Here is a 115343-nt window from a genome sequence, read left to right on the forward strand (position 1 = left end):
GGCCTCGGGCGGTGGCGTGTCAGCGGGCGTGGTTGAGGGCGATGTGCTTGGTGCGGGCATAGTCGTCCAGCGCGTAGGCGGACAGGTCACGCCCGTGGCCGCTGTTCTTGAACCCGGACCACGGCATCTCCGTCGGCAGGGCAAGGTGCGTGTTCACGTTGACGCTGCCGAACTCCAGAGCCTTCGACACCGTCATCGCCGCCGCGACGTTGCGGGTGAACACCGACGCCGCCAGCCCGTACTCGACGTCGTTAGCACGCGTGACAGCCTCGTCCTCGTCGGTGAATGTCTCGATGGTGACGACGGGGCCGAACACCTCGTGGCGGGTGATCGGGTCGTCGCCGTCGACGCGCAGCACTGTCGGCTCCACCCAGTAGCCGCGTGCGCTGTCGCCGCGTCCTCCGGTGAGCACCGTCGCACCACGGTCGACAGCACCGGTGATCGCGTCCATCACGCGGTCGTAATGCTCCTTGTAGATGATCGGCCCCAGGGCTTCCTCCGCATCCGTTTCTGGATCGGCGAGGACATACCGCCCCACCGCCTCCACGAGCTTCTGCGCGAACTTCTCCGCCACAGACTCGTGCGCGATGACGCGGCACGCCGCTCCGCACTCCTGGCCGGAGTTCCAGAAGCCCGCCTCGAACACGGTGTCCGCCGCGAGGTCCAGGTCCGCATCCGGCAGGAGGAGCACGGGTGCCTTGCCGCCCAGCTCCAGGTGTGTGCGGGTGAGGTTCTCTGCGGCGGACCGGGACACGTCGCGCCCCGCGCGGACGCTCCCGGTGAGCGCGACCATGTCGACACCCGTGTGTCCGCTCAGTGCCCGGCCCACTGTCTCACCCGTGCCGTTGACGACGTTGAGGACGCCGGGCGGCAGGATGTCCTTCGCGATCTCGACGAGCCGCAGCGTCGTGAGGGGAGTGACCTCGCTGGGCTTCAGGACGATCGTGTTGCCCACCATGAGGGCAGGCGCCAGCTTCCAGGCGACCATGAGCAGCGGGTAGTTCCACGGGGTCACCATGCCGATGACGCCCAGCGGCTCCCTGAGGATCATCGACGTGACGTCGTCGACGTACTCGCCCGCCGCGATCGTCGTGCCGGTCCGGCCGGTGCCCGCCATGAAGCGGAACGTATCGATCGCGCTGGCGATGTCGTCCTCGGTGACGGCAGCGGGCTTCCCGCAGTTGAGCGCCTCGAGGGTGCGCAAGCGGTACGTGTCCGCCTCGAGTGCGCCGGCCAGCTGGAAGAGCAGCGTCGAACGGTCCTGCGGGGTCCGCTTCGCCCAGGCGGACAGAGCGGTGCGCGCGGCGCGGACGGCGTCGTCGACCTCGGCGGCGGTGCCCAGGGGGACGGACGCGAGGACGGTGCCGCGAGCGGGATCGCGGACCTCGAACGCGTCCCCGCCGGACGCCGCGACGACGTGCTCGCCACCGATGAAGTGCGCAAGGGTCGGCGGGGCGAACGTGAACGGCTCCTGGGCGCGCCGGATGTCGACCTCGCCGGTCCGGGGCGCGGCGGTCGAAGGTGCGGAGGACGAGGGTGCGGACGTGGGGGTCATGTCATCTCCCGTGGTCGTCGGTGACTGCAGGTGGTGGGACTGGTTCCGGGCACAGCGGGATCCGGCCGGGCTGGGGGGGCGTCGGCCCGCAAGGCACTAGCGGGAGGCGGTGCGGTCCAGTTGGGCGAGTGCGGTCTCGAGCGCGGCGACCGACTCGTCGGACAGCGGTGTCATCGGCTTCCGCGGCGGCCCCACGGGTACCCCGCGCAACCCCAGCCCCGCCTTCACCGCGGGCACGAAATCGCTCGACAGCATCGTGTCGATCACCGGGTAGAGGCGCTTCCACTGTGCCAGGCCGCCCGCGAGGTCGCCGCTGGAGACCGCGTCGTATACGGCGACCAGCTCCGGCCCCACGACGTTCGCCGCACCCGCCATGACGCCGGCCGCGCCTTCGGACAGCGCGCTGTACGTGTACGCGTCCCAGCCGATGAACGTGCCGACACGGTCGCCGAGGCGGTGGACGAGCTGGAGCCCCAGCTCCCAGTTCGCGGACGAGTCCTTGATGTAGCGGATGTGGTCGAATTCGTCGGCGAGCGCCCCGATCGTGTCAGGGTCGAGATCCACTCCGGTCGCGCCGGGGATGTTGTAGAGCATGATCGGGAGCTCCACCGCGTCCGCGACGGTGCGGAGGTAGTCGACGGTCGCCGGGAGCCCCAGCGGTTCGTAGTAGGGGGTGACGAGCATGAGGACGTCCGCACCGGCGGCCTGCGCTGCGCGGCTGTGGCGGATCGCCTCCCGGGTGGTGGTCGCCCCGGTCTGCGCGATGACGGGGACGCGACCGGCCGTGTGCGAGGTGACCTCTTCGACCAGCTGCAGGCGCTCGTCGGGCAGCATCGAGGCGAACTCTGCGGTCGAGCCGCCGGCCACGACGCCGTGGACACCGGCGTCGACAGAGCGGTCGATGACACGGCGGAGGATGGCGACGTCGATGTTCTCGTCGGCGTCGAAGGGGGTGGCGAGGGCGGTGAGGACTCCGCGGAGATCAGTCGTCATGAGAGGGCCTTTCGGGTGTGGGCCGACGGTGCGGACCGACCGGCTGCGCTGCCGACGGTGCCGTGCCTTTCGAGGCGGGTTCCTTCGAGCGGAAGTGCCGTCGCTTCCACGGTAATGCGTGATATGTGATCACACAAGAGGTGGGTGCGGTACCTGCTGGCGGGGCGGCGCCCACGGGCGGGGCGGCGCCCACGGGCGGGGCGGCGCCCACGGGCGGGGCGGCGCCCACGGGCGGGGCGGCGCCCACGGGCGGGGCGGCGCCCACGGGCGGGGCGGCGCCCACGGGCGGGGCGGTGGCTTACGGATGTGAGGTCGAGCGGGCAGTCCCGGACGTCAGGAGAGCAGGGCCGCGCGGAGTCAGGAGGGGAGTGCCGTGCGGATCCGCTCCATGGCGGCTTCCACCGATCCGACCGTCAGTCGGGACGCGCGCGACTGATCGAAGGACGACGCTGCGTCGATCAGCTCTCGCTGGAAGCTCAGGAGCTTCTCCGGGTCGCCCTGGCCCAGCTCCCTGTCCGCGCCGACGATCTTGTACGACCGGCAGCGCTGCCACAGGACCTGGATCGTCTCGAGGAGGACCGGGTTGCCGGCGGCGGTGTAGAGCGCCGTCAGCAGTCGTTCGTCCGCGTCGAGGTAGGCGACGACGTCCTCATCCGTGACTGCGCGTGCGAGGCTCTTGAGCTCCGCGCGCATCGTGGCCACGCCGGCCTCGTCGATCCTCGCGGCTCCCAGTGTGGCCGCCTCCTGCTCGAGGAGGCGGCGCACGGCGTACACGTCGAGCAGCTCCGTCTGCGTGAAGCCCTTGACCGCGGCACCCCTGTTGGGGGTCGATTCCGCGAGGCCGAGCTCCTCGAGCTTGCGGATCGCTTCGCGGACGGGCATGACGCTGGTGCCCATCTCTGCCGCGATGTCGCGGATGCGGAGGCGGTGTCCAGCGGGGTAGCTGCCGCTCATGATCGCTTTGTGGAGAGCCTCGAAGACCTGGTCGCCCACGCGGGCCGGGGGATCGAGTCGGGGGAGTGCCATACCGGGATTATAGGAGGTCGTGATCGGATGTGATCACGGATGGCTCTCAGTCGGAGGCGAGCCAGGCGCGGATCGCGTCGCCGTCCGCGCCCAGTGCCGGCGGTTCCTTCCGATAGGTCGGAGGGGTCGCCGTCATGGAGAGCGAGTTGCGGATCGTCGCGACGGAATCCGGGTCGTCCGTGTGCCAGACCGGTTCCAGGCCCAGGTCGTGCGCGGTCTGCAGGCCTTCGCCCACGTTCTGCACGGGGGAGCAGGGCAGGCCGGCTTCGCGGAGCAGACGGAACCACTCGTCCTTGCCCTTGTGGGAGAGGGCCTCCTCGAGCAGTGGCCGCAGTTCGCCACGGTTGACGTTGCGTCGCTCGGGGGAGTCGAAGCGGGGGTCGTCCGCCCACTCGGGGTGGCCGAGGACCGCGGACAGTCGAGCGAACTGTCCATTGTTCGCGCCGACGATGATGAGGTCGCCGTCGCCGGTGGGGAGCGCGTTGTACGGGTAGATCGAGGCGTGCTCGGCTCCGCCGCGCGTGGGGACGTCGTTGTGGGTGGCGACGGACTGGTACTGGTTGAGCATCGTGAACACGGCGTTGCTCATGAGGTTGTTCTCGATGAGCTGGCCTTCGCCGGTGAGGTCACGGTGCCGGACCGCCGCGGTGATCCCCAGCGCCGTCATCATCCCGGTCGTGAGGTCGAAGAGGGAGATGCCGGAGCGCACCGGCGACCCGTCCGGCTCGCCATTCATGTCCATGAGCCCGGCCATGCCCTGGACGAGCACGTCATACCCGGGGAGCTCCGCGCCGTTCTTCGTGCCGAATCCGCTGATGTGGGCGTAGATGATCTGCTCGTTGAGGGCGCGGACCGCTTCGTACCCGAATCCCAGCCGCTCGATGGAGCCGGGCTTGAAGTTGTGCACGAACACGTCGGCACGGGCCGCGATCTGCTGGGCGGTTGCCCGGTCGTCCTCGTCCTTGAGGTCGAGCACGATCGAGTGCTTGTTGCGGTTCACCGCCTGGAAGTAGCTCGCCTGGTCCCGATAGACGGGCGGCATCCAGCCGCGTGTGTCATCTCCGTCGGGGCTCTCGACCTTGATGACCGTGGCCCCCAGGTCGGCCAGCAGCATCGTGCAGTACGGGCCCGCGAGGACGCGGGCGAAATCCGCGACCACGATCCCCTCCAGGGGTCCTGCGGTGGACGATGTGGTGGTACCGGGCAGTGCGGGCATCGGAGTCTCCTCATTCCTCTCGGCGATCGTTCTGCATCGAACAGTCACGGCGGATCGTCGAACAGCCGGACGGGCGCAGGGCGGACCCTGCTGCGGGAGCAGTGCCGGCTGTGGCACACGCCCACCGCGGGTGGTGATCCAGTGCCATCCAGGGGGTGGACCGCGCTTGACGGTCGGGACGGACCTTTCTAGCGTATAGGCATCCAGGCCGAACGTTTGATCAGACTGTGTGGTGAGACGCTCGACATCGTGTGCACGGTGCACGCGGTGGCATGTGCGAGTGTGTGTGCGGCGACGAAGCCGTGGGGCTCGCAGGTGTGACGCCCCTGAGTGAGGAGACCGACGACGATGTCCCCAGACCCGACCGCTGGGCAGAAGACGCCCACCCCGCAGGCGACTGACGCCCAGGCCCCTGACGCCAAGGCCCCCGACACGAAGGCGCCGGAGCCCTCCACGAAGGCATCGGCCTCGGCGACCGACGCGCAGACACCTGCGGCGCAGACGTCGGCTGCGTGGACGCCCGCCACGCAGGCCCCGACGGACGACCCGAGGGGCATCGCAGGATCAGGCGTGCGCGCGTGGATCGCCGCGCACCAGGGCGTGGAGGCCGACGCGATCGGATTCCAGGTCCTGTCGGTCGGCCGATCGAACCTCACGTTCACCCTCACCCTCGACGGTGAGCCGCGCTGGGTGCTCCGTCGTCCTCCCCTGGGGCACACGGGAGGCAGCGCGCACGACGTGCAGCGCGAGGGCAGAATTATGGCGGCACTGGGGCCGACGCCTGTGCCGGTCCCGAACATCCTCGAGATCGTCGACGACGCGGACGTGCTCGACGTCCCTTTCGTCTTCCAGGACCACTGCCCGGGCTTCACGATCCACGAGCCCGCTGACCTCGACCTCATCCCCGCAGGCGGATCTGTCCGTGCGTCGATGCTGGACATGGTGGGTGCTCTTGCCGAAGTCCACGCCGTCGACGTCGACGCGGTGGGCCTCGGTGACCTGCGCCGGCCGGGCGGCTTCGTCGAGCGCCAGCTGCGCCGTTGGCTGGGCCAGTACGAGGCGATCACGACGCGCGACCTCCCGGTGATCGGAGAGGTGCAGGCAGTGCTGTCGCGCGACATCCCGCCGGAGACCGTCACCGGGCTGGTCCACGGGGACGTGAAGCCGAACAACATGCTCTTCGACCGCGGGACCGGCGAGGTGCAGGCGATCGTCGACTGGGAGCTGTCGTCGATCGGCGACGTGGTGACCGACCTCGGCTATCTGCTCGCGATGATGTTCGTCGACGACTCGCTCACCGGCATCTGGACCCCGAGCGTCGCAGACGGCTCGCCCACCGCCGATCAACTCACCGAGCGGTATGCGTCTCTCACAGGTCAGGACACGTCGAGCGTGCCGTACTACGCCGCCTTCGCGGTGTGGAAGCTCGCGTGCATCCGGGAGGGTGTCTACACGCGGCTCAAGCAGGGGAAGATGGGCGACCTCGACGTCGATCCGGAGGAGGCGGGGGCGAGCGTCGAAGCACTCGCGGCACACGCGCTCGACATCCTCCGCACGGGACAGATCTGACGCCTCCATGCCGGGCGGTTCTGGCGGTTCCCCGGCGGACCCAGGGCTCCTCACGTGCTCATTCTCCCGGCCGCAGGTGGGGGTGGGGGTTCTCACGTACTCGGTGCGGCCTCGGCGGCGTAGCATGTAGTTGGAAACTGAACTACATGTCCTGCCGGGTGCGGGGCGGAGGAGGAACCACTACATGCGTATCGGAGTCATCGCAGGCAGCAGCCGTCCGGGAGCACTCAACCCGCTGGTCGTCGAGTGGGTGGTGTCGCAGCTCGAGGAGCGCGGGATCGACCACGAGGTCGTCCACTTCGGAGCATACGACCTCCCGATCCTGGACGAGGCGATCCCCGGCGGCGCCGGTAGGTACGAGAACGAGCACACCAAGGCGTGGGCCGCGGCGCTGCGCCCATTCGACGGCTACATCGTCGTGACTCCTGAGTACAACCACTCCGTGCCCGGCCCGCTGAAGAACGCGATCGACTTCGTCGGCCCGGAGTTCGCCCACAAGCCCGTCGCGTTCGTGAGCTACGGCGCGGACAAGGGCGTGCGGGCGGTCGAGGCGTGGCGCCTCGTGTTCGCGAACTTCCGTGCGGCGACCGTGCGGGGCGTCGCGGCGTTCTCCGTCTTCACCGATTTCAAGGACGGTGCGTTCGCGCCGGAGGAGGTCTCCGCGAAGACCTTCGGACCGATGATAGAGGACCTGGTCGCATGGTCGGAGGGCTTCGCGCTGGTGCGGGAGAGGGCCGCGGAGAAGGTCGCCTCCTGACCGACCGCAGCTGAAATGCCGCGCGCGCGAGCGCGTGCGTGAACGGAACGCCTACGTGAGCGAGAGGCGCCTACGTGAGTGAACACCTACGTCCGTGTACAGGACCGAAAAATCGCGTTTCGGGTCCTGTACGCGGACGTAGGCGATTCAAGGAGCTAGGGCTTCAGGCTCCTCGCGCGGAGGACGGCGGTGCTCTGGCTCAGCTGCGCACCGCCCCCACCGGCACCCGCACCGAAATGTCAGTCGGCGACCAGCACGGTGCGGCCGGAGATGGTCCGCTCGTCGATCGCCTTGAGCGCCGCGTTCACCTCGTCCGCTTCGAGCGGCTTCTCCGTGATGGGCAGCTGCGGCAGTTCGGTCGACTTCGCGAGGTCCACGAGATCGCGCAGCTCCGGCAGGCTGCCCACGAAGTTGCCTTCGATCTTCAGCTGCTGGAGGGCGATCAGCGTGGTGGGGAATGCGAGCTGACCGCCGAACAGGCCGACGCTCACCAGCTTGCCCCCGGTGCCCAGCGTTCCCAGTGCGATCGAGGAGGTCGCGGTGTTGTTGACGAAGTCGATGACCGTGGCGAGCTTCCCGCCGCCGGCCTCGACGATGTCCTTGACGGGGTCCTCGCCGGTGGTGAGCACGGTCGACGTCGCGCCGGCCGCCTTCGCGTTCTTGAGCGAGTCCTCGGACACGTCGGCGGCGACGATGTTCTTGTGGCCGCGTGCCTTGAGCAGAACGACGGCGCTGAGGCCCACGCCTCCGGTGCCGATGACGGCGATGGGGCGGTCGACCTCCGACGTGAGGGCCTTCGTGACGGCCGAATAGCCGGTGAGGCCGGAGCAGGCGAGGGTGGCCGCCCAGCTGGGGTCGAGGTCGCCCACAGGGATGAGGTAGCGCTCGTCCGGCAACCAGACCTCACGCGCGAATCCGCCGTCCTTCTGCAGGGAGATGTTCCGCCGCGCCCCCGTGCAGGAGTTCTCGCGGTCCTCCTGGCAGGCACCGCACGACCCGCAGCCGATCCACGGGAAGACGATGTACTTCTCCGCGCCCGGTGTGAGCCCGGCGTCCGGTCCGACGGCCGTCACTTCACCGACGATCTCGTGGCCGAGCACCAGAGGGAACGCCATCCCCAGGGTCTCGACGGGTGCCTTCCCTGCGTCTCCCATGTCGAAGTAGCCTTCGGCGCAGTGGAGGTCGGAGTGGCACACGCCTGAGTGCGTCACGCGGACGAGCACTTCCTTGCACGCGAGTTCCGGGGTGGGCCGATCCACCTCCTGCGCGGGTGCCCCTGGCGATGCGACTTCGAAAACCTTCATGGTTCCTCCTGCGGAATCGGGCTCCTCGCATCCTCGCGGGGAGCGTCACCCCAGACAACCACAGATCGTTCGTTCGTTCCAGAGGCCTGGGGCCCGAATCCGCTGGTCACGACCGCCGAGGCGCCCCTCACCACCGAGGTCGCGCTCACCACCGAGGTCGCGCCTGCGGCTGCTGCGCCGCCCGCCGCGCCACTCTTCGTCGCGGGGGCACCGCTCACCGCTGCTGCGGCGGTCTCCTCAGCGACCGGAGGTGCTTCCCGCGCACCGTTCCGAGTGCGACGAGTGCGAGGGTGATGAGGGCGGTGAAGCCGATGCTTTCCCAGCTCACGTCAGAGTGCTGGGGATGGAAGGCGAGTTCGGCGATGAGCGACGACAGGATCGACGCGCAGATCGCGGGGATCGTCCAGGACGCGGAGACGCGTGAGGAGATCGAGATGATGACGATCGCTCCGGCGGCCATGGCGAGCGGGGCGATCTGCCACACCGTGATGACGACGAGCCCGGCGACCAGCGCCGAGGGCGGCCCGATGTAGGAATCCTCCCGGAGTTCCTCCGTGTCGTGGGCGATCGCGGCGGGCAGCAGGGTCAGTGCGACGAGGCCCAGGACGATGTCCGATCCCACGAGGACGCTCACCAGTTCGGTGTCGGTGAGGTGCATGCTGGGGATCCACCCGGTGATGGAGGCGGAGTGGTAGGCCACCGAATTGAGGACTCCCAGCACGATCGCGGCGATGAGGAGCACCCGGGTGCGCTGTTTGGAGCTCCGCGGGGGGAGGATCTGCAGGGATTGCGTCATGCGGGGGACTCCCGGGATGGGGCGGGGGTGGCGGGTGAGCGGAACCGTGGGATTCTCACACCATGGTAGTGAGGTGGAGGCCCGCTGGCGGACGACTAGGGTTTTCCCTACTGAGTTCTGCTGTTGGCCCCGTGGCCGCGGCCGACCGCGCGTTGGAGAGTGGATGACATGAACGACGAGCAGACCACCCGACCGCTGCCTCCGCAGCCCGACGACAGAGAATCCCCTCCGGCTGCCACGGCCGCGTACCCGACCCCGGCCCCGACCTCGTCCGCCACGGTTGCCTACCCGACCCCTGCCGGACCGGTCGCGGGCGATGCTCCGGCCGAACCGCGCACCCACGGGCGCGACGGCACCGGCAACGTCCGCCTGTTCGAACCGCAGCGGATGCCGTGGTTCATGGGCATCGTCAACGTGCTGTTCTCCGCGGTGCTCACGGTGACGTGGATCTGGATACCGCTCGGTCTCTTCGTGTCCGGTGTGGGCGGTATCTTCGCACTGGGCGCAGGTATCTTCTTCCTCGTCGTCTGGTATTACCTGCAGCGCGGGGTCAACCACGTCGAGCGGATCCGGTCGGAAGCCGTCTACGGCGAGCAGATCCTGGTGCCCCAGTATCGGAGGACCCTGCGCGACGGATTCGTCGGCTGGCTCCACCAGCAGTGGCTCATCATCAGCTCGCAGGGATTCTGGCGATCGACAGCGCATCACATCGTGAAGACGTTCTACGGCGGGATCATCGGCATCCTGCTGCTGGCGGGCCTCACGTTCGCGACGCTCGCACTCGTATCGGCCGTCAACCCCGTCATCACCGACGCGTTCATATCAGCGGATGCCGGGATGGCACCCCGCGTGACTCTGGGTGTCAGTGGTGCGGCCGCCGCGCTGGTGGCGCTCGCGATCCTCGTCTTCTCACCGATCCTCGACCGGCTGCTGGACCGCGGCCTGCTGCCACCCACCCGGGCCGCGGCGCTGCGCGCCGAACGCGACACCCTCACCCGTGAGGTGGGCGTCCTCGAGACCGCCCGCACCGGCGCGGTGGACGCGGCGACGACGGAGCGGCTCCGCATCGAACGCGACCTGCACGACGGGGTCCAGCCGATGCTCGTCGCCCTCAGCATGAAGCTCGGGATGGCGCGCAGGAAGCTCGACACCGACCCGGAGGAGGGCAAGGACCTCGTCGCGGAGGCGCACCAGGACTCGAAGGACGCGATCACGGAGCTGCGCCAGTTGGCGCGCGGCATCCATCCCGCAGTCCTCGAGGACCGCGGACTGGACGCGGCGATCAGTGCGCTCGCCGCACGCACCCCCATCCCGGTCACCGTCGACGCGCAGGTGCCGGACGGTGTGAGCAAGGAGGCGGAGAGCGTCGCCTACTTCGTCGTCGCGGAATCGCTCACGAACATCGCGAAGCACGCTCAGGCACGCAGCGCACAGGTGGCGATCCGCACGATCGATCCGTCGCGGCTGCAGATCGTCGTCGTCGACGACGGTGTGGGCGGCGCGCGGATCGACCGCGGCGGCACGTCGACCGGGCTCGCGGGTCTCGAAGGACGCATAGCATCAGCCAAGGGAACCCTGTCGGTGACCAGCCCTGTGGGCGGACCGACCACTATCGTTGCGGAGGTGCCATGCGCATCGTGATCGCTGAAGACAACGTCCTGCTCCGTGAGGGGATCTCACGGCTGCTCGCAGATGCCGGACACGAGATCGTCGCTGCCGTCGCAGAGGCGCAGGGGCTGCTGAGCGCGGTCGCCGGCCTGCACCCGGACCTCGCGGTCGTGGATGTGCGGATGCCTCCCACGTTCACCGACGAGGGGATCCGCGCGGCGACGCTCATCCGGGAGCAGAACCCCGATGTCGGAGTGCTGGTGCTCAGCCAGTACGTCGAGGAGCGCTACGCGAGCGAACTCATCGCGGGTGGGGGAGGCAGCTTCGGCTACCTCCTCAAGGACCGGGTCGCCGACGTGGGGGATTTCCTCGACGCGGTCGAAGAGGTCGCCGGTGGCGGCACCGTCTTGGACCCCGAGGTCGTCTCCCAGATCCTGGTCCGCTCCCGCAAGCAGGACGGACTGGCCGGGCTGACCGAACGGGAGCGCGAAGTGCTCGAGCACATGGCCTCTGGCAAGTCGAACTCCGCCATCGCGGGAACCCTCTACCTTTCCGCAGGCGCGGTGGAGAAGCACATCAGTTCGATCTTCTCGAAGTTCGGCCTCTCTGCGGACACGACGGAGAACCGCCGCGTGCTCGCCGTGCTGCGCTTCTTGGACGCGTGATTCCCGTGCACGCCACCGCCCTCCCGCTCACTGTCACTCCACGGCCTGCCCGCAGCGTGCGGACGATCCGCACCCGCTGCGCCCATCGTGAGGAACGATCATGAACACCCCGAACACTCCGGATGATCCCAACACCCCGAACACCCCGAACCCCACTGGCCCGAATCCTGCTGGCTCGAATCCCATGCACCCGATACAGGCCGGCGACTACGCCGCTCATCCCGGTGAGCACCCCGTGCAGCCCGGCGCGTATCCCGCCCAGCCTGGGGTCCATGTGGCACAGCCTGGCGCATACCCCGGTCCGCCAGGTACCTATGCTGCACAGGCTGGCGCGTACTCCTCGCACTCCGGTGCACCCGCTGCGTCACCAGGTGGGTTCGGTGGACCTCCGATGGGTCCGCCCCCGGGGACATCGGGGTACCCGGGAGGCGGCTTCCAGTCGCAGCCCAGACCACCCCGGTCGGAACCGGGGGGACCGGCCCGCACCCTCGAGGTGAGCAGCACCTCGCGCGTCTTCATGCGGTCACTGGTCGCGGTGATCGGTGCACTCGCGCTGCTGGTCCCGGCTTCTGCACTCGCCTACACGGGAGTGGGCCTTGCGGGCCTCGTCCGTGAGGAGACGTCGTACGACCTGCCGACCGGGGTGTCCTCCCTGGCCGTCAGCGCCGACACAGCCACCGTCGAGGTGTCGGTCAGCGACGAGCTCGACTCGCCCCGCGTCCGCCACGTCTACCAGGGGCGCGACGTCGACGTGCAGCCACCCACGATCGGTGAAGCGGGCGGAGAGGCGACCATCGACATGCCGCGGAGCACCGAGTCCCGCCGCTGGTGGGCCCCGAACGCGGGCATGGAGAACACTCTGCACGTCGAACTGCCCGCGGACTATGCCCGTGAGCTGGACCTGGACGTCACCACCCGGTGGGGCTTCACCGAGGTGAACGGCCAGTTCGCCAACGTCAGCGCGGAGTCGGAGGCCGGGGCCATCAGGATCGATGTGACGGCCGGGGACGTCTCGGCGAAGACCCGGGCGGGCTTCGTCGATGCGAGCGGTGCGATGGACACGCTCACCCTGGACACGTCGACCGGGTATATCGAGACTTCGACCGTGGACGTGGCCCGGTCGCTGTCGGCGAAGACGAATGCGGGCGGCATCGACCTGGGACTGGGCGAGAACGCCGTGCCGCGGGACGGCCTCGAAGCGCATGCCCAGACGGGCTCCGTCGACATCGGCCTGCCACAGGAGAGCCGTGTGCGTGATCTCGCCGGCTACTCCGTCAACGCGACCGCCGGATCCGGCATGGTCGACGTCGACGTCGCGCAGGCGACGGGCGACGACGTCGTCCCCGTGACGGTCTCCGCCGCAAGCGGCAGCGTGCACATCTTCTATCTGGACGACTTCTGGGACTCGGGCGATTCCGACGACGGTGACGCCGACAGCAGCGATTCAGACATCAGCGATTCGGACACCGACACTACGGACAGTGGTGATGTGGACGCGGTGTGGGACGAAGCATGGGACGAGGTGCGTCAGGACGCATCCTGATCGTCCTGACGCGGCCGGAATCGGCTGTCTTGGGATGCCGGGGATCGGTCGCTACTCGGTGGCGCCGATCCCCGGCATCCTGTCGTTTCGAGACGGCCTGTTGCGAGGAGACCGCGTGTCGTGCGGAGACCCTCGGTCCTCCGGTGCCGTGAGCGTTCCCACCGCAGCGACCGGGGGCGCGCCGCGATGGACGACGGCGGCGCACACGGCAGCTGCGACTCCGCGGTCGATGTCCGCCTGAGGCATCGCGGCCCGATCGGCGCCGGCCGAGTCCCCGGTGCCCACTGCGGCTCGGGGGACGTGGACGAAGCCGGCGACGACCTCGGGCGCTGTGGGGTCTTCGGCTCGCAGGCGGCGGGCTTCGTCGAGGCTTGCGAACATGACCGCGTTGCACACGAACGTCCCGGCCGAGTACGACACCGCGGCAGGCACCCCCGCGTCCGAGGTGGCGGCGACCATCGCGGCGACCGGCAGCGAGGAGAAGCAGGCGGCAGGAGCGTCCTCGACCAGCGGCAGACCGGCGGGCTGGGCACCGGCCTCGTCGGGGATGCGGGCCTCGGCGAGGTTGATCGCGACCCGCTCCGGGGTGATGGCGGTGCGGCCCGCGCCCAGCCCCAGGCTCACGACGACGTCCGGGCGATGGGTGCGGACGAGGTGCCGGATGCGCGCGCAGGCACGCGCGTACTCGACGGGGAGGACCTCGGTGAGGACGCGGGCGTGGGCGGCTGCGGCCTCGGCGGCGGGCTCCAGAGCGTGTTCGGAGGGGTTCTTCGCATCCCCGCCGAACGGCCCGAAGGCGGTGAGCAGCAGGGTGGGACGGGGACCTTCGGACATGACGTCAAGCCTAGTAGGGTTGTGACGAGCGTCGCTTCCGGCGGGATGCCGGGGCGTCTCACCAGCGCGAAGACGCGTGCGCGCAATCGGTGCCGCCGCGTGATCAGAAGCCGCCATCGGCAGAAAAGGGGAACTCGATGACCGAGACCTACCGCAGCTACCGCCTCGCCGCCCGCCCACAGGGTGCTCCCACGGCGGACGACTTCGACATCGTCGCCAAGCCCATCCCCACACCCCGCGAGGGACAGGCCGTGCTGCGGACCCTGTACCTGTCGCTCGACCCCTACATGCGCGGGCGGATGGATGACGCGAAGTCCTACGCGAAGCCGGTGGAGATCGGCGGGCTCATGGTGGGCGCGACCGTGTCCGAGGTCGTCGCCACCGAATCCGACGCGGTCGCCGTGGGCGACGTCGTCTTGGGCTACGGCGGGTGGGCGGAGTACTCCGTCGAAGACGCGGCAGGACTGCGGGTGCTGGACCCCGAGGTGCCGGTCACGACTGCGCTGGGCGTCCTCGGCATGCCCGGCTTCACCGCATACGCGGGGCTGCTGGCGCTCGGCAAGCCGCAGGAGGGCGAGACCGTCGCCGTCGCCGCGGCGACGGGGCCCGTGGGTTCGGCCGTCGGGCAGATCGCGAAGATCAAGGGTGCGAAGGCGATCGGGATCGCAGGCGGTGAGAAGAAGGTCGCGCTGCTGAAGGAATTCGGCTTCGACGAGGCGCTGGACCACCGGGGCGACGACCTGCGCGGCGCGCTCAAGGCCGCGGCGCCGAACGGCATCGACGTGTACTTCGAGAACGTCGGCGGACCTGTGTGGGACGCGGTCCTGCCCAGGCTCAACCTCTACGGCCGGGTGCCCGTCTGCGGACTGGTGGCGAACTACAACGGTACGGCGGAGTTCGCACCGGCCGGTTCCATGGAGCGCGTCATGCGGTCGGTGCTCACGAAGTCGCTCACCATCCGCGGATTCATCCAGACGGAGTTCGTGGAGTCGATGCACGACGATTTCCTCCGCGACATGACGGAATGGGTGAAGTCCGGGCAGGTGAAGTACCAGGAGGAGATCATCGACGGCTTCGACAACGTGCTGGACGCGTTCAACGGGATGCTCGGCGGGAAGAACTTCGGCAAGACGGTCGTGAAGATCGCGGAGTGATGTCGCTGCGCGGGCCTGCCCCGTGACGCGTGGGGTGTGTGGTCGAGAGAATCGGCCGCACACCCCTTCTCATGGAGGCGGGGTCACGCTCAGAGAGGCGGGCCGGGAACGGGGTCACGCCTGTGCGCGGTCCTCCAGGACACGGGTGATCGTCGTCTCCAGCCAGCCGCGAGTGCGACCGACGACGGCGTCGGGTTCGGGGAGGCCCGGAGTCTTCGACAGCGCCGAGGTCGTGGTGCCCAGGAGCTCTGCGACTTCGCCGACCGTGAGGTAGCGGACCGGGTCGGCCGCTTGTCCAGTGTGCGGAGCGGAAGCATCCGAGGAGGACGCGTGCGGGGCGGACGGCTCGTCGGCCGGCACCGCTGTGGAGACGGCCCCCATCGGAGCCTCCGGCGCACTGCGGACGTCAGCGGTATCGGGACCGCCGGCGGTGCCGGAGTCGTGGCTGTTGCCGGTGTTGCCAGCGGAGTCGGTTCCGTCAGCGGCACCGCTTGCCACTGGCAGCGCGGTGGGGGAGACCGCCCGTCCCGCGTCGGGAGCGTTCTCCCAGGGGTCGCCGGGAGAAGTCGGCAGGGAGAGGAAACCGCTGCGCTGACCCGTGAGCAGTCCGAGCGCGCCCAGCGCAGCTCCCAGAACGGCGCCCAGTCCCAGCATCGCCAGTCTCTTCATCATCCTTCGCTCCCATGCGGTCATCGAGGTCGTCGTCACAGTCCGCTTCCCAGTATGGGGCACGGGGGTGTTCGCCGTCTGTGCGGTGGGACAGCCTCACTGCTTGCGCCGTACTTGTCTTTCCGCCAACCGCGCACCATCTGCCGACTACCACCTACTGCGCACGGCTTCCGTCCGGCTTGGGCGCCGCCTTGAGCGCGAGTGTCACGAACCCGGCGGCGATCATCGTGAGGCCCACGACCCACAGTCCCGCGTTCTGTGTGCCGGTGAGCTCCGCCAATCCGCCCGTGATGTACGGGGCGAAGAAGCCGGCGGAGTTGCCCAGCGAGTTCACCAGAGCGATGCCCGCGGCCGCCGCGGCACCTGCGAGGAACGTCTGGGGAAGCGGCCAGAAGCACGGCAGGGTCGCGCAGATCGCCATGCAGCAGATCGTCACCGCGATCATCGTCGTGAACGGCGAATCCATGTAGAGGGCGACGGGGATCGCCGCACCGCCGATGAACAGCGGCAGGGCGACGTGCCAGACGCGTTCCCCTGTCCGGTCCCCGTGGCGTGACCACAGGATCATCGCCACCGCGCCGAACGAGTAGGGGATGGCGGTGATGAGGCCGATCTGCACGATCGAGTACTCGGTGCCGAACCTCTCCGAGAAGCCCGCGATGATCGTCGGCAGGAAGAAGCTCAGGGCGTAGAGGCCGTACACAGCACCGAAGTACACGAAGCTGAGTGCCCATACGCGCGGCTGCAGGAGCGCTCGTCGCACCGGGTAGTGGTACGCGTTCACCGTCGCCATCTCCTCAGCCTCTATGCGGGCGGTCAGCCACGCGCGCTCCTCCGGCTTCAGCCATGCCGCGTCCCTGGGGCGGTCGGTGAGGAGGAAGAGACACATGATGCCCAGCGCGACCGCGGGCAGTCCCTCGATGAGGAACATGAACCGCCAGCCCGCGAAGTCGCCCAGGACGGTCTCGCCGCGATCGATGAGCCACGACGACAGCGGGGCTCCGACGACGTTCGACAGCGGGATCGCGAGCATGAACAGTGCGGTGGCACGTGCCCTGCGGCGGGCGGGGAACCAGTACGTGAGGTAGAGGACGATGCCGGGGAAGAACCCGGCCTCGGCCACCCCCAGGAGGAAGCGGAGTCCATACAGCCAGTACTCGTTCGTCACGAACGCCATCGCGGATGCCACGAGCCCCCAGCTGATGAGGATGCGCGCCAGCCAGATCCGGGCGCCGAACCGGTGGAGTGCCAGGTTCGACGGCACCTCGAGCAGGAGGTAGCCGAAGAAGAAGATGCCGGCCGCGAAACCGAACTGAGTCGCGGTGAGGCCCAGGTCCTCGTTCATCCCACCCGGACCGGCGATCGAGATGTTCGTCCGGTCCAGGTAGTTGATGAGGTACATCGCGATGATGAATGGGATGAGCCGCCACGTGACCTTCTTGAGGACGCGGTTCTCCATCGCCGTTTCGGCGGCCGGTGTCTGAGCGGGGAGCGATTCTGACATGTGCTGTCCGTTCGGGAACGACCCGGCCGCTTCCGCGCGGTCGGGCCGATGAGATGACCTGATGTGCCATGGGGCATGTCCGTCGGATCGTAGCCCGTGCCACATCCCCACAGTGGCACCGGCATCACACTGCGAGATGAGGAGGATCAGGCAGTGCCCGTGCCCGTGCGCGGCGGCTCGGCTGTCAGCGTGCGGGGAAGACCGTGGACGCGTCGGTTCCGAACTGGAGAGCCAGGATGAGCGCCAGGCGTGCCTTCCGCGCGTGGAGCGTCCCCGCGGGGACGAGGCCGCGGCCCAGCAGGTCGATCTCCGCGCCCGGGTAGCCGTAGGTCCGCTCGAGCATCGCTCCGGCGCCCGTCCGCGAGGCGAGCACGACGGGCATCTGTGCTGCGAGCGCCTCGACACGGCGCACGGTCGTCTCCGGGACGTGTCCGCCTCCCACTCCGGACAGCACGCAGCCGCTGTAGCCGGCTGCCGCGAGGCCGTCCAGCAGCGCGAGGTCGTCGTCGAGGCCCACCTCGACCAGCGCGACACGGGGGAGGGGCGCCGGGTCTGTCGGGTCGACGGGCACCTCCCACCCGGACACGGTCCGCGGTTCCGCGGGGACGTGGGGGAGGACCAGCCGGTCCTCGGACACCCAGCCCACGGGCCCCTGGCCAAGCCCTGCGGAGAACGCCGCGACCGAGGTGGTGTGCGCCTTCGTGACCGATGCCGGGTCGAAGACCTCGTCGGTGAAGACGAGGGATGCGGCAAGGCGGCGATCCGCAGCGAGCTCCCGCATCCGAGGATCCAGGGCGGTGAGCGCGGCCGCTCGGACGTTCGCGCCGCCGTCCGCGCCCGCCAGCGAGGGGTTGCGCATCGCCCCCGTGAGGGCCACGGGGATGCCCGAGTCGTTGAGGAGGGACAGGACGAACGCGGAGTCTTCGAGCGTGTCCGTCCCCTGCGTGAGGACAGCACCGTCCGCTCCTGCGTCTGCGGCCGCCCGGAGGGAGCGCACCACCTCGAACAGGTGGGTGAGCGTGATCGACCCTGACCCGACCTGTGCGAGCTGCTCGAACGTCACGACGGGGGCACCCCCTGGCAGGGAGAGCGTGTCGAGGTGCGCGGCCTGCACGATCTGCTCCGCACCGATCGTGGGAGCCACGCCGGAGGAGGAGTCCTGCTGCGGGACGGAGGCGATCGTACCGCCCAGGGCGATGACATGCAGACGAAGAGCGCTCATGTCCGTGAGTGTAGGCGTCAGCCGCCGAAGGTGACACGTGCTCGGTGGTGCACGGGTTCCGTGATCTCGTCGACGATCGACTTCGCGAGGTCGTCGAGGTCGGAATCGGTGGGAGGGCTCACATAGAACCAGTCGAGGTCCTCAGGGGTGTCGAGGAGGTCGTAGAGCACTGCGTCCATCTCCAGCCACTCCTGCGTCGATTCCGCGGATTGTCCGGGGGATCCCTCCGGGTGACCGCGGGACCCTTCCGGGTGCCCGGGTGCGACCCCGCCCACGACCCCCAGCCGTGTTCCCGACACACGCGCGTGGTCGGCGATGCAGCGCAGCACCGGCGCCGTGTTGCCCTCCATCCCCGCGCGCGGGGACAGGGCGCTCACGACGACGTCCGCGTCTCCCACCACCCGTCTGAGGACGGACGCGTCCTGGATGTCATCCGCGATGTACTCCGTATCGGGGACAGGCGCGAGTGGTTGGTTGCGCGACAGCGACGTGACCGCGTGGCCCCGCGCGCTCGCCTCCGCGACGATCCTGCTGCCGATGACACCGGTGCCTCCGATGACCATGATGCGAACCACTGGATGACTTCTCGCCTTTCTCCTGTGTGTCCGGACGACAGTTCCCGCTGACGTCCGGACACACCGTCCACCGTTCTCTGCTTCCCGAGTACTTACCGGTATTGGACGGTCCGCAGTCACCCTAGGTAACCTTCCCGACATTGGGAAGAAGGCACTTTCAGGTAACCAGTGGAGGGGTACCGGAAAGTACGAGCAGGCGAGGACAGACACGATGACCGCACACGATTCGCAGGACGTCTCACAGGTCGTTGCACGAGACGGACAGGTGGAGCACGGTTTCGACCACCCCGTCCTGCTCGACGGCGGCGAGGGCAGCCCGGAGGTGTGGTCGGAGGTCCTGGGGGACTGGAACCCCTACTTCAACGGCTGCCCCACCCGGGCGATGCTCGATCGGATCGGGGACAAGTGGACGGTCCTCATCCTCGGCGCGCTCATGGACGGGCCCCGGCGCTTCGGCTGGCTGCATCGGACGATCGAAGGGGTGTCGCGGAAGATGCTCACGCAGACACTCCGCGCTCTGGAGCGGGACGGCCTCGTGAACCGTCGGGTCTACCCGGAGGTGCCCGCGAGGGTCGAGTACTCGCTCACGGAGGCGGGACGGTCCCTCGCCGCAGTCGTCTCCTTCCTCACCCAGTGGGCATCGACGCACATGCCCGCGGTCATCGAATCCCGTGAGGAGTTCGACCGCTCCGCCCTTGCTCCCGACGGCTCCTGATACGAGGCTCCACAGCCTGACACTTGTCGGAGCGCACGTGCGGCCTCGCGTCTACGGCAGCGGGATCAGTCCGCTGTGGAGGAAGAGCAGCATCGTCACTCCGAATCCCACGAGGTAGTTGAGCCAGAGGAACGTCGTCCACCCGCGGTGGGCATCTGCCGCGGTCTCGTCGGTGACGTTGAGGAACCGGGCGACCGACACGAGATAGGGCACCGCCCCCAGCGCGGCCCACCGCAGGACGGGCCCGGACCCCAGGGCACTGACCCCGGCGGCCGCGTAGCCGACGAACGACACCCACACGGTGGCCCGCGCGCCGAGGACGGTCGCGATCGACGCGATCCCGGCCTCGCGATCGGGGCCCACGTCCTGCACTGCGCCGAACGCCTGGCTCGCCGTCCCCCAGAGGAAGAACGCGACCAGGCCGCACCAGCCCGCTGCGGACGGCCACGCGCCGAGCGCCGCGAGGCCCACCCACGCCGGTGACGAGAAGTGCGTCGACGAGGTGACGGAGTCGAGGAACGGGACCTCCTTGAACCGGAGTCCCTTCGCGCTGTAGGCGACGACGGCGAAGAGGGAGACGGCGAGCACCGGCACGACCGCGATACCACCGACGGCCACCAGCCACACGACGAATGGTGCGCAGGTGAGAGCGGCCGCGGCGAGGACGGGTCGATGCATCCGCCGGTCGAGCACGTCACCCTCGAGGCCGCCCTTGCGTGGGTTCCGCAGATCGGATTCGTAGTCGAAGACGTCGTTGATGCCGTACATCGCGAGGTTGTAGGGGATGAGGAAGAAGAGGCACCCCACCCAGAAGGTGGCGTCGACGCCACCGCCGGCCAGCAGCCACGCGGCCCCGAACGGATAGGCCGTGTTGATCCACGACAAGGGTCGGGAGGTCATGAGCAGGTGCCGCAGGGCGCGGCCGGTCGTCAGGCGGGGCGGGGTCTCCTCGCCGATCATGAGGTGCGGCTCCCGTCGGTGGTCCTTGATCCGTCGGTAGCACGATGTCCTTCTGTGCCGCGGTGCCCGTCGGTTTCGCTGGGCCCGTCGGTGGCGCGGCGTCCCAGGAGGGTCCACAGCGCCGGCAGCGCGAGCACCGCGAAGACGGTGTAGGAGAAGTCCTCGACCGGCATGACCCCCAGGCGCACGCCGGAGGTCTGCGCCTCGCCGTAGTCCACGAGCCCCACACCGATCATGATGTTGTCGAACACCGCGGTGAGCGTCAGCAGCACGCCGGCGGTCACGATCAGGGCAGTCCGGTGCAGACGGGGTCTGTGGGAGCGCAGCGCCACGACGAGCACCACGAGTGCGACGGCGAGGAACACCGCATTGAGGACCGTGTACGTCATACGCTCTGGTCCTCTCGGCGTGGTAGGCGTGCCGTGTCGCGCTGCGCCGTGTCGCCCCGCACCTCGTCCCCCTGAGCCGCACGCCGCAGCAGGATCCGGCGCGTGCCCGTGTACACGTTCATGGTGAGCCAGCAGAGGAAGGCGAGGAAGAGGAGCTCTTCGACGGGCAGCTCCGGGGCCAGCAGCAGGCCGGTCATGTAGGGCGTCTCACCGCGGAAGAACACTCCCAGTCCGATCCCGAACCCGTCCCACACGAGGAACGTCGCGACACCGGCGGTGTGGACGATCGCGGCGCGTCTCCAGTCGGCGAACCAGAACAGCCGGTGGCGCCAGTCGAGGACGAGCATCCCCGCCATGCTGAACAGCAGGCACGCGGCGTACGCGAACGGTTCCAGCGTGCTGGGCGGTCCGCCCACCAAGGCCGCCGTCACGTCGCCGGCCGCTGCGCTTCCCAGTGCGCTCACCGCCGGATGCCCCGGCCCGCCTCGAACGTCCGCAGGGCGTCGATCGCGTTCTCCGCGCTCATGACACACATCGGCAGTCCGACCCCGGGGGAGGTGTACGCGCCGGCGCGCAGGAGGTTGGACACGCGCGGGGAGACGACGGAGTCGCGGAACATCGCGCTCTGCTTGAGGGTGTGCGCGGGCCCCAGGGCGGTGCCGGACCATGCGCGGAGGTTGTGGGCGAAGTCGCCGGGCGCCCGCACGTGCCGCACGCGCACGCGCGCTCGCAGGTCGGGTGCGCCCACGCGCGCCCCCACCGCGTCGATGACCCGGTCCACGTACTGTTCGATCTCCTCCTGTCCCGCCCGCAGGGACGGGTTCGCGGGGAACGGGACGAGGATGAAGAGGCTCTCGCACCCGTCGGGCGCGACGGAGGGGTCCGTGACCGTCGGCGCGCACACGTACGTGCTCGCAGGCTCCGGCGGCTGGGCGTCCCGCCCGCCGAACACGGACGCGAAGTTCGTCTCCCAGTCATCGGTGAAGAACAGGGTGTGGTGGGACAGCCCGGGCACCTTCCCGTCGATGCCCAGCATGACGGTGAGCGCGCCCATGCCGGGGTCGCGCTTCTCCCATTCGCGCTTCGACACGCTCACGAGGCTGGGCGGCAGCAGGCGCGTCTCGACGTGGTGGAGGTCGCAGGCCGCCACGACCCAGTCCGGCCGTTCGGTCAGGCAGCCGTCGGGGGTCCGGTAGACGACCTCGGTGATGGTGCGGCTGGTGCCGGGGCCGGGTCGCAGGGACAGGACCTCGGCGTCGGTGACGATGCGGGCGCCGGCCCGCCGGGCCAGCCGGGCGAACGCGTCGATGAGGGTGCCCATCCCGCCCATCGGGTACTGCACCCCGTCGACCAGGTCCATGCGGCTCATGAGGTGGTAGAGCGCGGGGGTGCGGGCCGGGTCGGAGGCGAGGAACACGGACGGGTACAGGAGGATCTGCCGCAGGAGGGGGTGCCGGAACCGCTTGTGGACGTGATGGCGGAACGATCCGGTGAGCAGGCCCGGCAGCTGCGGCAGTGCGGCTCGGGTCTGCGGGTCGCGACCCGCTCCCGCGAGGACACCGGCGCCGAGGCGCCCCAGACTCCGCACTCTGCCCGGCACCCCCGCAACCCCTCGGTGCTCGCGACCGAAATCGGTCCGCAGGGCGTGTGCGCACGCGAGATCGTAGAGCAGGGAGGCGCTCGCCAGGTGCTCGTCGAGCGCGCGCGAGGAACCGGGCTCCAGCGCTTCGAAGAGGGCGCGGAGCATCTCGCTGTCCGGTCGGACGTCGACGGGGTCCGGGAAGTCGGGATCGGTGAAGCTTGGGCCGGGGGCGTCGGGACGGACCGTGTCGGAAGCGTCGGCCGGGCCGTCGGGCTGCGTGAGGTCCGCGGACGCGGGGGGATGCACGTGGTCGGGGAACAGGCGGTAGGAGGTGGGGAGGTCGACGAGGTCGAGCTGCTCCTCGGCCGAGGTGCCGAACCGTCGGAAGAACGCGTCGAACACCTCGGGCATGAGGTACCACGACGGCCCGGTGTCGAAGACGAACCCGTCGTCCTCGAGGGTCGCCGCGCGGCCGCCCACCTGGGGCAGGCGCTCGAGGACGACGACGTCGTGGCCGTCCTGCGCGGCGAGAGCGGCGGTGGCGAGACCGGAGATCCCGGCCCCGATGACGACGACCCGACTCACGCGGACCTCCTCGAGTAGCGGACGGGCATCCCGGGCCAGGACGTGCGGGGCCGACCCGCCGCCGCCCGCGCGGCGAGCGAGAGCTTCACCGGATCCGGAACCCGGATGCGATCCTGGGCGACGCGGTGGGCGGGGGTCTCCGCGATGCGGTGGGTGAGGTCGGCGAACACGCCGAACGCGGTCCACACGGCGGGGCGGACGGAGCGGGGGAGGGCGTCGACGGCGGGTGCGGCGTCCGCGAGTTCGGCGAACACCTCGGCGACCAGACGGTTCTTCTCCTCCTCCGTGAAGTCCGTGGCGGCCCGCCCGGGTGCGACGAGATAGCCGCGGCGCAGCCGCGCGGAGTCGTGCGCGATGTCGCGGAGGAAGTTCACCTTCTGGAATGCGGACCCCAGGGTGCGTGCCCCGGGCAGCAGGGAGTCCTCCGCGTCGGACGGCAGGGGAGCACCGTCGAAGAATGCGAGCACGCACATCTCGCCGACGACCTCGGCGGACCCGTGGACGTATCGACTGAGTGCGGCGGGTGTGAGCGGGGCGGACGCATCGGGTGTCGACGCGACTGTGTGCGCGGGGTCGAGGATGTCGGTCCGCATCGACGCGAAGAAGGGCTCCCACTGTCGGGGGCCGATACCGGTCTTGCGCGCGGTGACCCCGAACGCGTGGGCGACGAGATCGGTCGAGAACCCGTCTGCGGCGGACCGGGCGATCACCGCCTCGAACCGGTCCAGCTCCTGCCGCACGGCCTCCGGCGACCCCGTCGCCCATGCCCCGTCGACCAGCTCGTCCGCCACTCGCACCATCGCGTACACCGCTTCGATATGGGTGCGGATGCGACGCGGAAGCGCGGACGAGGCGAGGGCGAATGAGGTCGAGTAGCTCCTCAGCACGCGTCGCGCAGCGGACCTCGCTGTCTGCGTGTAGTGGTCCGCGGGGGAGCGGTGCGGAATGGCGAGCATGTGAGCCATTGTCCCCGATCCGGCTCCGCTCCCGCTCCCCCGTCGGTGCAGGCGTGTCCGTGCAGGTCAGCCGCGGCGGTGCCTCCGCAGGACGGCCGCTGTCTGCAGGGCGGCGGCGGTCGCTTCGTAGCCCTTGTCCTCGACGGACGGCTTCCCGTCGCCGCGGTCGGCGAGTCCCGCACGGTCGAGCGCCTGCGCGTCGTCGTCGCACGTGAGCAGGCCGAAGCCCACCGGCGTGCGCGCGTCGACGGACACCCGCGTGAGGCCGTCGGTCGCCGCCTGGCACACGTAGTCGAAGTGCGGTGTCCCACCGCGGATGACGACGCCCAGTGCCACGACCGCGTCGAATCGGTCGGCGAGCTCCGCTGCGACGACAGGCAGTTCGAAGCTGCCGGGGACGCGGACGACCTCGGGTTCGATCCCCGCGTCCGCCGCTGCTCGGAGGGCTCCGTCGATGAGTCCGTCCATGACCGTGTCGTGCCAGGAGGCTGCGACGATCACGGCGCGCAGGCTGCTGAGGGAGTCCTCGGGGTCCTGCGCGTCGTGCGGAGTGAGTGCGGGGGAGGGTGCTCCGTGGTGGGCCATCAGGATGCCTTTCGGTCGTGGGCGGAAGACGGGATGCCGGGTGTGCTGGATGTGCCGGGTGTTCCGGGCTGACCGGATGTGCTGGTTGTGCCGGGTGTCCTGGGCTGACCGGATGTGTTGGGTGTGCCGGGTGCTCCGGTTGCTCCGGGTGCATCAGGTGTTCCGGGTGCCTCAGGTGTTCCGGGAGCGTTCGCGGGGGTACTCACCGATGGGGTGGTGGGCCCCGTCGACGTGGGGGATGCGCCGACTCCCTCTCCCAGGAGGTGCGCCATGCGGGTGCGCTTCGTGTCGAGGTAGCGCGCGTTCTGGGGGCGGGCTGCGGTCTCGACGGGCACCCGCTCGACGATCTCCACGCCCAGGGCCGCCAGGGCACTGATCTTCGCCGGATTGTTGGTGAGCAGGCGGGCCCGCTCCACCCCCATGGCGGTGAGGATCGCTGCCGCCGCCCGGTAGTCGCGGGCGTCCTCGGGGTGTCCCAGGCGCAGGTTCGCGTCCACCGTGTCAGCACCCTGCTCCTGCAGCGAGTACGCGCGGATCTTCTCCCACAGCCCGATGCCCCGGCCCTCGTGGCCGCGCACGTAGACGATGACACCGCCGTGGCGGGCGACGAGCCCGAGTGAGGTGTCGAGCTGCTCCCCGCAGTCGCACCGGTGCGATCCGAACGTGTCACCGGTGAGGCACTCGGAATGGACGCGGACCAGAGGCGTGTCGGTCGAGGACGGCGCGACCGTCTCCAGCGTGAGGTGCTCGATGCCGGGCCGGCCCGCACGGTCGAGCTCCCGCCACGCCCGCGTGCGGAACGTCCCGTGCGGGGTGGGGAGGGAGACGGGGGCGGTGCCGACGACCTCGGGCGCGGTGGGGGTGTCCTCCACTGCAGGGGGAGTGTCGGCGCCGTCGCGGGCGTCGAGGAAGGCGATGAGATCCGCGATCGACACGAGCGGCAGGTCGTGGGTGTCCGCGAACGTCCGCAGGTCCTCCCCGCGCATCATCGGGCCCGTGTCGTGGACGAGCTCCGCGATGACGGCGACCTCGCCGCTGTCCGACAGGCGGCACAGCTCGACGCCGGCCTCCGTATGACCGGGACGTTCGCGCACACCCCCGTCGCGGGCGATGAGCGGCAGGACGTGGCCCGGCCGGGTGACGGTGGTGGGATCCGGGACGGCCGCGGACAGCGTGTGGACGGTCGCGGTGCGGTCAGCGGCACTGATGCCGGTGGTGACCCCTGTCGCCGCGTCGCAGGTGACGGTGTACGCGGTGCCCTTCGCATCCTCGTTCACCTCCGTCATGGGAGGCAGGTCGAAGGCGCGGGCGCGGGACGCGGGCATCGGCGCACACACGACGCCCGAGGAGTGCCGGATGATGAACCCCATCCACTCCGGAGTCATCGCCACGGCCGGCATGATGAGGTCACCCTCGTTCTCCCGGTCCTCGTCGTCGACCACGATGACGGGCCTCCGTGCGCGCAGCGCCGCGAGTGCGGCATCGATGGTGTCGAGGCGGATCATGAGAGGTCTCCTTCGTGAGGTGTGGCAGCCGCCGGGGCGGCAGTCGTGGCGGCGGTCGCGGCGTGGAACGCGGTGAGGCGTGCGGCGTACTTCGCGATGATGTCGACCTCGACGTTCACCGCATCGCCCACCTGCAGGACGCCCATCCGGGTCGCCGCGAGGGTGGCGGGGATGAGGCCCACCTCGACCCAGTGGTCGGTGGCAAGGGGGTCCGTGCCAGCCGGGTACGTGCCGGGGGCCGGGCTGACGGCCGACAGTGTGAGGGAGACGCCGTCGAGTGCGATCGACCCCTTCTCCGCAGTGAACGGCGCGAGGTCGGCGGGGACGGCGATGCGGATCCGCACCCAATCGCCCTCGTCGACACGTTCGACGACGTGGCCCGTCCCGTCGATGTGTCCCTGCACGATATGACCGTCGAACCGGTCACCCGCACGGGGGCACCGCTCCAGGTTGACGGGGTCTCCCGGCTGCAGCGCGCCCAGGGTGGTGCGGGTGAGCGTCTCGCCCATGACGTGGGCGACGAAGAGAGACTGCGTGGAAGGGGGCACAGAAGAAGTCGGCGAGGAAGGCGAGGCTGAGGACGTGGCTCCGGCACCGGCTTCCGGGGCCTGGGTGAGGCACACGCCGTTGACGGCGAGCGACCCACCGTCCGGTAGACCGTCCAGCACGGCGCCCGCGCGGAGTGTGAGAACGGCCGATCCCGCCTCTGTAGGTGTGAGCGAGACGACCTCGCCCATTTCCTCGATGATTCCGGTGAACATGACTCAGCTGTCCTTCGTGTGTGCGGTGGGGTGAGAGTGACGGGTATCCGGGATGAAGCGGAGGAGGGTATCCGGGTTGCGGGCGTCCTGTGAGGCTGGAGGGGATGTGGCTGTGCCAGCAGAATGCGCGTCTGCATCGGAGGAGGGCGCAGAGTGTATGTCTGCATCGGAGGAGGGCGCAGAGGGCACGCATGCCTCGGTGAGGAGTGCGTCCCCGGTGGTGTCGTCGGGAAGCCACCGGACGGCCTCGGACAGGGTCGTCACACCGAGGTCCGCGAGCCCCGGCAGGCCGTCGCCCAGGAGCACGGGAGCGATATGGACCTCGAGCTCGTCGACCAGGTCCGAGCGGATCAGCGCCCCGGCCACGTGCGCGCCGCCTTCGACGAGGACGTGCTGGATGCCCTGGGCGTGCAGAGTCTCGAGCGCTTCGTGCGGGTCGCGCGTGCGCAGGTGCACCGTGCGCGGATCGCGTGCGAGGTGCGACCCCGGGGCGAGGTCCCTCATCCCCCACGCCACCGGCACCGGCTGCGTGAACGGGAGCGGGGAGGCGGGAGCAGAACCTGCGCCGGCCTCGGAATCTGCGCCGGCCTCGGGACCCGCGCCGGCCTGGGATCCCGTGCCGGCGGCGGAACGTTCGCCGGCATCGGGGCTCTGGACGGCCTCGGGCGTGGGGCGGGCGGTGAGCCGCGGATCGTCCGCGTGCGCCGTCCCGGTGCCGACGAGCACCGCGTCGACCCGGGCCCGCAGCGCGTGCACCCGGGCCCGCGACGCCGGTGAGGTGATCCACTGCGAGGTTCCGTCCGCCGCGGCGATCCGCCCGTCGAGGCTCTGAGCGATCTTGAGGGTGACGTAGGGGCGGCGCTCGCCCACGGCCCGCAGCCAGCGTGCGTTGACTGCTCGCGCCTCCGCCTCGCGGACGCCGGTGGTCACCGTCGTCCCGGCGGCGCGCAGACGCGCTGCACCACCGGCCGCGGCGGGATTGGGGTCGGCGACCGCGATGACGACGTGGGGCACCCCCGCGTCGACGAGGAGGTCCGCGCACGGTCCTGTGCGGCCATGGTGGCTGCAGGGTTCGAGAGTCACGAAGACGGTGGCACGCGTGAGATCGATGCCCGCCGCGCGTGCGGCACTCATCGCATCCGCTTCCGCGTGGGGTGTCCCGGCGCCTCGGTGGTGGCCGGTGACCAGAGTGCCGTCAGCGTCGAGGACGGCGGCGCCCACAAGCGGGTTGGCCCCGCGGATCCCGCGACGGGCGGCAACGAGGGCAACGTCCATCGCGGCCAGCATCGATGAGTGGGTGATCGTCTGCGACAGCGCCGACCGATCCATCCATCCCTCCCCGGATCCGAGCCCGGGGTGTGGGAGGGAGCTCCGCAGCACGTGCCGCGAAGCCTGCGCGAGGGTTCGTCGATTCCGTCAGGGTGCGCGTCAGCGGACCGTGACGCGTGGACCTCCCGCGCTCACGATGTTCCTCCCATCCAGACTTTACTGTCGGTCTCGGAGTTTCACCGAGTCAACCGGCCGCCTGTGAGTGCGGACGCGGCTCGCGGACTGTCACCGCCGGTACGGAATCTCACCGTCCCCGGAACATTGTGAGACAGATGGTATCAGGTCTCGTGTTTCGCGAACCATTCGAGGGAGGTCTTCATGACGAACGCGTGTGCGTCGATCCCCACCCACTGTGTCGCCCCGGCGACTTCGACGGGCTTGTAGTCGGCGGCGACGTAGTCGCCCGTGAGACCGAAGGCGAGCCGGGAGAAGAAGCGGTCCTCGGACCCCCAGAAGAACAGCGTGGGGACCTCGCAGACGTATTCGTCGTCCCGGTCGACGATCGCGAGCGCGGCGTGCAGGCGCATCGACGCCTCGAGGGTGTCCCCCTCGAGGTAGCGCGCGACGTCCTCGTCGACGAGCGCCGGCGGGGTCCTGCCGTCGTAGAAGCCCCGGAGCACGGCCGCATCGTTCCCCAGCAGCTTGGACCGCGCCGCGGCAGGGTCGCGCAGCACACGGCGGAACGGCGCGAGGAGCCGTCCCTGCTGACTGCTCATCGCCGCGGCGGTGTAGGTGGCCTGCGGGTGCGGCGTCGCGAGCGACACGAACGACGCGAAGCGGTCGGGGCGGTCGCCCGTCGCATGCCACCCCACCCACGCACCCCAGCTGTGGGCGAGGAGGTGGAACCTCCCGTAGCCGTGCGCGTCCGCGATGGCGAGCAGATCGTCGCCGAGGTTGTGGCCGGTGTATCCGTGGACGTCCTCCGTCCGTGCCGCGGGGGACACCCCGCGCATGTCATAGGAGAGGACCGGATGCCCCTGGCGGGAGAGCGTCACTGCGGCCTGGCGCCACGTGCCGGCGAAACCGGGCCAGCCGTGGAGGATCACGACGGGGAGCTTCGTGCAGTCCGCCAAGGACTCCGCGCCGGGGGGCAGCAGTTCGTAGCCTTCGAACTCGAGGCCGCGTGCGGAGATGGTCACGGCGCGACCGCCCAGTGCCTCAGCCAGTCCCGTGTAGGTGTGTTCGTGTCCTGAGGGTGTCATGGAAGCGCGGACACCTGCCGTTCGGCTCGCGTCACAGGAGCGTTCGCACGAGCAGCGGTCGACATCGGGGCCGAGCGCGGTGTGGGGTACGGGTCCACGGGCTGCTGTCACGCACGGTGCGGTTCCTCGCTCTCAGTGCTCTGTCTCGCTGGTGTGTCGCTGACGGTCGGTCAGTCACGGTCTGCTGCACGGTCCCGGCACGTCATCGTCCCCGGAGGTGTCGGGGCAGTCCAGGTCGGCCGGTCCGCTCCCGTAGGGGCGGAGGATGCTGCCTGCCCTGCCGCAGATCCTGAGAGTGTCGACCGCACGTGTGGTGGCCTGCACCGAGGGACCGTGTCGTACAGCGGGCCCGTCGCGGCCCAGCTCATCATATATCCCCACTGAGACTCAAAATCCCTTCTTCGTAAAACTTCCTCCCACGCCGCGGATGGGGTGGTGCAGTACGGAACGGATGGGGCGGTCTGGCCGCTGCGGTGCGGACTGGGTGGGTGGTCGGACCGGCGCCGTGGCAGACCCGAGCCGTCGCCGGCTGTGTCCGTCCCCTCACCTAGAGTGCCCGTACGGTGGAAATCTTCACTGGCGGATTCGATGACCGGAGGTGCCTCGATGCACGACGACCGACCGACCACGGGTCTCCTGGACGACGCCACGAGGCTGTTGGGCGACCTCACGGGGAACCCGGACGCGCGCCTGCGCGACGGCCAGGCGGAGGCGATCGAAGCGCTCGTCGCCCACCGCAGGCGTGCGCTGGTGGTCCAGCGGACGGGCTGGGGGAAGTCCGCCGTGTACTTCATCGCGGCGAAGCTCATGCGCAGTGCGGGGCGCGGACCGTCCCTCATCATCTCGCCCCTGCTTGCCCTCATGCGGGACCAGGTCGCCGCCGCGGCGCGGGCCGGTGTCGTCGCGAGAACCCTGAACTCCGCGAATATGACGGAATGGGACGAAGTCCGTGAAGACCTGGCCGCCGGTCGGGTCGATGTCCTGCTCGTCTCACCGGAGCGTCTCACGAACCCGGCCTTCCGCGACTCCGTCATGCCGGACCTCATCGGATCCGTGGGCATGATCGTCGTCGACGAAGCGCACTGCATCTCCGACTGGGGCCACGACTTCCGCCCGGACTACCGGCGGATCGGTGCGATGATCCGGGAACTGCCGCCGGGCACCCCGGTCCTCGCGACGACCGCGACCGCGAACTCGCGGGTCGTCGCGGACGTCGCGGAGCAGCTGGGCGACGACACACTCGTCATCCGGGGTGCCCTCGCCCGCGCATCGCTGCGTCTGGGGGTGACCGCGGTCCGGCCGCCCGGCGTGCGACTCGCGTGGCTCGCTGAACACCTTGGCACGTTCCTGGGATCCGGCATCATCTACACGCTCACGGTGGCAGCCGCTCAGGACGCCACCCGTGCGCTGCGTGAGGCCGGGTGGGACGTCGCGACCTACACCGGGGGCACCGACCCGGAGGAACGGGAACGGCTCGAGGCCGCGTTGAAGGACAACGAGGTGAAGGCGCTCGTGGCGACTTCCGCGCTGGGGATGGGCTTCGACAAGCCGGACCTGGGCTTCGTCATCCACCTGGGCGCCCCGTCCTCGCCCGTCGCGTACTACCAGCAGGTGGGACGTGCCGGCCGTGCGACGAGTTCCGCGGACGTGCTGCTCATGCCCGGAAACGAGGACCCGGACATCTGGGAGTACTTCGCGACGGCCTCCATGCCCGCAGAGGAGGACGCCCAGGCCGTTCTCACCGCGCTGGCGGCCGAGGGGACCCTGTCGGTGCCCGCACTGGAGACCCGGGTGGGGGTCCGGAGGGGGCGCCTCGAACTGCTCCTCAAGACCCTGAGCGTCGACGGGGCAGTCGAACGCGTGCGCGGCGGCTACGCGTCGACGGGCGCGGGGTGGAGCTATGACGGTGAGCGGTACCGCACGGTGACGGAAGTGCGCCGTGCGGAAGCCCAGTCGATGCTGGATTACGAAGCAACGACCGGATGCCGGATGCGCTACCTCGTCGACGCGTTGGACGACCCGGACCCGCAGGACTGCGGACGCTGCGACAACTGCGACGCTCAGTGGTGGGACGACGCCGTGAGCGACGAAGCGCGGCACAGGGCGCGCGAGGTGCTGTCCGCCGTCGGCATCCCGATCGAGCCGCGGGGCCAGTGGCCGTCCGGCATGGCGAACCTGGGAGTGGCCCTGTCCGGCCGCATCCCGGTCGAGGAGCGTGCCGATGAAGGGCGCGCAGTGGCGCGGTTGACCGACCTGGGTGCGGGACAGAGGCTGCGGGAGTTCCTCGCCCCCACCGCAGCGGACTCGCCGGTGCCCGACGACATCGGGGCGCTGTGCGTCCAGACCCTTCAGCAGTGGAAGTGGGAGCGTCGTCCCGACGCGGTCATCGCGGTGCCCAGCACGCGTCGCCCGCAGACTGTGCGCTCACTCGCGGCGAACCTCGCCGCGTCGGGCAAGCTGGTGGACCTGGGCGACCTGCAGCTCGTCCACGACCACGGCGGACCGGACGTCAACAGCGCGTTCCGGCTCAAGGACGTCCACAACGCCTACGCGCTCTCCCCGGAACAGGCGGATCAGGTGCGCGGACGGGCGGTCCTCCTCGTCGACGACATGGTCGTGTCGCGCTGGACGCTCACGGTGTGTGCGCGCGAACTGCGGCTCGCAGGCGCGGACGTCGTGCTGCCCTTCGCTCTCGCTGTGCGCGGCTGAGCACGGGTCAGCGGCGTGAACGGCGCCGTCACCGCACCCGCATGTACATGATTCGGTGTACGACCGCCATGACGATCGCCGCGCAGAGCATGGCCGCCACCGTGGTCGTGAGCGCGTCGAAGGCGAACTCCTGCAGGGACAGCTGTGCACCCACGTTCATCGAGCGGTAGAGCACCAGCACGACGGCGACCAGACCGGCGACGACCGGGATCGCGAACATCCACGTCGCCATGTCCGCCAGATACTGCGGAACGGTGTGCTCGTTGCGCCGGGAGATGCGTGCGTACAGCCAGTAGAGGACACCGGCGACCCCCAGGATCCCCATGCCGTACTGGAGCAGGATCGTGACGGGGAACCCCGCGACTGTCGCCTGGAGGAACCCGACGCGCTCCGACACCCACGTGGGCTGGTGGGTGAACTGGTCCCAGACGATGTGGGTGAAGGAACCGATCACCAGGGCCGGGATCGCAAGGATCCACGTGAGCACACCCGTGGGCGCCGCATGGGTCCTGCCGCGCAGCGTCTTCGACAGGGAATCCCGGTACGCAGGCCGCAGCAGCCACCACCACAGTGCGAGGACGAGCAGGCCGATGACGATGTTCGCGGTGAAGAGCCCCAGCGGCGAGTGGAGGTACCGATACTGTGCGGCCATCGACGGGAGGCCCGGGTCGCCGAGCGCCCGACCCAGACGGTCCAGCCCCGGGATCGCACGGGCGAAGAGCGGCAGGTCCGGCACCACGGTGCCGACGACGAGAGCGCCGAGCGGCAGGCCGGTCCGCGCGAGGGGGGCGACCGCGAGCGGATGCGCGAACGTGATGGGCATGCGGGTCGTGTCTCCTTGGTCCTGCGACGGGCGGGTCGTGCTGTCGTTGTGCGAGGGAGTCGCTGAGCGAGCGGCGGGCGCCTGAGCGTCCACGCCATCGATCGCCATCGTGGGAGCCGAACGTCGTCCTGCTACTACCGTAGGGTACGTCGCCGGTCGATTCGGGTGCACGTCGCGCGTGACGTGCACCATCAGATTCGGGCGCGCGTCATAGGCGACGTTCGCCGTCAGGGAGAAACGGGGTAGGGGCCATGTACATCTTCGGGTTCGAGACCTACGGAGGGCCCGATGTTCAGGGGTTCCACCGCGTCCCCGTGCCGACCGTCGGTCCGGAGACCATCCGCATCCGGGTCGTTGCCGCCGGGGTGAATCCTGCCGATGTGAAGGTGCGATCGGGCGCCCGCCAGCAGGGCTTCCCCGTCGTCTTCCCCATGGCGATGGGGCGAGAGGCGTGCGGGGAGGTCCTCGCGCTGGGCGCTGACGCACCCGCGGGGATCGCAGTGGGCGACCGGGTCTTCGGGGCCTGCGCAGCGGGGACCGGCGCGTTCGGGGAGCAGGCGCTCCTTTCCGCGGCGAGCGTGGTGCGTCTGCCGGACGGACTCGACCCCCTGCGTGCGGCCAGCATCCCGGTCGCAGCCGGCACCGCCTACGACGCAGTGGAGGAACTGGACTGCGGGAAGGACGACACCGTCCTGGTGCTGGGAGCTGGCGGCGGGGTCGGCGTGCACGCGATCCAACTCGCCCGGCAGACCGGTGCGCGAGTGATCGGCGTGGCGAGCGCGGAGAAGCGAGTGCTCGTCGAACGGCTCGGTGCGGTGCACGTCGCGTCCGGGAACGGGTGGGAGGAGCGTGTGGGTGGGCAGGTCGACGCGCTGCTCGACTGTGTGGGCGGCGACGTGCTCGCCCAGGGGCTCACCCTGCTGAGGGGCACCCGGGTGCGCAGCATCGCGGACCCGGAGGGGGCCTCGGCGGCGGGTGGGGTGCGTGTGACGCGGCGGCGGACCACCGAGGTGTTCGGACGGATCGCGACGATGGCCGCAGGTGGGGACCTCGAGATCGTGCTCGACGACCCGGTGCCCTTCGAGGAGGCGGGCCGGGCCGTCGCGCGGGTGGAGCAGGGGCATGCTCGGGGGAAGACCGTCGTCACGTTCACGTGACTGCGTGCGGCGTGGGTGCCGTCAGGCGACGGAGGGCCAGGCGTTCGGCTCGCAGCCGTTGAGCCCCTTCGTCTGCTGCTGCATGAGCGGTGCGGGTTCGCCGGAGCCCGGGCAGCTCTCGTGGCCGTGCCCCAGAGCGTGCCCCACCTCGTGATTGATGAGGTATTGGCGATACTGGGGGAGTGAGTCGAACTCGTCGGTCGCGGAAACCCACCGCTTCGCGTTGAGGATGACGTCGCGCCCGCTGCGGCAGGACAGCTCGCCGTTCGTGATGAGTGGGGCGCACATGCGGTCGGTCGTGTCCGGCGACGCGATGCTGATGACCGCATCCGCCCCCTCCGTGTCGGGAACGAGCGCGAAGGCGACCCCGTCCAGCTCCTCCCACCCGCGGTCGTCCCGCAGCGTCTCCAGGATGAAGCCGGTCGCCTGGTCGACGTCGATCGGAAGATTCGACTCGACGCGGACTGCGACCGCGAAAGTGCGTCCCTCGCCGGAGGCCTCCGACCCGTCCTCCGCGACATCCCATTCCCCGCTGCCCGCCTTCGGGACGTCGGTCGGCAGGGGAGTGGGCGCCGCCTGCGTGGGGGCGGGGAAAGGCGATGGGTCGTCAGCGGCGTCGCGGATGCCGGCCGAGTCCTCGGTGCCGTCCGACCCTGCTGCCTCTGCGGATGCTTCCCGTTCGGCGGGAGGGCGTTCCTGCCCGACGTCGCAGCCGGTGAGCACGACGAGTACGGCGAGGGCCAGCGCGGGAACCCGCGTGCGGAGCGCTGTGAGCCCGGTTGGAAGAGAAGGAGAATGCACCCTCCAAGGGTCTCATTCTCGAACGGCTGATGTGCCGACACTGTGCCGGAAGGACCGTCCTGCGACGGGAAGCATCCTCCAAGCGGGGCGCGTCGTCCCGGCCGGGGCGGCGCACGATCCCGCTCCGCGCCGTTCAGCTCCAGCGGCCCGGAGTCCGAGTCCCGCCACCCCTCGAGTTCAGTTCCAGCGGCCCGACGCCGTGGCGAACTCCTTCAGCTGCGCGGCGGTCCGTGCGAAAGTCTCCGGGGGCAGGCTGTGCGTGGGCCCCGTGACGGTGAGCGCGGCCTCGACCGAACCGTCGGGGAGGTGGAGTGGGATCGCGACCGCCGTCGTGTGCTTCTCCCACTCCTCGTTCGAGGCGGCCCACCCCTGGTCGCACACCCGTTCCAGTTCCTCCTTGAGACCGGTCGGGGTGATGATCGTCCGCTCCGTATGCGCGGAGAGGGTGCGCCTGCGGATGCGGGTCGCCGCCTCGTCGTCGTGCGCCAGCAGCATCTTGCCGGAACTCGTCGCGTGCCCGGGGGTGCGCAGCCCCACGTAGTGCCGGGCCGCGAGGATGCCATCACCCACCGCTTGGGACACGTTCACGGCATGCACGTCGTCGAGCACCGCCACGTTCGCGGTGAGCCCCAGCCCCTCTGCGACCCGATCGCACAGCAGCTGGGCGATCTGCGAGAAGTCCAGTCTGCTCGTCACAGCGCTCGCCAGCCGCACGAGGCCGAAGCCCAGGGCGTACGTTCCCCCCGCCTGCCTCTGCTCGACGAGACCGTGTGCTGCGAGCGACGAGAGGATCCGTGACGCCGTCGACTTGTGGACATCGAGTCGCTCCGCCATCTCGCCGACGCTCGCAACCCCTGAAGAGGCGAGTGCCTCGAGCGCTTCGACCGCGCGGTCGACCGACTGAATGCTCATGATCCCCCTCTTGACGTGGTGCCCGTCACACGGTTGAATGGTTGCACAATACGCGTTCGTTGCGTACTGCGCAACAGCGGTCGGGTCGACGAGGTCCCGGCGGCTGCGCACACCCCACACCGTTCCAAGGAGGCGCCATGACCGGCTCCGCTTCCACCGCAGCTCCGACGACAGCCACTCCCGCAGCCTCCGACACGGGCGCCCCAGACACCCCTCACCCGACGGTTCCTGACACGGCGGCCCCCCGCACGGCGACTCCCCGCACAACGGCCCCCAGCGGGCCGATCACACTGACCGACCGGGTCTCCGCCCGTAGACCGGGCCCCGTCGACCGCGACGCCCGTATCGTCGTGATCGGCGCAGGTGTCGTCGGCGCGGCGCTTGCCGACGAACTCGTGCAGCGCGGATGCACGGACGTCACCGTCATCGACCAGGGCCCGCTGCCCGTCCCCGGCGGGTCGTCCTCGCACGCTCCCGGGTTCGTCTTCCAGATCAACGGCTCCCGCATCATGTGCCAGTTGGCACAGCGGACACTCGACAAGCTCGAGGGCCTGGAGGTCGACGGCCGCAGGATCCTCGACCGCGTGGGCGGGCTCGAGCTCGCGACGACGGAAGGTCAGCTGGCGGAGCTGCGTCGCCGCTACGGCTACGCCCGCGCCTGGGGCGTCCCCGCGGAGCTCATCGAGCCCAGCCGGGTCGCGGAGATGTGGCCGGGGATCGACACCTCGGAGATCATCGGCGCGCTGCACACCCCCACCGACGGCATCGTCTTCTCGAAGCGCGCGGTCGAGTACCAGCTCGCCCGTGCGGAGGAGGGCGGTGCGAAGGCACTCGGCCTCACCCGGGTCGTCGACGTGGTCTCCGAGAACGGCCGCGTCACCGGCGTCGTCGTCGGGGATGCGGCAGGCGGTGCCGGTGGCGCGACAGGCGGTGACGGGGGTGCGGCAGGCGGTGCCGGTGGCGCGGCAGGGCAGGGCACCTCGGCGGTGGCAGCCGCTGACGGACACGGCACCTCGGCGGCGGAGCAGACTGTGGGCGGTGACTCCGACGACTCGTCGCGCCGCACGCTCCCCGCGGACGTCGTCATCGCGACCGGTGGGATCTGGGGGCACCTGCTCGGCAGACTGGGTGGGCTGCGCCTGCCCATGCACCCGATGGAGCACGGATACGCGTGGACCGCGCCCGTGCCGGACCTGCCCGGAACAGCCCCCGACGGCACGCCGCTGGGAGACGACCAGGCCGGCAGACCCATGCTCCGCCACCAGGGGTCCGGCATGTACATCCGGGAGTTCGGCAACCGGATCGGGATCGGCGCGTACGAGCACCGCCCCCTGCCCCTGGCACCCGAGGACCTCACCGACACCGCGCACATGCTGTCGACCGGGCAGGAACCCGCGAAGCGCGGCTTCACCCACGAGGACTTCGAATTCTGCCGCTCGGAGGCGGCCCGCCTGCTGCCCGCGATCGCGGACCTGCCGCTGGAGGACGAGTTCAACGGCGTCTTCTCCTTCACCCCCGACGGCGGGCCGATGCTGGGCCCCTCACCCCAGCTCGACGGGTTCTGGGCGGCGCAGGCCATCTGGGTGACGGCCTCGGCGGGATGTGCCCAGGTGCTCGCCGACTGGATGATGACCGGCGACCCCGGTGTGGCCACACAGGAACTCGACTTCGCCCGCTTCGACCCGGTCCTGCTGAGCGGCCGGTGGATCCGCGAACGAGCGGCGGAAGCCTACGACGAGGTCTACGACGTGAGCTTCCCCCACCAGGGCACCGTCGTGACCCGCGGGCTCAAGACCAGCCCCTTCCACACCCGGATCCAGGACGCGGGCGGATACTTCGACGAGGCGAACGGCTGGGAGCGGGCGCTGTGGCACGCGCAGAACGCCAAGCTATTCAACGACCCGGAGTTCCGCTCACGTCCCGTCAAAGCATTCGGTGCGGCCGCGACCGCAGCCACGGCACTGCCGGACCCCGCGATCGACGGGTCGGTGGCGGCTGGTGCGGGAACGGAGGCGGGGGCGGGTGCTGAGTCGGGCTCTGCCGGCGACGCGGCTGGTGCTGCGGGCACGACGGCCGGTGCGGCTGGTGCGGGCGAGGGCGCTGCCGGGGGCACGGACGCCTCGGTGCCGGTGGCCGTCCCCCGGAGGGACGCGTGGGACCAGGTGAACTGGTCGCCGATCGCGGCGGCGGAGGCGTGGGCGACCCGCAACCGCGTCGCCGCCTACGACATGACGTCACTGACCCGTTACCGGGTGCGCGGGGCGGGGGCGACCGCATGGCTGGAGCGGCTCAACTCGAACAAGGTGGGCAAGCTGCCCGGAGCCGTCACGTACTCTCTCATGCTCGACGAGACGGGCGGGATCCTCTCCGACATCACGGTGACCAGTCTGGGCGGCGAGGAGTACATGATCGGTGCGAACGGGCCGCTCGACCTCGACCGCCTCACACGGCTCCTGCCGGAATCCGGCACGGTGGTGCTCGACGACATCACGACGTCGACGTGCTGCGTCGGGCTGTGGGGGCCTCGGGCGCGGGATGTGCTGGCCCCGATCACCGAAGGAGACATCAGCCACGAGGGCCTGCGCTACTTCCGCGCCGCCCGCATCCGCGTGGCGGGCGTCCCGGTGCTCGCACTGCGGGTCAGCTACGTGGGTGAGCTGGGCTGGGAGCTCTACACGGAGGCCGCCCACGGCCTGCACCTGTGGGACTCCATCATGGAGGCCGGCGCGCCGTACGGGATCGTCCCGGGTGGTCGCGCCGCGTTCTCGAGCCTGCGGCTGGAGAAGGGCTACCGCGCGTGGGGTTCCGACGTCACCCGCGAGGACACACCGGAGGACGCGGGGCTCGGGTTCGCCGTGCGCATGCAGAAGGACGGCGGGTTCGTAGGTCGCGAGGCGCTCGAACGGGAACCGTCGCGGGGCCGGCGTCTGGTCGCGTTCGGTATGCGGATGGATTCCGGCCGCCCCGAGGCGGGCTCTCCCGTGTTCGCCGGAGGCGGCGCGGGCGCAGGTGGAGGGGGCAGCGCGTTCGTCTCGACGGAGGCCTCGGCTGCGGAGTCGTCGACGGGTCGCGCCACGGACGCCGAGGCGGTGGGCTGGGTGACCAGCGCCGACTTCGGCTACGTCACCGGCCAGGTGATCGGACTCGCGTGGGTCACCGCTGAGCACGCGGAGCCGGGAACCCACCTGGGCATCATGCGCTTCGGCCGTGTCCTCGACGCCGAGGTGCTCGCAGAACCCGTCTATGACCCCGGGATGACCCGCATCCGGCGGTGAGCGGATGGTGAGCCGGTGGGCGGGCGGTGGCCCGGCGGCGAAGCGCCGTCGACTGGTTCGAGACACCGCGCCAGAGTGCGGTGTCTCGAACCAGTGAACGGTGCTTCGTCTTTCGAGGGGTGCAGAGCGCTGCATTGTGGAGCGGCGGACCGGCAGTTCGACGGTCCGTTTGCTGAGCGCCTGCCCGCCGATCTGCACACTCGGCGGACCGCCGGTTCATCTGTCCGTCTTCGGAGCGGTCTGTCCACTATCCCGCCCGACCGCCGATCTGACGGTCAGCGACCGCTGAGTGGCCCCACGGCCGGGGCTACGCGTCGATGACGAGGTCCGTCGTCGCGGTCGAGCAGCAGGGCAGGAACTTGCCGGCGTCGATCTCCCGCTGCCTGATGCCGCCCTGGTGGTTCATGTCGACCTCGCCGGACAGCTTCACGGACTTGCAGGAGCCGCACATGCCCTCCTGGCAGTTCGCGCCGATCCGGATCCCGGCCCGATGCGCGACGGTGAGGATCTCCTCGTCGGGGCCGATCCGGACGTTGAGCCGGCTGCGCACGAACGACATGGTGAGCGGCCCGTCGCCCACGGTGTCGAAATCCGCGGCTGCTCCCGAGGCGTCAGCCGGTTCTCCAGATCCGGCCGCGCCCGAGGTGGTCACTGCCTTCGAACCGACGATCGCTCCCGAGGTGCCGGCCGCGCCCGAGGTGGCCACCTCACCCGAGGCACCGGCCTCACTCGAGGTGCCGGCCTCACTCGAGGTGGCCACCGCCTCGGCGGGGGTGTCGTCTTGCTGGTCCGGTTCCGGGGAGGGGGCCTCGGCGCCCACCCCGGTGGTCGCATCGGCGAGCCCGTCCGGGCCGTCTTCCGCCCCCGCGAGGTCTTCCGGGACCTCACCCGCTTCGGCGGCCGCTTCCGGCGTGGGGACGAACACGTCGAGGGCGGCGGTCTGGGCCTCGTGGTAGTCCTGAACCGCCTCCGCGTACTCCTCGGCCAGCTCGCCGGCGAGTGCGACCTCCTCCTTGTACTCGAGCCGCACCTGGCGGTCGCCGGAGAAGTACTCCACGTGGATCGCCGTGTCGTCGACGCCCACTTCGCCCAGGAGGGCGGTGGCGACGTCCAGGTAGCCCTCGGGCCCGCAGGCGTACACGTGGCGACCGTTCGCGTCCGGGGCCACGTCTTCGATCATCGACGCGGTGAGCCGGCCCACCATGCCTTCCCAGGTGCCCACGACGCTGCGGTCGCCCAGCGAGTAGTAGACGGCGATCCGCGAATCGATCGATGCCAGGTACTCGAGTTCGCGGGAGAAGGCGAACGTGCCCGGCCTGGCACCGTGGTACAGCATGACGATGTCCGCGTACCCCGGCAGCGAATGGATGGTCCGGATCATCGACATGAGCGGCGTGATCCCGGAACCGGCCGCAAGGAGGAGGTAGCGGGGTCTGCGCTCCGCGTCGGGCAGGTGGAACGCGCCCACCGGTCCCAGCATCTCCAGCACGGTTCCCGGGCGCACGCTGTCGTGCACCCACCCGGACACCCGTCCGCCCTCCTCCCGTTTCACCGTGATGTCGAACGTCCACGGCTGCGTGGGCGCCGACGAGATCGAATAGCTGCGGTCGACAGGGTCCGCGTCCGGGCCGTCGACCGGGAATGCGATGTTGAGGTACTGGCCCGGACGGAACGCCAGGGGTGCACCGTCGACCCGGCGGAACACGAACGTCTGCATCCCGCCAGATTCCGGTACCGTCCCCACACACTCCGCGAGGAACTCCTGAGGGTGCCACGGGTTGAGGGCGCGGGCGGCGCCGGCGGGCTCCGCGGTCGCCTGGAGGAAGCGGTTCCACGGCATCCGGAGGTCCCGGATGCGCTGGGTGACGGCCTCCTTGAGCGGGACCTCGCCAGCGGTGGTGGCGGTGGTCGTGGTGGTGGCGGTGGTGGCCTCGTCGGTCGGGGCTGTCATGCGTAGTGCTCCTGCATCCGCTGCACGTACCAGTTGATGAAGGCCTCGACCTGGTACTCGCTCTTCATGTAGGGGCCCGGTTCATAGGCGGGGCTGGACGTCCCGCGCTGACACAGCTCGACGAAGTTCTTGTCCTGCAGGTTCGTCTGCTTCCACGTGTGGGTGAGGGTGTCGAGGTCGTAGTCGACTCCTTCGACCGCGTCGTCCGCAACGAGCCACGTCGTCCTCACCACGGTGCGGTCCGCGGAGATCGGGAAGGCGGAGAACGTGATGACGTGGTCCGACAGGAAGTGGAACCAGGAGTTGGGCTGCAGGTGCATCGAGCAGCGTCCCAGCCGGAAGTCCGGAAGGTCGCCCAGGAGCTTCTTCGACAGTCGGCGGCCGGATTCGGAGAAGGACTCCCCGTCGCCGTCCAGTGGTTCGCGGGAGATGCGGATGCCGGCGATGCGGGTGTCGAGCTCCTCGACGACCTCGTACGGGATGCCGTAGCGCTCGCACCGCTGCTGGAGGTTGAGCTCCGCGGACAGGTTGCGCTGCCACACGTCCTCGAGGTGCGCAGGGATGATCCCCTCCGTCAGCCCCCACGTGGGGAACAGCGAGCACGCGAGTTCGGGGTGACCGTCGCAGTGGTAGCACTCGCGGTTGTTCTCCATGACGAGCTTCCAATTGGCCTCCTCGACGAGCTCCTGCTGGAACGCCACCTTCGTGCGGCCGAGGTCGTGGGGCGCGAGGTACGGCTCGAAGATCGCGGACACGTCGTCGAAATCCTCGGGCGGATCGTCGGCGAGGCACACGAAGATGAGTCCGGCGACCTCCCGGGAGTGTGCGCGCTTGAGGTTGTAGCAGCCCTTCGCGAACTCGGTCTCTCCGGGAGCGGAGGCGTGGATCAACTCACCGTCGGGGGCGTACGTCCACGAGTGGTACTGGCAGACGAGGTTGCCGGTGGTGCCCGATGCCTCGACGAGCACGCGCGCGCCGCGGTGACGGCAGACGTTGTGGAGCACGTTGATCCCTCCGTCGTCGTTCCGCAGCACGATGAGGGAGTAGGGGCCGTAGTCGACGGTGATGTAGTCGCCGGGCTCCTTCACCTCGGCGACACTCGCGGCGAAGACCCAGTGGCGGCCGAACACCCCTTCCATGTCCGCGGTGAAGATCGCGGGGTCGTTGTAGAAGGGGGTGGCCAGTGACATGCCGACGGGACGCTCCGCGAGGAGCCTCCGGTGTTCGTCGACCCGGTCCTGAGGGAGCGAATCGGTGAGACGGCGAACGGAACGAGGACTGAGATTGACTGCAGGTGCCACGTGTCTGCTCCAACGGTGGGACTGGCGGGGAGGGTGGAACGAGTGGGACTGGCGGGGAGGGTGGAACGAGTGGGACTGGCGGAACTGGTGAGTGGGGTGGAACTGATGGGGAGGGTGGGGTTCTCCGGCTGGGACTGGAGGGGCTCTCCGGCGCACACCGATGTGCGCTGCGTCACCGGCAACCCTATGAACGCGGCGGACGCAGGAAAAGCGCAAGTATTCGCGGATGAACGTGCGGGTAAGGTGCACGGTCGCCGTCGTCTCCCGCGGGAACGCGAGGAAGGGCATCCGGGTGGTGTCCTACGGATGCTCGGCAGCCGTGGGTGCGGCGCTGAAGTGCGCTCACCGAACTCTTGACGGCCGTGAGCGGGGACCGCAGACTGCTGGGGCACATGGATATCCGACAGATATATCAACGGATCGGGGACTCAACGATGAGTAACAGGGCAGTGAGCTATGCGGGGCCCGGGAGCGTCGAGGTGGTCGACACCCCGTACCCGGAGTTCGAACTCAAGGACGGGCCGGGGGTCAACCCCGCGAACGTGGGTCGACAGGTGCACCACGGCGTCATCCTCAAGACGATCGCCACCAACATCTGCGGGTCGGACCAGCACATGGTGCGCGGTCGGACGACGGCGCCGGTGGGGCTGGTGCTGGGGCACGAGATCACCGGTGAGGTCGTCGAGGTCGGTCGCGACGTCGAATTCGTGAAGGTGGGGGATGTCGTCTCCGTCCCCTTCAACATCGCGTGCGGCCGCTGCCGCAACTGCAAGGAGGGGCAGACCGGCATCTGCCTCAACGTGAATCCCGACCGGCCCGGGTCCGCGTACGGCTATGTCGACATGGGCGGCTGGGTGGGCGGCCAGGCCGAATACGTGCTGGTCCCGTACGCCGACTGGAACGTCCTGAAGTTCCCCGACCGCGACCAGGCGATGGAGAAGATCCTGGACCTCACGATGCTGTCGGACATCTTCCCGACCGGTTTCCACGGTGCGGTGGGCGCGGGGGTGACCGTCGGGTCGACCGTGTACGTCGCGGGAGCCGGCCCGGTCGGGCTGGCGGCTGCGACCTCGGCGCATCTGCTGGGTGCGGCCGTTGTCATCGTCGGTGACCTCAACGAGGACCGGTTGGCGCAGGCGCGCAGCTTCGGCTGCGAGACCGTCGACGTGTCGAAGGGGGATCCGGCCGACCAGATCGAGCAGATCCTGGGCGTGCCGGAGGTGGACTGTGGCATCGACGCCGTCGGCTTCGAGGCGCGCGGGCACGGGAAGGACGCCGCGACCGAGGCCCCGGCCACCGTCCTGAATTCCCTCATGGAGATCACCCGGGCCGGAGGAAGCCTGGGGATCCCCGGCCTGTACGTCACCGGTGATCCCGGGGCCGCGGACGAGGCGGCGAAGCAGGGATCCCTGTCCATGCGGTTCGGCTTGGGGTTCGCAAAATCGCACACCTTCGTCACAGGGCAGTGCCCTGTCATGAAGTACCACCGGGGGCTCATGCAGGCGATCCTCGCGGACAAGGTGAGCATCGGGAAGAACGTGAAGGCGACCCCGATCTCGCTGGAGGACGCCCCGCAGGGGTACGCGGCGTTCGACGAGGGCGCGGCGCAGAAGTTCGTCCTCGACCCGCACGGGGTCATCCCGCGCTGACACGCCGGGTTGGGTGTGCCGCTTTGGTGCGCGCTGGGGCGTGCACCGGGTGTCTGCTCGATGCACGATATTGCGGCCGAGGTCGGGGCCAGAAGTGGTCCCGACCTCGGCTTTTCGCTGCCGCAAGGTGGCGTCCGCGTCGCGGTAGCAATCCCGTACACAGGTTACGTACGCACGGCCCGCCAGGGTCTCCGCCTGTGACCTCAAGTGCGAATGGCCTGACCAGGGCATTTGTGATGCTTGTTCAGTGTCAAGCCTGCATGTGAGGACACCCAGCCGCGAGCATGGAAAGCGAAATAACTCTGGTGCGGAGGCCGCCTATCGAATAAACTGTTCGAATACAGAATGGATCACGGCGGGGTGGTTCAGAGCAGGAGCAGGGGAGGTGCGGCCATGTCGGTGGGGCACGAACCCGATGAGAGCGTCGAGGATCCGACGTTCAAGGTGCCGTTCTCCTCTGCGGACAGAGAGCTGCTGACGAATCGGGCGCCGCAGGTCCTCGAACTTCTCGACCTCATGGCTGAGCTGCGTGAGGACACCGGATCGTGCGGTTCTCTGGGGTCTGCGGAGACGCTCGCAGTGCTGCGGGCTCTGGAACTCGCAGGACGGCTCCTCGAATCCGTGAGCACGGACATGCTGTCGGCCTACCGGCGCATGGGAGACAGCGCTGCTCACGGATATCGGACGACGGAGGCCCTGTTGGTGGGAGAGTTCCGCATCACTCCGCGAGAAGCACGTCGTCGCGCGAACCTCAGTGATCAGCTGTCCGGGCGGATCTCGGAATCGGGTGAAGTGCTCCAGCCTGTTCGCCCTGCGATTGCGGATAACTTCGCTGATGGCCGGATCAGCGCAGATGAGGCCCGTGCGCTGTGCGATGCGGTCGACTCGCTCCCGCCCACAGCTGCGCAGATGTACGCGGACAGGGTGGAGAAGACACTGGTCGAACTCGCGCCCACCGTGCAGCTCAGGGATTTCCCCAAGCTCTGCAACCGCATCATCCAGCACATCGATCCTGACGGTGCTCTGCCGTCGCTCGAACCGGAGCCGCTCAAGTACAACGTCACCCTGGCTCAGCAGCGCAACGGTGACTGGAGGCTGAGAGGGCTGCTGAGCTGCCCGACGGGGACGACGCTGCACGCGCTCCTCTACGGGCGCATGAAGGACGCGGACGTGCCTGTGACGGTACGGCCGCACCGAGCGTGCAACGCCGACGCTGAACAAGCCGATATCGTTGGCGACGCCGGAAAGACGGCGGCAGCCGCCGGCACCGAGGCAGAGGCTGGGGCTGGCACTGAGGCAGAAGCTGGGGCCGGAACCGGAGCACAAGCTGGGGCCGGTGTCGGGGCAACCGTCAGCACTGAGGCAGAGACTGGGGCGGGTACCGGGGCAACCGTCAGCACCGAGGCAGAGGCTGGAACGGGTGCCGGGGCAGAGGCTGGGGCCGATACCGGGGCAGAGGCTGGAGTCCGTGGGGCGGAGACGCCTGGATCAGAGCCGGGAACAGGGAGTGGGAGCAACGGCGGAGCAGTCCGGGAGAACCAGGAAGGTGCCGGACGACGTGAGACCTCCTGGGAGTCGGCCCCCTTCGTTCCTCCGGCGGATGAGGATGCGTACTCGGCCTCTTCCGCTGTCGGAGACCATGAGATGCCGAAGGTCCCGCTCGAAGCGCTGTGGGAGAGTACCCGGGTCAGAGTCCATGCTGACGCGCGCGTCGAGATCAACGGAGTCACCTGGACGCTCGACGAAGACGAACCGCAGTTCGTCCTCAGTGAGACTGGATGGCCGGCTCTCCTCCCGGAGAGGATCTTCCACGAAGTGCAGAAACTGTTGACGGTGGCACGGCAGGCCGAACAGGGCGAAGCGGAATCAGTGCTGTGGGAGAAAGTCCTCGGCCGACGGCCGGCCGGACCGGACGCGGATGACGTAGGGACCACTGTGCTCAGCGAGGGCGTGACAGCCGGCGATGGCACCGCATTCAGCGGGAGGACTGTGCCCACTGGGAGCACTGCGCCTGATGGGGGCACTGGGCACATCGGGGGCTCTGTAAACACGGGGAGCTCCATGTCCAGTGGCGTTCCCACACCCAGCGGTGTCTTCTCGGACGGCAGTCGCTCCGAAGCTTTCGTGGACTTCGAGGAGACCGCGGCTACCAATCCGGGGGTTGCTCGCCACGACCGCTTCGCGTTCCTCCTGCGATGCGTCGCGCGTGAGCGGGTCCTCCACGGCGCGGACCACGCGCTGGTGATCACCGCACGTCCCGACGACCTCACGAAGCCCAGCAGCATCCTCACCACCCACACCGGGTCACCGGTCAGCCTCGCCGCAACCGAACAGTGGTCGAACGCCGCGCAGACGTTCCTCCACCTGCTCGACGACGGGGGTCGCACCGTTCAGGTCCGCTCACAGGGCCGCTTCGCGACGCGCAGTCAGATGGCAGTGCTGGCTGCCCGCGACCAGGGGTGCACCTTCCCCGACTGCGATGCCCCCGCCGAATGGTGCGAGGCCCACCACATCATCGCGTGGGCGCGAGGAGGCGAAACCTCGATCGACAACCTGACGCTGCTGTGCCCCTTCCACCACAGGTGGTTCGAGAAGTCCGGGTGGGACGGGCGCTTCCTCAACGGGCTCCCCGCGTGGGTGCCTCCCCGGCACATCGACCGGAAGCAGCGACCGCTGTACCACTCGCGCTTCCGGGTGGCGCTGCTGGACCTTCCCCCGGAACTGCCCCTCACCGCAGGGTGATGGCCCGGGCCCGCCACCGTCAAGCTGTGGTGACGATCCATCCGAGGCGACGCCCCCACCTCTACCGAGACGGCTTCCTCACCGCAGGATGACGGTCCTGTCGCCGTTGAGGAAGACGCGGGAGTCGCAGTGCCATTTCACAGCATCGGCGAGTGCCTTGTTCTCCGAATCACGGCCCGCGGCGACGAGGTCCTCCGGGCCGTGAGTGTGGTCGACCTCGATGACCTGCTGAGTGATGATCGGTCCCTCGTCCAGCTCGTCGTTGACGTAGTGCGCGGTCGCCCCCACGGTCTTCACACCGCGGGCATACGCCTGGTGGTACGGCTTCGCACCCTTGAACGACGGGAGGAACGAATGGTGGATGTTGATCGCCCTCCCGGTGAGCTCCCGTGACAATTCGTCCGAAAGGATCTGCATGTAGCGGGCGAGGACCACCAGATCGACCTCGAACCGGTCCACCAGATCCAGCAGACGGGCCTCCGCCTCTGCCTTCGTGTCCTTCGTGACCGGCACGTGGTGGAAGGGGATGCCGTGCCACTCGACCGTCTGGCGGTGATCAGGATGGTTCGACACGACCGCGACGATCTCCGCGTTGAGCTCCCCCATCCGCGCGCGGTACAGCAGGTCGTTGAGGCAGTGCCCGAACTTCGACACCATGACCAGCACCCGCTGCTTCTGAGCGGTGGGCCGCAGCGACCAGTCGGCGCGGAACTCCTCAGCCAGCACTGCGAAGTCGGCGCGGACCTTCTCCGGGTCTGCACCCTCACTCAGGGAGAAGCGGATCCGCGAGAAGAAATGGTCCGTCAGCGGGTCGTCGAACTGCTTGAGCTCGATGATGTCACCGCCGTGCTCCACGAGCACACCGGTCAAGCCGTGGACGATCCCGCGGCGCTGCGGGCAAGTGAACGTGACGACGAAGTCGAGGGCTGTAGGGGCGGGCATGGGGGCCTCCTGGGTCGTTCGAAGAGGGATCACTGCTGTGTCGGGGCTGTGTCGGGGAAGAAAACATGACCCGTCTGCCGACTATTGGGGGTCGCTCTCCCGACTACCGGGGGTCACGGAACTCGAGCATCGCGTCGAGCAGCCACCGCACCGTGTACTCGGCGAATGACGAGCGGGGCAGCAGTCGGAACGTGTCCTCGTGTGCACGATGGACGATCATCTGCACTGGGCCCACGAGTGTCGACACCGCGGCCCCCACCGGGAACGCCCGAGGATGCAGGTCGACATGGCAGCCCTTCTCCAGAACCGCCCGGGCGGGCTCCCCACTCAGCTCCAGCACCGTCCGGTTGCCGGATAGATCGAGCACCTGCCCGGGGGCGCGGCCGGCCCCCGGCCGATCGTCGTCCAGAGCAGCCGCTGCAGCATCCGCCACACCGGGTTCGTGGGTGCGCGACACGTCGACCAGGAGGAACTCGTCGGGCGACAGCCAGACGCAGTGGGCGCCGTCCGGGTCACCGGTGGTCCGACCGGCACTGTCCGGCAGGGCCACCCCAAGCACCTGCGTGATCCGGTCGGCGGCGGCACCGCCCTGATGGGCGCGGATCCCCAACTGCAGAGCGAACGGGATCTCCCGGAGGGAGACCCCATCCGGCCCCTCGCTGCTGGCCGCCGCCATGTCCGCGGCGAGAGACTGTGCGGGCGACCGCAGCAGGGAGGTGGGATTCGGCCTCGGCCCCGGGAACGAGGCCCCCGACGCGGGTGCGGCGGCACCCGACCTCGGCGACGTGGTCACCGTTCCGTGCACGCCCGCCCCCTGCGAGCCTGCTTGGTGCGCGCCGACCCCCTGCGAGCCAACCCCCTCTGATTCGAGTGTGTGCGTGGTGTCAGCCATCGCGGCGGCTCCCTTCCGGGTCGATGAAGACGGATGAGACGATCTCGACGTCGACGAGTTCGCCGTTCACGGGGGACTGGACGATCTCGCCCATCCGGTTGAAGCCGTTCTCCACGAGCGCCAGGCCGAACGGGCGACCCAGCTCCGCGGACAGGTACGACGACGTGACATGGCCGATCATCGGCACGGGACCGACCTCCGGCGTCACGGGGGTGCCCGCACTGATGAGCTGCGCACCCTCATCGAGCCGGGTGGCACCGTCGACCGGCAGGACACCCACGAAGTGCTTCCTGTCCGGCCGGGCGGTGTCCTCCCGCTGGAACGACCGCTTGCCGATGAAGTCCTTGAACTTCGACACGGCCCAGCTCATGCCCGCGTCGTGCGGGGTGACGGTGCCGTCCGTGTCCTGCCCGATGATGAGCAGGCCCTTCTCCGCGCGCAGCACGTGCATCGTCTCCGTGCCGTACGGGGTGATGTCGAACTCGGCCCCCGCCTCCGCGATGAGTTCCCATGCGGCCAGGCCGTAGAAGTTGCCCACGTTGACCTCGAACGCGAGCTCGCCGGAGAACGACACCCGGCAGATCCGCGCGGGAATGCCGTTCGCAAGCGTCGTCTCCCGGATCTCCATGAACGGGAACGCGTCGTTGGACACGTCCAGTTCCGGTGCGATCTTCGCGATGACGTCCCGGGACCGGGGACCCGCGACGGCGATCGTGTTCCACTGCTCTGTGACGGAGGTGAAGAACACGTCCATGTCCGGCCATTCCGTCTGGTGCCATTCCTCCATCCAGTCGAGCACACCGGCGGCGCCGCCTGTGGTCGTCGTCATGAGGTAGCGGTCGTCGGCGAGCCTGATCGTCACGCCGTCGTCGAACAGCATCCCGTCGGGGGTGCACATGAGACCGTAGCGGCCCTTGCCCACCGCGAGCTTCGCGAACCCGTTCGTGTAGACCCGGTTGAGGAACTCGGGGGCGTCCGCGCCCCGGATCTCGATCTTCCCCAGCGTCGAGGCGTCCATGAACCCCACGGACGTGCGGACGGCGGCACATTCGCGCAGCACTGCGGCGTCCATGTCCTCGTCGCCCTGTGGGAAGTACCAGGGGCGCTTCCACTGACCGACGTCCTCGAACAGGGCACCGTGCGCCACGTGCCAGGGCTGGATGTTCGTGACGCGGGCGGGTTCGTACAGATCGCCACGCCGCCGTCCGGCCAGCGCCGCGAACGCGACGGGTGTGTACGGCGGGCGGTTGGTCGAGGTCCCGACGGACGCCGGATCCGCGCCGTCCAGCAGGGAGGCGATGACTCCCATCGCGTTGACGCTGCTGGTCTTGCCCTGGTCGTTCGCCGTCGAGATCGACGTGTACCGCTTGATGTGCTCGACCGACCGCATCCCCGCACCGACCGCGCGCAGCACGTCCGCGACCGTCTGGTCGCGCTGGAGGTCGACGACATGGCTGTCCCACGCCTCGGGCGCGAGCCACACGTCGCCCGCGGCGGCCTCGGCGCTTCCAGCGTCTTGCCCGACACCGTCGTGCTCACCGGCATCGGCAGAGCTGCCACCGGTGCTGCCCGGGGCGGCGACGAGCCACAGCGGGCGCACCGGCCCCACCTCTTCCGCCGAGGCCGCAGGCACCACGAGCGGACCCGTCGCCCCCGTGGCCGCGGCCGCGTCGTGCCCGGCGTGGGCACCTTCGGTGAGGGCCTCGGCGAGCGTCATCGCACCGTTGGCGGCGCCCGCCACGGCCTGCCCGGCGACCGGGGCCTCGGGCACGAAGGCCGCGAGCGCGTCGTCCCAGCGGGTGCGGCCCATTCGCTGCGTGTGGAGGTGGAGGACGGGGGAGTGGCCCCCGGAGACGGCGAGCACGTCGGCCTCGACCGATTCGACGGCACCGGTGATGCGGCCGGAGTCGTCGACGGGGGCGAAGGACACGCGGGTGATGCGGCCGGTGCCCGTCGCAGGTGCGACTTCCGGCGGAGCCGCCGCGCCCGAGGCGGTCCCACCCTGGACGGTTGCGCCGCCGGCCCCCGCGCCCGAGCCTCCCGCGCCCGAGGTGCCCACGACTGCCGCGCCGAACACACCTCGGGTGCCGGTCGCCTCGAGCACGGCACGGGCGCGTGCCGTGGGCTCCGTGCGGGAGTCGACGACGACGGGAACGCCGATGCCCGCGCTGTGGAGGTCCTCGACGAGTGCGTACGCGCTGTCGTTCGTCGTCATCACGGCGATGCTGTTCCCGACTGCGGCGGCATACCGGTTGAGGTAGGTGCGGACGGCGCCGGCGAGCATGACACCGGGCCGGTCGTTGTCCGCGAACACGAGGGGGCGCTCGTGTGCGCCGGTCGCGAGGACGACCCGCTTGGCGCGGATGTGCCACACGCGTTCGCGGGGGACGCCGGCGCGGACAGGGGTGTCGACGTCCGCCGCGCGGCGCTCGACCGCGACGACGTAGTTCGAGTCGTAGGAGCCGATCGCCGTGGTCCGCCGCATGTACGTGAACTCCGGCTGCGCCTCCAGCCGGTCGAGCATGGCGTGCACCCAGTCGACGGCGTCCGTCCCGTCGATGGTGTCGTCCCTCCCTGCCAGTTCTCGGCAGGACAGCAGGGAGCCGCCGGGCCGGGACTGCTCGTCGACCAGGAGAGTGCGGGCGCCGGTCTTCGCGGCCTCGCGCGAGGCGGCGATCCCGGCAGGTCCCGCACCGACGACGAGCACGTCCGTGTGGACGTACTTCCGGTCGTAGTAGGCATCGTCCCCGATCGGGTCGAGCACACCCATGCCCTGCAACCAGTGGGCGTGGAGCCCGTCGATGGCCTCGACCGTGGTGGCCGGCAGCATCGATTCGGAGGGCGCCCCCGGTGTGCGGGCCTCGACGGTGAGGAGGGCGTTCGGCTCCTCCACACCGGCAGCGAGGATCCCACGGGGCCGGGACTTGTAGAGGGAGGGCCCGCACGCGAGGTCGCCGGACGCGATGGCCGCGCTTGCGACGGTGTCGCCGGCGAAGGCGGGGACGGTGGTGCCGTCGACGGTGACGGAGAGGTGCGTGTGCCGATCGATTCCGTGTCCGGGCGAGCGGTCGGGCCCCAGGCGGTACGACGTCATGCGGAATCACTCCCGGATTCAGTGGAAGAGGCGGACGGGGAGGAAGGTGTGGGGCCGGTAGGGGAGGCGCCGGGTGAGGCGGGGCCGGAAGGGGAGGCCCCAGGTGAGGCAGGGCCGGAAGGGGAAGCCCCGGGTGAGGCGGGGCCGGCAGGCGCCACCGCGGGCGAGCCGCTCACCAGGTGGGCATACTCGTGCGGGGGCTGGGCGCCCATCGGGTAGACCGCCAGGAACTCGTAGCTCGCGGTGTCGCGGATCGCGTTGAACCACTTGCGGCAGCCCACCCCGTGCTGCCAGCGCTCCGCGAACGGTCCGCGCGGGTTGTCGCGGTAGAAGAGGAACTCCGCCCACTGCGCGTCGGTGAGAGCGTACGGGTCCTCCGGGTAGGCGACGTGCGCCTGGCCCCCGTAGTGGAACTCGACCTCGTCACGGGGCCCGCAGTGCGGGCAGTCGATGAGGAGCATGACCGATCAGGCCTTTCGTGTGGGGGAGGTGCGGTGCGACAGCGTGACCACGAGGGGCGTCGGGCGGTCAGTGCGCGACACCGGCTGCACCGTGCTCGTCGATGAGGTGACCGGTCTCGAACCGGTCGAGGAGGAACGGCTCGTTGAGGGGATGCGGCGAACCGGTCGCGATCGTGTGCGCGAAGGTGAAACCGGCCCCGGGAGTCCCCTTGAACCCACCCGTGCCCCAGCCGCAGTTCACGTACAGCTCATCGATGGGTGTGGGGGAGACGACGGGCGAGGCGTCATCGGTGGTGTCGACGACGCCTCCCCACGTGCGCAGCAGGTGGGCGCGGGAGAAGATCGGGAACAGCTCCACCGCTGCGGCCATCTGATCCTCGATGACGTGGAAGCCTCCGCGCTGGCCGTACCCGTTGTAGGCGTCGGCGCCGGCGCCCATCACCAGTTCGCCCTTGTGCGCCTGCGACACGTACACGTGGACGTGGTTCGACATGACCACCGTCGGATGCACGGGCTCGAACAGCTCCGACACCAGCGCCTGCAGCGGGCGCGACCGGATGGGGAGCCGGAAACCGGCGAGGTCCGCGAGGACACTCGAATGCCCCGCAGCGGCGAGGCCGACCTTGCCGGCGGCGATCCGGCCGCGGTTCGTCTCGACCCCCACCACCCGGTTGCCGTCCTTGACGAAGCCGGTGACCTCGCAGTTCTGGATGATGTCGACGCCCATCGCGTCGCAGGCCCGCGCGAACGCCCACGCGACGTGATCGTGCTTCGCGATGCCCGCGCGAGCCTGGTACGTGGCCCCCAGGACCGGGTAGCGGATGTCGTCGGAGATGTTGAGGATGGGGCACACCTCCTTCGCCTCGTCGGGCGAGAGGAACTCCGCGTCCACACCGTTGAGCTGGTTCGCGTGTGCACGGCGACGGGACTCGCGGACGTCCTGGAGGGTGTGCGCGAGGTTGAGGACGCCGCGCTGCGAGAAGAGGAAGTCGTAGTCGAGCTCTTCGGGCAGCTGCTCCCACAGGCGGATCGAGTGCTCGTAGATCGCGGCCGACTCGTCCCACAGGTAGTTCGACCGGATGATCGTCGTGTTGCGCGCCATGTTGCCGCCGGCGAGCCAGCCGCGCTCCAGGATCGCGATGTTCGTCATCCCGTGGTTCCGGGCCAGGTAGTAGGCCGCGGCGAGTCCGTGACCGCCACCGCCGACGATGACAGCGTCGTACGAGGGCTTCGGGTCGGGGTTCCGCCAGAGGAATTCGGGATGCTCGGGAAGCGATTCGGCCACGTGTGCGCTCCTTCGCGCCGATCGGGGCGTGCGCCCCTCTTGATGGGCAACTGATATATCAGTTGTGGGTCTATAGTAGGTCGAGTGATCCGAGCAACGCAAGAGGGGACGTGCTGACATGTCGGAAGCGACATCCGCGGCGCGGACGACGATGGAGGAGCCGGTCGCAGCGGGTGCGACCGGGGCGGACTCGACGGTGCCCGAGGCGACGACTGCGGGTGCGACAGTCGCGCAGGCGGCGACCGCCGTTCGCGCCCCCGCTGACGAGACCCTCGCCGATCGCGCCTACCGGATCCTGCGTGACCGGCTCGTCCTCCTCGAGATCGCTCCGGGCGAACCCCTGTCGGAGACGATCCTGTCGGAGGAGACCGGGGTGGGGCGCACCCCGCTGCGGGAGGCCCTCAAGAGGCTCGAAGCGGACCACCTGGTCGTCACGTACCCGCGGCGCGGGACGTTCGCCACAGCCGTGGACCTCACCGACCTCGCGGAGATCTCCGATATCCGAGGCGCCCTCGTCCCGCTCGCCGCCCGTCGTGCCGCGGCGGTGCGCGGGGGCGACGCCGCTGAGGACCTCCGCGCCGTGCTCGTGCAGGTGCGTGCGATCACGGGGGAGGAGTCCCGGCGCGACCTCATGGAACTGGACCTCGACGTCCACAGGATCATCGACCGTGCGGCGTCGAGCCCCTATCTCGAGGAGACACTCGTGCGGCTGGACGGACTCGTCACCCGCCTCTGGTGCCTGCTCATCGACCGGCTGCCGGTCATGCGCGATCACATCCGGGAGCACATCCCCCTCATGGAGGCGATCCTGTCCGGCGACGAGGGCGTCGCGGAAGAGCTCGCCCACGAACACGTCCGCCACTTCGACACGGCGGTCCGCGCGGTCCTCTGACCGGCTGGTCGGCCGTGCGGTGGGTCGGATTCCCTGACCTGCTGGGAGGTGGGGTCAGCTGGGGGTGCGGGTGGCCTCGGCGGTGGTGCGGAGCGCCTCGAGCGCTTCGGAGAAGACGCTGTGGGTGCTCGCGCCGCGACGGAGGACGGCGAGGACGCGGCGGCTGGGAGCGGACGGGCCGTGCAGCGGGATCCGCACGGCGCGGGTGTTCCCGCTCAACCGCATGAGGCGTGGGATGAACGCGACCCCCAGCCCGTCGCCCACGAGCGACTCCTGCGATCCCCAGTCCGACACCTGGTGCGCGACCCGCGGGGTGACACCTGCAGCGGCGAACGCGGTGACGAACAGCGCCCGGTACGGGGTGCCGGGACGGTCGGTGATCCACGGGTCCCCGCCCAGCTCCTCCAGCCCCACCGAGCTGCGTGAGGCCAGCGGGTGATCCGCCGGGACGAGGACGTCCAGCGGGTCGTCGAGCAAGGGGATCTGCTCGACCCGGCGCTCGTTGAGCTCCTGCGTCATCTGCATCGCGACGATGACGGCGATGTCGAGCCGATCCGCGGTGAGGAGGTCCACGCACCGCGCCGGGTCGGCCTCGACGATGTGGACGTCGAGGCCGGGGTGGACCGCTTTGAGGTGGGCGGCGACGGGGGACAGCAGCGAGCTGGTCGCGGTGGAGAACCCTCCCAGGCGAACGAGCGCGGGCGTGAGGTGCTGGTCCGCGTCCCGGACCGCCGCGTGCGTCTCCTCCCAGAGGGTCACGAGGTCGTCCGTGCGTTCGACGAGCGCCGCACCGGCGGCCGTGAGCCGGAGGCCCCGACCGTCCCGCACGATGAGGCGCACACCCAGGGCGCGCTGGTACTCGCGCAGCTGGGCGGAGACCGCGGAAGGGGAGTAGCCGAGGGCCTCGGCGGTGGCGGAGATGGTCTCCCGCGCGGCGAACGTGCGCAGGACGGTGAGGCGGTGATCGAGCAGGACGGTCTCCTTCGACGGAGGAACCGGGGCGCACGAGCAGCGGTGGTCGTGCGGCCGCGCGCGGTGCGCGGTGTTTGTAATCAACCACACCAGGGTTGTCGGAATCAAGGGGGCGGCCCGCGGTCGGGATGATCGTCCCATGGTGGTCGGGCCGGGCCGGGCCGGACCTGGAGACCCTCGCGCTGCCGCGGCGTGCCCGCGACCGGATGGCCCGGGTGTGCGCCAGCCCGCGGGACTTGGAATCGCTCGCGCTATCCGTCCACCTGTCACCCGCCCACTTCAGCCGTCAGTTCAAGCGCGCCTACGGGGAGTCCCCGTACTCGTACCTCATGACCTGCCGGATCGAGCGGGCCGCGGTGCTGCTGCGCATCATCGCGAAGGGCGCGCACTTCGGCGCGGACCTCGCGACCCCGGACCTCGCGACCCCGGACCTCGACGCCACGTTCGCGGCGATCGTCGCTGCCGGGGGAGAGGTGGTGCAGGGGCTCATCGAGCAGGACTGCGGTCTGCGTGACGCGGCTGTCCGCGACCCGGCGGGGAACCTCATCCGCATCCAGGAAGGCGAAGCGGGGCACGACGCAGGGATAGCGCAGGATGCGCTCCGCCGGGCAGCAGGGGCAGCAGGCTGACCGATCGCCGCACCGCGCGCGGGTGTCAGCCGACGGCGTGGCGGATTCCGAGCACCGCCGCGGTCGCCAGGAGCAGGCCGCCCGTCAAGCATGCAGACGCGGGCAGCGCCGACGGCGGTGAGATCCCGGTGCGGGCTGCTCGCGGGCCGGGATGTGCCGGTCGGACCGTCAGGGATGCGTGAGGCTGCGGGGGTGCCGGGCTCGGTGCCCCCGCCGGGGTCGGAGTCCCCGCCGGGGTCGGAGTGTCGCGTGCGCGCGGGATCCGGTCCAGGCTCTCATCCAGGCCCTCAGTCGCAGAGGTGACCGGTCTGGCCGAGGGAGGCGACCGCCCGGTTGTGGAAGTAGTCGTCTTCTCGGAGGTGCGTGATGCTGCCCGCGGTGAGGGGGGGAGCTCAGGTAGTCCAGCGTATCGACGGGCATGCCGATCCACTGGGCGATGACGAATGTCGCAGTGCCGCCGTGGGTGACGACGACCTTCTGGCGTGCGGGGGCCTCCATGATGACCGACATGGCCGCATAGACGCGGCGCACCCATCCCCGAGGCATCTCCCGCCCGTGAGCAGCCTCACGACGAATCCTCTCCGCAGGGGAATAACTCTCCACTGACAAGAGTTGAGTCTACTGAACGCAAGTTTGGTGAGGTTCGGTTTGACATGGACCCGGACCCCTCGCAAGACTTGCGGCAGAACCTGAGCCGACCCGGCTCAAAGAGTCTTCATCAATAGGAGAGTGAAACCATGGCACGAGCAGTCGGCATCGACCTCGGAACCACCAACTCGGTCGTCGCAGTCCTCGAGGGCGGCGAGCCCAAGGTCATCGCGAACGCGGAGGGTGCACGCACCACGCCGTCGGTCGTCGCGGTCAACAAGAACGGCGACTCGCTGATCGGCGACATCGCCAAGCGCCAGGCCGTCACGAACGTGAAGAACACCGTCGCGTCGGTCAAGCGCCACATGGGCACGGACTGGACGACGGAGCTGGGCGGCAAGACGATGACCGCACCGGAAGTCTCCGCGCGCATCCTCCAGAAGCTCAAGCACGACGCGGAGGACTACCTCAACGAGGAAGTCACCGACGCCGTCATCACCGTCCCCGCGTACTACAACGACGCGGAGCGCCAGGCGACGAAGGACGCCGGTGAGATTGCCGGCCTCAACGTCCTGCGCATCATCAACGAGCCCACCGCCGCAGCGCTGGCCTACGGCCTGGAGCGCGGCAAGGAGGACGAGCTCATCCTCGTGTTCGACCTGGGCGGCGGCACGTTCGACGTGTCCCTCCTGGAGGTCGGCAAGGACGAGGACGACTTCTCCACGATCCAGGTCCGCTCGACGTCCGGCGACAACAAGCTGGGCGGCGACGACTGGGACCAGCGGATCGTCGACCACCTCATCAAGACCGTCAAGGACAAGGACGGCGTCGACCTCTCCAACGACACCACCGCCCTGCAGCGCCTCAAGGAAGCCGCTGAGCAGGCGAAGAAGGAGCTGTCGTCGGCGTCCAGCACGAACATCTCCCTGCAGTACCTGTCGATGAGCCAGGACGGGCCGATCCACCTGGACGAGACGCTCACCCGTGCGAAGTTCGAGGACCTCACCTCGGACCTCCTCGACCGCACCAAGAAGCCGTTCGAGCAGGTCATCAAGGACGCGGGAGTCTCCGTCTCGGAGATCGACCACGTGGTCCTCGTGGGCGGCTCGACCCGTATGCCCGCGGTGAGCGAGGTCGTCGAGAAGCTCGCGAGCCGTGAGCCGAACAAGGGCGTCAACCCGGACGAGGTCGTGTCGGTCGGTGCGGCCGTGCAGGCCGGTGTGCTGAAGGGCGAGCGCAAGGACGTCCTCCTCATCGACGTCACCCCGCTGTCGCTGGGTCTGGAGACCAAGGGCGGCGTCATGACGAAGCTCATCGAGCGCAACACGCCGATCCCGACGAAGCGCAGCGAGACGTTCACGACGGCGGAGGACAACCAGCCGTCCGTGTCGATCCAGGTCTTCCAGGGTGAGCGCGAGTTCACGCGCGACAACAAGGCGCTGGGCACGTTCGAGCTGACCGGCATCGCGCCGGCTCCGCGCGGCGTCCCCCAGATCGAGGTCTCCTTCGATATCGATGCGAACGGCATCGTGCACGTGTCCGCGAAGGACAAGGGCACGAACAAGGAGCAGTCGATGACCATCACGGGTGGTTCCGCGATGGAGAAGGACGACATCGAGCGCATGGTCCGCGAGGCCGAGGAGCATGCGGAGGAGGACAAGAAGCGCCGCGAGGCGCAGGACGTCCGCAACAACGCGGAGACGCTCGCGTACCAGACGGAGAAGCTGGTCTCGGAGAACGAGGACAAGCTGCCGGAGGACGTGAAGACGGAGATCACCTCCGACGTCGACGCGCTGAAGGAAGCGCTGAAGGGCGAGGACGAGGACGCGGTGAAGACCGCGTACGACCGCCTGGTCGAGAACCAGCAGAAGATCGGCGAGGCGATCTACTCGCAGCAGACCGATGAGGCTGCGGCCGGTGCGGACGATGCCGAGGCCTCGGCGGACGCCGCTGAGGACGAGGTCATCGACGCGGAGGTCGTGGACGAGGACGAGGAGAACAAGTGACGGCGAACGAGGATCCCCAGGACGGGCGCACCGAACCGGGCTTCTCGTTCACCGACAAGCGCCGGGTCGACCCGGAGACGGGCGAGCTGAGGCCCGATGCGCAGGCGGATGCGAGCTCGGACACCGCCGCCGAGGCCCCGGCCGGCTCGGGTGAGCAGGCCGGGGGACCGGCCCACACCTCGGGAGCGGGGGCCGCGGGCGGCGCAGTCCCGGCGGACGGCACGGCCCAGCCCGGTGACGCGGGACCGTCGGACGCCGCGGCGCAGGCCGCGGGAGCCGACGCGGCGGACCTGGGGGTCGAGATCCCCGACGACGCGTCCTCGCTGGACGGTGCCGACGCGGCCGCGGACGAACCCCTCTCCGCGGACGCGCAGCTCGCAGCGGAACGGCTGGCGGACCTCCAGCGCATCAACGCGGAGTACGCGGCCTACCGCATGCGGGCGACACGGGAGCAGGACCGGGCGAAGGAGAACGGCGTCGTGTCGTTGGCCGAAGCCCTCATCCCCGTGCTCGACGAAGCGCGTCTCGCCAAGGAGAACGGCGATGTCACCGGACCCTTCGAGGTCCACGTGACCAAGCTGTTCGACGTGCTCGCGAAGGCAGGCGTCGTCCAGTACGGCGAAGTGGGCGAGGAGTTCGACCCCGCCTACCACGAAGCCCTCATGCAGCAGCCGAACGACGAGGTCGACGGCCCGACCGTCTTCATGGTCATGCAGCCCGGGTACCGCTACGGTGAGCGCATCATCCGTGCGGCCCGCGTGGGCGTCCAGCAGCCGGCCGACTGATTCGGCCCTCCGCCCGGGCCCGTGGCACAGGGAACTGTGGCCCACGGGTCCGGGCGGTCCATTCGGACGGTGACCGTCCCGACTCCGCGACTGCGGGGTCGGGTGCGGTGGCCGCCCAGCAGAGGAAGGGAGGTGCCAGGTGAATACCGGACCCCAGAACGACTGGTTCGAGAAGGATTTCTACAAGACCCTCGGCGTCTCCGCGGACGCCACGGACGCTGAGATCAAGAAGGCGTATCGGAAGCTCGCGCGGAAGTACCACCCGGACCAGAATCCGGGTGATGCGAAGGCCGAAGCGAAGTTCAAGGAGGTCGGGCAGGCCCACCAGGTGCTGGCCGACAAGGAGACGCGGGAGCAGTACGACCAGGTCCGCCAGATGGGCCGTGGTGCTCGCTTCACCGCGGGGTCCGGCGGACGAGGCGGTGGTGGCGGAGGATTCGAGGACATCTTCTCCGGCCTCTTCAACACGGGCGGTGGTCCTGCCGGCGGCAGCGGCGCCCGCTATCGGACCGGCGGCGCGGACGTGCCGCCGGACCTCGCCGACCTGCTGGGCGGGTTCGGCGGAGGCTCGCCCTACGGCGGGTCACCGTACGGGGGCGGGTTCTCGACCGGGCCGACGAAGGGCGGGGACTACAAGGCATCCACGTCGCTGTCCTTCACCGAAGCGGTCAAGGGTGCGTCGGTCAAGCTCACGATGCCCGGCGGCAAGCCGCTCACCGTCCGCACGCCCGTGGGTGTGAAGGACGGGCAGAAGGTGCGGCTCAAGGGGAAGGGCAAGCCCAGCCCGAACGGCGGGGAGGCCGGTGACCTCATCCTCACGGTGAACGTGAAGCCGCACCCTGTCTTCACCCGCGACGCCGACAACCTGCGGATGGAGCTGCCGGTGAGCTTCGCCGAGGCCGCACTGGGGGCGGAGGTCTCCGTCCCCACGCTGGACGGCCAGCCCGTGCGTGTGAAGATCCCCGCGGGCACCCCGTCCGGCCGTGTGCTGCGGGTGAGAGGCAAGGGTGTGGCGGGGAAGAAGGCGACGGGCGACCTGCTCGTCACCGTGGAGATCTCCGTGCCGAAGGATCTGCCGCAGGACGCCCGGGACGCGGTGGCCGCGTACCAGGACGCGACGGCGGGCATCGATCCGCGCGACGGGCTCGTGGACAGGGCCAGGAAGGCGTGATGGATGATGCGCATCCCAGCCAGTGCAGCGGTCTACGTCATCTCCGTCGCGGCGGAGCTCGCGGGCATGCACCCGCAGACGCTTCGTCAGTACGACCGGTTGGGGCTCGTCACCCCTGAGCGGACAGCGGGACGGGGGCGACGGTACTCGGCCGAGGACATCGCCCGCCTCCAGCTCATCCAGCAGCTGAGCCAGGACGAGGGGATCAACCTCGCGGGCATCCGCAAGATCCTCGATCTCCAGGACCAGTTGGCGCGGACGCGGGCGCGGGCTCGCGACCTCGAGCAGCAGGTCGAGCGGATGGAGGAGGCCGCGGGAACCGGTTCGCGCGTGTTCGCTGCCGGGACCAGCGGCGACGTGTTCTCGATCCTTCGCGGTGAGCGTCCGCGCCGCCGCGCGCCCGGGTCCGCTCTGGTCGTCTACCGGCCGGAGGGTCGGGGGAGGAAGAGCCCCGGCGCCCGCTGGGCGTAGGGGCGAGAGCCTCAGAGCCAGGCGGGCGGGGCCGGCAGGTCCTGGGCGGTGCCGCCGCGGATCCCCTTACGGCGATCGTCGGCGGTGGAGCGGGGCCAGCCGCGCCCCATGAGATAGGAGAGGACCTCTGCGGCTTCACCTGCCACGATGACGGGTTCAGTGCTGTCCCCGTCGTCTTTCGCCGCGCCGGTGCGGATGGTCCGGTGCTCGTCCCGGTCGAGGAACTCCAGCTCGTAGTGGGTCGTGACGCCCTTCTTCTCCCAGATGGGGGCGATGTCGTCGAACAGGCGGTCGACGATCGAAGCGGGGAAGTCGAGTGCGGTCGCACCGATCCCCAGGTCGAGCGCGTGGATGAACACTTCGCGGGTCCGCAGCCACGGGATCTCTGCGGCGACGATGTCGTCACCACGGCCCGAGACGACCCGGTTGGACCAGTCGGATTCGCTCATCGCGGCGAACGCTTCGTCGAGCTCCTCGACGACTTCGTGTGCGATCGCGATCGCGTCCTCGCCACCCGTGTGGGCGACTGATTCCTCGATCTCCCTGTCCCGCGCCTCCCGCGACGGGTACATGGGGTTCTCCACGCCGGTGCGGGCCCATTCGAGGAGCCGCATGAAGCCCTCCGCGTTGTGGACGACGTGCATCGCGACGTGGATCCGGCTCCACCCGGGCAGCAGGGACGGGTCGACCATCCCCTTGGGTGAGATCTGGTCGAGGGTCTTGAGGTAGAACCGCTCGCCCAGCGTGCGCAGGTCGAGAGCTGTCGTGAGGGACTCCGCATCGAAGGTCATGCACCCAGCCTATGCAATCCCGCGGACACCGGCCCACACTGTCCGAAGATCAGACGAAACAGGTCCGGCCCCGGGGAGGACCGGGGCACGGGAGGACCGGTCCGGGGAGGGCCGATCCGGGGAGGGTACGCGGCCGAGGAGGACCGGGGCCGGGGAAGGTACGCGGCCGAGGGGCGAACGGGGAGGTCGGAGCGACCCGCGGCCGGGGAAAGACCGAGGCCCCCACACAATGAACGTGTAGGGGCCCCGGCTGCCGACGTCACTGCCGGCGGGTGCGCGCTGCTGTGCCCGGGGGTCAGGCCTTCGCTGCGCGGCGGCGGGTGAGCAGGACGGTTGCTGCACCCACGGTCAGGAGGGCGGCGCCAGCGGCGAGTCCACCCAGTTCGGCGCCCGTGCGGGGCAGGTCGGAACCGCCGTCGCCGTTGTCGCCCTTGTCATCCTCGTTCTTCTTGTCGTCATCGCCACCGGCGTTGCCGTCCTCGCCCGGCGTGTTGGTGACGAGGAACGAATCCGAGAGGTCTTCGCCCGCTTCGTTCGTCACGGTGACGTCGTAGGAGCCCAGGTAGGCGGACGGGTCGGAGGCGTCCGTGCCGTGCACGGTCCACGATGCCACGCCGTCCTCATCCGCGTCGACGTTCTCCGTGAGCGGCGAGACGTTGCTGCCCTCCGGGCTCACCGCGAACTCGACGGTCTCGTCGGCCTCCAGGCCGTCGACAGTGAGCAGAACGCCCTTGTCCTGGTCGACGAAGTCCGCCGGGGTGATCTCCTTCGGATCGACGGACAGCGCGTACTCGACAGCTGCCTCGTCCTCGTCCCCGTCGCTCGGTGTGGGGTCGGGGGTCTCCGTCGGGTCGGGGGTCGCGGTCGGCTCCGGGTCCTCGGTCGGCGTCGGCTCCGTGTCGTCGCCCTCATCGGCCGCATAGGCCTCGACGATCGAGAAGGCTGCGTCGACGACCGTCTCCTCACCACCGGCCGGGGTGTAGGTGACCTGGACCGGCACGTCGACGCCTGCTGCCATCGTGCTCGTGGAGTAGATGGTCCAGGAGGCCGTGCCGGAGCCATCGATGGTGTCTTCCATGCCCGAGGTGCCCTCGGAGGCAACCGTGCCGGGCTCCGCGTTGGAGATGAGGACCGTCACGCCGACGTTCGAGTCAGCGAGGTCTTCCGGCGTGACCTCCGGCGACACCAGGATGTTGGGGTCCGAGGTCGGGACCGGTGCGGGCTGGCCGCTCGTGCTCGACGACTGGAGCGACGAGGCGGTCGACGACGTGAAGTCTCCGACGGTGGTCGCGGCGAGAGCCGGAACGGCGACGAAGCCGGAGAGTGCGACGGCGACAGCAGGTGCGAGGAGGAACTTCTTCACAGGGGGGCCTTTCGGGTGTTCCGCTTCCGGGCGAGATCGTCCGGGAATGCTTGGTGACAAGTCCTGACGATAAGGCGGTCCTTCGAGGATCGAAACTTGTGTTCACTTCTGTTCACAATGGTTTCCACGATGCCGATAGCGGTTCTCACCAGCAACGACGCCGAGAAACCACCTACTTGCCGGTAGGCCAGCCGAATGCCTCCCCGGCCGTGAGGTCCCTCAGATCGTGAGGTAGGGGCCGCCCGCTGTGCTCAGTCCGAACGCCTCGCGGCGGATCCGCCTCTTGATGTCCGGGGTGGGCCTCATGACGTACAGCGAGGCGGGCTCGACCGCCAGCTCGAGGAAGTCCGTCGTGCCGTAGGCGTCGCCGTCGACTTGGACCTCGACCCCTTCGGACGCCCGGATGGTGAAGGTCTCGCCCTGCAGGGTCGCGGTGTGGAGACCGCGGCGCACCCGCTTGCCGATGATCGATGTCAGCACCCCCACCCATTCGGCGAGGTTGCGGGGGCTCACGATGAGCAGGTCGAGGAGTCCGTCGTCGATCTCCGCGTCGGGGAACAGCCAGACGCCCCCCTGCAGGCGCCCGCAGTTGCCGGCGACGATGGAGCGGATCTTCGCCTGCCGCTCCTCACCGTCGTCGGTCGTGACCGTGACGTCGACCCGGTGGCCCAGGAGCTTGCGCGATCCTGCCTCCGCATACGCGAGCCAGCCCACACGGTCCTTGAGGTCCTCGTTCACGGTGCCCATGACCTCGGCGTCGAAGCCGATCCCTGCCATGACGAGGAATGTCCTCGCGGGCCCATCCGGATCCACGCGGAGGGAGCCCGTGTCGATGAGTGCCGACTGGCCGGACAGCGCGGTCCGCAGTGCCCATTCGGGCCGGTCGAGGACGACGTCGAGGTTCCGCGCCAGCAGGTTCCCCGTCCCCAGCGGCAGGATCCCCAGTGCGACGGAGGTGCCGACGAGCGCGCCGCCCACCGCGCGGACAGTGCCGTCCCCGCCTGCAGCGATGACGACGGTCGCTCCCTGGTCGACGGCCTCCCGCGCCTGGCCCTCCCCGGGGTCGGCAACGGTGGTCTCCAGGACGAGCGGGTCCTCCCAGCCCTTCTCCCTGCTGAGCCTCAGCAGCAGGCGCCGCGCGTCGTCGGCGCCCGCCTTCGTCGGGTTCACGACGAGTGCGGCTCGATCTCTGCGGGGCGGTTCCCCGTCCTCACCGGACGAGGTCCGCTGTCCGGGGCCGGACCCCGCCCCGTCCGGCCCTGTGCTGTCCGGCCCCGCTCCCGAGGCGGTCGTCCCGCCCGCGCCCCCGTCGCCGGATCTGTGGGCTCGCAGGACGAGTGCGCGGCCGATGAGCAGGCCCGAGATGAGGATGATGGCGGCCAGCACCACCAGGAGTGCCACGTGGATCTCGAGCGTCATGCCTGTACGGTACAGCGGCACTTTCCGGGAAGGCCTCGGGGCGGAGTGCTTCGCGGCGAGTCCTCAGCTGGGCCGGGTTGCCGGTCCCGGGCCGTGACGTGGCTGGGCGCGCGCCGCGACTGTGCCGTCGGATAGGCTTGCGGTCATGATCGACCTTCAGCGACTGCGCGACGAACCGGACGTCTTCAAGGCCTCGCAACGTGCCCGTGGGGCGGACGAGTCCCTGGTCGACGACGTCCTGGCCGCGGATTCCGCGCGCCGTGCCGCACTCACCGCCTTCGAAGCGGCCCGCGCGGAGCAGAAGGGGTTCGGCAAGCGGGTCGCGAAGGCCTCAGGGGACGAGAAGACCGCACTCGTCGCCCAGGGTCAGGAGCTCGCGGCGAAGGTCAAGGCGCTCCAGGCAGATGCGGATGACGCGGACTTCGACTTCGACGCCCTGCTGCGACGCCTGCCCAACCTCATCCTCGATGGTGTGCCCGCAGGCGGCGAAGAGGACTCGGTCGAGCTGCGCAGGGAAGGGACTCCCCGGGACTTCGCGTCGGAGGGCTTCACGCCCAAGGACCACGTGGAGATCGGGGAAGCGCTCAAGGCGATCGACACCCAGCGGGGTGCGAAGGTCTCCGGCGCGCGCTTCTACTACCTCACGGGCTTCGGCGCCCGCCTCGAACTCGCTCTGCTGAATATGGCTCTCGACACCGTCGAAGCCCACGGGTTCGTCCCCACCATCACCCCGACGCTCGTGAAGCCGGAAGTCATGGCGGGGACCGGCTTCCTCGGGGAGCACGCGGACGAGGTCTACCGGCTCGAAGCGGACGACCTCTACCTCGTCGGCACGTCCGAGGTGCCGCTGGCCGGCTACCACATGGACGAGATCATCGATCTGTCCGACGGGCCGCTGCGGTACGCGGGGTGGTCGCCCTGCTACCGGCGCGAAGCGGGCAGCTACGGCAAGGACACCCGCGGGATCCTCCGAGTCCACCAGTTCCAGAAGGTCGAGATGTTCTCCTACGTCCGCGTCGAGGACGCGGAAGCGGAGCACGCACGCATGCTGGCGGTGGAGGAGGAGATGCTCGCTAAGTGCGAACTCGCCTACCGCATCGTCGACATCGCCGCAGGCGACCTGGGCGACTCCGCCGCACGGAAGTTCGACACGGAGGCGTGGGTGCCCACACAGGACACGTACCGGGAACTCACGTCGACCTCGAACTGCACGACGTTCCAGGCCCGCCGCCTCAAGGTGCGCGAACGGACGGACGCGGGCACGCGCCCCGTCGCAACCCTCAACGGCACGGTCGCCAACACGCGGTGGCTCGTCGCGCTGATGGAGAACCACCAGCAGGCCGACGGATCCGTCCACATCCCCGAAGCGCTCCGCCCGTACCTGGGCGGGATGACCGCCTACGGCCCGAACGGGCCGATCCACTCATAAGACACGCGCGCCACGACACGGTGGCAGCGCGCCCCCGATGACAGGAGAAGATCACCGGTGAGCACGACCGTCACCCATCCGCAGCTCTTGGCGCTCGACGTCGACGGCACGATCGTCGACTACGACAACCGGCTGACCGACGTGGTGCGCCAGACACTCGGCGCGGCGGTGGAGGCCGGACACCATCTGGTCGTCGCCACCGGTCGATCCGTCGGGGGTGCGCTGGAGACGGCGAACCGCCTGGGGCTCACCGAAGGCTATGTCGTCGCGTCGAACGGCGCGGTCGTCGTGCGGCTCGACCCTGACAGCCCCAAGGGCTGGGAGGTGCATCAGGTCGAGACCTTCGACCCGGCACCGGCACTGGACCGCATGGCCGACGTCATGCCGACCGCGCTCTACATGGTGGAGGACGAGAACCTCGATCGCTACGCGTCCGCCGAATTCCCCACGGGCGAAATCGCGGACATGGAGGGCTTCACGATCGTCCCGTTCGATGAGCTCAAGCAGCACCGCGCCACGCGCATCGTCCTGCGAGAGCCCAATGGCACGTCCGAAGAGTTCCGAGACGCCGTGGAGCGTGTGGGTCTTCACGGGGTGGCGTACTCCGTCGGGTGGAGCAACTGGCTGGACATCGCACCCGAAGGGGTGTCGAAGGCGCACGGTCTGGAGATCGTGAGCGAACTGCTGGGCGTCGCGCGGGAGAACACCATCGGCGCAGGTGACGGCAGCAACGACCTCGAGATGATGGAGTGGGTCGAATACGGCATCGTCATGGGGCAGGCGGGCGACGAACTGAAGTCCCACGCGAGTGTCGTGACCGGCACGGTCGAGGAGGACGGGCTCGCGACCGCTCTCGTGGAGAAGCTGGGACTCGAATCCCCTCTCCTGCAGTCCTGAGCACCCCCGGCCTCAGCCCCGAGAACCAGCGCCCGGTTCAGGCCTCTCGGGCCGGGGGCGGAGGTCGGGAGGAAGTGCGGCCTCGGCCTCGGCGATGAGACGGTCGGCCTGGACCACGTACGTGCGAGCCGATTCCGCGTACCGGGCCGCCACGGGCTGTGGAGTGCCGGTCGGCACGACCAGTCCGGCCCGCAGCATCGCAGCGGACTGGGCGGCTTGCGCGACGAGCGCCGATGCCCGGGACAGGTGCTCGGGCACATCTCCCAGGCGGATGCGGCCCTCGGCGGGGAACACGAGGTCGTCGAGCGGAACCTCGTGCTGCGCCGTCTCCGACAGCCACGCGACGCGCTCATCCAGGTCGTTGAGCGTGAGCGTGAGCTGTGCGAGCAGGTCGATCTGCGGTGCAGAGTCCGTGTCCCCGAAATCCCGGTGCAGCGTGCTCGTCGTCTCGTAGAACCGGTCGACCGCGCGCGAGAACCGGTCGCGGTGCTGACGCCACAGCCCCGTGCCGAACCGCCGCTCCTCGTCACTGCGGCGGTCGCGTCGGAAGACGGACAGCAGTCCCATGCTCCTCCTGCTCACCTGTGGGTGCCGGCTCGGTCGCGGATCCCGGTTCAGCTGGGCCCTGGTTCAGGTGGGGCCCTGGTTCAGCCGGGCCCGGCTCAGTCGTCCGCGGCGACCGACAGGAGGATCTTGCCGATGTTGTCGCCCGCCTCCATGCGCGCGTGGGCCTCCCCGGTGTCCTCCAGCGGGAAGACTGAATCGACGATCGCCTTGATGTCACCCGTCATCGCCAGTCGCCAGAACTCCGCGACGTCCTCGACGATCTGCGCCTTCTGATCCGCCGGACGCGCACGCAGCGTCGTCGCCATGACGGTGAGGCGGCGGGGGAGCATGAGCCCCAGGTTCGCCTCCGCCTTCACACCGCCCTGCAGTCCGATGATCGTGAGACGGCCGTCGAGCGCGAGCGCCTTGAGGTTCCGATCCAGGTACTTGGCGCCCACGACGTCGAGGATGACGTCCGCGCCATCGCCCGGTTCACCGTCGACACCGGTGATCTCCCGGATCCGCTCGACGAAGTCCTCCTCCTTGTAGTTGATGACCGCGTCTGCACCCAGGTCGCGGCAGAAATCGCCCTTGCGGTCGCTGCCGACCGTCACCGCGACCTTCGCGCCGTGGGCCTTCGCCATCTGGATCGCGGCCGTTCCGATGCCGGACCCTCCGCCGTGGACCAGCAGCCATTCTCCGGGCTTGAGACCCGCGGCCGTGAAGACGTTCGAGTGGACGGTGCACAGCACTTCGGGAAGGGCTGCGGCCTCGGCGAGGGGGAAACCGTCCGGAACAGCGAACAGCTGACCGGCCGGGACCTCGACCTGCTCCGCGTAGCCGCCTTCCGTGAGCAGGGCGGCGACTCTGTCACCGACCGCCCAGCCGGACACGTCCTCGCCCACAGCGGCGATCGTGCCGGAGACCTCGAGGCCCGGGACCTCGTGCGCGGTGTTCGCGCCGGCGGGCGGGTTGTAGTGGCCCTGGCGCTGGAGCAGGTCCGCACGGTTGAGGCCCGCAGTGTGGACGGCGACGACGACGCTGCCGGGCCGTGCAGTGGGTGCGGGGATATCGGAGACCGCGAGGACGTCGGGACCGCCGTGTTCGGTGAGAGTGATTGCACGCATGCCACCACTCTACGACCCGGTCACCGCCACGGTCCGCCCGCACGGGCAGTCCGGTCACACGAACATGCGGCTCACACGGGCAGCCCGGTCACACGAACATGCGGAAGAGCGGCGAGTCCTGACTGACCCGCTCGATCTGGAGCGGCGACTCGTCCATCCGCTCGAGCAGGCCACTCAGATCCGACGGGCTGCCCAGGGTGATGCCGACGAACGCGGGGCCCGTCTCTCGGTCGGACCGCTTCACATACTCGAACATCGCGATGTCGTCGTCGGGGCCCAGCACGTCGTTGAGGAAGCGGCGCAGAGCGCCGGGCTCCTGCGGGAAGTCCACGATGAAGTAGTGCTTGATCCCCTCGTGGACGAGCGACCGCTCGAGGACCTCCGGATAGCGGCTGATGTCGTTGTTGCCGCCGCTGATGATGCACACCACCGTCGAATCGGGGGCGACCGTGACCGGCGCCCCGGACCCGGACGGGCCCACGGCGGCGGACGCCAGCGCGCCCGCGGGCTCCGCGATGATGCCTTCGACCTGATAGAGGTCGAGCATCTCCGTCGCCGTCCGGCCCTCCGGCACCGTGAAGAGCGGGACGTCGTGCTGGGACAGCAGTTCGTAGGTGAAGTCGCCGGCCCGGCGCACCGCCGCGCCGTCCGCGAAGGAATCGATGTTGCTGAGAGTGACCGGGCGGCCCGCGGCCATCGCCGCCATCATCGAGGCAGCACCCTCGGGTTCGACCCCCACCACCGTGGTGCTGGGCATGTGCACGGAGGCGTAGGCGACGACGCCGGCGAGCAGCCCGCCGCCGCCCACGGGCACGACGATGACGTCCGGGTCCTGGGGGAGCTGAGTGTGGATCTCCTGCGCGATCGTGCCCTGCCCCGCGATCGTGAGCGGGTCGTCGAACGCGGAGACGACGAGTGCGTTGGTCACCTGTGCGTGTCGCTTCGCGAGGTCCGATGCGTCGTCGTACGTCGACCCCTCGATGATCACTTCGACGTGCCGACCACCGAAGTGGCGGATGCGCTCGACCTTCTGCCGCGGCGTCGTCTTCGGGACGAAGATCGTGCCCGCCACCCCGAGCGCGGCGCACGCACGGGCGAACCCCTGCGCGTGGTTCCCGGCGGAGGCGCAGACGACCCCGCGCTGCCGTTCCGCCGACGACAGCTGGAGGAGGAAGTTGAACGCCCCGCGGATCTTGTAGGAGCGCACGGGCTGCAGGTCTTCGCGCTTGAGGTAGATCCGCGCGCCGGTCGCCGCGGACAGGCGGTCGGAGATGTGCAGCGAGGTGGTGATGACCTCGTCTGCGATCCGCATGGACGCCGCTTCGACATCGTCGGCGGTGGGCAGGGCGCGGCGGGACTTCTCTTGGATCAACACGCTCCAATTGTGCGTCATCCGGGAGGATCTGTGTGCGAACGTCCAGATAGCCGTCCGCTCCCGGCCTGTCCGTCCCACACTGCGGTCCTGTGGTTGGCTAGAGTTTGTGAACGCGTGCGCCGGTGCACGGACACAGCCGGTCGAGAAGCGGAGGGACCACGCATGGCCATCAGCAGCGATCTTGAGCATCTGCTCGTCCGCTGGCTCCCGCGCCAGCGGTGGATGCCCGCACTGGGGTCCCGCGTGGGCGCAGAACCCGATGTGACTCCCCAGTCCGTCGTCCGGATCACCGAGGTCTCCGACGGGGACACAGGGACTGTGCAGTGCCTGCTCGTCGTCCTCACCGTCCGAGGACCGCTGCGGCACACCCGCCTGTGCGTGCCGCTGACGGTGCGCACAGTGGAGGACTTCTCCCTCCGCCCCCACCTGGTCGGCACGGTCGACGACCTGCTGCTGGGGAAGAGCTACGTGTACGACGGTGCAGCGGACCCCGTGTTCGTGCTGGCCCTTGCGGATGCGATCGCGGATGCGCGGTCCGGATCGGGGGAGGAGTTCCAGTCATCGCTCGCCGGTGACGAACTGCCGCTCGCGGACACGCAGAGCTCTCCGCTGCCGCGGGAGGGGCGGTCGCCGGCGGATCAGCGGAGCCACGACGACTACGGGGTGTCCCTGCTGAAGCGGGCCCGTGAGCACAGGTTCCGACGGACCGAGGGGCTGGGCAGTGAGTCCCGGGTGGAGATCGACGGGCCCGACGGCACGTATGCGCTCACGATCCTGCGGGAGATCGGATCGGACAACCCTCCCGCCGTGCGGTACCCCCTGGCACTCACCGCAGTGGAATCCCCGACGGTGCATCCCGTCATCGGGTGGTCGCACACGCGGTGGTACGACGATGCGGACCTCACGACGATCACGGCGCCGTTCGCCCTGCTCGCCCATGCGCTGCCGGGCTCCCGCCGCGCGTGGAGGTCCGCCGCGGAGAAGGTGCTGGTCGTCGATTCCGGTTCCGTCGGCTCCTTCAACCGGCAGGCGTCCGTCCTGGGTTCCGTCGTGGGGAGGCTCCACGTCGACCTGGCAGCGGAGTTCGGCCGTGTGCGCGGCGAAGGCGATCCGACGCGGCGGCTCGTGAGGAAGTGGCGGGAGCGTGTCGAGTGGGCGCTGAACCGGGCGCCTGGTGCGCTGTCCTCCCTCGAGGGTCGTCTGCGGGCTCACGCGGATGGACTCGATGACCTGGAGAGCATCGGTGAGCTGCAGCGGATCCACGGGGAATTGACCCTCGACCACATCACGGTCGGCACGGCGGAGGGCCCTCGTGTCATCGGTTTCGGGGTGGGTCGTGACGAACCGCGCCCCGTGGAGATCGATCTCGTCGCGATGGTGCGGAGCATCGACTACGCGGCGGGCTACGCGTGGCTGCAGCGGTCGGAGGCGCTCGCCGACGCGGAGCCCCGCTTCCGTACACTCGCGACGCACGGACTGGAAGAGGATCTGCGCGACGACTACCTCGACGCGCCGGAGCATCTCTGGTACCGGCAGACGGCGAACTCGCTCCTGTCCGGCTACTCCCATGCCCGGGGTGAGACCACGGCGCTCGTCGACCCGGTGCTGCGTGCCGCACTCATCGACCGACTCCTCGTCGAAGTGGTGTCGGAGCTGCGCAACCGGCCCGCGTGGCTCATCGTCCCGCTGGCAGCGCTGGTAGAGACGCTGGGCGTCGAAGACACAGGCGTCGGAGACACCGGCGTGAGCGACATGAAGATCAGTGCTGATGCCTCGAGTGCCGGGGATGCGGGTACAGCCGCATCGGCGGCGGCCGACCGGGCGTCCGATGCTGCACCGGCGGATGACGAGTCACTGCGCGTGGACGGCACGGACGACGAGGGCGACGAGGACGGGATCGCGGCAGGCGCCGACGTTCTCCCTGACCGAGCAGGGCTCGACGACGACCGGTCGCGTCTCACCGCTCAGGTCGACGGGGACGGGGACGGGGAGAACGCGGACCCGTCGGCTGAGTCTGACCCGGCTGAGTCTGACCCGGCTGAGGTGCCCGAGGTCGGCGTGGCCGATGCTTCGGAGAGTGAGGCGACCGAGCTGGCGGGGCCCGCCGACCCGGTGGGAGAGCCGGGGACAGCGCGTCTGGCCGAAGATTCTGACGAGTCGGATCGCCGTGACGATCCCGTTCCAGCGGCGTCGGCCCCCGCATTCCCGCGGATCCCTGCGAAGCCTGCCTGGTCGCCCTCCGCTGCGCGAGGGCCCGCAGCCGAGCGCGGACTCGGTGCCGCCGGTGCTGACGACGACGGTGCCGGCGACGGCGGAGCTGACGACAGCGCTGACGACGTGGACGACGGCAGCGTCAGTGACGGCATCGACGACGAAGCCATCGACGAAGACGGAGCGGGGGACGACGAGTCGGACGCAGCAGCTCCGCCGCGGAGCGCCCGCACCAGTCGCGGATCCGCTGACTGACTCTGAGCGCTCCCATCGGAGCGAGTGTGAGGCTACTCGCACGAAGGTTCCTACCTGGTAAAGACTGCTCCGAATCTAGTAGCATGCCGTCCGGACGCGCTCGCCGCTGCTCGGCGCAGCGACGTCCGCATACGGTTGCGTGAGAGGGAGCGGGCATGAGTGCTGAACAGGGTGCGAGCGGGTTCGCGGAGCGGGGCTCGACGAAGAGGCGGGACGTCCTTGCGGGCGTCGCATGGGCGCTGCCGGTGGCGGCGGTGACCTCGACCGCGCCCGCCCTCGCAGCCTCGCAGCAGGAGCCGCCGCCGGTCGAGGTCGTCCGCGCCGCCCGCCCGTGACCGTTCCGCTGGGGGCGCACTCCGGGGCGCTCGGGCGGATTTCACTGGCCGGTCGACCGGCGGTACGATGAGAGCGGATATACGGAATCGGTACGGGAGGTCCGGGCGGTACGCGCCGTGCGGGTGGGACCCGTGGCGCGGGTGCTGCTCGTCGTACGAGTGGTCGAGGCGGTCGCGGGTAGATCCGCGAAAGGTTCTTCCGAAACGGATATATACTGCAAAGTAACCCATTGTCGAGTGCGACGCCGCAACTCGGCTCACGGGCTCTCCCCTGCACTCGCACCGATGATTGTCCCGCCTTCGACGAAGGCGGTTTCGAGCACGCCCACGTTCTGAAAGGCTCAGATGGCGCAGAAGACAGGATGGCGGACGCGGCTGCCCTGGTGCATCGCCGCGGGCGACGTCCTCATCATCGCCCTGACGATCTTCACGGCTCATTCCGTGCGCTTCGGCATGAGTGAGTCGCGCCTGGCGAACATCACGCACGTGCCGTATTGGCTGATCGGCGTCATGATCGGCGTCCTCTGGTTCGTCTCCCTGGGCGTGTGGCGGGCGTGGGAGATCCGTGTCATCGGATCGGGCGCGCTCGAGTACCGGCGCGTCGGCAACTCGACGCTCGCCATGTTCGGTGCCATCGCGGTCGTCTCCTACGTCTTCGAGATCGAGCTGGCCCGCGGATATGTCGCGGTGGCGATTCCGGTCGGCCTCGTCCTCCTGGTCGCCTGGCGGTGGATCGCACGCCAGGTGATCGTCCGTCTGCGCCAGCGCGGGCATCTCACCCGTCGGCTGGCGATCATCGGCGGCCCCGGAGAGGTCCTCCAGCTGTCGCGCAGCTTCGCGCGGGCCCCCGCCTCGGGGTTCGACGCGTACGGTGCGATCCTGCCCGGCCGCAGCCTGCAGTCACCCGACGGTGACGAGCTGCCGCTGCGGGTCCTGAGCGTGGACCGATCGGTCGCCGCGATCCTCGACGTGCTGCTGCAGAACGAGATCGAAGTCGTCGCAGTGACCGGAGGGGGCCTGAGCCCCCGCCTGATGCGCGCACTCAGCTGGGAGCTGGCAGACCATTCGATCTCCCTCATCCTCGCACCCGCACTCACGGACGTGGCGGGTCCGCGGATCCATTCGCATCCGGTCGCGGACCTCCCTCTCATCCACGTGTCGACGCCCCGGCTGGACGGCTTCAGCGCGGTGCTCAAGCGTGCGTTCGACATCCTCGGTTCGGCGGCGGGGATCGTCGTGATCTCGCCGATCCTCCTGCTCACCGTGATCGCCATCAAGCTGGACGACGGCGGCCCCGTGTTCTTCGCGCAGCGCCGCGTCGGCAAGGACAACATCCCCTTCATCATGTTCAAGTTCCGCTCGATGGTCGTCGATGCCGAAGCGAAGCTGGCCGAACTCCGGGCGTCCGAGGCGGGCAACGAAGTGCTCTTCAAGATGAAGGACGACCCGCGCATCACCCGCGTCGGGGCTTTCATCCGCAAGTACTCGATCGACGAACTCCCGCAGCTCTTCAACGTGTTCCTGGGGTCGATGTCGATGGTGGGGCCGCGGCCCCCGCTGGAGTCAGAGGTCGAGCAGTACGGTTCGGACGTCATGCGTCGACTCGCCGTCATGCCGGGCATCACGGGCCTCTGGCAGGTCGGAGGGCGATCCGATCTCGATTGGGAGGAGAGCGTGCGCCTCGACCTCTACTACGTCGAGAACTGGTCCATCATCCAGGACCTCATCATCCTCTTCCGCACCGTGCGGGTCGTCCTGGCGCGAGACGGTGCTTACTGACCAGTCAGTCATCCGTTACTGTACTGTGACAGACGGCACTGTACGAAAGGGGTCGGATGACTGCGCAGACTGATCTGCTCCCGCTCAGCACCGCTCAGGCGCAGGCGTGGAGAGACCGGGTGCTTCCAGCCCCCGAACAGATCGCGGAGGGCACGTGGGCGGTCCCCGTACCGATCCCCGACAACCCGCTGCGGTACACCTACAGCTACCTCCTCGCCGCGGACGACGGTGTCGCCGTCGTCGATCCCGGGTGGGACGGAGCCCCTCGCCTGGACGCACTCCTCGAGGGCCTGCGGGGGGCGGGCTATTCGCCCGCAGACATCGTCGGCATCGTGGTGACCCACTACCACCGCGATCACCTGGGCCTTGTGCCGGCGCTGCTGAGCCTCCAGCCCGACGCCTGGCTCTCGTTGCACCCCCACGACATCGCGTCCGTCGAGGCCTTCCGGACGCGGGCTTCCCACTCCACGCAGGGCTCGCTCCTGGCACTCTCGGAGAACCTCGGGGTACCCGAAGAGCGCGTGCGTGAGCTCGCGAGCGTCTTCGCAGGCACTGCCGAATCGGCCAGCAGGACCGTCTTCGCGTTCGACTGGCCTGACGCGCTGCTCGAAGTCGACGACGGAATGCTGCTGCCGGTCGAGGGCAGGACGGTCCGTGTCCTGTGGACCCCCGGCCACACGTTCGGACACATCGCGCTCCACGACGAGGAGACGCACACCTTCTTCTCCGGGGACCACGTCCTGCCGGGGATCTCGCCGAACATCGGGCTCGACATCACGTCGATCAGCCACAGCCTCGGCGACTACCTGGGCTCGCTCGATCGGATGCGGGGGCTGCCGGAAGAGGTCGCGGTCGCCCCTGCCCACGGGTTCCGCTTCAGCGGGCTGCAGGTCCGCGCGGAGCAGCTGTCCGCCCACCACGACCAGCGATTGGAGGAGCTGCGGACCCGCGCAGCGGAGACGGACGACCAGTCGGTCTACTCCATGTGCCGCGGCATGCAGTGGGCGCGCGGCTTCGAAGGACTGTCGGGGTTCCAGCTCTATGCAGCTCTCATGGAGACCGCCGCGCACATGCATCACCTCGGGATGAGGGTGCCTGCGCTCGACGATACGGACAGGACGTCGTGACCGCAGACATCGACAGCAGTGCGCTCGTGCGACCCGAGCGCATCCGGCCCGTGCAGCTGCGCCTCCCGTCGGGAACGGTGGAGGAGCGCGGTCGACTGCGGGGGGAGCGGCTCCGACCGCTCATCCACGACGCGATCCGCGGGTACTCCGGCCTGTTCGACGAGTTGGGGATCGCCGAGCGACGGCAGGTCGGCGCTGCGGCGGCGAGTCTCGAAGCGCTGAGGTGCTGGGACCCCCTGCAGCACGCGGAAGTCGTGTCCGTCGCCCTCGCCGCAGGTGTCACACCGATCGAACTGATGCTCGTGATCGCCCGCACGGAGATCCTCGCGGCAGCCGGACAGGGGCAGGGGGAGTGCTCCGCGCTAGTCGCCCTCACCCCGGAAGGGTCTGCGGTGGGCGCGCAGACGTGGGACTGGCACCTCGAACTGTCGCACCTGTGGCACGTGAACGACGTCGCGTCCGGGGAGGGCACCGTGGGCCACGTCGGGTTCGCCGAAGCCGGGATGCTCGCGAAGATCGGTGTGAATGCGGCGGGTGTCGGCGTCATGCTCAACATCCTCGCCAACGACGGCGACCGGTGTGGGGGAGTCCCCGTGCACGCGGTGCTCACCGCGGTCCTCAACCGGGCGATGAGCCTCGACGAAGCGCGGAACATCATCGCCACCGCCCCCACGTCCGCGTCCTCGACGATCACCGTCGTCGCACCCCAGGGAGCGTTCGTCGTGGAGATCGGGCCGCGCGGCAAAGCCGAACAGCCGGTCGCCGGGATCGCTGCGCACACGAACCACTTCGTCGCCGACGCCCTGCAGGAGGGTGCGCGTGAACTGTCTGCGGAGACGAAGTCCCACGAGCGCCTCAGTCTGCTGGACCGCCGTATCGACGGCATGCAGGGGGCTGATTCCGCGGCGGAGCTCACGGCGCTCCTGCGCACGACGGACCGCGACGCTCCGGTCAGCCTCATCGCCGACTTCGAGAAGCCGCGCTGGAAGCGGCCCGCGACCCTCGTGAGCGTCCGGATGGACGCCGCCGCGCGCAGCGTCGGCGTGGCCGCAGGCAGCCCGTCGATGATCGGTGCCGGGAGCTGGATCAGCCTCCACGCCTGATACACCTGGCTCAGCTGGATCAGCCTAGCCTCCACACCTGGCTCAGCCGGCTTAGCCGGCTCGGCTGGCTCGGCTGAGACGGCGCAGGACCATCCGCGCGACGAGGACGCCCACCGCGATGCCGAGCGCGTCCGCCAGGAGGTCGGCCAGATCCCCGGAGCGGGACTCGATGAAGCGCCACTGGATGAGTTCGCTCAGCGCTGCGTGGGCCAGCATGACGCTCACGACGATCCACCGGGGCAGCCGCGCCAGAAGCGCACACGTCGTCACGACCGCGAAGGACGCGGCGTGGAAGACCTTGTCCGTGTGCGGGGGCGTCGGGAAGAGCGATTCGCCGGACGACGGCGAATACAGGGCCACCATCTGCACGACCAGCGCGAGGACGGTGAGGACGATCCACCGGCGTCGCACCGCAGCGGGAGCGCGGCCCTCAGCCACCGCCGTCTCGCTCATCGTTCGGAGGGGGCGTCCGACTCCGCGTCCGCCGTCTGCAGGAGGACGGAGACGAAGACGTCCCCGGTGCGCCGCTGCAGAGCTGTCATGAGCAGCCCGAGGACGGACACATCGGTCGTCTCCGCGGCCTCGGCGTCGGACGCGACCGCCGCCTCAGCCTCGGTTCCGGCTCCGGCCGCGACCCCAGCTCCGGCCTCGGCGTCGGTGTCCGCTGCCGGGTCTGAGACTGCCGAGCCGGCGGCAGGAGTCGGGATCCGCACGAAGGGCATCCCGTGGTCGGGACCGTCCGGGTCGTGCTGCCAGGAGCCGCCGAGTGTGCGGATGAACGTCTCGCCCACGTACCGCATGATGTCCTCGGCCAGACGCTGGTTCGCCGGGGCGGAGGCGAGAGCCGGGGACGGCAGGCGGGAGACGGCGTACGCCTCGACCCACGGCAGGGACGCGGGAGTGAGATCCTTCACGAAAGTGCGGTCGTCGTCGCCCACGGCGACCGTCTCCGGCAGGCCGTGGGCCACGAAGGAGCCCAACCGGTCGTCCATGGACTCGAGGAACGCGGTGAAGGCCTCGGAATGGTCGGCGGGAGTGGAAGACATCCCCACAGACTAGTCGGATGAGGGCGGAAGACCAGTCAGGCAGGGGGCGCGCAGCGGCTCGTCAGGCGGAGGCCGACGGCGCTGGTCCCGGGCAGGGCTGGTCGGGGAACTCCACGAACGCGATGAGGACGGTGAGGAGGAGCGTCCGGTCGACCGTGACGACCTCGGCGTCGGGGCGGGCGACGACCGCTTCCGTCGCGGCGGTGTCGTAGCAGGAGTGGCAGATGTCGATGAGGGTCGTGAGGGGGATGGTCGAGCGGGCCCCGTAGTGCGTGAGGATGTCCGAGACCTCGGCGTGGAGGCGGGCTTTGTGCGATCGCATGACGTCGTCGAGCCGCGCCCGCAGCTGCGGATGCCGCAGCGAGTGGAGTTCGATGTCCCGCATCGCGATGATGCGGGCGGGAGCGCTGGAGAACGGGAAGCGGAACTCCTCGAGTGTGCGGCGCAGCACCTCGCGGGGAGACAGGGGGTCGTCCGGCGACTGTTCCGGTGACTGTTCCGGTGACTGCGCGCCGGCACCCTGCGCACTCGCTTCCTGCGCGCCGGCACCCTGCGCGCCGGCACCCTGTGCACTCGCTTCCTGCGCACCGGCTACCTGGGCTCCCTCCTCCTGTTCGCCGGCACCCTCAGCACCGTCCCCCGCCCCCGAGGCCCCCCGCGGCCCGTCGTGCAGGTCGCCGTCGCCGTGAAGCCGTTCGATGAGTCCGGAGGCGCCTTCGACGGCGAGGGCGAACTCCTCGTCGATGATCGCGAGGACCAGTTCGTCCTTCGTCGCGTAGTTCGAGTAGAACGCGCCCCGGGTGAAGCCGCCCTCCTCGCAGATCTCCTCGATCGACGCGCCGGCGACGCCACGGCGGGCGAACACGACGAGCGCCGCCTCCTGGAGGGCGGTGCGGGTGCGCTGACGGCGCGCGCTGATAGTCACAGATCCCCTCTGCGGTCGGTCGTCGTGGAGTGTGTGCCCGCGCGCCCGGAAGCGGCGTGAGCTAGGTGTCCGCTGAGTTTGCGTCGGCGGTGAACACCCGACAGAATACATGACTGTATCGGATACATCCTTGTATCGGTCGCCGCTCACGTCCCGTGCGAAAGGGAGCCTGTGTCTTCGTTCCTCTACGACCTCGGTCGGTCCTGCTTCCACCGCCGCAAGACCGTCGTCGCCGTGTGGCTCGCGCTGCTCGCCATCATCCTCGGGTCCGTCGCACTGTTCTCCGAGTCCTTCGAGGACGACTTCGAGCTGCCCGGGGCGGAATCGCAGGAGGCGCTCGACTCCCTCGCGCTCACCTTCCCGGAGGTGTCCGGCGCCAGCGCGCAGGTGGTCGTGGCAGCAGCGGACGGCGGCAGGATCGACGAGGCCCCCTACCGTGAGGCGATCGAGGACGCGGTGGACGGTTTCGGCGATCTGCCGCACGTGGAGATGGCGACGTCGCCGTTCGACGAAGCGGTCGAGGGCACCGTCAACGACGACCGCTCGGCCGTCCTCATCTCCCTGCAGTACGACGACGCGGTCGCGAACCTGCCCGATTCGACGCTCACGGACCTCGAGGACGCGGTCGACGACCTCGTCGCGGACCTGCCGGACGGGTCGCAGGGCTCACCGGGCGGAGAGCTCTTCACCGTCACCAACATCAGCCTCTCCATCGTCGAAGTGATCGGCGTGATCGTCGCCTTCGTCGTCCTCCTGCTCACGCTCGGATCGCTGCGGGCTGCAGGCATGCCGCTCGTGTCGGCGCTGCTGGCCGTCGCGATCGGCCTGCTGCTGGTCGTCCTGTCGACGGCGTTCTTCACCGTGAACTCGACGACCCCGATGCTCGCGCTCATGCTGGGTCTGGCCGTCGGCATCGACTACGCGCTCTTCATCGTGTCCCGTCACCGCATGTTCCTCGAGGAGGGACTCCCCGCCGACGAGGCCGCCGCGCGGGCCAACGCGACCTCCGGATCCGCGGTCGTCTTCGCCGGAGTGACCGTCATGGTCGCCCTCACCGGCCTGTCCGTCGCGGGCATCCCCTTCCTCGCCGTCATGGGCATCGCCGCCGCGATCACGGTCGCCGTGGCCGTGGCCGTGTCGCTCACCCTCCTGCCCGCCCTGCTGGGCTTCGCGGGTGACCGGCTGCGTCCCAAGCCCCGCAAGGAGGGGAGGCCCCGCAGGACGGGGAGGAAGACCGCTGCCGAGGCCCCGACCGGGTCCCGGCCCGCCGCACCGGTCGAGGCTGCCGGGGCGCAGGCTCCCGCTGCCGAGGCCCCGACGGCCTCCGCTCCGGCCGGTGACTCCGCCCGGCCGACCCCCGCCCAGCGCTTCTACGCCGGGTGGGTGGGCGCGGCCATCAAGTGGCCCGCACTCACGATCATCGTCATCATCGTGGGCCTGGGGCTCTTCCTCATCCCCGCGTCTAAGCTCGAACTCGCCCTGCCGAACGGCGGCGGCGCGGAGGAGGGGACGGCGCAGAAGGTGTCCTACGACCTCATCGAGGACGAGTTCGGCGCAGGCTTCAACGGACCCCTCGTCATCACGGCGGACATCATCTCCTCCGACGACCCCCTGGGCGACATCGAGGCGATGGGCGACGACATCGAAGAGGTCGAGGGCGTCGAGAAGGTCATCATGGCTACCCCCAACCGCAACGCGGACACCGGCATCGTCCAGGTGATCCCGACGACCGCGCCCGACTCCCCGGAGACGGAGGCGACCGTCGAACGCATCCGCGCGCTCGAATCGCAGTTCCTCGACGACTACGGGTTCCAGATCGCGGTGACGGGTTCGACGGCGATCGCGATCGACATCAGCTCACAGCTGGGAGGGGCGCTGCTGCCGTTCGGCGTGTTCGTCGTGGGCTTCTCGCTCCTGCTGCTCATGGTCGTGTTCCGGTCGCTGGTCGTGCCGATCAAGGCGACGCTGGGCTTCCTGCTGTCCGTCATCACCGCATTCGGCGCCGTCGTCCTCGTGTTCCACGAAGGGATCTTCGCCGGGCCGCTGGGCATCGCGGAGACGGGGCCGGTCATCAGCTTCCTGCCGATCATCCTCATGGGCATCCTCTTCGGCCTCGCGATGGACTACGAGGTGTTCCTGGTGTCCGGGATGCGGGAGGCGTACGTGCACGGGGCGGATGCGAGGACGGCGATCGTCAAGGGCTTCGTCGCCTCCGCCAAGGTCGTCGCCGCCGCGGCGATCATCATGATCGCGGTGTTCGGTGCGTTCGTGCCGACGGGCGACCCCATCATCAAGTCGATCGCGCTGGGCCTGGCGGTCGGTGTCTTCACCGATGCGTTCCTCGTCCGGATGACCCTGGTGCCCGCGGTGCTGGCGCTCCTGGGGGACCGGGCGTGGGCCCTGCCGCGCTGGCTGGACCGGCTCCTGCCGAAGGTCGACGTGGAGGGCGAGGGCCTCGTCCACCAGGTCGAGCTGCGGGACTGGCCGCACCCGGGTGCGGACTACGCGGCCTACGGCGAAAGCCTCGCCATCGAGCACGCGGACGGTGAAGCCGTCTACGCGGACATCGACGTGTCCGTGTCGCCCGGTGACGTGCTCGCCGTGTCCGGCCACGGGTCCTCCGCGCTCCTGCTCACCCTGTCCGGGCGGATCGTCCCGGACCACGGCATCCTCAAGGTCGCCGGCATGGTCGTGCCGGAGGAGAACCGGAAGATCCGCCGCGAGGTCCCCTTCCTCACCCTCGACTCACCGGACGCGGGGCTCATGGTCGACGCGGCGACGATGCGCAGGATGGCGAAGAACCCGCCCGCCCTCCTCGTGCTCGACCACGCCGACCGCCCGCACGACCGGGACACCGCCGACGCGACGGCCACGCTCGTGACCGCCGCGATCGAGGCCGGATCCGCCGTCGTCCTGGGGCTCGTCGACCAGCGGGCGGACTGGATGATCCCCGCCCAGGTGCTCTACACACAGCTCGATCTCGAGGCCGGCCGCCTCGCCGCCCACTCCACCGGAGGTACCCCCTGATGACGATGTTCGAACGTGCGGACTCGGACAAGAGAGTCACCTGGCTCACCCTCGTGGGCCTCGTGCTCGTCCCCGTCCTCATCGCCGCGGGATTCGTCTTCGCCACGTGGAAGGCCGGTGACCGGCTCGATCACGTCACCGCCGCCATCGTGAACACGGACGAAGGCGCGGAGATCGACGGGCAGCAGGTGCCGCTGGGACGCCAGCTGGCGGCAGGCCTCGTCGATGCGGACGAGGACGAGAACATCGACTGGGTGCTGTCCGACGAGGACGACGCGGAGGAGGGACTGTCGGACGGCCGATACGCCGCCACCGTCACGATCCCCGAAGGCTTCTCCAAAGCAGTCGTCTCTGCGACGGACGACGACCCGATGGCCGCGGAGCAGGCGACGCTCGACGTCGTGAGCTCGCGGATCTCCCCCCTGGCGGACACGGTCATCGTCCAGGCGATCACGTCCGCTGCCACCTCCATGTTCAACGAGGAGTGGTCGAAGCAGTACCTCGACGGGGTCTTCGTGGGCTTCAACGAGATGGGCGACCAGATGCGCGAGATGGGGGATGCCGCTGACCAGCTCGCGACCGGCGCCGACGAACTCGACTCCGGTGTGGGCGAACTGTCCGACGGGGCCGGTGAGCTGTCGGAGAACTCCGGCCAGATCGCCGACGGCGCCGGCGCACTGGGCGACGGCGTGGACGGCATCGCGGACGGCGCGTCCGGGCTGTCCGACGGTGCCTCCGCACTGGCGGACGGCGTGGATGAGCTGGACGACGGTGCCCAGGGCCTCGCCGACGGGGCAGGGGACCTGTCACGGGGCCTCGGCGACCTGTCGGACGGAGTCACGGACCTGCCCGACCAGACGCAGCAGCTGGCGGACGGCGCCTCCGACCTGGACGACGGCGCGAGCCAGCTGTCCGACGGCGTCGACGAGTACACGACCGGCGTCGACGAGATCATCGACGGTTTCGCAGGCGACGACGACGGCGGCGTCCAGGACCTCGCCGACGGGATGGACGAGCTCGACGACGGCGCGGACCAGTTGGCCGACGGCGCGCAGGGCGTGTCCGACGGCCTCGGCGACTACCAGAGCGGCCTCGAAGATGGAGCTGAGGGAGCGGGCCAGCTCGCGCAGTCACCGCAGCCGCTCACGGTGAGCACGCTCGTCGACGCGGGCGTCATCGGCGCGGACGAAGGCGCGCAGCTCGAGGGGCAGATCGCGCAGATGTGCGACGCCGGGGACGACCCGGCCGCGTGCGAGGACGTGTTCCTCCGCGGGTTCGCCTCGGGGCTCGCGGGAGGACTGGGCGGAGCGGCCTCGGGCCTCGACGCGCAGGACCCTGAGACCGGCATGTCGCTCAAGGACGGTGCCGGTGGCGTCGCCGACGGTGCCGCCGACCTGTCGGACGGGATCGGGCAGGCTGCCGACGGCGTCCAGGAGCTCGCCGACGGCATGGGTGAACTGTCCGACAGCGCACCGCAGCTCCTCGCGGCATCCGAACAGCTGCGCGACGGGGCGTCCGGCCTGTCCGACGGGACCGGCGAGTACGCGGACGGTGTCCAGCAGCTGGCCGATGGCGTGGGACCGCTCGTCGACGGCATCGAGCAGTCCAGCGACGGGGCCGGCCAGCTCGCCGACGGAGCCGGAGCGTTCGCCGACGGCGTGGGCCAGTTGGGAGACGGCGCCGGACAGCTGTCCGACGGCGCGGACCAACTGGCGGACGGAGCCGGCGAACTGGGCACCGGCATGCACGAGTACACGGTCGGGCTGGGACAGTACACCGACGGCGTCGTGCAGTTGGCCGACGGCACGGAGCAGCTGCGGGACGGCACGGAGCAGCTGGCGGACGGAACGGGCGAGTTCGCGGACGGCATCGCCGAAGGCGCAGACGAGGTCCCCAGCTACGACCAGGAGGAGCGGGACAACCTCACCGAGGTCGTGTCCCAGGCGATCGGCGGGGACCGGGCGGGGGTCTCCGGGCTCACGCAGGGGTCGACCGTCGCGCTGCTCGTCATCATGGCGATGTGGATCGGCGCGCTGGTGACCTACACGATCGTGCGGGCGGTGCCGGCACGGGCGCTCACCTCACGCGATCCGTCGTGGAAGGTGCTGTTCACGGGCCTCACACCCGGGCTGGTCGTGGGCGTCGTCCAGTCCGTCGTCCTCGCGGTGCTCGTCCACGCGGTCCTCGGTCTGCCGATCTTCGACTTCCCACCGCTGCTCCTCCTGCTACTCTTCGCGGCGCTCACGTTCGCTGCCGTGACGTTCGCGCTCACGGCGTGGCTGGGTGGAGTGGGCAGGCTCATCGGGGTCGGTCTGGTCGTCGTTGCGATCGCAGGGCGCCTCGTGAGCGCCGTGCCCGCATGGTTCGACGCGCTCGCACCGATCCTGCCCCTCACACCGGCCATGAACGGCGTTGCGGCGCTCGCAGCGGGAGCACCCGGTGTCGGTGCGGCCGTGGGCGGTCTGCTGGGCTGGCTCGTGGTGGGACTGGTCGGTGCGTACGCCGCCGTCGTCCGCAGTCGGATGGCCGGCAGCAGCGGACTCGCCCGTCTCTCCCGCAGCGGCGCCTGAGCGCTCAGCCGAGGCCGAGGGCGGCGCGCGCGACGGCATCCGCGTCGCGCAGGGTCTGCGCGTCGGAGTCCGGGTTCGCGGCGATCGCGAGGCCCATCTGGACGGACGACAGCTGGATCGACATGCAGTAGCGGGCAGGGTGGATGCGGTCGTGTGCGTCGACCGTCCGGTACGGGGACTCCGTGACGGCGAGCCCCGTCGACTGCACGCGGGTGCCGTCCTCCAGTTCGTGGACGGCGGCGCGCAGCTGACCGCGCTCCATCATGCCGCGGACGAGCGTGTCATCGGCCTGGAGGACACGGTTCGCAGGCGAACTCGCGTCGATGAGGGCGCGGGCGCGGAGGGTGCCGGGAACGGCGGGACTGGCCGCCACGAAGGCCGCCGTCTCCGCCGACCGCGACGGGGTGATGCGGACCTGCGGTCCCGCGAAGTCGACGAGGCCCGCGTCCGCGAGGGCGATGAGCTCCGCGTAGCGCTGCGGCGGGGGCCCGTCGCACATGCCGGACACGAAGTCCTCGAACCATCCGCGCACGTCGTGCACGAAGCTGGCGGGAGACATCCGGTCGTCGGCGACGAGCTCCTTGAGCAGCGTGCGGGCCCGCCACAGGACCGGGAACAGCGCTTTGAGCGGAGACCTGTCCGGACCCGCGAGCGACTCCGCCAGGTCCGCGCGGAGGAAGTCCATGAGCGCTTCCCGGAGGGCGTCCCGGTGCGGGAAGGGATCGTCGCCCAGCGGCCGCAGCAGGCGGCGCATGTCGAAGATGAGGTGCGGCTCCGCCTCGATGACGGACCGCGTGAGCACCCGCTCCTCACGGATGTGCCAGCGTTCCGATTCGCGCGAGGCGTCAGCACGGACGACCCGGTCGACCGCGGTCCGCAGAGCGCCCAGCAGCTTCGCAGGATCCTCCGCGAAGGCGTCTGGACGGGTGCGCGCCAGCACCGAGTACCAGGCGAACCGCAGGTCCGCGAGGATGATCGGCCACAGCTGCTCGTCGAACCGCAGCCCATCGCCCCGGACGGGCAGCCGGTCGACGGTGGAGTGCGTGAAGAACTGCAGCTGCGCCGACGGCTTCGTGGGCAGGGGATGTTCCGACGTGATCGGCTTCGAGCGGTACGGCACTCCCCGGCGTGACCCGGGGACGAGGACCGGCTCGTCACCGCTGGGAGAGTACGTGAGGGGAGAGCCGTCGCCGTCAGCGGGGAGGAACGTCCCGCCCCGGCCGTGGGTCAGCAGCGACTGGAGGTCGAAGAAGTTGAGGCCGAACCCGCGGATGAGGACCGGTTCACCGGCCGGCAGGCGGTCGACGGGGGTCTCCGCCGGCAGGCCGGGAGGCAGATAGGTGAGTCCGGCGTCCCGGGCGAAGCGCTGCCACTCCGCTCGTTCATCGCTCACTGCTGCGGGTATGTGGCCCACGCAGAGGACGACCGCGTCCACCTCGAGGGTGCGTCCGTCGGACAGCGAGAGCGTCTGGGGCGGCAGGGTCGTGCGTCCGGGCGGGGGAGTGGTCGCCGGACCCGGAGTCGACGGGGCGTCGTGGACCGCAGTCACCTCGACCGGCTCATGGACGATCCGCACGTGTGCGGGGGCGCCGGAGGTGATGCGGTCCCAGCTCCAGGAGAGGTAGCGGCCGTAGGTGCGACGTGGGGCGAAGACACCTCCGGGACGATCGGGCTCGGCGGCCTGCGCGGAAGCCTGTGGAACTCCCTGCTCAGCAGGCTGCTGAGCAGACTGCTGAGCAGCCGCCCACGAGGCCATGGAGGGACCCGTCCCCGTGTGCGCCATCCGGCACGACGAGTCGGGGAAGACCGTCTGCTCCTCGACGACCGTGTTCATGAGGAGGTGCGGCGACTGCGCCGTCTGCCACACGCGTCCCGCACCCGGGGGGAACGGATCCAGGACGTGGATGCGGACGCTGCGGGGCGCCTCGGCGGCGGTGCCTGCGTGCGCGGTGTGGGCGACCAGCCGTTCGAGCACGGTGAGGCCGCGAGGACCGGCTCCGACGATGCCGATCCGCAGAGGACCTGCCACGGATCAGGCCTCCTCGTCGCCGGGCCAGCCCGGCCACCCGGTCCCGGGGGTGTAGCCCTTCGGGTAGCACTTGCCCTCGGAGTCCTCGATGCCGGCGGCGGGGGCGCCGGTGGGTTCGGGCTCCTCCGTCTCCTCGGGCTCTTCCGTCTCCTCGACGGCCTCGTCCTCCGCCTGGCTGGGTTCGGCCGGGTCGATCTGCTCCTGGACCCATTCGTGGAGCAGATCGTAGTCGGGGTTCGTGGTCGACGTGACGTCGTTCGTGATCTGGGCGGACTTGATCTCCCCGCGCTGCATCGCGACGGCGAGCTCCACGAAAGCGCTCACCTCGCTCTGGGGCACGTCGGTGAGGATGTTGCGTCCCGCGGAGCCCGCGAGCTTCGGATAGGCGATCGCGAGCTCCTGCGGGTTCACCTGGTCGAGCGTGAGCTTGAGCATGCGCTGCTGCCGGCACATGCGGTCGTAGTTGTCAGCGCCGTCGCGCGACCGGACGTACCAGAGCGCCTGCGATCCGGCGAGCTTCTGCTCACCCGGGTCGATCCACCCGTGGATGGGGTTCTTCATCCCCGTGTTGAGGTTCGTGCCGCCACCGATCGGGATGGGGCGCTCCACGTCGATCTTCACCCCGCCGATCGCGTCCACGACGTCCTCGAAACCCTGCATGTCGACGCTCGCATAGTAGTCGAGGCCCAGTCCCAGCGATCCCTCGACCGCCTGCATCGTCGCCTCCATGCCGACGTCGAGCTCATCCGAGACGTCGCCCACTTCGTCCGGGTACTCCTCCGCCCAGGTCCAGACGGCGTTGATCATGCTCTCCTCGGGGCCGAACCCGTCGAAGCCGTAGGGGAACCGCTCTGCGAGCTGTGAGCCCTCCGGGAACTGGGCCCGGTTGAGGTTGCGGGGCACGCTGATGAGGGTGGTGTTGCCGGAGGCCGGCTTGATGGAGGCGACGAGCATCGTGTCCGGGCGGGTGCCTTCGCGTCCGTCCCCGTTGTCACGGCCGATGAGGAAGACGTTGATGCGCTCCGTGTCGCCCCACAGGGTCTCGATGTCGACGCCCTGCTTCCCGTCGCGGCCGAAGACCTGGATGACGGTGTCCGCCTGGACCTTCGAGTAGGCGGAGCCGACGCCCAGGGGTATGCCCACACAGAGGACGAGTGACGCGACGAGGCCCCAGCCCAGCCACTTCTGGGCCCCCGTCATCCGCTGGCCCTTCTTCAGCACCGCGTAGGACCGGAGGATCGTGAGCGTCCAGATGACGAGGCCGATGAGCAGCACGACCGCGATCGCGTAGAGGATCGTGGGGGAACCTGCGACGCGGGCGACCGCCTTGACCGGTGACCGCCAGATGATCCAGCCCAGGGCCGCCACGATGACTGCGAGGAAACCCAGCAGCAGGATCCAGCCGGAGGCGCGGCGGCCGCGGATGAGGCCGAGCCCGGGCACCAGCGCTCCGAGCGTCGTCCACTGGACGATCGACGGGAACGCGTCGCCTTCGCGGCGGGAGTGCCGCGGTGTGGTGTCCTCGTGCGAGGAGGCGGCGGTGTTCGGGGAGGCGGCGGTGCTCGAGGGAGCGGAGGAAGTCGAGGAAGCCGCGCCGGAGTCGTCGTCCGGCGATGCCGAGGCGGTGGACTCCGAGGCGGTGGTCGCCGCGCCACCCGAGGTCGCAGTGCGCGCCGCCGCAGGACTGCCGGCGGCATCGGCGGACGAGACGTGCGAGGGGGCGGAGGAGCGTCGACGGGCGTGGCGTGGGGTGGAGGCGTCCGCGGCAGGTTCGGCGCTCGCATCGTGCGGGACCTCATCGTGGAAGGTCGGGGCCGCCGGCGCCGGATCGTAGGTGTCCGAATGGGCGCTCTCGCCGAGCCGGTCCTGCTCCTTCTGCCGGGCGAGGGCTTCCCTGCGTGCGCGGCGTGAGGGGAAGACCTGCGCGGCGAGCCCGTCGTCGGCCTGCGGAGCGGGAGATGCGCCGGCGTTCGAGTGGGACGGTGCGGTTCCCGTCCCGGCCTCCGCTGCGGGGCGCCAGGTGCCTTCCGCGGACGGCTGCGCGTCGGGAGCGGGGGAGACAGACTGTCCCGCCTGGGTGCTCTGCCCGGGAAGCGAGTTCTGCCCGGGAGGCGAACCCTGTGGAGGCGACGAGTCCTGTGGGGGTGACGAATCGCGTGGGGGTGACGAATCGGGTCCGTCGTGGGGGCTCGAGGAGCGGATGCCGTAGAAGTCGTCGCGTCGCACGCCGTCTTCACCGCGGAGTCGGGCACGGGCGGACGCACGGATCGGGCGTGTGCGGTCGGCAGAGTCGCTGCCGGGGCGCTTCTTCCCGCGACGGTCGTCGGCATGGGCCACTGGTGTGTCTCCTCGGGGCGGCGCGCGTCATGCCTGGGGGTCGAGTTCAGTCTTCCCTCGGGCTGAAGCGTGTCTGAAGTCAGTCACATGTCTCGCGGGTAATAGTAGGGACTCAACTTGAGCTTTTGTTGACACCGCTCCGTCTTTTGCGGCGCGGGTTGCCTGTTGTGTACTCTTAAGACGCTGTGCCGAGGTGCGTGATCGCCCGCGGATGCAGCATGAGGAGTCGTGGCTGAGCGGCCTAAAGCACCACCCTGCTAAGGTGGAGTCCTTCGTTAGGGGGACCGTGGGTTCAAATCCCACCGGCTCCGCGCAGTGAAAAGCCCCTCTGATCCGCTTGAAGAAGCAGATCGGAGGGGCTTTCTGCATGCCCGGACGGTGTCCTGCAGGGGTGTGCGCAGCGCGTTCAGTGGCGCAGGCGAGACCGTCACAGCCCTCGCATGACCCTCCGTCTCGCCCCACGCACACGTCACTGCGGCGTCTCACGTGGTGAGCTGTCCTGTGACCAGCCGGTACGTTGTTTCGAGCGGTGTCGCATACTGGTGTGGCAGGCCGTACACCTCGAGCGGATCGGAGTCGATCATGACGGACCAGGACTTCACACTCACCGGCTATCTGGCGCGGGCAGCGCGAGCACTCGTCGAGACCTCAGCGACCACCACCGGTGTGCGCGCCGGTCTCACGCGCTCGCAGGTGCGTGACTACGAACGGGGGCGCATCCACCTCACGGACGACCAGCTCGCCGCACTTCAGGACGCACTGGAGACGCTGGGCGCGGTGTTCATCGCCGATGACGAGGACCCCGGTGCCGGTTCCGGAGTGGGCGTCCGCCTGAAGTTCAGTGCGGAGAAGACCAGCCGCATCGAGACGTGGGAAGGCGAAGGCGGCCCCGCGTACGAAGACGACGTCTGATCGTCGGCAGGCTCCGGGCAGCGAGGGAGGGGACGCGATGCGGAACGGTGCAGACGCGGGACCGCGGCGTGACCCGCCGGACATCCGGCGGGTGGGCGATCGTGCGCTCCTCGTCGACGTCGGCACGCTCGCCGCTGCGATGTCCTGGCACGGCGCGCTCACAGCCGCGCCGCTCACCGGACAGGTCGAGGTCGTCGCCGCTGCGCGCACGGTGCTCGTCCGCTTCGATGTGGACACCGCCGCCGAGGCCGCCGTCGCCTCCCTCTCCTCGCTCACTCCGGAAGCCACGGGGTCGAAGTCACCCCGCGAGCACATCCTCGACGTCGTCTACGACGGAGAGGACCTCGCAGCGACTGCCCGGCTGCTGGGGCTGAGCCCTGACGGGCTGGTCGACGCGCACACCACCACCGTCTGGCAGGCGGCGTTCGGCGGGTTCGCCCCCGGCTTCGCATACTGCGTCCCGGCTGACGGCGGCAGTCCGTGGGACGTGCCGCGTCTGTCGGAGCCGCGCACCGCGGTCCCTGCGGGGTCGGTGGGTCTCGCGGGCATGTTCTCCGCCGTGTATCCCCGCCGCAGTCCCGGCGGGTGGAGGCTCATCGGGCGGACCGACGCACAGCTGTGGAACGCGGATGGGGAGCCTCCCGCACTCCTGTCTCCCGGCGACCACGTCCGCTATCGCGCGGTCCGCAGCACGGCCCGGGCATCCGAGACGTCAGCGGCACCGGCATCCGCAGCACGTCGCGCCGCCCCCTCTGTCCCGGCCCGCGCCGTCCTCCGGGTCGATGATCCCGGGCTCCTCACGCTCGTCGAGGACGCGGGCAGGCCGGCCCGCGGCGACCTGGGCGTGTCCCCCTCAGGCTTCGCGGACCGGGCTTCCGCCCGCGCCGCGAACACCACCGTCGGGAACCCGCCCGACGCGCCGCTGCTCGAGATGATGGGCACTGCGCGCCTCACCTGCCTGTCCGATGTCGCAGTCGCCGTGGCCGGAGCCGCGGGGCGGCAGACGGTCGTCCCGCAGCTGCTGCGGACCGGCGACATCCTCACACTCGAGCCGGCGCTCGACCTCGCGAGGACCTACGTGGCCGTCCGAGGGGGAGTGGCCGCGGCAGCGGAAGTCGGGTCGGCCTCGGCGGACGTGCTGTCCGGGCTGGGCCCGGCCCCGCTGTTCGCAGACGCCGAGGTCTCTGCCGCCGTCCGCGGCCCGTCCGCTTCCGTGGGGCACGGGACGGACAATCCCGCCTGGGCTGGCCGGGCTCGCGACGAGCCGGGGGCGGCAGTCGTCCTGCGGGTGGTGCCGGGACCTCGGGACGACTGGTTCGCCCCCGGCGAGGCCGCACGGTTCACCTCGATCACCTGGACGGTGGACGCGCAGTCGAACAGGGTCGGCACACGGCTGTCTCCCTCAGAGGGGGAAGGGCCGCTGCGGCGTGAGCGGGAGCGCGAACTCGCGAGCGAGGGGACTGTGACCGGCACCGTGCAGGTGCCGGCGAGCGGGCTCCCCGTCGTGTTCGGCCCCGACAGGCCCGTGACCGGCGGCTACCCGGCGATCGCCACGGTCGTCGACGACGACCTCGACGTCCTCGCACAGCTGCCGCACGGTGCGCGCCTGCGCTTCCAGGCCGTAGACGCCTGAGCGACAGGTCGCCCGCGCCTGAGACGGGACACGAAAGAGGGCCCCACCGCCTGGCTCAAGGCAGTGGGACCCTCTGGTTCGTGGAATCTCAGGACGTCAGACGACGTCCGTCACACGGAGCGTGTCAGCGGAGAGATCAGCTGACACCCAGGCGCGTGCGGAGATTCTCGACCTGCGTGCGCAGTGCGGCCGGGACATGCTCGCCCAGCTCGTCGTACCACGCGTCGATCGATTCGAGCTCCTCGGCCCATTCGTCGGCCTTGACCTCGAGCGCCTTCTGGACCTGCTCCTCCGTGATGTCCAGCCCGGAGATGTCGATGGCGCCCGGTGCCGGAGAGAAGCCCAGCGGGGTCTCCACCGCTTCGCCACGGCCGCTCACGCGCTCGAACACCCACTTGAGGATGCGCGAGTTGTCCGTGAAGCCCGGCCACAGGAAGGAGTTGTCCTCGGCGCGACGGAACCAGTTGACGTAGAAGATCTTCGGCAGCTTGGCGCCGTCGGTGCTGCCGATGTTGATCCAGTGCTGCAGGTAGTCGCCCACGTTGTATCCGATGAACGGACGCATCGCCATGGGATCGCGACGCACGACCCCCACCTGGCCGACCGCGGCGGCGGTCGTCTCCGAGGACAGGATCGACCCCATGAAGACACCGTGGTTCCAGTCCGATGTCTGTGTCACCAGCGGCATCGTCGTCTTGCGGCGACCACCGAACAGAATCGCGGAGATCGGGACACCGTCCGGGTTCTGCCACTCCGGGGCGACCGTCGGAACGTTCGCGATCGGTGTGCAGAAGCGCGAGTTCGGGTGAGCCGCGGGAGTGTCGGACTCCGGAGTCCAGTCGTTGCCCCGCCAGTCGGTGAGGTGCTCCGGCGTCTCCTCGGTCATGCCTTCCCACCAGACTCCGCCGTCGTCCGTGAGCGCGACGTTCGTGAAGACGTTGCCGCCGGCCTCGATCGCCGACATCGCGGTGGGGTTGGTGACGTAGCCGGTGCCCGGCGCGACGCCGAACAGACCGAACTCCGGGTTGACGGCGTACAGCTGACCGTCCGGCCCGAAGCGCATCCACGCGATGTCGTCGCCCAGGGTCTCGGCCTTCCAGCCGGGGATGTTGGGTTCGATCATGGCGAGGTTGGTCTTGCCGCAGGCGCTGGGGAACGCGGCGGCGATGAACTTCGACTCGCCCTCCGGGTTCGTCAGCTTGAGGATGAGCATGTGCTCCGCCAGCCAGCCCTCTTCGTGGGCGATGGCGGATGCGATGCGCAGCGCGTAGCACTTCTTGCCCAGCAGCGCGTTCCCGCCGTAGCCGGAGCCGTACGACCAGATCGACCGCTCCTCCGGGAAGTGGGTGATGTACTTCGTGGAGTTGCAGGGCCACGCGACATCGACGTCACCGGGAGCCAGGGGTGCGCCCACGGAGTGGACGCACTCGACGAAGTCGGCGTCGAGACGGTCGATCGCCTCGAGCGACTCGATGCCGGCGCGCGCCATGACGTTCATCGACAGCACGACGTACGGGGAATCCGTGATCTCGATGCCGAACATCGGCTGCGACGCATCAGCGTGCCCCATGACGAAGGGGATGACGTACATCGTCCGTCCGCGCATGGCACCCGCGAAGAGGTCATTCAGGATGCCCTTCATCTGGTCAGGGGCCATCCAGTTGTTGAGCGGGCCGGCGTCCTTCTCGTCCTGCGAGCAGATGAAGGTGCGGTCCTCCACCCGGGCGACGTCGTCCGGGTCGGAGGCGGCGTAGTAGGAGTCCTCCGGCTTCGTCAGCTTGACGATGGTGCCGTTGTCGATCGCCTTGGAGAGGAGCGATTGACGCTGCTCCTCGGAACCGGTGATCCATTCGATCGCATCGGGGGTCGTACGTTCTGCGACGGAACGGACGAAATCCAGAACCTTGGGGTTCTTCGTCGGTGCGTTCGCAAGAAGGTCTTCGACTGAGCCACGGTCGATGACAGTCATGATGGGGTATCTCCTGGGTCGGGCGGCCCCGGGGTTTTCGGGGTTGACGCTCACGCTACGGATGATTCGTCGGCGGGAACGTCGGTCCGGCGGCTCTCAGCTGTGGGTTGGCTCACAAGAGGCGGTGCGATGACGCTTATGCGCCACAAGCCTGCAGTTTATTGCCAATCGCATGACTGATATTGCCAAAGCGGATGTCTTCGCCGTCATCTTGCCCGCGGGTGGCGGTCCTGCCGGACCCTGGGGCACCCGGGTCGTATGGGTCTCGTACGAGCGGCGCGGGGCGCACTCCGCGGGTTTGGAAAGCCTGCGCCGTCTATGTATAGTAATTCGAGTCGCAGCGACAACGCGCCACTAGCTCAACGGATAGAGCATCTGACTACGGATCAGAAGGTTGGGGGTTCGAATCCCTCGTGGCGCACCACCAGTAGAAGGCCTCTCACCAGCGGAAACGCGGTGAGGGGCCTTTTCGCTTGTACCCGGTAGTGTGTGCGTGACATGTCTTTCGCCGCCCGCCGCCTGCATCCCCACGCTCCTGCGATCGCGTCCGGGACAGCCCTCGTCCTCTACTCCTCGTTCGCGATCCTCATGTGGCGGATCCACTACTCACCGTCCTGGGATCTGGGCATCTTCACCCAGATGCTGTCACAGTACGCACAGGGCAATGCGCCCATCGTGGACATCAAGGGCCCCGGCTTCAATCTGTGGGGCGACCACTTCCATCCGATCCTCATCGTCCTCACGCCGCTGTTCTGGCTGTTCCCGTCAGGACTCACCCTCATGCTCGCGCAGGCGGCGCTGTTCGCGGCCTCCGTGTGGCCGGTCGTGTCCCTGGCGTTCGAGAGGCTCACGGTCCGCGGCGCCTGGCTCCTCACGCTCTCCTACGTCCTGTCCTGGGGGCTGCTGAACGCGGTGCACTCCCAGTTCCACGAGATCGCCTTCGGCGTCCCGATGCTGGCGTTCGGGCTGGTCTTCTGGATGCGGGGACAGCGGCTGTCCGCGATCGTGGCGATCGGCCTGCTCGTCTTCGTGAAGGAGGACCTGGGCCTCACCGTGGCAGCGTTCGGCGCCGTCATCTGGCTGCGCGACAGGACAGAGGTGAAGCTCGCAGTCACCCTCATGGCGTGGGGTGTGGGCTGGATGGTCTACGCCGTCGCCCTGTTCCTCCCGTTGTTCAATCCGGAGGGCGGGTACGACTACACGGAGAACGTCTCCCTCGCCCAGGCGCTCACGGACGGGCTGACGATGAAGGTCGGTACGCTGGGGTTCCTCGCGCTGGCGGCGGGCGCGATCGGTCTGCGCTCGCCCTTCATGCTCCTCATGCTGCCGACTCTGGCATGGCGCTTCGTCGGGAACGTCGAAGGCTACTGGGACACGAGCTTCCACTACTCCGCGGTCCTCATGCCCATCGCCGCTGTGAGCCTCATCGACGGGGCCGGCAAAGCACACCGCACGCTGGCGCCACTGGTCGCCGCTGTCGCCGCGGTGGCGCTGCTGAGTCAGACCAAGGTCGATCTGCTCTGGACGGCGGACGGGTACGCAGTCGACGCCGCGGGAGCGATCGAGGAGGCCTCCCGCTATGACTCGGTCGCGACCGATGTGCGACTGCTCGCCTACCTCGCGCCTGAGGCCCGCACGTTCTGGTACGGGAGCTTGGAGGACGCTGTTCCCGAGGCCGTCGTCCTCCGACCCGACGATGTGGACTCCGCGATCGAGCCGTGGGCGGAGGACCGCTTCGGGGGAGACTGGGACACCGTCTACTCCGACGGGGGCTACGAGGTCGTGGTCCCCGTCGACTGACGGTGAGGACTGAAAGAGGATTGAAAGAGGACTGAAAGAGGGGCCGGCCCGCTCGAAAGCGGACCGGCCCCCTCACATCAGAGAGCCTGACTCAGTTGGTCCGACTCAGTCCGCCTGGCTCGGCGGGCCTCGTCAGACAGCGCGGCGTCGTGCGATGACGAGTGCTGTGGCTCCTGCTGCGACGAGCATCCCACCCACGGCGAGGGCGGTGAGGCCCGTACCCGTGCGGGGCAGCTTGCCGCCGTCGTCACCGCGGTCACCGTCACCGTTGCCGCCGTCGTCCTTGCCATCGTCCGAACCGTTGCCCTGGCCGTCGTCACCGTCGCCGCTGCCGTCATCGGTCGGATCGTCCGTGGGCTGGGTCGACGGGTCATCGGACGGATCGCCTGACGGGTCGTCTGACGGATCGTCCGAGGGATCGCCGGACGGATCATCGGTCGGCTGGTCCGTCGGGTCGTCCGTCGGGTCCGGGGAAGCATCGTCGTCGCTGCGGTCCAGTCCCATGATGAGCGGATCGTGGTCGGACGAGCGGAACGGTCCCTCCGCGTACAGATCCGTCACGTTGCTGTTGAACCGGCTGTACTCCAGCCCGATCGACTCGACGGAGTTGATGTTCCAGATGTCCGCACCGGTCACGTCCTCGACGAGCGCCTCCGACGTGAGGACGTGGTCGAGGCTGCCCACACGACCGCCGAACAGGTACGTCTGCTCGTCCGTGAAGTCCTTGCCGACGTTCACGTATCCGGCAGAGTAGAAGACCTGCATCGGGTCTTCCTCCGTGTAGGAGTTGAAGTCACCCAGGAGCACGACGTCGTCCGTGCCCGCCGCCTCCTTCTGCTCGTCCGCGAAGGCGACGAGGGCCTCGGCCTGCGACACACGGTCCGCGTTCGAGTTGCCCTGGCCGTCACCGCTGTCGACATTGCCCTCGCCGGAGCCGGACCCCTTCGACTTGAAGTGGTTGACGATCGCGACGAACGGTTCGTCGTCCTCACCCGTGGTGAATGCCTGGGCGAGCGGCTCGCGTGCGTTGCCGAAGGCGTCGCTGCCGGTGAGGACCGTTGACCCGCCCACCAGCTGGACATCCGCCGGCTGGTAGATGAACGCCGTGCGGATGACGTCCTCGTCCGCGGGCAGCTCCTCCGGCGACTCCACGAACGCCCACGTGTCGCTGCCCGCCTCCGCATTCAGTGCGTCCACGAGGAGCGAGAGGGCCTCATCGCGGTCCTTGCCGAAGGCCGAAGACCGTTCGATCTCCTCCAGCGACAGCACGCTCGCGTCCAGGCTGTTGATCGCGTCGACGATCTTCGACTGCTGGCGCTCGAAGTTGTCCGCGTCCCACGCACCGCGAGCATCGCAACCGCCGCGCACCGTGGTCGGATTGCCCTCGCGGTCGTCGTAGGACGTGCAGCCCTGCAGCTGGTCGCCGGTGGTCGTGAAGTAGTTCAGCACGTTGAAGCTCGACACCGTGATGTCGCCGCCCACGTCCTGCGGCGCGTCCTCACGGGTGTCCTCGAACGTGGCGGGCTGGACCTCGTCCGAGTTCTCGCCCGTCAGCCACGTCGTGGGCTGCAGGCGCCACATGTCGAAGCCGTACGCCACGACCACGGGATCCGTGAACTCCGCTGCCGCACCCACGCGCAGCGGTTCGTCCGTCGACACATAGGGGACGGGGACGTCGGATGCGCCGGCGGTGTAGTCCGCTGACGCCCCGTCGTCCAGGACGTAGGCACGCGCGGCGTTGTCCGCCTCGAGCGCGATCGCGTCGTCGCCGGGCGCGACGACATCCGTCGACTGGCGCAGCGTCTCCGTGCCGTTCACCAATCCGACCTCGCCGTAGCGGTTCGTGCCGTAATTGTCCGCCACGGTGATGTCGCCGGTGGGGAGCACGAGCATCGATTCGAGCGCCTCACGCGCGTCGTCGCCCTCGGGGAACTCCCCTTCGACCGGGACGGGGGCCTCGAGTGCTTCCTCGAGCGGCACCAGACCGTTCGCGCTCACCGTGATCTGCGTCTGGCCGTAGTACTCGGAGACGGAGCCGGTGACCTGGACGGAATCGCCGGCCGACACCTCGGCGGCGGTCTGCGGCGAGTACACGAAGAGGCCGTCGGACGCGTCGCCGGCCGACTTCGGGGCTCCGCCGGACCCGGCCGTCTGGATCGTGTAGCCGTTCAGCCCGCCCTCGGCCCAGACGGCGGTGACGACACCCTCCGTCGTGACCGTCTGCCCGACCAGCGGGGACTCCGGGCCGGTGCCCTGGATGTCCGCGATCGGGACGACGTCGCCGGGTTCGACCGGAGGCTCTGTGGAATCGTCGCCCGGCAGCGCGTTCGGGGTGGGGGTGTCCTCGATCCACGACCCGTCGACCAGCTGGATCGACTTGCCCGACCCCGCCGTGGCTCCGGTAGGCGTGGCCTCCTCGCCGCGGACCGACTCCGGCAGGTTCGCGGAGTTCGTCGCAGTGACGCCCTTGCCGCCCACGGCCCCGCCGACCTGGTCGAAGTCGATCAGGTCGCCGTCGGCATCGACGACGAAGGCGGAGGATCCATAGGAGCCGTCCGCGGCGGAACCGGCCTTCACCGAATTCGTGATCGGGACGTCGACGGCCAGTGCGCCGGAATCGCCGACGACCGTGCCGACGGGCAGCGTCGTGACGTGCTCGTCCGAACTCGGGCTGCCGCCGCGGGTGACGGTGCCGACGGTCCAGCCGGACACGTCGGTGCCGGGCTCCGCGGCGATCTCGACGAAATCGGTGTCGTCGCCGCCGGCATAGGCGATCTCGGAGATCTCGGGCTGATCGGCGGCCTGCGCAGAGATCGGCAGGAGCGCGGGGCTCATGACGACCGCAGCGGTGACCGCTGTGGCAAGGGCCGCCCTCAGTGGCGGGGGAGTGGAGAGACGCATGCAGTCCTCGTTCTGTCGGGGTCGCGCAGCGTGCTGCACGCCGTGACGGAGAGCTCCGACCCGGAATGGATGCAGAGCAGACGCTCACAGACTACCCAGGACTTCATCAGGAAAGGAGGCTTTGCGCGAAACTGGTGGTGAACAGGGTGAGGAGCACGGGCCGAGAGGGGAGGGTGCGGGGTACACGTAGAGTGGCTGACCGTGAGTGTCACCGAGGAATCGCGTGGTGCGACCGGCCCGCCGCTGTCCGTCTCCGCGGCCGCGTTCGTCAGCAGCTTCGACCGCTTCGCCGTCAGCCCGCTGCTCGTCCTGGTCGCTGTGGACCTGGGCGCTCCTCTCGCACAGACCCTCGCCATCGCGAGCGGCTACTTCCTGGCGTACGGCATCAGTCAGCCGCTGTGGGGTGTGCTGTCCGACCGCTTCGGGAGGGTGCGGCTCATGCGGGCCGCGCTCGTGGCCGCAGCCACCGCCGGTGCCGCTTCCGCGTTCGCGCCCGACCTCACGACGCTGATCATCGCCCGTGCGTGCGCCGGGGCATTCTTCGGGGCGATCGTCCCCACCGCCCTGACCTACGTGGGCGACACCGTCTCCGACACCCACCGGCAGCCGGCGCTCGCCGACCTCATGGCCGCGATCGCCGTCGGGACCGCGCTCGCGACGGCACTCGCCGGGATCGTCGCGGACCTCGCTGACTGGCGCCTCGTCTTCGCCCTCCCCTCCGTCCTCGCGGTGGGCTGCGCATTCGGCCTGCGGGGCCTGCGCGAGCCGCAGCGCGATGGGCGGACCGGCGTCCTCCGCACCGTCGCAGACGCCCTGCGCAGCCGGTGGGTGCTCATCGTCATCGGGCTGGCGTTCGTCGAAGGGGCGGTGGTGCTCGGGATCCTCACGCTGCTCGCTCCGGCACTGCAGTCGCGGGGAGTCGGAGCGGTCGGGGCGGGACTGGCCACCGCCGCCTACGGGATCGGCGTCATCGTGACGAGTCGACTGGTCAGGGGGCTCTCCCGACGCTTCTCCATGCCGGGACTCATGGCGGCAGGCGGTATGGCTGCGGCACTGGGGTACGCGCTCGTCGCGCTGCACGTGTCCCCTGCGACCGTGATCGTGGTGGCGCTGCTGCTGGGGGCCACCTGGTCGTTCCTCCATTCGTCGCTGCAGACGTGGATCACGGCTGTCCTCCCGCACGCCAGGGGGACGGTCGTCTCCCTGTTCGCGGGCTCGCTGTTCGCCGGCAGCGCCGTGGGGGCCACGGTCGGCGGTGCGCTGGGCGACGACGGGCGGTGGACCCTCCTGTTCGGGGTCGCTGCCCTGGCAGCTCTTCTCCTGACCGTCGTCACAGTGTGGGCGCGGCGGACGTACGAGAGCTCCGTCCGGCCTCGGTGAAGTCGCCGGATGCCGCGTCCCAGTTCTTGGCCGAGGTCGCGGTGCCGGTTCGACGACGCCGGCCGATGACTCTGTCCAGCCTCCAGCAGGACCTCCTGATGTGGTGATTCCCGCCGACCCTGCTCGTCGGCCGATACTCGCAGCCACGGGCGGCGGATTCTCCTTCCACACACAGACCTTCACGCACACAGACCTTGACGCCCGCGACACTCGCGTGTCACTGTATTAATCACTTAATACAGTGACACAGAGGGGAGGGCCGGTGCAGTTCGATACATCGACACCGATCTGGGTCCAGCTGGTCGCGGACTTCTCCCGCCGGATGGCGACGGGGGAGTGGGCCGCAGGTGCGCGTGTCCCGGGTGTGCGCGAACTCGCGGTCGATGTGGGGGTCAATCCCAACACGGTGCAGCGGGCCCTGGCTGAGCTCGAGCGAGACGGGCTCTGCCGGTCGGAGCGCACCACGGGCCGCTATGTCACCGACGACGGAGCGCGGCTGGACCGGCTGCGCGTCGACCTCGTGGGCGACGCCGCGGACGACTTCATCCGCCGGGCCCGAGGCCTCGGAATGGACCGCGCGCAGGTGCAGGGACTCCTCGACGAGAGGTGGAACGACCATGACGGAGATGAGTGAGCATGACGATGAACGGCACGACACCAGGCGGAACGGTCAACCTGTCACCCACACCGCTGTCGGCGGTCATGGTGGCGGGACCTCCGCACCAGCGAAGGACGGTGAACGAGATGACCGGTGACACACAGGACCGCACGCTTCTGCGGACTCGCGACCTGCGACTCCGCTACGGGAGCACACAGGCGCTCGACGGGGTCGACCTGGAGCTTGCTCCCGGCCGCATCGTCGGACTGCTGGGGCCCAACGGCTGCGGGAAGACGACACTGCTGAAGATCCTCGCGGGAGTCCTGAGCGGCTACACCGGCACCGCGGAGATCGCAGGCCAGGCGCCCGGCCCGGAATCGAAGGCGCTCGTCTCCTTCCTCCCCGACGCCAGCGCCCTGCCGAACAGCGCGAGCGTCACCTCCTGCATCGCGATGTACAGCGACTTCTTCGCGGACTTCGATCAGGACAAGGCCCGCGAACTCATCGGGTTCTTCGGGCTCGACGAGTCGATGCGCCTGCGGCAGATGTCGAAGGGCATGCGGGAGAAGGTCCAGATCGCGCTCGCCCTGTCCAGGAAGGCGCGTGTCTACCTGCTCGACGAGCCGATCTCCGGGGTCGATCCCGCAGCACGGCAGACGATCCTCAGCGGGATCCTCCGCGGATTCGACGACGACGCACTCATGCTCATCTCCACCCACCTCGTCCACGACCTCGAACCGGCGCTCGACGCCGCCGTCGTCATGGACCGGGGACGGGTGGTGCTCACGGGCTCAGCAGACGACCTCCGCGACGAGCACGCGGCGGGTCTCGACCAGATCTTCAGGGGGATGTTCCGATGATGACGACACTTCTCACCCACGAATGGAAGCGCGCCGCCAAGCCGCTCCTCACCGCCACCGTGATCGCGGTGCTCATGACCGCCGCCGGTTCAACGGCCGCTGCGAGCGGGTGGCCGATCGTGTCCCTGCTGGGCGCGATCCTCGCCATCGCGGTCACCGTCCTGTACGTGCCGGGGATCCAGGTGCTGCTCGCGGTGGACTACTGGCTGTCCAGCTACTCGAGGACGGGGTACTTCACACAGACTCTGCCCGTGAGGGGCGGGACGATCTTCAGCGCGAAGCTGCTGTTCGGCTTCGCGGTCACGGTGGCCGGGCTGCTCGTCACCCTGGTCCTCGGGGCGCTCGCGTGGATGGGCCAGGCGATCATGGTCGGGGAGAACGCCAACCCGTTCCGCGCCGCCGGCAACTTCTGGGCGCAGATCGTCGACGTCGCGTCTCCCGGGATCATCGCCGTCGGGCTGGGCCTGCTGCTGCTCTCCTACGCCGCGTGGCTCGTCCAGATGTACTTCTCCGTGTCGATCGGCAGCGAATCCCGCTTCAACCGCATGGGGCTGGGCGGCCCGATCCTCGTCTTCATCTGCCTCTACGTGGCGATGCAGATCCTCCTCGCCGTCAGCATCCTCACGGTGCCGCTGGGGATCGGACCCGTCGCGGACGGCCTGGGCTTCGTGCGGATCGACCTGCTGGGTGAGGTGCTCGCCGATCCGACGTCCAGCGGAGGCGATCTCCTGCCCCTGGGCTTCATCCCGCCGCTCGTCCTCGTCACCGTGCTCTGCCTCTGGCGGACGGCCCGGTCGTGGAACCGGCACGTGTCGCTCGTCTGAGGCGAGAGCCGAAGAGCGCGCCTGCCCTCACCCGCCCTGCTTGAACTCCACTTCGACGAACGAGCACTCCTCATCGGAATCGTTGACGACGTTGTGGGTGCTGCCGACGGGGCGGCTGTAGGAGGCACCGGGCACCAGTACGTTGTCGGAGTCGCCGTCGGGTGTGCGGACCCGCAGGGTGCCGGTGCTGGTGGGGACGACGACGTAGGGCAGCTCGTGGGTGTGCAGGCCGGTCTGCGTGCCGGGCGGGAACCGCCATTCCGTCACCCGTGTGAGGTCGTCGTCGATCTGAATGGTCGCGATCGCGGTGGTCTGGGTCTCATCCATACCGCGACGGTACCAAGGTGGCGCGCCTGCGACAGGGTTCCTTTCGAGTAACCCTGTCGCCGCACCTAGACTGACCGCGACTCGGTGGGCCCGGTTCCGACCGACCCACTGCCCCGCAGCAGAGGAGCCGCCCCATGGACCACCCCCGCACCGACCCGGCCCCGGACCGCACGTCTGCCGGCCCCACCTCCACGTCCACGACCCCGGCTCACCCGCATGCAGCGTGCACACCGGCAGACGAGGCCCGCGCACCTCGGGCCGCGTCCGGCACCTCGCGAGGCCGGTCGGCACAGGATCGGTCGGCACAGGATCGGTCGGTGCTGGGTCGTTCGGCGGCGGCCGGGGCGGCTGCGGTCCTCGTCGCGACGAGCCTCGCCGCGTGCAGCACGGAGGAGGCCGAGGTCGTGCCCCGCACGGAGGCGGGCGACACGGTGACGCTTGCCGCGGACGATCCCACCGCCGTGACGGTCGCCGCCTCCGGTGCCGCCTACGAATCCGCCGACATCGTGGTGGTGGGCCCGGAGGACGCCGCCGAGGCGGTCGCCGGGATGGCGCGCGAGACCGGCGTCCCCGGTCTGCTGGGGGAGTCCGACGCGCTTGCGGACGAGCTCGACCGGCTGGGCGCGGACACTGTCCTCGTCCCCGCGGGGACGCAGGCGGAGGCCGGCGACCGCGACACGGTCGAGTTCGACCCCGCGGACCTGTCCGTCGACGGTGATGTCCCCGATGTCGCGGACCCCCACGCCGAGGCCGCGGTCACTCTCCTCCTGGACCCTGCGGACGGTGACAGCGCGGCCGTGGAGGTGGCCCGGGCCTCGGTCGAGGCGGTGTCCGGCACCGCCGTCGAGGTGCCGGGGGCGGACCCCCGCGCCAACTCGGACACGGTGGCAGCGGCGAAGGGGGCGGACGGTGACAGCGTCGTGGCGATCGGTGAGGCGTTCGGCGATCCGGACGTGCTCGACGAGCGGCTCGTCACCGCGCGGACGACACCGGAGCTGCCGGGCGGCGGGCAGATCGCGTTCCCCGGCCGCCGCATGATCGCCGCCTACGGATCGCCGGGCATCCCGTCGCTGGGGATCCTGGGCGAGCAGGACCTCGACGCGACCGTGGACCGGGTCAAGACGCTGGCGGCGGAGTACGACGACCACACGGACGTCCCCGCCATCCCGGCGATGGAGATCATCACGACGGTCGCCTCGAGCCAGCCCGGCGCGGACGGCGACTACTCGTCGGAGATCGACGTGGAGACCCTGCGGCCGTGGATCGAGCGTGCCGCAGAGGAAGGGATCTACGTGGTCCTCGACCTGCAGCCGGGCACCACCCACTTCCTCGAGCAGGCGAAGCTGTACGAGGACCTGCTGAAGGAACCGCACGTGGGGCTCGCGCTCGACCCCGAATGGCGGCTGGAGGACGGGCAGAAGCACCTCGCGCAGATCGGCTCCGTGAGCGCCGAGGAGGTCAACGAGGTCTCCTCCTGGCTCGCGGACCTCACGGCGGAGAACGACCTGCCGCAGAAGGTGTTCGTCCTCCACCAGTTCTCACCGTCGATGCTCCCCGACCGCGAAGACGTCGACGCATCCCGTGACGAGCTGGCGGTGCTGTTCCACGCGGACGGCCACGGCACCCCCGACCTCAAGATGGGCACGTGGAACCGCCTCAAGGAGGACCTGCCCGCGGGAGCGCGCATGGCATGGAAGAACTTCTACGACGAGGACACGCCCACCTTCACACCGGAGCAGACCATGGACGTCGAACCCGCCCCCTGGTTCGTGTCCTACCAGTGAGTGCCGACTCCGACTGCTGCACTCCGACCGGCGGGTCGTTCCTGATTGCTGCAGGGTGGTCGTGCCCGGCTACTGCAGGCGGGTCGTCCCCTCGTGGTCGCCGCCGGTGTTGAGCTGCTTCGCGTAGCAGTCGTCGGGCCCCAGTCCGTTCGTCGCGCACCAGCTCAGTGCCTGTTCGGGGTTCGAATACCCGATGCCCGCGATCGTGATCCAGAAGTCGCCTTCCTTGAAGCTGCCGAAATCACCGGACCAGAGCAGCCGCACCCGCGGGTACTCGTCCCGCAGCGCCTGGTGATCGGCGAGGATGTCCTCATCCGTCCACGTCTCGCCATCGATCTCCATGCCGGTTCTCTTCGAACTGATCTGGGGGACCCACTTCCCCTCGAGGTCGGCGACGACCTCCTCCTTGTCCGTCTCCGCGACCTGGGTGAGCGCTTCGGAGGGGTCGTCGGGAAGCTCGTCCGCGCCCTCCGTGGAATCCGGACCGGCCGAGGTCCCGTGGTCGCCCGATGGGTCGTCGGACGCGTCCGAGGCGGAGGAGTCCGACGACTCCGCTGAGGGGGCCTCGCTGGGCTGTGCGACGACGGTGCCCTCGTCCGACGACAGGAAGTGTGTGAGTCCCCAGCCCACGCCCACCCCCACGACGAGCACGACAAAGGCGACGAGTGCGAAGAGCCCCGCCCGTGAGCGCTTGGGAGGCGGGGGCGCGGGCGGCAGGTACGGCTGGGGGGACTGCTGCGGGGGCTGCTGCGGAGGAGCCGGGTGTGGGGACTGCGGCTGCTGCGGGGGAGGCTGGTGTGGGGGCTGTTGCGGTTGCTGGACGGGTGTGGTGGGCCAGTGACCCTGCTGTCCGTTCTGCCCGTCCCAGCTCCACGGGCCGCCCCCTGACGGGGGATACGAATCGCTCATCTCTGAGTCCCTTCCGTCCGGGTCCCTCTGTGACCGAGGAAGTCCGCATGTGGAGTCTTTCGGCCATACTATAAGGCCAGTGAGTTTGATTACCGATTGTTGACGACCCGTTGCTGATAGGGACTCGTCATGACGCGTGTGCGATGAAGGACTGCGATGACCCCCACTTCCGACGAACCGAACCGGAACGCTGATCGGACGGAGGGGACAGAGCCCGTCCCGCCGCGCCCCGACAGCGCACCGCCCGCACCGCCCGTGCCGAGCACCGAGCCTGATAGTCAGCCTCTCGTCTCCGAGGAGCAGCCTCTAGTCTCCGAGAAGGAGCCTCCGGTGGACGGCAACCAGCCCGCTGAAGCCTCCAGCGGCCAGCCGCTCGCGTACGGCAACCAGCCTCCGGCGTACGGCAGCCAGCAGTACACCAGTCAGACATACGGCAGCCAGCCACACGGACCCGCCGGCAGCAATCCGCATCCCGTCGCCGGTTACCCGCAGGCCGGCAGGCCGTCCGCCCAGGGACCGTTCGGAGCGCTCGCGCAGGCCGTGACGTGGCGAACGGCGCTCGTCCCCGCAGGGATCGCGCTCCTCGCCGGCATCGTCGTGTCGATCATCCTCGCCGCACTGCTCACCTCCCTGGGCGACCTGTCGTCCCTGTCGGAGGACTTCGGCATGAGCGGCGGGTCAATCGGATATGCACTGCCGTTCGTGCTCCTCTCACTCGCGCTGGGCGGATCCGGTGTGGTCCGCATGAACGCGAGCTACGAAGGCGCCGTGGGTCTCGACGGCGAGGTCCACATTGTCGGCGCTCCTCTCCTCATCAGCATCGTCACACTGGGACTGCTGTGGTGGCTCACGAAGCGCAGCGAGGCCCGTGCACCGTCGCACCGCAGGGCCGCCACCTGGCTGCGGATCGGCATCACGACGCTCTCGTTCACCCTCGTGCTCTTCCTCCTCCAGCTGATCTTCGCCGCCCGGATGTCGATCTCCGAATTCGGAGGAACCGCAGCACTGGAGTTCTCCGCCGTCACCGCGCGGTCGTTCTTCCTGCCCCTCCTCATCATCCTCGTCACGACCGTGTGGGGACGGGTCGCCGGACACTTCAAGGGCACGGAGGCGATCGGCGCACCGTTCCTGCGCTGGACCGTCCCCGCAGGGCATGACGCGCTCGTCCACGCGGCCCTCGTCATCGTGGTGTTCTCCGTCATCGCTCTTGTCGCTCTGCCGCTCGCCGGGGACGTCCCCTGGAAGGTCATCCCCCTCCTCTTCGTCAACGCGGGCGTCATCCTCACCTCGATCGTCCACCTGGGCGGCATCTCCGCATCCGCGATGGGAGCGCTGGCGTCGTACACCGACAGCGCCTCCGCGGATCTGACGCTCTTCAGCACGGAGACTCCGGGCTACCTGTGGTTGGGTCTCCTCGTCGTCGTGGTCGCAGTGCTCCTGTCGACGCTGGTGTCGACAGTGACCCGCCGTCCGCACTGGACGGTCCTGAGGGAGGACCGGCAGCAGTGGGCGAGCATGTGGCGCACCCCGCTCGCGTTCCTCATCCTCTGGGGTGTCATCTCGATGCTCGTCATCCCGGTCCGTCTGTCGGTGAAGGGGTCCGGCGAACTGCTGGACGAGTTCACGGGGACCGGGGCCCTGGGCGTCGGCATCGGTGCGCTTCCCTGGTCGTTCCTGCTCTTCGCCGTGTGGGGAGGGGTCGTCGAAGTGCTCTCCCGCACCCTTGGACCCCGCCTCGTCATGAGCCTCCCCGGGCTGGCGAAGCTTCTGGCAGGCAGGGCCATCCACCCGTACTGGGGGCAGGCCCTGGGGATGGCCGAACCCCGCGGAGCGCTCATCCATCCGGATGTCGCCGCGGAGATGGCGACGCAGGCTCACGGCGATACCACCGCGCAGGGGCTCACGCCCCCCGGTGCGCCGGCCGTCGCCGGTGGGCCCCCGCCACCACCTGCGTACGGGAGTGGACCGCTGCCACCTGCGTACGGAAGCGTCCCGCCTCCTCCACCGGGCAGTGCCCCACCGGGGAGTGTGCCCCCGGCAGGGGCGTACGGCAGCGCGCCCCCACCACCGACTGCGCCGGGCAGTGTGCCCCCGGCGGGGACATACGGCAGCGCGCCCGCACCGGCAGTCTTCGGCAGTGCGCCTCCGCCGCCCGCACACCCGCACGCAGGACCCGGAGGCCCCGCCTGGCAGTCGCCACAGGGTGCGGCAACCGCGGCATACGGCTCTCCCGCAGCGTTCGGTGCCCAGACCGCCACCGCTCCGCCCGTGCAGCCGTTCGACAAGAAGAAGGCGACGATCGTCGGAGTCGTCGCAGGTGCGCTCGCGGTGGTGCTGGTCGGCGGACTGATCGTCGTCTCCCAGCTCAACGGTCGCATGTTCGGGCCGGAAGCCGTGGCACACAAGTACTTCTCCGCTCTGTCGGACGGAGACGCGGAAGCCGCACTGCGACTGGCGGACGTCGACGTGCCGGCGGAGTCACGCACGCTCCTGACGAACGAGGTGCTGGGCGCCGCTGCAGCACTGCCCCAGGACGTGGTGGTCGAGGATTCACAGGTCCACGACGGCACCGCCACCGTGGACGTGAGCTTCGACGTGGGCGGGAGCAAGAACTCCGTGACCCTGTCGATGCGCAAGGCAGGGAAGAAGGCGCTCTTCTTCGACGACTGGGCGCTCCAGTCACCCGACCTGGCTCACCTGGTCGTCGGTGCGCCCGGTCTCGACACCGTCAAGGTCAACGGATCCGATATCCCCACTGGTCCCGCCGGTGTGGATCTTCCTGCCTTCCCGGCGCTCTACACAGTCGGGCTGGCGGAGGAGTCGGAGTTCGTCGAGGCCGCAGAGGTCACCTCGCGCGTCTTCTTCACCGGTGCGGAGACCGACGAGTCGATGGTCCTGGACGCGCAGCCGACGGACGCCTTCCGCAGCGAAGTCGAATCGCAGGTCAAGACCCTCATCGACACCTGTGCCACCAAGACCGACGTGGAGCCGGACGGCTGCCCGTTCGCGTCGTCGAGCACGTCATACAGGGACGACGTGCGCGACATCGTCTGGTCCATCGAGGAGTACCCGACCGTCACCGTGACGACCGGCGACTACTACGACGAGGGTGACAGCCCGTCCGCGTGGTACGTGACGACCGACTCCTGGGGCGAGGCCCTGGTCACCGGCACCTACCTCGACTGGTTCGATGACAGGGAGACCTTCGACGAAACGGTGACGTTCTGGATCGAGGGCACCGTGGAGATCATCGACGGGAAGGTCGTCGTGAACGTCGATCCGGCCGACTCGGGCTACTGAAGCGCCGCTGACCGCGGGAGTATCCGGACGACAGACAGGGGCCTCGTCCGACACTGCAGGAGTGTCGGACGAGGCCCCTGTCGGCTGGATGGGGTTTCGACTGCGCGGGCCCAGCCGGCCAGGGGCCGGTGCTGGCGGCCCTCAGCCGGACGGGGCCCTGCGCGGACGGGGCCCTGCTCTTGCGGCCCCGCGCTATCAGCCCCGAGTGATCCGGTCAGCGACTTCCTGGAAGTCGCGGCTCAGCTTGCCGAACCGGTGCAGTGTCATCGACACCGCCTGCTCGTGCACGTAGTGGCGCAGCTCGACCTCACCGGAGCCCGTGACCGGGCCCTCGAGGATCGCGACCTCCGGACGGTCCTGGGTCGTGCGACGCAGGGCGTCCTCGACCTCGCCGACCACCCGGACGCGGGCACCGACGGTGTCGTCGATCTGACCGGCGGCCACGCGGGCGGCGAACGTGTCCGCGTCCTCGACGACGGCCTCGGCGGCGGACGGTGTCGCCTCCGCGGCGACGGGCACCACGCTCCATGACACCGGTGCCCCGGCCGTCTCCGCGGCGTGGGCGAGGCGCTCGAGAACCTGCGGGGAGACCGCCTCCGTCACCCGGATCGTCACGGGGCGGGGGAGGACGCGCAGGATGTTCGCCTCCGACACCAGACCCGTCGGATCCTGAGGCCGCATTGCCTCCCAGGCGCGGCGGTCCGATTCCTTCGACGCCGCCAGCCACGTGTCCGGGTCGGTGGCGCCGGCATCATTCCACGTGCCGAACTGCATGAGGTAGCGGGGGCCGCCCGCCTTCGAACCCAGCCCGACGCTGGACTTCTTCCACCCGCCGAACGACTGGCGCTGGACGATGGCGCCGGTGATCCCACGGTTCACGTACACGTTGCCGGCCTCGACGCGTTCGAGCCACGTGTCCACCTCCGCCGCATCGAGCGAGTGGATGCCGCCGGTGAGGCCGAAATCGACGGCGTTCTGCATCTCGATCGCCTCCTCGAGCGAATCCGCGCGCATGATGCCGAGCACCGGACCGAACACCTCCGTGAGGTGGAAATGCGAACCCGGGGCCACACCCGTCTTGATGCCGGGCGACCACAGGCGACCGGTGTCGTCCAGGCGCGTGGGCTCCAGCAGCCACTCCTCACCCGGTTCGAGGGTCGTGAGCGCACGCAGCAGCTTGTCCTCCGGGTCGACCGTGAGCGGACCCATCGACGCGGCGTGGCTGTGGGTGTGCTGCGCGCCGTCCGGGCCCACCGTCGGCCATCCGACGATGAGGGAGGCCGCGGCGTCCACCAGCTGGTCCTGGAACCGCTTCGAGTCCGCTGTGGATCCCACGAGGATCGCGAGCGACGCTGCGGAGCACTTCTGCCCCGCATGACCGAACGCGGACTTCACGAGATCCGCGACCGCAAGATCCCGGTCCGCGGACGGGGTGATGACGAGGGCGTTCTTGCCCGAGGTCTCCGCGGCGATCTGCAGGTCCGCACGGAACGACCGGAACAGGGACGCGGTCTCCGACGAGCCGGTGAGGATCACCCGGTCGACGTGCGGGTGGGACACGAGCGCGCGCCCCACCTCGCGCTCATCCGTCTTCACGAGCTGCACGACGTCCTCCGGCACACCGGCCTGGTGGAGGCACTCGATGATGAGGGCGGAGCAGCGCGGCGTCGGGGACGACGGCTTGTGGATCGCGGACGCACCCGCGGCCAGAGCCGCCACCGTCGACCCCGTGGGGATCGCGACCGGGAAGTTCCACGGCGGGGTGATGAGCACGACGGAATCCGGGCTGAACTCCGCGCCCTCCACGTGCTCCAGATCCTGGGCGCGCAGCGCGTAGTAGCGGAGGAAGTCGATGGCCTCCGACACCTCCGGGTCGGCCTGATCGGGTGTCTTGCCGACCTCGTCGGCCATGACGGAGAGGAATTCACCGCGCCGTGCCCCCATGATGTCCGCGGCGCGCAGGAGGGTGCGGCCGCGGTGCTCCGCTCCTGCATCCCGCCACCCGGCAGAGGCTGCACGCGCACGGCTGACCACCGTATCGACGGCGTCGGAATCGGTGAGGCGCTCCGCCTGGAGCGCGGGCCCGCTGTCGCCGTCGCGGTGCGCCTCCCACCAGCGGCGGTTGGCGACGAGCGCCGGGTCCGTGTCCGGCTCGTTGCGGAACGCCGACGGCAGGGCCGGCAACTCGGTGGGGGAGGCCTCGACCGCAGCGGACTCCGCGGTGCGGTCCTGCGTGCGGCGAGGCAGGGGCGGTGTGTCGTCGTGGGCCTCGACCGTCTCGCAGAGGATGTCCACGGCAGTGCGGAACCGGTCCTCCTCACGGCGGAAGACGTCGTTCCCGTTGCGCAGCTCCGTGATGCCGGACATGAAGTTCTCCGGCGACGAATTCTCGTCGAGGCGGCGGACCAGGTACGACACCGCCGCATCGAAGTGCGCGGGGTGGACCGCGGGGACGTAGAGGCGGATATCGCCCACGTCCTCGCCGATCGCGGCTGCCTGCGCGCGGGCCATGCCCTGCAGCATCTCGAACTCGACGGAGTCCTCGACGCCGCGTGCGCGGGCGAGCTCATGGGCGAACGCGATGTCGAAGACGTTGTGGCTGGCCACACCCATGCGCAGGCCGCTGAGGTGCTCCGCGCGGAACACCCAGTCGAGGACCCGCTTGTAGTTCGCGTCCGTGTCCTCCTTCGACGGGCACACCGTGACGGGCCAGCCGGCGAGCTCCGCGTGCACCTCCTCCATCGGGAGGTTCGCGCCCTTCACGAGGCGGATCTTGATGTCGGCGCCGCCACGGGCCACCCGGTCCGCAGCGTAGGCGGAGAGGCGCTGGACGGCGTGCAGCGCGTCCGGCAGGTACGCCTGGATGACGATGCCGGCCTCGTAGTTCAGGAGCTCCGGTTCGCTCAGCAGGCGGGTGAAGACCTCGATCGTGAGCTCGAGGTCCTGGTACTCCTCCATGTCGAGGTTGACGAACGCGGTGCCCGCGGGCTGGGCGGCGGCGAACTGCAGGAGCGGGCGGAGCCGCTCGCACACCATCTGCGTCGACTCCTCGAACGCCCACAGATCGATCTGCGAGGCGATCGACGACACCTTGACGGACACGTAGTCCACGTCGGGGCGTGCCAGGAGGCGGCGGACCTCCTCCGTGTGGTTCTCCGCCTCGGTCTCACCCAGCACCGCCTCGCCCAGCAAGTTCACGTTGAGCTTCGAGCCGTCCGCGCGCAGCGCTTCGACAGCGCGACCGAACGGGCCGGGGCGGGCGTCGACGATCATGTGGCCGAGCATCTGCCGCATCCGTGCACGTGCCGCGGGCACGACGACCTGCGGCACGATCGGCGCGAGCGCCGCACCGGCACGGATCTGTGCCCTGTCGAGGGCGGGCAGCGACGGCGGGGTGTCCTTCACGATGCTCGCGAGAGCGGTTCCCGCTGCGTGCGGGTCCTCCGTCCGGATGACCCGATCGACGAAGCCCACCGTGAAGTCGACACCGCCCTCGTCGCCGAGCACGGCTGCCAGCCTGTCGGCGGAGGGGTCCTTGATCTGGAGCCCGGATGCGACGCGCAGCCAGCGGCGGGACGTGTCCACCGCCTTCTCCGCAGCCTCCCGCAGCTCTGCGATACGGGCGGCTGGGGTGCTGGTGGACGGGGTGAGGTCGTCCGGGGTGGGTGACTGTGGTGTGGCGGGTGCGGGATTGCGGGTCTGCATGCTGGTCTCCTCCGCTGCGTCGTCGTCAGCTGTCCGAACCGGAACGGATGGTGGGTGGCCGTTCCGCGTCTGACACCAGTGTGGCGGCACGGGGGAATGAGCGGGAGGGGGCGAAGTCGAGGGACCGAAAAATGAGTCATAATCATGGGTGGGGGTGGTTCTCGATGGTGATGGGTGTAACGCGGGGCGGCTCAGGTGTGGACCCGCGCGGTCGGTCGGCACCGCGGGGACGGCCTCGCATCCAGGAGGCCGCCGACGACGCGGTGGCCGGGTTGCTGGCCGCTGCGGGTGCCGGTGTGGACGGCCCGGCGTGGTCGACGCGTGCGCTCGCGGAGCGCACCGGTCTGAGCCAGACGATCGTCTCCCGCTCCGTACGGCGACTGGCGGACGGCGGCGGGAGTGTCGCAGGTTCCGATACGGCGGAGTCCGGCCGCCTGGTCCTCGTGCACGTCGACGTCGACGGCTCCACGTGCAGGACGGTGTTCGAGGGCGCGCCCGAGGCGGTGGTTTCCTCCGGCCCGCGGGTGCACCTGCGCAGGCGGGCCGCCTTCTTCGCCGCGATCCGGGTGCTGGGGGTGTCGGCCCCCACCAGCCTCGGTGAGGACCTGGCCGCCGCGGCCGAGGTCCCCACCGGCGTGCTGGCCGCGCTCGCCGCCGCAGTGGCCGAGGAGGGGTCCGGCCGCTGGGTGTCGTGGTCCGCTCTGCCGACCGCCGCGTCCCGCTGGACCGACCGCACCGCGGACACCGGTTCTGACTCATTGAAGAGTCTCACGGCCTGGTTGCCGCGCGCCGGAGTGTCCGCCACGGAGATGCTCGCCGTCCGCCTCCGCGACGCGATCATCGCCTCGGACCTGCGCCCGGGGGACCCGCTCACGGTCGTGTACTGCGCGCGTCTGCTGGACATCCCCCGTTCCGTCGCCGCCGACGTGCTGCGGAGGATGGTCGACGACGAACTCCTGGACGGCAGCCGCGGCGACGTGCGCATCCCCCTGGCGTCCGCCGACGACGTCATCGAGTTGTATGCCGCTCGGATGCTCCTGGGGGATGTGCTCCTGCGCGCCGCTGCGGCGCGACCGCGGCGGTACCTCCTCCAAGCACGGCGCGTCCTGGACGCGATCGCGGAAGGCGCCGCGGCAGGCGTCAACGTGGGGGATGCGGACCTGCGGTTCCAGCAGGAGGTGGCCCGGGCCTCGGGCCTGGAGCAGACCGTGCGACTCTTCGAATCGTCGACGGCGCGGGTGCGCATGCTCATCGCAGTGCTGCGCATGGACTACGCGCGGACGGCGCGCAGCATCCTCGCCGACGACCGGCAGATCCTCACCGCCCTGGTGGCCGGCGACGCGGCCCGCGCCGTGCGGGCATGGCACCGGAAGACCGACGAGGCGGTGCGCCACATGCACGGCCGCGCGCGGCACGCCGCGTTCGACGTCGCACTGTGGCGGAGGCTCACGGCACTGTGACCGAGGAGCCCGTTTAGGATGTGATGCGGAATACACGTCCGCGTGCGTTCACCCTCCCGGTGAACGGTCCCGAGCAAGGAAGCTGGTCCCGATGCCCGAATCTCCCGCCATCCTGTGGCGCCCCGATCCCGCCGCAGTCGAAGCCTCGCAGATGCGCGAATTCCAGCGGCTCATGGGTGAACGACACGATGCGCCCCAAGGGGACTACGCGGAGTTCTGGAGATGGACCATCGACCGCCTGGACGACTTCTGGGAGGAGATCATCGCGTTCGCCGGCGTCGTGTGGGAGCGCGGCGACGGCCCCGTGAGGGACGGCGAGACGATGCCGGACGTCCGCTGGTTCCCCGGCGCGCGCATCAACTACGCGGAGAACATCCTGCGCTGGTCGGAGGAGCGCGGGGGAGAGTCGGCGATCATCGGCCGGCACGAGGACGACCGTCGGGAAGTCCTCACCTGGGATGCGCTGAGAGGACAGGTGGGAGCGCTCGCTGCCCGCCTGCGCGACTGGGGAGTGGGCCCGGGCGACACCGTGTGCGCGGTCCTGCCGAACGTGCCGCAGACCGCGGTCGCACTGCTGGCGGCTGCGACGGTCGGCGCCGTGTGGTCGGTGGTGAACACGGACTTCGGCCCCCAGGGTGTCGCAGACCGGTTCGCGCAGATCGAACCGACGGTCCTCTTCACCGCCGACTCCGTCCAGTTCAACGGGAAGACCATCGACCTCGTCGACAGTGTGCCGACGCTCCTAGAAGTGCTGCCGACGGTGACGCACCACGTCCTGGTCGACCAGACTGCTGTGGGCGACAAGACCGCCGCGGGTGCGCACGAAGCTGCGGGCGGGACTGTGTCCGCAGCGGGGCGGGACGTCCCGTCGGTGCTGTTCTCCGACATCGTCGCGGCGCCGCAGGAGCCCGAGTTCGAACCGGTCGAGTTCTCCCATCCCCTGTGGGTCCTCTATTCGTCCGGCACGACCGGGAAGCCCAAGGGCATCGTCCACGGCCACGGCGGTGTGGTCGTCGAGGCGAACCGCGCGAACATCCTGCAGTACGACGCGCGGCCGGGCGACGTGCAGTACTCCGCAGTGGCCACGACGTGGGTGGTGTGGAACCTCATCATCAATGCGCTGATGCGCGGAGTCACGATCGTCACCTACGACGGCGCTCCGTTCGCGGGTGGTCCCCACCGGCAGTTCGAGCTGCTCGCCTCGGAGAAGGCCACGCACTTCGGGACCGGAGCAGCCGTGCTGTCGACCGCGCAGCGGCTGGGTTATTCGCCCAGGGCCGACTACGACCTCTCCCACCTCCGCTCGATCCTGTCGACCGGGTCGCCGCTGCCCGACCCCACGTGGGACTGGGTTTACGAGCATGTGAGCGAGACCGTGAAGTTGGGATCCGACTCCGGTGGCACGGACATCGCGAGTGGGTTCATCGGGTCCAATCCGACGGCGCCCGTCGTGCGGGGCCGCCTGCAGGGCCCGTACCTGGGTGTGGCCGCTGATTCGTGGAACAGCCGCGGCGAACCGGTGACGGGGGAGCTGGGTGAGTTCGTCGTGACCGCCCCCATGCCCTCGATGCCGGTGGCGTTCTGGAACGACCCGGACGGCTCGCGCTACCGGGAGGCGTACTTCGACGTGTTCCCGGGCGTGTGGCGCCACGGCGACTGGGTGACCCGGCACACGGATGAGAGCTACGTGATCCACGGGCGCTCCGATTCGACGATCAACCGTGGTGGGATCCGCATGGGGTCGGCTGACATCACCCAGATCGTCGACCGGGTCGACGGGGTGGCCGCGTCGATGGTGATCGGTGCGGAGCTGCCCGGCGGTGACTACTACATGCCGCTGTTCGTCGTCCCGAACTCGGGTACCGAGGTCGACGAGGCGCTGCGGGAGAGGATCACCGCTGCGATCCGGGCCGAGCTGTCGCCCCGGTATGTGCCGGATGAGATCCTCGGGGCGCCGGGTGTGCCCACGACCCGTACGGGCAAGCTGCTGGAGATCCCGGTGAAGCGGCTCCTCCAGGGTGCTGATCGGTCGACGGTCAACCGGGACACGGCGGCGGACGTGGGGATCCTCGACTGGTACATCGATTTCGCGGCCGCGAAGGAGACGGATCCGGCCTGACCGGAGTGGGGCTGACCACACCGACCCCGACCACACAGATCGCTGATTAAAAGACAAGGACCCTTCCCAGTGTGGTGAGTGCTGGGTAGCGTCGCGGTGACAGA

The 115343-nt window shown here is 69.7% G+C and carries 87 protein-coding genes, 2 tRNA genes and 1 riboswitch; of the genes, 40 read left to right on the forward strand and 49 right to left on the reverse strand.

Annotated elements, in window-relative coordinates; genetic code table 11:
• Positions 1-19 precede the first annotated feature (19 nt).
• From JFC09_RS03810 to JFC09_RS03825, 4 genes are all read right to left on the reverse strand, one after another.
• Complete coding sequence (locus JFC09_RS03810; protein WP_198392616.1) at positions 20-1555, reverse strand: aldehyde dehydrogenase family protein; 1536 nt, start codon at positions 1553-1555, stop codon at positions 20-22.
• A 96-nt stretch (positions 1556-1651) separates the two neighbouring features.
• A complete protein-coding gene (locus JFC09_RS03815; protein WP_198392617.1) occupies positions 1652-2548 on the reverse strand; it encodes a dihydrodipicolinate synthase family protein in 897 nt (298 codons plus the stop codon).
• Positions 2549-2905: 357 nt separating this feature from the next.
• Positions 2906-3574 (reverse strand): GntR family transcriptional regulator, encoded by a 669-nt coding sequence (locus JFC09_RS03820; protein ID WP_198392618.1) that lies wholly within the window; start codon positions 3572-3574, stop codon positions 2906-2908.
• A 46-nt stretch (positions 3575-3620) separates the two neighbouring features.
• Positions 3621-4790 carry a CaiB/BaiF CoA transferase family protein gene (locus tag JFC09_RS03825; RefSeq protein ID WP_198392619.1) on the reverse strand — a complete coding sequence of 390 codons (1170 nt, stop codon included), beginning with the start codon at positions 4788-4790 and terminating at the stop codon, positions 3621-3623.
• A gap of 348 nt (positions 4791-5138) precedes the next feature.
• On the opposite strand from JFC09_RS03825, the gene JFC09_RS03830 reads away from it, so the two are divergent.
• Positions 5139-6359, forward strand: coding sequence for a phosphotransferase family protein (locus tag JFC09_RS03830; protein WP_232483037.1), 1221 nt, complete (start codon positions 5139-5141; stop codon positions 6357-6359).
• Between the two features lie 184 nt (positions 6360-6543).
• The gene (locus JFC09_RS03835) at positions 6544-7116 is read left to right on the forward strand and encodes an NADPH-dependent FMN reductase (protein WP_198392620.1); all 573 of its coding nucleotides are present in this window, start codon (positions 6544-6546) and stop codon (positions 7114-7116) included.
• Between the two features lie 239 nt (positions 7117-7355).
• Here JFC09_RS03835 and JFC09_RS03840 read toward each other — a convergent pair whose 3' ends face one another.
• Both JFC09_RS03840 and JFC09_RS03845 read right to left on the reverse strand, forming a co-directional pair.
• Positions 7356-8420: an alcohol dehydrogenase gene (locus JFC09_RS03840; RefSeq protein WP_198392621.1), complete on the reverse strand. Its 1065-nt coding sequence runs from the start codon at positions 8418-8420 to the stop codon at positions 7356-7358.
• Between the two features lie 214 nt (positions 8421-8634).
• The gene (locus JFC09_RS03845; protein ID WP_198392622.1) at positions 8635-9216 is read right to left on the reverse strand and encodes a hypothetical protein; all 582 of its coding nucleotides are present in this window, start codon (positions 9214-9216) and stop codon (positions 8635-8637) included.
• A gap of 168 nt (positions 9217-9384) precedes the next feature.
• Here JFC09_RS03845 and JFC09_RS03850 point away from each other — a divergent pair, with 168 nt between their 5' ends.
• The 3 genes from JFC09_RS03850 (at position 9385) to JFC09_RS03860 (ending at position 13032) form a co-directional block, all read left to right on the forward strand.
• The gene (locus JFC09_RS03850; protein WP_198392623.1) at positions 9385-10857 is read left to right on the forward strand and encodes a sensor histidine kinase; all 1473 of its coding nucleotides are present in this window, start codon (positions 9385-9387) and stop codon (positions 10855-10857) included.
• Complete coding sequence (locus tag JFC09_RS03855) at positions 10845-11489, forward strand: response regulator transcription factor (protein WP_198392624.1); 645 nt, start codon at positions 10845-10847, stop codon at positions 11487-11489. The genes JFC09_RS03850 and JFC09_RS03855 overlap by 13 nt, the downstream gene beginning before the upstream one ends.
• Before the next feature lie 493 nt (positions 11490-11982).
• A complete protein-coding gene (locus tag JFC09_RS03860; RefSeq protein ID WP_198392625.1) occupies positions 11983-13032 on the forward strand; it encodes a DUF4097 family beta strand repeat-containing protein in 1050 nt (349 codons plus the stop codon).
• A 51-nt stretch (positions 13033-13083) separates the two neighbouring features.
• Here JFC09_RS03860 and JFC09_RS03865 read toward each other — a convergent pair whose 3' ends face one another.
• Positions 13084-13866: a pyroglutamyl-peptidase I family protein gene (locus JFC09_RS03865; RefSeq protein ID WP_198392626.1), complete on the reverse strand. Its 783-nt coding sequence runs from the start codon at positions 13864-13866 to the stop codon at positions 13084-13086.
• 137 nt (positions 13867-14003) lie between these two features.
• Between JFC09_RS03865 and JFC09_RS03870 the strand changes: the two genes are divergently transcribed.
• The gene (locus JFC09_RS03870) at positions 14004-15020 is read left to right on the forward strand and encodes an NADP-dependent oxidoreductase (protein ID WP_198392627.1); all 1017 of its coding nucleotides are present in this window, start codon (positions 14004-14006) and stop codon (positions 15018-15020) included.
• A 114-nt stretch (positions 15021-15134) separates the two neighbouring features.
• Here the strand turns inward: JFC09_RS03870 and JFC09_RS03875 are convergent, their stop codons facing one another.
• From JFC09_RS03875 to JFC09_RS03890, 4 genes are all read right to left on the reverse strand, one after another.
• The gene (locus JFC09_RS03875; protein WP_198392628.1) at positions 15135-15728 is read right to left on the reverse strand and encodes a helix-turn-helix transcriptional regulator; all 594 of its coding nucleotides are present in this window, start codon (positions 15726-15728) and stop codon (positions 15135-15137) included.
• Positions 15729-15843: 115 nt separating this feature from the next.
• Positions 15844-17193: an MFS transporter gene (locus JFC09_RS03880; protein ID WP_232483038.1), complete on the reverse strand. Its 1350-nt coding sequence runs from the start codon at positions 17191-17193 to the stop codon at positions 15844-15846.
• Positions 17194-17377: 184 nt separating this feature from the next.
• Positions 17378-18415, reverse strand: coding sequence for an asparaginase domain-containing protein (locus tag JFC09_RS03885; RefSeq protein ID WP_198392629.1), 1038 nt, complete (start codon positions 18413-18415; stop codon positions 17378-17380).
• Between the two features lie 17 nt (positions 18416-18432).
• The gene (locus tag JFC09_RS03890) at positions 18433-18990 is read right to left on the reverse strand and encodes an NAD(P)-dependent oxidoreductase (protein WP_198392630.1); all 558 of its coding nucleotides are present in this window, start codon (positions 18988-18990) and stop codon (positions 18433-18435) included.
• Positions 18991-19201: 211 nt separating this feature from the next.
• Here JFC09_RS03890 and JFC09_RS03895 point away from each other — a divergent pair, with 211 nt between their 5' ends.
• Positions 19202-19705, forward strand: a complete 504-nt coding sequence (locus JFC09_RS03895; protein WP_332839632.1) for a winged helix-turn-helix transcriptional regulator — start codon at positions 19202-19204, stop codon at positions 19703-19705.
• Positions 19706-19756: 51 nt separating this feature from the next.
• On the opposite strand, the gene JFC09_RS03900 is transcribed toward JFC09_RS03895, so the two are convergent.
• The 10 genes from JFC09_RS03900 to JFC09_RS03945 all read right to left on the reverse strand — a co-directional run bounded on the left by JFC09_RS03900 (position 19757) and on the right by JFC09_RS03945 (position 29559).
• Positions 19757-20665 carry a prenyltransferase gene (locus tag JFC09_RS03900; protein WP_198392631.1) on the reverse strand — a complete coding sequence of 303 codons (909 nt, stop codon included), beginning with the start codon at positions 20663-20665 and terminating at the stop codon, positions 19757-19759.
• Positions 20662-21054: a lycopene cyclase domain-containing protein gene (locus JFC09_RS03905; protein WP_198392632.1), complete on the reverse strand. Its 393-nt coding sequence runs from the start codon at positions 21052-21054 to the stop codon at positions 20662-20664. Before JFC09_RS03905 ends, JFC09_RS03900 begins: the two co-directional genes overlap by 4 nt.
• Complete coding sequence (locus JFC09_RS03910) at positions 21051-21518, reverse strand: lycopene cyclase domain-containing protein (protein WP_332839633.1); 468 nt, start codon at positions 21516-21518, stop codon at positions 21051-21053. Before JFC09_RS03910 ends, JFC09_RS03905 begins: the two co-directional genes overlap by 4 nt.
• Positions 21515-23221: a phytoene desaturase family protein gene (crtI, locus tag JFC09_RS03915; RefSeq protein WP_198392633.1), complete on the reverse strand. Its 1707-nt coding sequence runs from the start codon at positions 23219-23221 to the stop codon at positions 21515-21517. Before crtI ends, JFC09_RS03910 begins: the two co-directional genes overlap by 4 nt.
• Positions 23218-24177, reverse strand: a complete 960-nt coding sequence (locus JFC09_RS03920) for a squalene/phytoene synthase family protein (protein ID WP_198392634.1) — start codon at positions 24175-24177, stop codon at positions 23218-23220. The genes crtI and JFC09_RS03920 overlap by 4 nt, the downstream gene beginning before the upstream one ends.
• 66 nt (positions 24178-24243) lie before the next feature.
• Entirely contained in the window at positions 24244-24762 is a 519-nt protein-coding gene (ribH, locus tag JFC09_RS03925; protein ID WP_198392635.1) for a 6,7-dimethyl-8-ribityllumazine synthase, read from the reverse strand.
• Positions 24762-26267 (reverse strand): GTP cyclohydrolase II, encoded by a 1506-nt coding sequence (gene ribA / locus JFC09_RS03930; protein ID WP_198392636.1) that lies wholly within the window; start codon positions 26265-26267, stop codon positions 24762-24764. Before ribA ends, ribH begins: the two co-directional genes overlap by 1 nt.
• Positions 26264-27028: a riboflavin synthase gene (locus JFC09_RS03935; protein WP_198392637.1), complete on the reverse strand. Its 765-nt coding sequence runs from the start codon at positions 27026-27028 to the stop codon at positions 26264-26266. The genes ribA and JFC09_RS03935 overlap by 4 nt, the downstream gene beginning before the upstream one ends.
• Before the next feature lie 3 nt (positions 27029-27031).
• On the reverse strand, positions 27032-28357 hold the full coding sequence (gene ribD, locus JFC09_RS03940) for a bifunctional diaminohydroxyphosphoribosylaminopyrimidine deaminase/5-amino-6-(5-phosphoribosylamino)uracil reductase RibD (RefSeq protein WP_198392638.1): 1326 nt from the start codon (positions 28355-28357) through the stop codon (positions 27032-27034).
• 133 nt (positions 28358-28490) lie between these two features.
• Positions 28491-28622: riboswitch (FMN riboswitch) on the reverse strand.
• A gap of 13 nt (positions 28623-28635) precedes the next feature.
• Positions 28636-29559, reverse strand: a complete 924-nt coding sequence (locus JFC09_RS03945; protein WP_198392639.1) for an alpha/beta hydrolase — start codon at positions 29557-29559, stop codon at positions 28636-28638.
• A 588-nt stretch (positions 29560-30147) separates the two neighbouring features.
• On the opposite strand from JFC09_RS03945, the gene JFC09_RS03950 reads away from it, so the two are divergent.
• On the forward strand, positions 30148-32268 hold the full coding sequence (locus JFC09_RS03950; protein ID WP_232483039.1) for a RecQ family ATP-dependent DNA helicase: 2121 nt from the start codon (positions 30148-30150) through the stop codon (positions 32266-32268).
• A gap of 28 nt (positions 32269-32296) precedes the next feature.
• Here the strand turns inward: JFC09_RS03950 and JFC09_RS03955 are convergent, their stop codons facing one another.
• A complete protein-coding gene (locus JFC09_RS03955; protein ID WP_198392640.1) occupies positions 32297-33091 on the reverse strand; it encodes a DUF4184 family protein in 795 nt (264 codons plus the stop codon).
• Positions 33092-33342: 251 nt separating this feature from the next.
• Here JFC09_RS03955 and JFC09_RS03960 point away from each other — a divergent pair, with 251 nt between their 5' ends.
• On the forward strand, positions 33343-34248 hold the full coding sequence (locus JFC09_RS03960) for an NADP-dependent oxidoreductase (protein WP_198392641.1): 906 nt from the start codon (positions 33343-33345) through the stop codon (positions 34246-34248).
• 21 nt (positions 34249-34269) lie between these two features.
• On the opposite strand, the gene JFC09_RS03965 is transcribed toward JFC09_RS03960, so the two are convergent.
• Positions 34270-35049: a DUF3152 domain-containing protein gene (locus JFC09_RS03965; protein WP_332839634.1), complete on the reverse strand. Its 780-nt coding sequence runs from the start codon at positions 35047-35049 to the stop codon at positions 34270-34272.
• 177 nt (positions 35050-35226) lie between these two features.
• Positions 35227-35961, reverse strand: a complete 735-nt coding sequence (locus JFC09_RS03970; RefSeq protein ID WP_198392642.1) for an IclR family transcriptional regulator — start codon at positions 35959-35961, stop codon at positions 35227-35229.
• 137 nt (positions 35962-36098) lie between these two features.
• Here JFC09_RS03970 and JFC09_RS03975 point away from each other — a divergent pair, with 137 nt between their 5' ends.
• Entirely contained in the window at positions 36099-39236 is a 3138-nt protein-coding gene (locus JFC09_RS03975; protein WP_232483040.1) for an FAD-dependent oxidoreductase, read from the forward strand.
• A 307-nt stretch (positions 39237-39543) separates the two neighbouring features.
• Here the strand turns inward: JFC09_RS03975 and JFC09_RS03980 are convergent, their stop codons facing one another.
• Both JFC09_RS03980 and JFC09_RS03985 read right to left on the reverse strand, forming a co-directional pair.
• Entirely contained in the window at positions 39544-41076 is a 1533-nt protein-coding gene (locus JFC09_RS03980; RefSeq protein WP_232483176.1) for a flavin reductase family protein, read from the reverse strand.
• Positions 41077-41183: 107 nt separating this feature from the next.
• Complete coding sequence (locus JFC09_RS03985; protein ID WP_232483177.1) at positions 41184-42377, reverse strand: aromatic ring-hydroxylating oxygenase subunit alpha; 1194 nt, start codon at positions 42375-42377, stop codon at positions 41184-41186.
• A gap of 545 nt (positions 42378-42922) precedes the next feature.
• Between JFC09_RS03985 and fdhA the strand changes: the two genes are divergently transcribed.
• Both fdhA and JFC09_RS03995 read left to right on the forward strand, forming a co-directional pair.
• Positions 42923-44137, forward strand: coding sequence for a formaldehyde dehydrogenase, glutathione-independent (fdhA, locus tag JFC09_RS03990; protein ID WP_198392645.1), 1215 nt, complete (start codon positions 42923-42925; stop codon positions 44135-44137).
• Positions 44138-44530: 393 nt separating this feature from the next.
• On the forward strand, positions 44531-46879 hold the full coding sequence (locus JFC09_RS03995; RefSeq protein ID WP_198392646.1) for an HNH endonuclease signature motif containing protein: 2349 nt from the start codon (positions 44531-44533) through the stop codon (positions 46877-46879).
• 78 nt (positions 46880-46957) lie between these two features.
• Here JFC09_RS03995 and purU read toward each other — a convergent pair whose 3' ends face one another.
• The 5 genes from purU to JFC09_RS04020 form a co-directional block, all read right to left on the reverse strand.
• Positions 46958-47821 carry a formyltetrahydrofolate deformylase gene (purU, locus tag JFC09_RS04000; RefSeq protein WP_198392647.1) on the reverse strand — a complete coding sequence of 288 codons (864 nt, stop codon included), beginning with the start codon at positions 47819-47821 and terminating at the stop codon, positions 46958-46960.
• 103 nt (positions 47822-47924) lie between these two features.
• Positions 47925-48713, reverse strand: a complete 789-nt coding sequence (locus JFC09_RS04005) for a sarcosine oxidase subunit gamma (protein WP_198392648.1) — start codon at positions 48711-48713, stop codon at positions 47925-47927.
• The gene (locus tag JFC09_RS04010; protein ID WP_198392649.1) at positions 48706-51807 is read right to left on the reverse strand and encodes a 2Fe-2S iron-sulfur cluster-binding protein; all 3102 of its coding nucleotides are present in this window, start codon (positions 51805-51807) and stop codon (positions 48706-48708) included. Before JFC09_RS04010 ends, JFC09_RS04005 begins: the two co-directional genes overlap by 8 nt.
• Entirely contained in the window at positions 51804-52268 is a 465-nt protein-coding gene (locus JFC09_RS04015; RefSeq protein WP_198392650.1) for a sarcosine oxidase subunit delta, read from the reverse strand. The genes JFC09_RS04010 and JFC09_RS04015 overlap by 4 nt, the downstream gene beginning before the upstream one ends.
• A gap of 67 nt (positions 52269-52335) precedes the next feature.
• Positions 52336-53553, reverse strand: coding sequence for a sarcosine oxidase subunit beta family protein (locus JFC09_RS04020; protein ID WP_198392651.1), 1218 nt, complete (start codon positions 53551-53553; stop codon positions 52336-52338).
• Between the two features lie 118 nt (positions 53554-53671).
• Between JFC09_RS04020 and JFC09_RS04025 the strand changes: the two genes are divergently transcribed.
• Positions 53672-54445, forward strand: coding sequence for a GntR family transcriptional regulator (locus JFC09_RS04025; protein ID WP_232483041.1), 774 nt, complete (start codon positions 53672-53674; stop codon positions 54443-54445).
• Positions 54446-54499: 54 nt separating this feature from the next.
• Here the strand turns inward: JFC09_RS04025 and JFC09_RS04030 are convergent, their stop codons facing one another.
• The gene (locus tag JFC09_RS04030; RefSeq protein ID WP_232483178.1) at positions 54500-55417 is read right to left on the reverse strand and encodes a LysR family transcriptional regulator; all 918 of its coding nucleotides are present in this window, start codon (positions 55415-55417) and stop codon (positions 54500-54502) included.
• Between the two features lie 128 nt (positions 55418-55545).
• Here JFC09_RS04030 and JFC09_RS04035 point away from each other — a divergent pair, with 128 nt between their 5' ends.
• Complete coding sequence (locus JFC09_RS04035) at positions 55546-56046, forward strand: AraC family transcriptional regulator (RefSeq protein WP_198392653.1); 501 nt, start codon at positions 55546-55548, stop codon at positions 56044-56046.
• A 168-nt stretch (positions 56047-56214) separates the two neighbouring features.
• Here JFC09_RS04035 and JFC09_RS17045 read toward each other — a convergent pair whose 3' ends face one another.
• Positions 56215-56592, reverse strand: a complete 378-nt coding sequence (locus tag JFC09_RS17045) for a hypothetical protein (RefSeq protein ID WP_408610940.1) — start codon at positions 56590-56592, stop codon at positions 56215-56217.
• Positions 56593-56783: 191 nt separating this feature from the next.
• Here JFC09_RS17045 and dnaK point away from each other — a divergent pair, with 191 nt between their 5' ends.
• The 4 genes from dnaK (at position 56784) to JFC09_RS04060 (ending at position 61067) form a co-directional block, all read left to right on the forward strand.
• Positions 56784-58640: a molecular chaperone DnaK gene (dnaK, locus tag JFC09_RS04045; RefSeq protein ID WP_198392655.1), complete on the forward strand. Its 1857-nt coding sequence runs from the start codon at positions 56784-56786 to the stop codon at positions 58638-58640.
• Entirely contained in the window at positions 58637-59425 is a 789-nt protein-coding gene (locus JFC09_RS04050; protein WP_198392656.1) for a nucleotide exchange factor GrpE, read from the forward strand. Before dnaK ends, JFC09_RS04050 begins: the two co-directional genes overlap by 4 nt.
• A gap of 139 nt (positions 59426-59564) precedes the next feature.
• A complete protein-coding gene (locus tag JFC09_RS04055) occupies positions 59565-60596 on the forward strand; it encodes a DnaJ C-terminal domain-containing protein (protein ID WP_198392657.1) in 1032 nt (343 codons plus the stop codon).
• Between the two features lie 6 nt (positions 60597-60602).
• On the forward strand, positions 60603-61067 hold the full coding sequence (locus JFC09_RS04060; RefSeq protein ID WP_198392808.1) for a heat shock protein transcriptional repressor HspR: 465 nt from the start codon (positions 60603-60605) through the stop codon (positions 61065-61067).
• A gap of 11 nt (positions 61068-61078) precedes the next feature.
• On the opposite strand, the gene JFC09_RS04065 is transcribed toward JFC09_RS04060, so the two are convergent.
• The 3 genes from JFC09_RS04065 to JFC09_RS04075 all read right to left on the reverse strand — a co-directional run bounded on the left by JFC09_RS04065 (position 61079) and on the right by JFC09_RS04075 (position 64640).
• Positions 61079-61858: a maleylpyruvate isomerase N-terminal domain-containing protein gene (locus JFC09_RS04065; protein WP_198392658.1), complete on the reverse strand. Its 780-nt coding sequence runs from the start codon at positions 61856-61858 to the stop codon at positions 61079-61081.
• Positions 61859-62153: 295 nt separating this feature from the next.
• A complete protein-coding gene (locus JFC09_RS04070; protein WP_198392659.1) occupies positions 62154-63221 on the reverse strand; it encodes a hypothetical protein in 1068 nt (355 codons plus the stop codon).
• A gap of 219 nt (positions 63222-63440) precedes the next feature.
• On the reverse strand, positions 63441-64640 hold the full coding sequence (locus JFC09_RS04075; protein ID WP_198392660.1) for a diacylglycerol/lipid kinase family protein: 1200 nt from the start codon (positions 64638-64640) through the stop codon (positions 63441-63443).
• Between the two features lie 145 nt (positions 64641-64785).
• Between JFC09_RS04075 and serS the strand changes: the two genes are divergently transcribed.
• Both serS and JFC09_RS04085 read left to right on the forward strand, forming a co-directional pair.
• The gene (serS, locus tag JFC09_RS04080) at positions 64786-66069 is read left to right on the forward strand and encodes a serine--tRNA ligase (RefSeq protein ID WP_198392661.1); all 1284 of its coding nucleotides are present in this window, start codon (positions 64786-64788) and stop codon (positions 66067-66069) included.
• 57 nt (positions 66070-66126) lie between these two features.
• Complete coding sequence (locus tag JFC09_RS04085; RefSeq protein WP_198392662.1) at positions 66127-66966, forward strand: HAD family hydrolase; 840 nt, start codon at positions 66127-66129, stop codon at positions 66964-66966.
• Between the two features lie 12 nt (positions 66967-66978).
• Here JFC09_RS04085 and JFC09_RS04090 read toward each other — a convergent pair whose 3' ends face one another.
• From JFC09_RS04090 to ilvA, 3 genes are all read right to left on the reverse strand, one after another.
• Positions 66979-67533, reverse strand: a complete 555-nt coding sequence (locus JFC09_RS04090) for a hypothetical protein (RefSeq protein WP_198392663.1) — start codon at positions 67531-67533, stop codon at positions 66979-66981.
• 95 nt (positions 67534-67628) lie between these two features.
• Positions 67629-68639, reverse strand: coding sequence for an NAD(P)H-quinone oxidoreductase (locus JFC09_RS04095; protein ID WP_198392664.1), 1011 nt, complete (start codon positions 68637-68639; stop codon positions 67629-67631).
• Positions 68640-68727: 88 nt separating this feature from the next.
• Positions 68728-70032, reverse strand: a complete 1305-nt coding sequence (gene ilvA / locus JFC09_RS04100; protein WP_198392665.1) for a threonine ammonia-lyase IlvA — start codon at positions 70030-70032, stop codon at positions 68728-68730.
• A gap of 144 nt (positions 70033-70176) precedes the next feature.
• On the opposite strand from ilvA, the gene JFC09_RS04105 reads away from it, so the two are divergent.
• The 5 genes from JFC09_RS04105 to JFC09_RS04125 all read left to right on the forward strand — a co-directional run bounded on the left by JFC09_RS04105 (position 70177) and on the right by JFC09_RS04125 (position 76824).
• Positions 70177-72480 carry a maltokinase N-terminal cap-like domain-containing protein gene (locus tag JFC09_RS04105; protein WP_198392666.1) on the forward strand — a complete coding sequence of 768 codons (2304 nt, stop codon included), beginning with the start codon at positions 70177-70179 and terminating at the stop codon, positions 72478-72480.
• A gap of 155 nt (positions 72481-72635) precedes the next feature.
• On the forward strand, positions 72636-72815 hold the full coding sequence (locus tag JFC09_RS04110; protein ID WP_198392667.1) for a hypothetical protein: 180 nt from the start codon (positions 72636-72638) through the stop codon (positions 72813-72815).
• Positions 72816-73160: 345 nt separating this feature from the next.
• A complete protein-coding gene (locus tag JFC09_RS04115) occupies positions 73161-74594 on the forward strand; it encodes a sugar transferase (protein ID WP_198392668.1) in 1434 nt (477 codons plus the stop codon).
• Between the two features lie 56 nt (positions 74595-74650).
• The gene (locus JFC09_RS04120; protein WP_198392669.1) at positions 74651-75721 is read left to right on the forward strand and encodes an MBL fold metallo-hydrolase; all 1071 of its coding nucleotides are present in this window, start codon (positions 74651-74653) and stop codon (positions 75719-75721) included.
• Positions 75718-76824 (forward strand): C45 family autoproteolytic acyltransferase/hydolase, encoded by a 1107-nt coding sequence (locus JFC09_RS04125; RefSeq protein ID WP_198392670.1) that lies wholly within the window; start codon positions 75718-75720, stop codon positions 76822-76824. The genes JFC09_RS04120 and JFC09_RS04125 overlap by 4 nt, the downstream gene beginning before the upstream one ends.
• Before the next feature lie 51 nt (positions 76825-76875).
• On the opposite strand, the gene JFC09_RS04130 is transcribed toward JFC09_RS04125, so the two are convergent.
• The 3 genes from JFC09_RS04130 to JFC09_RS04140 form a co-directional block, all read right to left on the reverse strand.
• Entirely contained in the window at positions 76876-77277 is a 402-nt protein-coding gene (locus tag JFC09_RS04130; RefSeq protein ID WP_198392671.1) for a VanZ family protein, read from the reverse strand.
• The gene (locus tag JFC09_RS04135) at positions 77274-77870 is read right to left on the reverse strand and encodes a hypothetical protein (protein WP_198392672.1); all 597 of its coding nucleotides are present in this window, start codon (positions 77868-77870) and stop codon (positions 77274-77276) included. Before JFC09_RS04135 ends, JFC09_RS04130 begins: the two co-directional genes overlap by 4 nt.
• Positions 77871-77931: 61 nt before the next feature.
• Positions 77932-78795, reverse strand: coding sequence for a TetR family transcriptional regulator (locus JFC09_RS04140; RefSeq protein ID WP_332839636.1), 864 nt, complete (start codon positions 78793-78795; stop codon positions 77932-77934).
• 171 nt (positions 78796-78966) lie between these two features.
• Here JFC09_RS04140 and JFC09_RS04145 point away from each other — a divergent pair, with 171 nt between their 5' ends.
• Both JFC09_RS04145 and JFC09_RS04150 read left to right on the forward strand, forming a co-directional pair.
• Positions 78967-81822 (forward strand): MMPL family transporter, encoded by a 2856-nt coding sequence (locus tag JFC09_RS04145; protein ID WP_198392674.1) that lies wholly within the window; start codon positions 78967-78969, stop codon positions 81820-81822.
• Entirely contained in the window at positions 81822-84392 is a 2571-nt protein-coding gene (locus JFC09_RS04150) for a YhgE/Pip domain-containing protein (RefSeq protein ID WP_198392675.1), read from the forward strand. The genes JFC09_RS04145 and JFC09_RS04150 overlap by 1 nt, the downstream gene beginning before the upstream one ends.
• A 4-nt stretch (positions 84393-84396) precedes the next feature.
• On the opposite strand, the gene JFC09_RS04155 is transcribed toward JFC09_RS04150, so the two are convergent.
• Together JFC09_RS04155 and JFC09_RS16845 are read right to left on the reverse strand one after the other, a co-directional pair.
• The gene (locus tag JFC09_RS04155) at positions 84397-86421 is read right to left on the reverse strand and encodes an FAD/NAD(P)-binding protein (RefSeq protein WP_198392676.1); all 2025 of its coding nucleotides are present in this window, start codon (positions 86419-86421) and stop codon (positions 84397-84399) included.
• 3 nt (positions 86422-86424) lie between these two features.
• Positions 86425-88758, reverse strand: coding sequence for an LCP family glycopolymer transferase (locus tag JFC09_RS16845; protein WP_198392677.1), 2334 nt, complete (start codon positions 88756-88758; stop codon positions 86425-86427).
• 222 nt (positions 88759-88980) lie between these two features.
• Between JFC09_RS16845 and JFC09_RS04165 the strand changes: the two genes are divergently transcribed.
• The 3 genes from JFC09_RS04165 to JFC09_RS04175 all read left to right on the forward strand — a co-directional run bounded on the left by JFC09_RS04165 (position 88981) and on the right by JFC09_RS04175 (position 91303).
• A tRNA-Ser gene (locus JFC09_RS04165) sits at positions 88981-89069 on the forward strand.
• Positions 89070-89340: 271 nt separating this feature from the next.
• Entirely contained in the window at positions 89341-89670 is a 330-nt protein-coding gene (locus JFC09_RS04170; protein WP_198392678.1) for a helix-turn-helix domain-containing protein, read from the forward strand.
• 37 nt (positions 89671-89707) lie between these two features.
• Positions 89708-91303, forward strand: a complete 1596-nt coding sequence (locus JFC09_RS04175; protein ID WP_198392679.1) for a 5-oxoprolinase subunit B/C family protein — start codon at positions 89708-89710, stop codon at positions 91301-91303.
• A 136-nt stretch (positions 91304-91439) separates the two neighbouring features.
• Here JFC09_RS04175 and JFC09_RS04180 read toward each other — a convergent pair whose 3' ends face one another.
• A complete protein-coding gene (locus JFC09_RS04180; protein ID WP_198392680.1) occupies positions 91440-93272 on the reverse strand; it encodes a phosphoenolpyruvate carboxykinase (GTP) in 1833 nt (610 codons plus the stop codon).
• Between the two features lie 348 nt (positions 93273-93620).
• Here JFC09_RS04180 and JFC09_RS04185 point away from each other — a divergent pair.
• Together JFC09_RS04185 and JFC09_RS04190 are read left to right on the forward strand one after the other, a co-directional pair.
• Positions 93621-93696, forward strand: a tRNA-Arg gene (locus JFC09_RS04185).
• Positions 93697-93770: 74 nt separating this feature from the next.
• Positions 93771-95072 (forward strand): DUF2079 domain-containing protein, encoded by a 1302-nt coding sequence (locus JFC09_RS04190; RefSeq protein ID WP_232483042.1) that lies wholly within the window; start codon positions 93771-93773, stop codon positions 95070-95072.
• A 132-nt stretch (positions 95073-95204) separates the two neighbouring features.
• Here JFC09_RS04190 and JFC09_RS04195 read toward each other — a convergent pair whose 3' ends face one another.
• Positions 95205-97973 carry an ExeM/NucH family extracellular endonuclease gene (locus tag JFC09_RS04195; RefSeq protein WP_198392681.1) on the reverse strand — a complete coding sequence of 923 codons (2769 nt, stop codon included), beginning with the start codon at positions 97971-97973 and terminating at the stop codon, positions 95205-95207.
• A 201-nt stretch (positions 97974-98174) separates the two neighbouring features.
• On the opposite strand from JFC09_RS04195, the gene JFC09_RS04200 reads away from it, so the two are divergent.
• The 4 genes from JFC09_RS04200 to JFC09_RS04215 all read left to right on the forward strand — a co-directional run bounded on the left by JFC09_RS04200 (position 98175) and on the right by JFC09_RS04215 (position 101635).
• Positions 98175-99353, forward strand: a complete 1179-nt coding sequence (locus JFC09_RS04200) for an MFS transporter (RefSeq protein ID WP_198392682.1) — start codon at positions 98175-98177, stop codon at positions 99351-99353.
• Between the two features lie 262 nt (positions 99354-99615).
• On the forward strand, positions 99616-99987 hold the full coding sequence (locus JFC09_RS04205; RefSeq protein ID WP_198392683.1) for a GntR family transcriptional regulator: 372 nt from the start codon (positions 99616-99618) through the stop codon (positions 99985-99987).
• Positions 99988-99989: 2 nt separating this feature from the next.
• Positions 99990-100811 (forward strand): ABC transporter ATP-binding protein, encoded by an 822-nt coding sequence (locus JFC09_RS04210; RefSeq protein ID WP_232483043.1) that lies wholly within the window; start codon positions 99990-99992, stop codon positions 100809-100811.
• On the forward strand, positions 100808-101635 hold the full coding sequence (locus JFC09_RS04215; protein WP_198392684.1) for a hypothetical protein: 828 nt from the start codon (positions 100808-100810) through the stop codon (positions 101633-101635). Before JFC09_RS04210 ends, JFC09_RS04215 begins: the two co-directional genes overlap by 4 nt.
• A gap of 27 nt (positions 101636-101662) precedes the next feature.
• On the opposite strand, the gene JFC09_RS04220 is transcribed toward JFC09_RS04215, so the two are convergent.
• Positions 101663-101962, reverse strand: a complete 300-nt coding sequence (locus tag JFC09_RS04220; protein ID WP_198392685.1) for a cupin domain-containing protein — start codon at positions 101960-101962, stop codon at positions 101663-101665.
• A gap of 134 nt (positions 101963-102096) precedes the next feature.
• On the opposite strand from JFC09_RS04220, the gene JFC09_RS04225 reads away from it, so the two are divergent.
• On the forward strand, positions 102097-103746 hold the full coding sequence (locus JFC09_RS04225; protein WP_232483044.1) for a hypothetical protein: 1650 nt from the start codon (positions 102097-102099) through the stop codon (positions 103744-103746).
• A 69-nt stretch (positions 103747-103815) separates the two neighbouring features.
• Here JFC09_RS04225 and JFC09_RS04230 read toward each other — a convergent pair whose 3' ends face one another.
• Positions 103816-104655, reverse strand: coding sequence for a hypothetical protein (locus tag JFC09_RS04230; RefSeq protein ID WP_198392686.1), 840 nt, complete (start codon positions 104653-104655; stop codon positions 103816-103818).
• Positions 104656-104985: 330 nt separating this feature from the next.
• Here JFC09_RS04230 and JFC09_RS04235 point away from each other — a divergent pair, with 330 nt between their 5' ends.
• On the forward strand, positions 104986-107955 hold the full coding sequence (locus JFC09_RS04235; RefSeq protein ID WP_232483045.1) for a zinc ribbon domain-containing protein: 2970 nt from the start codon (positions 104986-104988) through the stop codon (positions 107953-107955).
• A gap of 195 nt (positions 107956-108150) precedes the next feature.
• On the opposite strand, the gene JFC09_RS04240 is transcribed toward JFC09_RS04235, so the two are convergent.
• Positions 108151-111660, reverse strand: coding sequence for a bifunctional proline dehydrogenase/L-glutamate gamma-semialdehyde dehydrogenase (locus tag JFC09_RS04240; RefSeq protein WP_198392687.1), 3510 nt, complete (start codon positions 111658-111660; stop codon positions 108151-108153).
• A 164-nt stretch (positions 111661-111824) separates the two neighbouring features.
• Here JFC09_RS04240 and JFC09_RS04245 point away from each other — a divergent pair, with 164 nt between their 5' ends.
• Both JFC09_RS04245 and JFC09_RS04250 read left to right on the forward strand, forming a co-directional pair.
• Entirely contained in the window at positions 111825-113120 is a 1296-nt protein-coding gene (locus JFC09_RS04245) for an FCD domain-containing protein (protein WP_198392688.1), read from the forward strand.
• A gap of 91 nt (positions 113121-113211) precedes the next feature.
• Entirely contained in the window at positions 113212-115239 is a 2028-nt protein-coding gene (locus JFC09_RS04250; protein ID WP_198392689.1) for an acetoacetate--CoA ligase, read from the forward strand.
• The last annotated feature ends 104 nt before the right edge of the window (positions 115240-115343 follow it).

Origin of the sequence: Brevibacterium yomogidense, from assembly GCF_016107685.1 — a bacterium.
Taxonomy (GTDB): Bacteria; Actinomycetota; Actinomycetes; order Actinomycetales; family Brevibacteriaceae; genus Brevibacterium; species Brevibacterium yomogidense.

Excerpts from the sequence above, each read along its gene's own strand:
- JFC09_RS04230 (WP_198392686.1), bottom strand. The coding sequence starts at position 104,655 with ATGAGCGATTCGTATCCCCCGTCAGGGGGCGGCCCGTGGAGCTGGGAC.
- JFC09_RS03935 (WP_198392637.1), bottom strand. The coding sequence starts at position 27,028 with ATGTTCACCGGAATCATCGAGGAAATGGGCGAGGTCGTCTCGCTCACA.
- serS (WP_198392661.1), top strand. The coding sequence starts at position 64,786 with ATGATCGACCTTCAGCGACTGCGCGACGAACCGGACGTCTTCAAGGCC.
- JFC09_RS04065 (WP_198392658.1), bottom strand. The coding sequence starts at position 61,858 with ATGACCTTCGATGCGGAGTCCCTCACGACAGCTCTCGACCTGCGCACG.
- JFC09_RS04035 (WP_198392653.1), top strand. The coding sequence starts at position 55,546 with ATGATCGTCCCATGGTGGTCGGGCCGGGCCGGGCCGGACCTGGAGACC.
- JFC09_RS04060 (WP_198392808.1), top strand. The coding sequence starts at position 60,603 with ATGCGCATCCCAGCCAGTGCAGCGGTCTACGTCATCTCCGTCGCGGCG.
- JFC09_RS04110 (WP_198392667.1), top strand. The coding sequence starts at position 72,636 with ATGAGTGCTGAACAGGGTGCGAGCGGGTTCGCGGAGCGGGGCTCGACG.
- JFC09_RS04005 (WP_198392648.1), bottom strand. The coding sequence starts at position 48,713 with ATGGCTGACACCACGCACACACTCGAATCAGAGGGGGTTGGCTCGCAG.
- JFC09_RS04195 (WP_198392681.1), bottom strand. The coding sequence starts at position 97,973 with ATGCGTCTCTCCACTCCCCCGCCACTGAGGGCGGCCCTTGCCACAGCG.
- JFC09_RS03835 (WP_198392620.1), top strand. The coding sequence starts at position 6,544 with ATGCGTATCGGAGTCATCGCAGGCAGCAGCCGTCCGGGAGCACTCAAC.
- JFC09_RS04025 (WP_232483041.1), top strand. The coding sequence starts at position 53,672 with ATGTCGGAAGCGACATCCGCGGCGCGGACGACGATGGAGGAGCCGGTC.
- JFC09_RS04180 (WP_198392680.1), bottom strand. The coding sequence starts at position 93,272 with ATGACTGTCATCGACCGTGGCTCAGTCGAAGACCTTCTTGCGAACGCA.
- JFC09_RS04015 (WP_198392650.1), bottom strand. The coding sequence starts at position 52,268 with ATGCTCCTCATCGACTGCCCGCACTGCGGGCCCCGTGACGAGGTCGAG.
- JFC09_RS03955 (WP_198392640.1), bottom strand. The coding sequence starts at position 33,091 with ATGCCCATCACGTTCGCGCATCCGCTCGCGGTCGCCCCCCTCGCGCGG.
- JFC09_RS04175 (WP_198392679.1), top strand. The coding sequence starts at position 89,708 with ATGCGGAACGGTGCAGACGCGGGACCGCGGCGTGACCCGCCGGACATC.
- purU (WP_198392647.1), bottom strand. The coding sequence starts at position 47,821 with ATGCCCGCCCCTACAGCCCTCGACTTCGTCGTCACGTTCACTTGCCCG.
- JFC09_RS17045 (WP_408610940.1), bottom strand. The coding sequence starts at position 56,592 with ATGCCTCGGGGATGGGTGCGCCGCGTCTATGCGGCCATGTCGGTCATC.
- JFC09_RS04135 (WP_198392672.1), bottom strand. The coding sequence starts at position 77,870 with ATGTCTTCCACTCCCGCCGACCATTCCGAGGCCTTCACCGCGTTCCTC.
- JFC09_RS04240 (WP_198392687.1), bottom strand. The coding sequence starts at position 111,660 with ATGCAGACCCGCAATCCCGCACCCGCCACACCACAGTCACCCACCCCG.
- JFC09_RS04120 (WP_198392669.1), top strand. The coding sequence starts at position 74,651 with ATGACTGCGCAGACTGATCTGCTCCCGCTCAGCACCGCTCAGGCGCAG.
- JFC09_RS04250 (WP_198392689.1), top strand. The coding sequence starts at position 113,212 with ATGCCCGAATCTCCCGCCATCCTGTGGCGCCCCGATCCCGCCGCAGTC.
- JFC09_RS03880 (WP_232483038.1), bottom strand. The coding sequence starts at position 17,193 with ATGTCAGAATCGCTCCCCGCTCAGACACCGGCCGCCGAAACGGCGATG.
- JFC09_RS04115 (WP_198392668.1), top strand. The coding sequence starts at position 73,161 with ATGGCGCAGAAGACAGGATGGCGGACGCGGCTGCCCTGGTGCATCGCC.
- JFC09_RS03815 (WP_198392617.1), bottom strand. The coding sequence starts at position 2,548 with ATGACGACTGATCTCCGCGGAGTCCTCACCGCCCTCGCCACCCCCTTC.
- JFC09_RS04220 (WP_198392685.1), bottom strand. The coding sequence starts at position 101,962 with ATGGATGAGACCCAGACCACCGCGATCGCGACCATTCAGATCGACGAC.
- JFC09_RS04075 (WP_198392660.1), bottom strand. The coding sequence starts at position 64,640 with ATGACGCTCGAGATCCACGTGGCACTCCTGGTGGTGCTGGCCGCCATC.
- JFC09_RS04190 (WP_232483042.1), top strand. The coding sequence starts at position 93,771 with ATGTCTTTCGCCGCCCGCCGCCTGCATCCCCACGCTCCTGCGATCGCG.
- JFC09_RS04130 (WP_198392671.1), bottom strand. The coding sequence starts at position 77,277 with ATGAGCGAGACGGCGGTGGCTGAGGGCCGCGCTCCCGCTGCGGTGCGA.
- JFC09_RS03840 (WP_198392621.1), bottom strand. The coding sequence starts at position 8,420 with ATGAAGGTTTTCGAAGTCGCATCGCCAGGGGCACCCGCGCAGGAGGTG.
- JFC09_RS03895 (WP_332839632.1), top strand. The coding sequence starts at position 19,202 with ATGACCGCACACGATTCGCAGGACGTCTCACAGGTCGTTGCACGAGAC.
- JFC09_RS03945 (WP_198392639.1), bottom strand. The coding sequence starts at position 29,559 with ATGACACCCTCAGGACACGAACACACCTACACGGGACTGGCTGAGGCA.
- JFC09_RS03900 (WP_198392631.1), bottom strand. The coding sequence starts at position 20,665 with ATGATCGGCGAGGAGACCCCGCCCCGCCTGACGACCGGCCGCGCCCTG.
- JFC09_RS03810 (WP_198392616.1), bottom strand. The coding sequence starts at position 1,555 with ATGACCCCCACGTCCGCACCCTCGTCCTCCGCACCTTCGACCGCCGCG.
- JFC09_RS04010 (WP_198392649.1), bottom strand. The coding sequence starts at position 51,807 with ATGACGTCGTACCGCCTGGGGCCCGACCGCTCGCCCGGACACGGAATC.
- JFC09_RS04225 (WP_232483044.1), top strand. The coding sequence starts at position 102,097 with ATGGACCACCCCCGCACCGACCCGGCCCCGGACCGCACGTCTGCCGGC.
- JFC09_RS03960 (WP_198392641.1), top strand. The coding sequence starts at position 33,343 with ATGTACATCTTCGGGTTCGAGACCTACGGAGGGCCCGATGTTCAGGGG.
- JFC09_RS03855 (WP_198392624.1), top strand. The coding sequence starts at position 10,845 with ATGCGCATCGTGATCGCTGAAGACAACGTCCTGCTCCGTGAGGGGATC.
- JFC09_RS03820 (WP_198392618.1), bottom strand. The coding sequence starts at position 3,574 with ATGGCACTCCCCCGACTCGATCCCCCGGCCCGCGTGGGCGACCAGGTC.
- JFC09_RS03970 (WP_198392642.1), bottom strand. The coding sequence starts at position 35,961 with ATGAGCATTCAGTCGGTCGACCGCGCGGTCGAAGCGCTCGAGGCACTC.
- ribA (WP_198392636.1), bottom strand. The coding sequence starts at position 26,267 with ATGATCCGCCTCGACACCATCGATGCCGCACTCGCGGCGCTGCGCGCA.
- JFC09_RS03950 (WP_232483039.1), top strand. The coding sequence starts at position 30,148 with ATGACCGGAGGTGCCTCGATGCACGACGACCGACCGACCACGGGTCTC.
- JFC09_RS03845 (WP_198392622.1), bottom strand. The coding sequence starts at position 9,216 with ATGACGCAATCCCTGCAGATCCTCCCCCCGCGGAGCTCCAAACAGCGC.
- JFC09_RS03870 (WP_198392627.1), top strand. The coding sequence starts at position 14,004 with ATGACCGAGACCTACCGCAGCTACCGCCTCGCCGCCCGCCCACAGGGT.
- JFC09_RS04215 (WP_198392684.1), top strand. The coding sequence starts at position 100,808 with ATGATGACGACACTTCTCACCCACGAATGGAAGCGCGCCGCCAAGCCG.
- JFC09_RS03995 (WP_198392646.1), top strand. The coding sequence starts at position 44,531 with ATGTCGGTGGGGCACGAACCCGATGAGAGCGTCGAGGATCCGACGTTC.
- JFC09_RS04095 (WP_198392664.1), bottom strand. The coding sequence starts at position 68,639 with ATGCGTGCAATCACTCTCACCGAACACGGCGGTCCCGACGTCCTCGCG.
- JFC09_RS03825 (WP_198392619.1), bottom strand. The coding sequence starts at position 4,790 with ATGCCCGCACTGCCCGGTACCACCACATCGTCCACCGCAGGACCCCTG.
- ribD (WP_198392638.1), bottom strand. The coding sequence starts at position 28,357 with ATGGATCGGTCGGCGCTGTCGCAGACGATCACCCACTCATCGATGCTG.
- JFC09_RS04210 (WP_232483043.1), top strand. The coding sequence starts at position 99,990 with ATGACGATGAACGGCACGACACCAGGCGGAACGGTCAACCTGTCACCC.
- JFC09_RS03920 (WP_198392634.1), bottom strand. The coding sequence starts at position 24,177 with ATGCTCGCCATTCCGCACCGCTCCCCCGCGGACCACTACACGCAGACA.
- JFC09_RS04105 (WP_198392666.1), top strand. The coding sequence starts at position 70,177 with ATGGCCATCAGCAGCGATCTTGAGCATCTGCTCGTCCGCTGGCTCCCG.
- fdhA (WP_198392645.1), top strand. The coding sequence starts at position 42,923 with ATGAGTAACAGGGCAGTGAGCTATGCGGGGCCCGGGAGCGTCGAGGTG.
- JFC09_RS03885 (WP_198392629.1), bottom strand. The coding sequence starts at position 18,415 with ATGAGCGCTCTTCGTCTGCATGTCATCGCCCTGGGCGGTACGATCGCC.
- JFC09_RS03985 (WP_232483177.1), bottom strand. The coding sequence starts at position 42,377 with ATGTCACTGGCCACCCCCTTCTACAACGACCCCGCGATCTTCACCGCG.
- JFC09_RS03865 (WP_198392626.1), bottom strand. The coding sequence starts at position 13,866 with ATGTCCGAAGGTCCCCGTCCCACCCTGCTGCTCACCGCCTTCGGGCCG.
- ilvA (WP_198392665.1), bottom strand. The coding sequence starts at position 70,032 with ATGACGCACAATTGGAGCGTGTTGATCCAAGAGAAGTCCCGCCGCGCC.
- JFC09_RS04150 (WP_198392675.1), top strand. The coding sequence starts at position 81,822 with ATGACGATGTTCGAACGTGCGGACTCGGACAAGAGAGTCACCTGGCTC.
- JFC09_RS04245 (WP_198392688.1), top strand. The coding sequence starts at position 111,825 with ATGGTGATGGGTGTAACGCGGGGCGGCTCAGGTGTGGACCCGCGCGGT.
- ribH (WP_198392635.1), bottom strand. The coding sequence starts at position 24,762 with ATGGCCCACCACGGAGCACCCTCCCCCGCACTCACTCCGCACGACGCG.
- JFC09_RS03830 (WP_232483037.1), top strand. The coding sequence starts at position 5,139 with ATGTCCCCAGACCCGACCGCTGGGCAGAAGACGCCCACCCCGCAGGCG.
- JFC09_RS04090 (WP_198392663.1), bottom strand. The coding sequence starts at position 67,533 with ATGGGACTGCTGTCCGTCTTCCGACGCGACCGCCGCAGTGACGAGGAG.
- dnaK (WP_198392655.1), top strand. The coding sequence starts at position 56,784 with ATGGCACGAGCAGTCGGCATCGACCTCGGAACCACCAACTCGGTCGTC.
- JFC09_RS03850 (WP_198392623.1), top strand. The coding sequence starts at position 9,385 with ATGAACGACGAGCAGACCACCCGACCGCTGCCTCCGCAGCCCGACGAC.
- JFC09_RS03980 (WP_232483176.1), bottom strand. The coding sequence starts at position 41,076 with ATGCCGTGGAACCGCTTCCTCCAGGCGACCGCGGAGCCCGCCGGCGCC.
- JFC09_RS04170 (WP_198392678.1), top strand. The coding sequence starts at position 89,341 with ATGACGGACCAGGACTTCACACTCACCGGCTATCTGGCGCGGGCAGCG.
- JFC09_RS03975 (WP_232483040.1), top strand. The coding sequence starts at position 36,099 with ATGACCGGCTCCGCTTCCACCGCAGCTCCGACGACAGCCACTCCCGCA.
- JFC09_RS03905 (WP_198392632.1), bottom strand. The coding sequence starts at position 21,054 with ATGACGTACACGGTCCTCAATGCGGTGTTCCTCGCCGTCGCACTCGTG.